Source organism: Nitrincola tibetensis (genome assembly GCF_003284585.1).
Classification (GTDB): Bacteria; Pseudomonadota; Gammaproteobacteria; order Pseudomonadales; family Balneatricaceae; genus Nitrincola; species Nitrincola tibetensis.
In genome coordinates, this window is the sequence record NZ_QKRX01000004.1 from 115,343 (window position 1) to 230,685 (window position 115,343).

General features: G+C 46.1%; 97 protein-coding genes (2 of these 97 running past the window's edge). 26 read left to right on the plus strand and 71 right to left on the minus strand.

Features of this window, described 5'->3' with window-relative positions; genetic code table 11:
• Both DN062_RS06905 and DN062_RS06910 read left to right on the plus strand, forming a co-directional pair.
• Window positions 1–327, plus strand: the 3' end of a protein-coding gene (locus DN062_RS06905) for an aromatic ring-hydroxylating oxygenase subunit alpha (protein ID WP_112158603.1). Its footprint begins 933 nt before the window's first position; only the last 327 of its 1,260 coding nucleotides appear in the window; the start codon falls outside the window, past its left edge; its stop codon occupies window positions 325–327.
• Between the two features lie 326 nt (window positions 328–653).
• Window positions 654–959: a DUF1127 domain-containing protein gene (locus DN062_RS06910; protein ID WP_112158604.1), complete on the plus strand. Its 306-nt coding sequence runs from the start codon at window positions 654–656 to the stop codon at window positions 957–959.
• Window positions 960–989: 30 nt separating this feature from the next.
• On the opposite strand, the gene DN062_RS06915 is transcribed toward DN062_RS06910, so the two are convergent.
• From DN062_RS06915 to DN062_RS06925, 3 genes are read right to left on the minus strand one after another with little or no spacing between them, the layout of a single operon-like run.
• The gene (locus tag DN062_RS06915; RefSeq protein ID WP_112158605.1) at window positions 990–1,217 is read right to left on the minus strand and encodes a hypothetical protein; all 228 of its coding nucleotides are present in this window, start codon (window positions 1,215–1,217) and stop codon (window positions 990–992) included.
• A gap of 15 nt (window positions 1,218–1,232) precedes the next feature.
• Window positions 1,233–4,001, minus strand: coding sequence for a formate dehydrogenase subunit alpha (gene fdhF, locus DN062_RS06920; RefSeq protein ID WP_112158606.1), 2,769 nt, complete (start codon window positions 3,999–4,001; stop codon window positions 1,233–1,235).
• Window positions 4,002–4,005: 4 nt separating this feature from the next.
• The gene (locus DN062_RS06925) at window positions 4,006–5,721 is read right to left on the minus strand and encodes an NAD(P)H-dependent oxidoreductase subunit E (RefSeq protein ID WP_112158607.1); all 1,716 of its coding nucleotides are present in this window, start codon (window positions 5,719–5,721) and stop codon (window positions 4,006–4,008) included.
• A gap of 350 nt (window positions 5,722–6,071) precedes the next feature.
• On the opposite strand from DN062_RS06925, the gene DN062_RS06930 reads away from it, so the two are divergent.
• Window positions 6,072–7,667 carry a BCCT family transporter gene (locus tag DN062_RS06930; protein ID WP_112158608.1) on the plus strand — a complete coding sequence of 532 codons (1,596 nt, stop codon included), beginning with the start codon at window positions 6,072–6,074 and terminating at the stop codon, window positions 7,665–7,667.
• Window positions 7,668–7,708: 41 nt separating this feature from the next.
• On the opposite strand, the gene mgtE is transcribed toward DN062_RS06930, so the two are convergent.
• From mgtE to DN062_RS06955, 5 genes are all read right to left on the minus strand, one after another.
• Window positions 7,709–9,067 carry a magnesium transporter gene (mgtE, locus tag DN062_RS06935; RefSeq protein ID WP_112158609.1) on the minus strand — a complete coding sequence of 453 codons (1,359 nt, stop codon included), beginning with the start codon at window positions 9,065–9,067 and terminating at the stop codon, window positions 7,709–7,711.
• A 117-nt stretch (window positions 9,068–9,184) separates the two neighbouring features.
• The gene (locus tag DN062_RS06940; RefSeq protein WP_205126679.1) at window positions 9,185–10,207 is read right to left on the minus strand and encodes a LysR family transcriptional regulator; all 1,023 of its coding nucleotides are present in this window, start codon (window positions 10,205–10,207) and stop codon (window positions 9,185–9,187) included.
• Between the two features lie 49 nt (window positions 10,208–10,256).
• A complete protein-coding gene (locus DN062_RS06945) occupies window positions 10,257–11,108 on the minus strand; it encodes a DMT family transporter (RefSeq protein ID WP_112158611.1) in 852 nt (283 codons plus the stop codon).
• Between the two features lie 148 nt (window positions 11,109–11,256).
• A complete protein-coding gene (locus DN062_RS06950) occupies window positions 11,257–11,853 on the minus strand; it encodes a class I SAM-dependent methyltransferase (RefSeq protein WP_112158612.1) in 597 nt (198 codons plus the stop codon).
• 43 nt (window positions 11,854–11,896) lie between these two features.
• Window positions 11,897–12,184 carry a hypothetical protein gene (locus DN062_RS06955; RefSeq protein WP_112158613.1) on the minus strand — a complete coding sequence of 96 codons (288 nt, stop codon included), beginning with the start codon at window positions 12,182–12,184 and terminating at the stop codon, window positions 11,897–11,899.
• A 266-nt stretch (window positions 12,185–12,450) separates the two neighbouring features.
• Between DN062_RS06955 and DN062_RS06960 the strand changes: the two genes are divergently transcribed.
• Window positions 12,451–15,114: a diguanylate cyclase gene (locus DN062_RS06960; protein ID WP_112158614.1), complete on the plus strand. Its 2,664-nt coding sequence runs from the start codon at window positions 12,451–12,453 to the stop codon at window positions 15,112–15,114.
• Between the two features lie 40 nt (window positions 15,115–15,154).
• Here the strand turns inward: DN062_RS06960 and DN062_RS06965 are convergent, their stop codons facing one another.
• The 10 genes from DN062_RS06965 to DN062_RS07010 all read right to left on the minus strand — a co-directional run bounded on the left by DN062_RS06965 (window position 15,155) and on the right by DN062_RS07010 (window position 27,126).
• Complete coding sequence (locus DN062_RS06965; RefSeq protein ID WP_112158615.1) at window positions 15,155–15,958, minus strand: glucose 1-dehydrogenase; 804 nt, start codon at window positions 15,956–15,958, stop codon at window positions 15,155–15,157.
• Window positions 15,959–16,240: 282 nt separating this feature from the next.
• Window positions 16,241–17,563 carry a TRAP transporter large permease gene (locus DN062_RS06970; protein WP_112158616.1) on the minus strand — a complete coding sequence of 441 codons (1,323 nt, stop codon included), beginning with the start codon at window positions 17,561–17,563 and terminating at the stop codon, window positions 16,241–16,243.
• A 67-nt stretch (window positions 17,564–17,630) separates the two neighbouring features.
• Window positions 17,631–18,158, minus strand: a complete 528-nt coding sequence (locus DN062_RS06975; protein ID WP_112158617.1) for a TRAP transporter small permease subunit — start codon at window positions 18,156–18,158, stop codon at window positions 17,631–17,633.
• Window positions 18,158–19,183 carry a TRAP transporter substrate-binding protein DctP gene (dctP, locus tag DN062_RS06980; protein ID WP_239995727.1) on the minus strand — a complete coding sequence of 342 codons (1,026 nt, stop codon included), beginning with the start codon at window positions 19,181–19,183 and terminating at the stop codon, window positions 18,158–18,160. The genes DN062_RS06975 and dctP overlap by 1 nt, the downstream gene beginning before the upstream one ends.
• 300 nt (window positions 19,184–19,483) lie before the next feature.
• A complete protein-coding gene (locus tag DN062_RS06985; protein ID WP_112158618.1) occupies window positions 19,484–20,299 on the minus strand; it encodes an adenine nucleotide alpha hydrolase family protein in 816 nt (271 codons plus the stop codon).
• The gene (locus DN062_RS06990) at window positions 20,289–21,539 is read right to left on the minus strand and encodes an electron transfer flavoprotein subunit alpha/FixB family protein (RefSeq protein WP_112158619.1); all 1,251 of its coding nucleotides are present in this window, start codon (window positions 21,537–21,539) and stop codon (window positions 20,289–20,291) included. The genes DN062_RS06985 and DN062_RS06990 overlap by 11 nt, the downstream gene beginning before the upstream one ends.
• The gene (locus DN062_RS06995; protein WP_112158620.1) at window positions 21,536–23,455 is read right to left on the minus strand and encodes a (Fe-S)-binding protein; all 1,920 of its coding nucleotides are present in this window, start codon (window positions 23,453–23,455) and stop codon (window positions 21,536–21,538) included. The genes DN062_RS06990 and DN062_RS06995 overlap by 4 nt, the downstream gene beginning before the upstream one ends.
• Window positions 23,456–23,470: 15 nt before the next feature.
• Window positions 23,471–25,540 (minus strand): dimethylglycine demethylation protein DgcA, encoded by a 2,070-nt coding sequence (gene dgcA / locus DN062_RS07000; protein WP_112158621.1) that lies wholly within the window; start codon window positions 25,538–25,540, stop codon window positions 23,471–23,473.
• A 16-nt stretch (window positions 25,541–25,556) separates the two neighbouring features.
• Window positions 25,557–26,114 (minus strand): DUF5943 domain-containing protein, encoded by a 558-nt coding sequence (locus DN062_RS07005; RefSeq protein ID WP_420811664.1) that lies wholly within the window; start codon window positions 26,112–26,114, stop codon window positions 25,557–25,559.
• Between the two features lie 34 nt (window positions 26,115–26,148).
• The gene (locus tag DN062_RS07010) at window positions 26,149–27,126 is read right to left on the minus strand and encodes a dipeptidase (protein ID WP_112158622.1); all 978 of its coding nucleotides are present in this window, start codon (window positions 27,124–27,126) and stop codon (window positions 26,149–26,151) included.
• Window positions 27,127–27,440: 314 nt separating this feature from the next.
• Here DN062_RS07010 and DN062_RS07015 point away from each other — a divergent pair, with 314 nt between their 5' ends.
• A complete protein-coding gene (locus DN062_RS07015) occupies window positions 27,441–27,710 on the plus strand; it encodes a hypothetical protein (protein ID WP_112158623.1) in 270 nt (89 codons plus the stop codon).
• A gap of 158 nt (window positions 27,711–27,868) precedes the next feature.
• Window positions 27,869–30,607 carry a cation-transporting P-type ATPase gene (locus DN062_RS07020; protein WP_112158624.1) on the plus strand — a complete coding sequence of 913 codons (2,739 nt, stop codon included), beginning with the start codon at window positions 27,869–27,871 and terminating at the stop codon, window positions 30,605–30,607.
• 69 nt (window positions 30,608–30,676) lie between these two features.
• On the opposite strand, the gene DN062_RS07025 is transcribed toward DN062_RS07020, so the two are convergent.
• Together DN062_RS07025 and DN062_RS07030 are read right to left on the minus strand one after the other, a co-directional pair.
• Complete coding sequence (locus tag DN062_RS07025) at window positions 30,677–31,606, minus strand: electron transfer flavoprotein subunit alpha/FixB family protein (RefSeq protein WP_112158625.1); 930 nt, start codon at window positions 31,604–31,606, stop codon at window positions 30,677–30,679.
• Complete coding sequence (locus DN062_RS07030) at window positions 31,606–32,355, minus strand: electron transfer flavoprotein subunit beta/FixA family protein (RefSeq protein ID WP_112158626.1); 750 nt, start codon at window positions 32,353–32,355, stop codon at window positions 31,606–31,608. Before DN062_RS07030 ends, DN062_RS07025 begins: the two co-directional genes overlap by 1 nt.
• A gap of 252 nt (window positions 32,356–32,607) precedes the next feature.
• Here DN062_RS07030 and DN062_RS07035 point away from each other — a divergent pair, with 252 nt between their 5' ends.
• Window positions 32,608–34,242, plus strand: a complete 1,635-nt coding sequence (locus DN062_RS07035) for an electron transfer flavoprotein-ubiquinone oxidoreductase (RefSeq protein ID WP_112158803.1) — start codon at window positions 32,608–32,610, stop codon at window positions 34,240–34,242.
• 61 nt (window positions 34,243–34,303) lie between these two features.
• On the opposite strand, the gene DN062_RS07040 is transcribed toward DN062_RS07035, so the two are convergent.
• The 8 genes from DN062_RS07040 to DN062_RS07070 form a co-directional block, all read right to left on the minus strand.
• A complete protein-coding gene (locus DN062_RS07040; RefSeq protein ID WP_112158627.1) occupies window positions 34,304–34,801 on the minus strand; it encodes a SixA phosphatase family protein in 498 nt (165 codons plus the stop codon).
• Window positions 34,782–34,967, minus strand: a complete 186-nt coding sequence (locus DN062_RS07045) for a hypothetical protein (protein ID WP_112158804.1) — start codon at window positions 34,965–34,967, stop codon at window positions 34,782–34,784. The genes DN062_RS07040 and DN062_RS07045 overlap by 20 nt, the downstream gene beginning before the upstream one ends.
• A gap of 95 nt (window positions 34,968–35,062) precedes the next feature.
• Entirely contained in the window at window positions 35,063–36,148 is a 1,086-nt protein-coding gene (gene hemH / locus DN062_RS07050; protein WP_112158628.1) for a ferrochelatase, read from the minus strand.
• Window positions 36,149–36,160: 12 nt separating this feature from the next.
• The gene (gene fabV, locus DN062_RS07055) at window positions 36,161–37,357 is read right to left on the minus strand and encodes an enoyl-ACP reductase FabV (protein WP_112158629.1); all 1,197 of its coding nucleotides are present in this window, start codon (window positions 37,355–37,357) and stop codon (window positions 36,161–36,163) included.
• Between the two features lie 196 nt (window positions 37,358–37,553).
• Window positions 37,554–37,703, minus strand: a complete 150-nt coding sequence (locus tag DN062_RS18520; RefSeq protein WP_156460553.1) for a hypothetical protein — start codon at window positions 37,701–37,703, stop codon at window positions 37,554–37,556.
• Window positions 37,704–38,279, minus strand: coding sequence for a hypothetical protein (locus tag DN062_RS07060; protein WP_112158630.1), 576 nt, complete (start codon window positions 38,277–38,279; stop codon window positions 37,704–37,706).
• 8 nt (window positions 38,280–38,287) lie between these two features.
• Complete coding sequence (locus DN062_RS07065; protein WP_112158631.1) at window positions 38,288–38,782, minus strand: hypothetical protein; 495 nt, start codon at window positions 38,780–38,782, stop codon at window positions 38,288–38,290.
• 10 nt (window positions 38,783–38,792) lie between these two features.
• Entirely contained in the window at window positions 38,793–40,118 is a 1,326-nt protein-coding gene (locus DN062_RS07070; RefSeq protein WP_112158632.1) for a DUF4123 domain-containing protein, read from the minus strand.
• Window positions 40,119–40,563: 445 nt separating this feature from the next.
• Here DN062_RS07070 and DN062_RS07080 point away from each other — a divergent pair, with 445 nt between their 5' ends.
• On the plus strand, window positions 40,564–41,181 hold the full coding sequence (locus DN062_RS07080) for a TetR/AcrR family transcriptional regulator (protein ID WP_112158634.1): 618 nt from the start codon (window positions 40,564–40,566) through the stop codon (window positions 41,179–41,181).
• A 69-nt stretch (window positions 41,182–41,250) separates the two neighbouring features.
• On the opposite strand, the gene DN062_RS07085 is transcribed toward DN062_RS07080, so the two are convergent.
• Window positions 41,251–43,026 carry an acyl-CoA dehydrogenase C-terminal domain-containing protein gene (locus DN062_RS07085; RefSeq protein ID WP_112158635.1) on the minus strand — a complete coding sequence of 592 codons (1,776 nt, stop codon included), beginning with the start codon at window positions 43,024–43,026 and terminating at the stop codon, window positions 41,251–41,253.
• A gap of 214 nt (window positions 43,027–43,240) precedes the next feature.
• Between DN062_RS07085 and DN062_RS07090 the strand changes: the two genes are divergently transcribed.
• Window positions 43,241–43,672: a MaoC family dehydratase gene (locus tag DN062_RS07090; RefSeq protein WP_112158636.1), complete on the plus strand. Its 432-nt coding sequence runs from the start codon at window positions 43,241–43,243 to the stop codon at window positions 43,670–43,672.
• Between the two features lie 38 nt (window positions 43,673–43,710).
• Here DN062_RS07090 and DN062_RS07095 read toward each other — a convergent pair whose 3' ends face one another.
• Both DN062_RS07095 and DN062_RS07100 read right to left on the minus strand, forming a co-directional pair.
• The gene (locus DN062_RS07095; protein WP_133256752.1) at window positions 43,711–46,623 is read right to left on the minus strand and encodes a transporter substrate-binding domain-containing protein; all 2,913 of its coding nucleotides are present in this window, start codon (window positions 46,621–46,623) and stop codon (window positions 43,711–43,713) included.
• 18 nt (window positions 46,624–46,641) lie between these two features.
• Window positions 46,642–48,117 (minus strand): CYTH and CHAD domain-containing protein, encoded by a 1,476-nt coding sequence (locus tag DN062_RS07100; protein WP_112158638.1) that lies wholly within the window; start codon window positions 48,115–48,117, stop codon window positions 46,642–46,644.
• Window positions 48,118–48,267: 150 nt separating this feature from the next.
• Here DN062_RS07100 and DN062_RS07105 point away from each other — a divergent pair, with 150 nt between their 5' ends.
• Window positions 48,268–48,738: a Dps family protein gene (locus tag DN062_RS07105; RefSeq protein WP_112158639.1), complete on the plus strand. Its 471-nt coding sequence runs from the start codon at window positions 48,268–48,270 to the stop codon at window positions 48,736–48,738.
• Between the two features lie 58 nt (window positions 48,739–48,796).
• On the opposite strand, the gene DN062_RS07110 is transcribed toward DN062_RS07105, so the two are convergent.
• Window positions 48,797–49,891: a hypothetical protein gene (locus DN062_RS07110; RefSeq protein WP_112158640.1), complete on the minus strand. Its 1,095-nt coding sequence runs from the start codon at window positions 49,889–49,891 to the stop codon at window positions 48,797–48,799.
• A gap of 154 nt (window positions 49,892–50,045) precedes the next feature.
• Here DN062_RS07110 and DN062_RS07115 point away from each other — a divergent pair, with 154 nt between their 5' ends.
• Window positions 50,046–51,443 carry a PhoH family protein gene (locus DN062_RS07115; protein ID WP_112158641.1) on the plus strand — a complete coding sequence of 466 codons (1,398 nt, stop codon included), beginning with the start codon at window positions 50,046–50,048 and terminating at the stop codon, window positions 51,441–51,443.
• 52 nt (window positions 51,444–51,495) lie between these two features.
• Here the strand turns inward: DN062_RS07115 and DN062_RS07120 are convergent, their stop codons facing one another.
• Together DN062_RS07120 and yidD are read right to left on the minus strand one after the other, a co-directional pair.
• The gene (locus DN062_RS07120; protein ID WP_112158642.1) at window positions 51,496–53,676 is read right to left on the minus strand and encodes a hypothetical protein; all 2,181 of its coding nucleotides are present in this window, start codon (window positions 53,674–53,676) and stop codon (window positions 51,496–51,498) included.
• Window positions 53,677–53,746: 70 nt separating this feature from the next.
• The gene (gene yidD / locus DN062_RS07125) at window positions 53,747–54,055 is read right to left on the minus strand and encodes a membrane protein insertion efficiency factor YidD (protein WP_112158643.1); all 309 of its coding nucleotides are present in this window, start codon (window positions 54,053–54,055) and stop codon (window positions 53,747–53,749) included.
• A 131-nt stretch (window positions 54,056–54,186) separates the two neighbouring features.
• On the opposite strand from yidD, the gene DN062_RS07130 reads away from it, so the two are divergent.
• On the plus strand, window positions 54,187–54,762 hold the full coding sequence (locus DN062_RS07130) for a TIGR04211 family SH3 domain-containing protein (RefSeq protein ID WP_112158644.1): 576 nt from the start codon (window positions 54,187–54,189) through the stop codon (window positions 54,760–54,762).
• On the opposite strand, the gene DN062_RS07135 is transcribed toward DN062_RS07130, so the two are convergent.
• Complete coding sequence (locus DN062_RS07135) at window positions 54,759–57,305, minus strand: EAL domain-containing protein (protein WP_112158645.1); 2,547 nt, start codon at window positions 57,303–57,305, stop codon at window positions 54,759–54,761. The two genes, DN062_RS07130 and DN062_RS07135, sit on opposite strands and share 4 nt — an antisense overlap.
• Window positions 57,306–57,626: 321 nt before the next feature.
• On the opposite strand from DN062_RS07135, the gene ptsP reads away from it, so the two are divergent.
• Both ptsP and DN062_RS07145 read left to right on the plus strand, forming a co-directional pair.
• Window positions 57,627–59,885 carry a phosphoenolpyruvate--protein phosphotransferase gene (gene ptsP, locus DN062_RS07140; RefSeq protein ID WP_112158646.1) on the plus strand — a complete coding sequence of 753 codons (2,259 nt, stop codon included), beginning with the start codon at window positions 57,627–57,629 and terminating at the stop codon, window positions 59,883–59,885.
• A gap of 294 nt (window positions 59,886–60,179) precedes the next feature.
• The gene (locus DN062_RS07145) at window positions 60,180–60,980 is read left to right on the plus strand and encodes a response regulator (protein WP_112158647.1); all 801 of its coding nucleotides are present in this window, start codon (window positions 60,180–60,182) and stop codon (window positions 60,978–60,980) included.
• Window positions 60,981–61,046: 66 nt separating this feature from the next.
• On the opposite strand, the gene DN062_RS07150 is transcribed toward DN062_RS07145, so the two are convergent.
• The 6 genes from DN062_RS07150 to DN062_RS07175 all read right to left on the minus strand — a co-directional run bounded on the left by DN062_RS07150 (window position 61,047) and on the right by DN062_RS07175 (window position 68,555).
• Entirely contained in the window at window positions 61,047–62,840 is a 1,794-nt protein-coding gene (locus DN062_RS07150) for a methyl-accepting chemotaxis protein (RefSeq protein ID WP_112158648.1), read from the minus strand.
• 204 nt (window positions 62,841–63,044) lie between these two features.
• On the minus strand, window positions 63,045–63,743 hold the full coding sequence (locus DN062_RS07155) for a M48 family metallopeptidase (protein ID WP_162301263.1): 699 nt from the start codon (window positions 63,741–63,743) through the stop codon (window positions 63,045–63,047).
• Window positions 63,721–65,703 (minus strand): transglutaminase TgpA family protein, encoded by a 1,983-nt coding sequence (locus DN062_RS07160; RefSeq protein ID WP_112158650.1) that lies wholly within the window; start codon window positions 65,701–65,703, stop codon window positions 63,721–63,723. The genes DN062_RS07155 and DN062_RS07160 overlap by 23 nt, the downstream gene beginning before the upstream one ends.
• Complete coding sequence (locus DN062_RS07165; protein ID WP_162301264.1) at window positions 65,684–66,565, minus strand: DUF58 domain-containing protein; 882 nt, start codon at window positions 66,563–66,565, stop codon at window positions 65,684–65,686. The genes DN062_RS07160 and DN062_RS07165 overlap by 20 nt, the downstream gene beginning before the upstream one ends.
• 10 nt (window positions 66,566–66,575) lie before the next feature.
• Entirely contained in the window at window positions 66,576–67,511 is a 936-nt protein-coding gene (locus tag DN062_RS07170; RefSeq protein WP_112158652.1) for an AAA family ATPase, read from the minus strand.
• A gap of 51 nt (window positions 67,512–67,562) precedes the next feature.
• Window positions 67,563–68,555, minus strand: a complete 993-nt coding sequence (locus DN062_RS07175) for an NAD(P)/FAD-dependent oxidoreductase (protein ID WP_112158653.1) — start codon at window positions 68,553–68,555, stop codon at window positions 67,563–67,565.
• A 204-nt stretch (window positions 68,556–68,759) separates the two neighbouring features.
• Here DN062_RS07175 and DN062_RS07180 point away from each other — a divergent pair, with 204 nt between their 5' ends.
• Window positions 68,760–69,221 carry an FKBP-type peptidyl-prolyl cis-trans isomerase gene (locus DN062_RS07180; protein ID WP_112158654.1) on the plus strand — a complete coding sequence of 154 codons (462 nt, stop codon included), beginning with the start codon at window positions 68,760–68,762 and terminating at the stop codon, window positions 69,219–69,221.
• A 255-nt stretch (window positions 69,222–69,476) separates the two neighbouring features.
• Here DN062_RS07180 and DN062_RS07190 read toward each other — a convergent pair whose 3' ends face one another.
• From DN062_RS07190 to hrpA, 3 genes are all read right to left on the minus strand, one after another.
• Window positions 69,477–70,433, minus strand: coding sequence for a porin (locus tag DN062_RS07190; protein WP_112158656.1), 957 nt, complete (start codon window positions 70,431–70,433; stop codon window positions 69,477–69,479).
• A gap of 400 nt (window positions 70,434–70,833) precedes the next feature.
• The gene (locus DN062_RS07195) at window positions 70,834–71,775 is read right to left on the minus strand and encodes a porin (protein ID WP_112158657.1); all 942 of its coding nucleotides are present in this window, start codon (window positions 71,773–71,775) and stop codon (window positions 70,834–70,836) included.
• A 245-nt stretch (window positions 71,776–72,020) separates the two neighbouring features.
• Window positions 72,021–75,794: an ATP-dependent RNA helicase HrpA gene (gene hrpA, locus DN062_RS07200; RefSeq protein WP_112158658.1), complete on the minus strand. Its 3,774-nt coding sequence runs from the start codon at window positions 75,792–75,794 to the stop codon at window positions 72,021–72,023.
• An 89-nt stretch (window positions 75,795–75,883) separates the two neighbouring features.
• Here hrpA and speA point away from each other — a divergent pair, with 89 nt between their 5' ends.
• Window positions 75,884–77,788 (plus strand): biosynthetic arginine decarboxylase, encoded by a 1,905-nt coding sequence (gene speA, locus DN062_RS07205; RefSeq protein WP_112158659.1) that lies wholly within the window; start codon window positions 75,884–75,886, stop codon window positions 77,786–77,788.
• Between the two features lie 63 nt (window positions 77,789–77,851).
• Here the strand turns inward: speA and DN062_RS07210 are convergent, their stop codons facing one another.
• From DN062_RS07210 to DN062_RS07220, 3 genes are read right to left on the minus strand one after another with little or no spacing between them, the layout of a single operon-like run.
• Entirely contained in the window at window positions 77,852–79,930 is a 2,079-nt protein-coding gene (locus DN062_RS07210) for a methyl-accepting chemotaxis protein (RefSeq protein WP_112158660.1), read from the minus strand.
• Window positions 79,931–79,933: 3 nt separating this feature from the next.
• On the minus strand, window positions 79,934–81,856 hold the full coding sequence (locus DN062_RS07215) for a sensor histidine kinase (protein ID WP_112158661.1): 1,923 nt from the start codon (window positions 81,854–81,856) through the stop codon (window positions 79,934–79,936).
• On the minus strand, window positions 81,853–84,057 hold the full coding sequence (locus tag DN062_RS07220; RefSeq protein WP_133256753.1) for a bifunctional diguanylate cyclase/phosphodiesterase: 2,205 nt from the start codon (window positions 84,055–84,057) through the stop codon (window positions 81,853–81,855). Before DN062_RS07220 ends, DN062_RS07215 begins: the two co-directional genes overlap by 4 nt.
• Window positions 84,058–84,244: 187 nt before the next feature.
• Between DN062_RS07220 and DN062_RS07225 the strand changes: the two genes are divergently transcribed.
• Both DN062_RS07225 and DN062_RS07230 read left to right on the plus strand, forming a co-directional pair.
• Entirely contained in the window at window positions 84,245–85,465 is a 1,221-nt protein-coding gene (locus DN062_RS07225; RefSeq protein ID WP_112158663.1) for a TraB/GumN family protein, read from the plus strand.
• Between the two features lie 6 nt (window positions 85,466–85,471).
• Window positions 85,472–85,849: a diacylglycerol kinase gene (locus DN062_RS07230; RefSeq protein ID WP_112158664.1), complete on the plus strand. Its 378-nt coding sequence runs from the start codon at window positions 85,472–85,474 to the stop codon at window positions 85,847–85,849.
• 9 nt (window positions 85,850–85,858) lie between these two features.
• On the opposite strand, the gene DN062_RS07235 is transcribed toward DN062_RS07230, so the two are convergent.
• The 10 genes from DN062_RS07235 to DN062_RS07280 all read right to left on the minus strand — a co-directional run bounded on the left by DN062_RS07235 (window position 85,859) and on the right by DN062_RS07280 (window position 94,289).
• On the minus strand, window positions 85,859–87,058 hold the full coding sequence (locus tag DN062_RS07235) for an EAL and HDOD domain-containing protein (protein WP_205126680.1): 1,200 nt from the start codon (window positions 87,056–87,058) through the stop codon (window positions 85,859–85,861).
• Window positions 87,059–87,192: 134 nt separating this feature from the next.
• Window positions 87,193–88,197, minus strand: a complete 1,005-nt coding sequence (gene moaA / locus DN062_RS07240) for a GTP 3',8-cyclase MoaA (protein ID WP_112158666.1) — start codon at window positions 88,195–88,197, stop codon at window positions 87,193–87,195.
• Complete coding sequence (gene moaE / locus DN062_RS07245) at window positions 88,190–88,654, minus strand: molybdopterin synthase catalytic subunit MoaE (RefSeq protein ID WP_112158667.1); 465 nt, start codon at window positions 88,652–88,654, stop codon at window positions 88,190–88,192. The genes moaA and moaE overlap by 8 nt, the downstream gene beginning before the upstream one ends.
• 1 nt (window position 88,655) lies before the next feature.
• Window positions 88,656–89,456 carry a cyclic pyranopterin monophosphate synthase MoaC gene (gene moaC / locus DN062_RS07250; protein WP_112158668.1) on the minus strand — a complete coding sequence of 267 codons (801 nt, stop codon included), beginning with the start codon at window positions 89,454–89,456 and terminating at the stop codon, window positions 88,656–88,658.
• Entirely contained in the window at window positions 89,457–90,776 is a 1,320-nt protein-coding gene (moeA, locus tag DN062_RS07255) for a molybdopterin molybdotransferase MoeA (RefSeq protein WP_112158669.1), read from the minus strand. It lies immediately after the preceding gene.
• Entirely contained in the window at window positions 90,769–91,332 is a 564-nt protein-coding gene (gene mobB, locus DN062_RS07260; RefSeq protein ID WP_112158670.1) for a molybdopterin-guanine dinucleotide biosynthesis protein B, read from the minus strand. The genes moeA and mobB overlap by 8 nt, the downstream gene beginning before the upstream one ends.
• A 99-nt stretch (window positions 91,333–91,431) precedes the next feature.
• Complete coding sequence (mobA, locus tag DN062_RS07265; RefSeq protein ID WP_112158671.1) at window positions 91,432–92,028, minus strand: molybdenum cofactor guanylyltransferase MobA; 597 nt, start codon at window positions 92,026–92,028, stop codon at window positions 91,432–91,434.
• Complete coding sequence (locus DN062_RS07270) at window positions 92,018–92,650, minus strand: ABC transporter ATP-binding protein (RefSeq protein ID WP_112158672.1); 633 nt, start codon at window positions 92,648–92,650, stop codon at window positions 92,018–92,020. Before DN062_RS07270 ends, mobA begins: the two co-directional genes overlap by 11 nt.
• Entirely contained in the window at window positions 92,647–93,354 is a 708-nt protein-coding gene (locus DN062_RS07275; RefSeq protein WP_239995728.1) for an ABC transporter permease, read from the minus strand. Before DN062_RS07275 ends, DN062_RS07270 begins: the two co-directional genes overlap by 4 nt.
• A 122-nt stretch (window positions 93,355–93,476) precedes the next feature.
• Window positions 93,477–94,289, minus strand: a complete 813-nt coding sequence (locus DN062_RS07280) for an ABC transporter substrate-binding protein (RefSeq protein WP_112158673.1) — start codon at window positions 94,287–94,289, stop codon at window positions 93,477–93,479.
• Between the two features lie 244 nt (window positions 94,290–94,533).
• Here DN062_RS07280 and DN062_RS07285 point away from each other — a divergent pair, with 244 nt between their 5' ends.
• Together DN062_RS07285 and DN062_RS07290 are read left to right on the plus strand one after the other, a co-directional pair.
• Window positions 94,534–95,937 carry a sigma-54-dependent transcriptional regulator gene (locus DN062_RS07285; protein ID WP_112158674.1) on the plus strand — a complete coding sequence of 468 codons (1,404 nt, stop codon included), beginning with the start codon at window positions 94,534–94,536 and terminating at the stop codon, window positions 95,935–95,937.
• Complete coding sequence (locus DN062_RS07290) at window positions 95,934–98,027, plus strand: sensor histidine kinase (RefSeq protein ID WP_112158675.1); 2,094 nt, start codon at window positions 95,934–95,936, stop codon at window positions 98,025–98,027. Before DN062_RS07285 ends, DN062_RS07290 begins: the two co-directional genes overlap by 4 nt.
• Here DN062_RS07290 and DN062_RS07295 read toward each other — a convergent pair.
• The 11 genes from DN062_RS07295 to DN062_RS07345 all read right to left on the minus strand — a co-directional run bounded on the left by DN062_RS07295 (window position 97,997) and on the right by DN062_RS07345 (window position 108,867).
• Complete coding sequence (locus DN062_RS07295; protein ID WP_112158676.1) at window positions 97,997–99,214, minus strand: molybdopterin molybdotransferase MoeA; 1,218 nt, start codon at window positions 99,212–99,214, stop codon at window positions 97,997–97,999. The two genes, DN062_RS07290 and DN062_RS07295, sit on opposite strands and share 31 nt — an antisense overlap.
• A gap of 29 nt (window positions 99,215–99,243) precedes the next feature.
• Window positions 99,244–99,762: a molybdenum cofactor biosynthesis protein B gene (gene moaB, locus DN062_RS07300; protein ID WP_112158677.1), complete on the minus strand. Its 519-nt coding sequence runs from the start codon at window positions 99,760–99,762 to the stop codon at window positions 99,244–99,246.
• Window positions 99,759–100,079: a DUF1244 domain-containing protein gene (locus DN062_RS07305; RefSeq protein ID WP_112158678.1), complete on the minus strand. Its 321-nt coding sequence runs from the start codon at window positions 100,077–100,079 to the stop codon at window positions 99,759–99,761. Before DN062_RS07305 ends, moaB begins: the two co-directional genes overlap by 4 nt.
• Window positions 100,080–100,330: 251 nt before the next feature.
• The gene (locus DN062_RS07310) at window positions 100,331–101,323 is read right to left on the minus strand and encodes a formate dehydrogenase subunit gamma (RefSeq protein WP_112158679.1); all 993 of its coding nucleotides are present in this window, start codon (window positions 101,321–101,323) and stop codon (window positions 100,331–100,333) included.
• Window positions 101,324–101,325: 2 nt separating this feature from the next.
• Entirely contained in the window at window positions 101,326–101,970 is a 645-nt protein-coding gene (gene fdh3B / locus DN062_RS07315; protein WP_112158680.1) for a formate dehydrogenase FDH3 subunit beta, read from the minus strand.
• Window positions 101,971–102,030: 60 nt separating this feature from the next.
• On the minus strand, window positions 102,031–104,895 hold the full coding sequence (locus tag DN062_RS07320; RefSeq protein ID WP_112158681.1) for a formate dehydrogenase subunit alpha: 2,865 nt from the start codon (window positions 104,893–104,895) through the stop codon (window positions 102,031–102,033).
• A gap of 38 nt (window positions 104,896–104,933) precedes the next feature.
• A complete protein-coding gene (locus tag DN062_RS07325; RefSeq protein WP_112158682.1) occupies window positions 104,934–105,146 on the minus strand; it encodes a formate dehydrogenase in 213 nt (70 codons plus the stop codon).
• 11 nt (window positions 105,147–105,157) lie between these two features.
• Window positions 105,158–105,790, minus strand: a complete 633-nt coding sequence (locus DN062_RS07330; protein ID WP_205126681.1) for a TorD/DmsD family molecular chaperone — start codon at window positions 105,788–105,790, stop codon at window positions 105,158–105,160.
• Between the two features lie 10 nt (window positions 105,791–105,800).
• Window positions 105,801–107,528, minus strand: coding sequence for a 4Fe-4S dicluster domain-containing protein (locus DN062_RS07335; protein WP_112158683.1), 1,728 nt, complete (start codon window positions 107,526–107,528; stop codon window positions 105,801–105,803).
• A gap of 167 nt (window positions 107,529–107,695) precedes the next feature.
• Window positions 107,696–108,298: a DUF3306 domain-containing protein gene (locus tag DN062_RS07340; protein WP_112158684.1), complete on the minus strand. Its 603-nt coding sequence runs from the start codon at window positions 108,296–108,298 to the stop codon at window positions 107,696–107,698.
• A complete protein-coding gene (locus DN062_RS07345; RefSeq protein WP_112158685.1) occupies window positions 108,295–108,867 on the minus strand; it encodes a DUF3305 domain-containing protein in 573 nt (190 codons plus the stop codon). Before DN062_RS07345 ends, DN062_RS07340 begins: the two co-directional genes overlap by 4 nt.
• Window positions 108,868–109,031: 164 nt before the next feature.
• On the opposite strand from DN062_RS07345, the gene DN062_RS07350 reads away from it, so the two are divergent.
• The 3 genes from DN062_RS07350 to DN062_RS07360 all read left to right on the plus strand — a co-directional run bounded on the left by DN062_RS07350 (window position 109,032) and on the right by DN062_RS07360 (window position 111,264).
• Window positions 109,032–109,898 carry a formate dehydrogenase accessory sulfurtransferase FdhD gene (locus tag DN062_RS07350; protein WP_112158686.1) on the plus strand — a complete coding sequence of 289 codons (867 nt, stop codon included), beginning with the start codon at window positions 109,032–109,034 and terminating at the stop codon, window positions 109,896–109,898.
• Entirely contained in the window at window positions 109,891–110,796 is a 906-nt protein-coding gene (locus tag DN062_RS07355) for a substrate-binding domain-containing protein (protein ID WP_162301266.1), read from the plus strand. The genes DN062_RS07350 and DN062_RS07355 overlap by 8 nt, the downstream gene beginning before the upstream one ends.
• A gap of 162 nt (window positions 110,797–110,958) precedes the next feature.
• Window positions 110,959–111,264: a hypothetical protein gene (locus DN062_RS07360; protein ID WP_112158687.1), complete on the plus strand. Its 306-nt coding sequence runs from the start codon at window positions 110,959–110,961 to the stop codon at window positions 111,262–111,264.
• 157 nt (window positions 111,265–111,421) lie between these two features.
• On the opposite strand, the gene DN062_RS07365 is transcribed toward DN062_RS07360, so the two are convergent.
• The 3 genes from DN062_RS07365 to pdxB all read right to left on the minus strand — a co-directional run bounded on the left by DN062_RS07365 (window position 111,422) and on the right by pdxB (window position 114,052).
• Complete coding sequence (locus tag DN062_RS07365) at window positions 111,422–112,051, minus strand: BamJ family beta-barrel-assembly machinery protein (RefSeq protein WP_112158688.1); 630 nt, start codon at window positions 112,049–112,051, stop codon at window positions 111,422–111,424.
• Window positions 112,052–112,165: 114 nt separating this feature from the next.
• Window positions 112,166–112,894 carry a flagellar brake protein gene (locus DN062_RS07370; protein ID WP_112158689.1) on the minus strand — a complete coding sequence of 243 codons (729 nt, stop codon included), beginning with the start codon at window positions 112,892–112,894 and terminating at the stop codon, window positions 112,166–112,168.
• Between the two features lie 9 nt (window positions 112,895–112,903).
• Window positions 112,904–114,052 carry a 4-phosphoerythronate dehydrogenase PdxB gene (gene pdxB, locus DN062_RS07375; RefSeq protein WP_112158808.1) on the minus strand — a complete coding sequence of 383 codons (1,149 nt, stop codon included), beginning with the start codon at window positions 114,050–114,052 and terminating at the stop codon, window positions 112,904–112,906.
• 119 nt (window positions 114,053–114,171) lie between these two features.
• On the opposite strand from pdxB, the gene DN062_RS07380 reads away from it, so the two are divergent.
• The 3 genes from DN062_RS07380 to DN062_RS07390 form a co-directional block, all read left to right on the plus strand.
• On the plus strand, window positions 114,172–114,399 hold the full coding sequence (locus DN062_RS07380; protein ID WP_112158690.1) for a hypothetical protein: 228 nt from the start codon (window positions 114,172–114,174) through the stop codon (window positions 114,397–114,399).
• A 57-nt stretch (window positions 114,400–114,456) separates the two neighbouring features.
• Window positions 114,457–114,954 carry a hypothetical protein gene (locus DN062_RS07385; RefSeq protein WP_112158691.1) on the plus strand — a complete coding sequence of 166 codons (498 nt, stop codon included), beginning with the start codon at window positions 114,457–114,459 and terminating at the stop codon, window positions 114,952–114,954.
• 62 nt (window positions 114,955–115,016) lie between these two features.
• Window positions 115,017–115,343, plus strand: partial view of an SCO family protein gene (locus tag DN062_RS07390; protein WP_112158692.1) — the 5' portion only. The gene runs 270 nt beyond the window's last position; only the first 327 of its 597 coding nucleotides appear in the window; it begins with the start codon at window positions 115,017–115,019; its stop codon lies off the right edge, out of view.

Below are 115,343 nucleotides of genomic sequence, written 5' to 3' on the forward strand. Positions count from 1 at the left end.
CATTTACCGAACTCTTGGAATCACTGGCAGGGTGATCACACCATCGTATTCCGTGTATTGCCCTTAGGACCGCAAAAAACCTTGGTTACAACCAAATGGCTGGTTCACAAAGATGCGGTTGAAGGCGTTGATTATGACCCTGAGAATATGCGTAAAGTGTGGGATGCAACAAACTACCAAGACAAAGTATTAGCAGAAGAAAATCAAAAAGGCATTAACTCAATTGCCTACCAACCCGGCCCTTATTCTGAAACCTTTGAGTTTGGCGTAATTGACTTCGTCAACTGGTACTCAGAACGCATTATTGAAAATACAAAAAAATCGTAACATGTTGATTTAAATTGAAGCCCATTGTTTCTAACGACGGGCTTCAATAAAAACAAAAAATTAAGTTGACTTGATATCAAACGCATGCAATAAATAAGCTTCTTAACGCTCAACCCAATTATTTAGAGTCCACCATGAAACTGATTAATGCGCGAAATACAGCACGAGTTAGCGTCGCCAATAAACGGCCGATGCCCGTTCCTGCTTGTTCGCGCGCTATGATCTAATATTATCTGGCCGCGATATCTTCGCGGCTTCTAGATTCCAAAACGTCTCTAAATTCCTCCCGAAGATATCCCAGTCTTTTTAACTAAAGGAGTTAGGGTATGTTTTTCGATGAATTAAGTACACGGTTACAAAGCTTACTAAGCAACCTATCACAGGGATTCACCCACTCAGTGACACAAAAAAGTCTGTCACATTTAGACGAGTATTTGCTCAATGATATCGGTCTGACACGCACAGGGAATAAAATCCATGCCATCGTTCCATTGGATCAACTTAAAGTGCCAGACGAGTTTATTGAACAACTAAACACGTCAATTGAGGAGGCTGAGGCCTTAATCGGCCAAATAAAAAATGCGGCGCCAACAAATTTGACACCGACAAATGGAGAAAAACATCCTTGTTAATTCATGTCCATGCAACGAGATATTGTGCGATTATTCACACAATATCTCTAATGCCTCTTTAACTTCTGGCTGCAAAAGACCTGGCTCCATTAAGCGCTCTTGAGCCCAAACCTTAAGCGTTAAACGCACCTTAGCATCTGAATTTTCGTTAATAAATGCAACACACTCTAGTACGCTCATATTAGATGACACGCCAACACCCATTTTTATTAAGCTGTCTCGAAAGTCATCTTCGTCAAACAAATCAGCCAACATCATAGTTTTAATACCCTATTAGTTGCCACTTAAACGGCAAGCAGCATATTTGAACTCCGGTATTTTACCATACGGATCCAACGCTGCATTCGTTAAAATATTGGCAGCGGCTTCAACATAACAGAAGGGTACAAAAACCATTCCATCTGCCATGAGCGGATCAACCCGAGCTTTCAAGATAATCTGACCTCGACGTGTGGTAATGACCAGATCATCTCCCGGTTGCAACCCGCACTTCTGCAGCTCTGTTGGCGAGAGGCTGGCGACGGCTTCAGGCTCTAATGCATCCAGCACGTTAGACCTGCGCGTCATAGACCCTGTATGCCAATGCTCAAGCTGTCGACCCGTTGTTAGCACCACAGGATACTCAGCATCCAACGTTTCATCTGGCGGCAAAGGACTTGCCGCTGAAAACTTGGCACGTCCCGTGAGCGTGGGGAAAGCATCGCTATACACAATATCCTGCCCAGGTTCGTCATCGCCTGCACAAGGATAGGTTACCGATTCCTCTTGCTCCAATCGGTCCCAAGTGATGTGATTGAGCGAGTTCATTCCCTGCTTCATCTCAGCAAAGACGTCACGCGGGTGCGTGTAATGCCAATTTAAGCCCATCCGATTGGCCAACGCCTGAATAATCCACCAATCCGGTTTCGCCTCCCCTGGAGGATCTATGGCGGCACGCCCCATTTGGACTTGACGATTAGTGTTGGTCACCGTTCCATCTTTCTCCGCCCAAGCGGCTGCAGGTAAAATAATATCTGCAAACTGGGCTGTTTCTGTGACAAACAAATCCTGCACCACTAAATGCTCAAGCTTGGCCAACGCAGAGCGAGCATGGTTTAGATCGGGATCGGACATTGCGGGATTCTCACCCAATATATACATGCCTCTGATGGTACCTGCATCTATCGCATGCATGATCTCTACCACCGTCAATCCAGGTTTATCACTTAAAGGAGTTCCCCAAAGCTCTTCAAATGCAGATTGCACTTGAGCCTCTGTCACGGGCTGATAGTCTGGAAAAACCATGGGGATTAAACCTGCGTCTGACGCCCCCTGTACGTTATTTTGGCCTCGTAAGGGGTGCAAGCCCGTTCCAGGCCGTCCAGTTTGACCGCAGGCCAAGGCCAAGGAAATTAAACAACGAGCATTGTCCGTACCATGGGTGTGCTGAGAAATCCCCATGCCCCAAAAAATCATCGCTTTATCGGCATTCGCATAGAGCCGTGCAACCGCTCGGATTTCATCAGCCTCTACACCACACTCAGGTGCCATTGCCTCTGGCGAAAAACGCATCACATGCTGTTTAAGCGCTTCAAACCCTTCGGTATGTTGGGAAATGTAGGTTTCATCATATAGGTGCTCAGTCACAATGACATGTAACATCGCATTGAATAAAAACACATCGGTTCCTGGTGCAAAGCGAACCACTTTATGAGCATAGGCATTTAACGCTTGACCGCGTGGATCAAGAATCAAAATTTTGGTGCCTTTCTTTGCGGCCTGTTTGAAGAAGGTCGCGGCAACAGGATGATTGACCGCCGGATTACAGCCCGTCAAGATCACGACATCGGCCTGCTCCGCTTGCATAAATGACGCAGTAACGGCACCGGTACCAATGCATTCAATCAATGCGGCCACCGAACTGGCGTGACACAACCGTGTGCAATGATCGACATGATTCGATCCAAACCCAGTCCGCACGAGCTTCTGAAATAGCCAAGCTTCTTCATTCGAACACTTAGCACTGCCAAAACCTGCCAGCACATCACGTCCATACTCTGCTCGTAAATGCGACAAGCCTCTCGCCGCAAAATCCAGCGCCTCGTCCCACTCCACCTCATAAAAATGCGTTAGGGGGTTCGCCGGATCAAAATCAGGGTCCACTCCTTTCGGCACTCCTGGTTTTCTCATAAGAGGCTTGGTTAGGCGTGCAGGGTGCCTTGGGTAATCAAAACCAAAGCGGCCTTTCACGCATAAGCGCCCTAAGTTAGACGGCCCCTCTCGTCCTTTAACGTTAATGATACGGTTATCTTTAACCTGATAGGTCAATTGACACCCCACCCCGCAGTAAGGGCAGATGGAGTCGACCTCTGTATCAAATGCCTCTGAATTACCAACTCCTTTCCCATCAACCAGTATTGATGGCATCAAGGCCCCCGTTGGACACGCCTGAACACACTCACCACACGCAACACAGGTACTGCTGCCCATAGGGTCGTCGAAATCAAACACTATTTTTGAGTTTGAACCTCGGTGCGCCAATCCAATGACATCATTGACCTGCACTTCACGGCAGGCACGAACACATAAATTACAACTGATGCAGGCGTTCAAATTCACAGCCATGGCTTTATGGGAGCGATCTGGCGCAAGATTTGGTTGCACACGCTTAGGTAAGGTCGCTCGGACCTTACCCACATCAATCGCCAAGGCATCTGCCATTTTCCAGAAATGACTGGATGAATCAGGACTCGTTTCACGCTCAGGCTGATCGGCCACTAACATTTCCAGCACAGCGGTTCGCACATTTTGCGCACGCGTGGAGGCTCGGCTTTTGACCACCATTCCTGCTTCCGCTAAACGCAAGCAACTGGCCGCCAACACCCGTTCGCCTTCGATCTCGACCATGCACGCGCGGCAATTTCCATCTGATCGATAGCCTGCAGCGTCTTTAAAGCACAGATGAGGAATGACCTCTCCTACACGCTTTGCAACTTGCCACAGCGTTTCTCCCGGTGATGCGGTCACCCTCATACCATCAAGGGTTAATTCAATTGTGCTCATACCCTTACCCCTTAACAATAATCTTGGCTTGAATCAGCTCATGACGAAAATGTCTGAATAAGCTCATCACTGGATTGGGTGCTGCCTGGCCTAAACCACAAATTGAAGCATCCATCATCACCTGTGCTAAGGACCCAAGTGTCGGCTCATCCCATGTAGACTTGCTCAACAAACTCAACATTTTCTCTGTACCCACTCGACAAGGCGTACACTGACCGCAAGATTCATCTGCAAAAAATGCCAGAAGATTTTTTGCCACTTCTTTTAAGTCATCTTGATCCGACAATACAATGATTGCAGCAGAACCTATAAAGCAGCCTTCACTCTGCAAGGTATCAAAATCCAAAGGAATATTGGCTTTACTGGCGGGTAAGATTCCACCCGATGCCCCACCCGGAAGATAGCCTAATAATTGGTGCCCTGGCAGCAAACCACCGCAGTATTCATCGATCAGCTCAGTAAGCGTAATTCCAGCTGGTGCAAGATGAACCCCTGGCTTCTGTACGCGTCCCGACACCGAAAAGGAGCGCAACCCTATACGACCATGACGGCCTTGACTTGCAAACCATTCGGCGCCCTTTTCATAAATACGCGGTATCCAGAAGAGTGTTTCGACATTGTTAACCAAGGTCGGCTGCCCAAATAAGCCTTTTTGAGCCACAAAGGGAGGCCGATGTCTTGGCTTTCCAGGCTTACCTTCTAAAGACTCAATCAATGCAGACTCTTCACCGCAGATATAGGCCCCGGCTCCGCGTCGCAATTGAATATAACCTGGCTCAATCCAGCCCTCAGATTCCAGCTCATCAATCGCTTCATGCAGCAGTTTACGTATGCGGGGATACTCATCTCTCAAATAGATATAGATGGCTTTTGCTTCAATGGCCCAAGCACTGATTAACGCCCCTTCTAAGAATTGATGCGGGCGCCTTTCAAGGTAGTAACGATCTTTAAACGTTCCCGGCTCTCCCTCATCGGCATTCACTACACAATAACGAGGCCCTGTTTCTGCTCTTACAAACTGCCACTTTCTAAAGGTAGGAAAACCTGCCCCTCCCAGTCCTCTAAGACCTGACTGTTCAAGCATGGTCAAAAGAGACTCAACGCTGACTTGGCCTTGACGACACGCATCCAGTAAACCATACCCGCCTTCGGCTTGGTAAACCTTAAATGCCTGCCAATCAACAACCGCTGGTGAAAAGTCTTGATTGCTGATGGCTTGCACCACACTTTCAACGGTCGCGTGCTCAACATGGTGATGCTTCACTTCTGCGATGGGCGCTTTATCACAGCGCCCCATGCAAGGCGCTCGAACAATGCGTACCTGATCCGGGTTCACCCCCATCTCAAGCGCTTTGTGTATTTTTTCAGAGCCTGCTAACTGACAAGACAATGAATCACAAACACGAACCGTAATGTCTGGTGGTGGCGTTTGCCCTTCATCAATCAAATCGAAGTGCGCATAAAAACTGGCCGTTTCATACACAGCCGCCATGGGTAAATTCATACGCTCAGACAAGGCCCGCAAATGAGGCATCGATAAGTAACCAATATGGTCTTGCAACGTATGAAGATGCTCAATCAGCATATCGCGCGCATTTGACGCATCTCCTAACAACTGATTTACCGTCTCTAAGGCATTTACATCCAATAGACGCCCTCGCGGCTGCGAACGTGTTTTGCGCAAAGGTGGCTGACCTACTTGGGTCTGTGTCGGATTCATTGTCAGTCTCTCGTGTTCATCATTTTTAATTCATGATCGCATCTGACCTTCCATCTCGCAATCTCACAAGCCCTTACAAAGCGAATCATGTCTGTAATAGAGCCATGAGTGTCGCATACAGATACTCACATGCAAAGGTGATACATCTGCGACGTAAATAGCAAAAACGACCCATAACCCATCATGTCGCAATTACTAGGGAACTTGGTCGTCTTCAGGCTCAAATGATTCTTCAAATGCATAAAAATCGACAGGCCCTAAGGATTAGTCAACCCAACTGAGAATGACTAATGATGGATTGGCTTAATAAAAACAAGACTGCCAGTTAAATTTATTCAGGGGAACCTCATATGGCCCGAATTCAAGATCAAGATACCGACTACAAAGTTGGACAGGATAACGCTCAACTGATGGGACTGGATTTCCATAATCCCGTATTCCCATTGTCGGCGATATTAATTATTGCGTTTATTGTTTACGCACTCGTATTTCCCGAGTCAGCCAGTACGTCACTGGTTGCAGCTCGCGGTTGGTCCATTAATCATTTTGATTGGCTCTTTATGATTGCTGGAAATCTTTTCGTGTTGTTCTGCTTAGTGCTGATATTCCTGCCTCTGGGTAAAATCCGTTTGGGTGGAAAAAATGCAAAACCAGAATATTCATTACACTCGTGGTTTGCGATGCTCTTTGCCGCAGGCATGGGAATTGGATTAATGTTTTGGAGCGTTGCAGAACCTGTCGCCTATTATACCGACTGGTATGGTACACCACTCAATGCAGCAGCGAACACAGAAAGCGGCGCCTCTGCCGCCATGGGTGCAACAATGTTTCACTGGGGGTTACACCCTTGGGCTATTTATGGGGTAGTCGGGTTAGCCATTGCTTTTTTTGCATACAACCGCAACCTTCCTATGACCTTACGGGCAGCCTTCTTCCCGATTTTAGGGCGTCATACACGTGGATGGATTGGGCATACGATTGATATCGTCGCGGTTTTGGCAACGATTTTCGGGTTAGCCACGTCACTGGGCTTAGGCGCCTCGCAAGCGGCAGGTGGTTTGCATTATCTATTTGGTATTCCCAACTCAATCGGTACCCAAATCGCGATCATTATTGTTGTAACCATTATTGCTTTAATCTCCGTATGGAGAGGCATCGATGGCGGTGTAAAACTGCTCAGTAACCTCAATATGATCATGGCCATCGCCCTACTGCTATTCGTTGTCATTGCAGGCTCGACGACGCTCTTTATCAATGGACTTTTTAAAACCACTATTGACTATGTCAGTCATATTATCCCCCTTTCGAATTGGATAGGGCGTGATGACCAAACCTGGTTTCACGGTTGGACCGTCTTCTATTGGGCTTGGTGGATTTCTTGGTCTCCTTTTGTTGGCATTTTTATCGCGCGCGTGTCGAAAGGACGTACTGTTCGTGAGTTTTTAACCGCTGTTTTACTCGTGCCCACTTGCGTCACAATCGTATGGATGACGGCGTTTGGTGGTAATGCGTTGCATCAAACAACCGAAGGTATCGGACAATTAAGCAATGGCATTGGCGACGTCTCTCTGGCGATGTTCCAAATGTTAGAAAATCTACCCTTAAGCGGTATCACCTCTTCTTTAGCCATTGTTCTGGTCTTGGTGTTTTTTATCACATCGTCCGACTCTGGATCATTGGTGATTGATAAAATTACCGCAGGCGGTAAAACAGATGCACCCAAGCAACAACGTGTCTTCTGGGCGGCATTGGTTGGGATTATTGCAGGCATACTTTTGGCAGGCGGTGGAACCTCAGCACTCAGTGCTCTGCAAGCTGGGGCGGTTGCAACTGGACTTCCGTTCACTGTGGTTTTGCTCTTCATGTGTTTCAGCCTGTTTAAAGGGCTTTCACAAGAGTATGCACAGGATTACCTTAATGTGAACGCTCAAACCGAAGTAAGCTAACCGGAAAGGCAGGCGCCCTAAATAGGGCGCCTATTTACGTCTTAAACCAGAATAATGAGCGTGGCAAGCCCAAGGAAGGACAAAAAACCAATCACATCGGTAACCGTCGTTAAAACCACCGCACCCGATAGCGCTGGATCAATTTTGAGCTTTTTCAATACTAAGGGAATTAACACCCCCGCCATATTAGCAACACTCATATTGATAAAGATGGCCAGTGTAATGACCAAAGTAATCAAAATGTCACCAAACCACAGCTGCGAAATCGCTCCCACCACTAACGACCAAACCAGACCGTTACTAATGCCCACCCACAGCTCTTTATTATACAACCAGCGTTTATTGTTACCGGCAATCTGGCCCAAGGCCAAACCACGAATAACAACGGTCAGTGTTTGACTTCCTGCAATCCCTCCCATGCTTGCAACCACTGGCATCAAAATTGCGAGCGCAACGATTTGATCGAGTACCGCAGTAAACTGCCCAATTACGGCTGCGGCTAAAAACGCTGTCAATAGATTGATGCCCAACCAAACTCCTCTACTTTTTGCACTGCGCATAATCGGGGTAAAGACTTCTTCTTCGTCACTAACACCCGACATATGCTTGAGCGTCAAATCCGCATCGTCTTGGGTAATTTCCAAAACGTCGGTGGGGTTTAGCTGCCCAACCAATAAACCATCACTATCGATCACTGGTACGAAGTGCAGTTCTTTTGAGCGCAATAACGCAGCCGCATCACTGACTTTCATTCGATCATTTAGGGTAAAAGGCTCATACATATAATCATCGACAACAGCTTCTTGCGGTTGCTTGATCAAATCAATTAGGGTTAAGGTCCCGAGTAAACGTTTGTACTTGTCAGTAATCATGATTTCTTGCGACTCATCATCAAGTAGGTGATGAATTCGAATGTAACGTTGAACGGCTTCGAGTGATACGCCCTGTTTAACATTGACGGTTTCGGGATCCATATAGCGGCCGACCACGTCTTCTTCATACGCGTGCAACACTTCAACCTGCGCACGAATGTCTTCATCCAAACTCGCATAGACACTGGTTTTGATGGCTTCATCAGCAACATCTAAAACCTCGGCGACCTCCTGCGCATCCAGACCTTTAATGATTTCCTGAACATCACTTAGTGAGAGGTCTTCAACATAATCGGCTCGGATGGTTTCATCAACCTCGGCCAGCACCTCACCAATAAGATCAGAAGGCACAAACTCCCAAAGTAAGTCGCGTGTTTTAGCCGGAAAAGACTCAAGCATCCTAGCAGTATCTAAAACGTCTAACTCAACAAAAAAACCTTTTAAGCCCGTTCCATCTGCATTGTCTAACAGTTGCTGCAAATGCAGCAATTGCTCTTCTGAATGAGTAAATTTATCGTCATCACGCATGACTGGTTTCCTTAAAAATCATTTTATTGGCCAATAACTCTGTGCTAGCAACCAGCCTCATCAAGGGATCTTTGAACACCAACAATAGCATAGTGATCATGACACCTGCTCTGTTGGCTAAATACTAAACCGAGAAAAATTAATCACAGGAGTCCAGCTTTCAGCCCAAGTATGATTGGCGCTTTCCCCGGCAGACTCTAAAGATGCTGTAATAAATTCAATAAACACCCTAACCTTGGCGGGTAAATAGTCTCGCTTGGGATAAATGGCGAACACTCCACTCTCCGGCTGGGGAGGTCTGAAATAAGGATAAAGCGAAACTAAAACCCCGCTTTGCAAACCCTGTTTTGCCAGAAAATGCGGTAGTTGAGCAAAACCCAAACCATCGGCACACATATGAGCCATTGCCTCACCATCATCGGTAATATGACTAGGCTCTAATTCGTAAGGAAGATATTCTCCTTTATCATTGGGTAAAAAAATCGGCTGTAGTTGCTGTGTTTCTTTAATTCGAAAACCAATCCAACGGTGTTGCTGAAAGTCGTCCGCGCAGCGCGGTGTCCCATGCGCCTGTAAATATTGAGGTGACACACACGTCAGAAAATCCATGGGACTAAGTCGCCTTGCCACTAAACGACTATCTTTTACGAAACCCGTACGCAAAGCCACATCAATGTCGTTCTCAATAATATCTACGTGTGAATCATTGATCTCTATCTCAAGCTTAATGTCTGGATAACGCTGACAGAATCCCTGCAATAAGGGACGCAAATAAAGATGGCTATAACAAGCGGCAGAATTAATCCGCAGGGTACCGCAAGGAGATTCATTTAAATGCCTCAGCTCATCCTCGCAGGAAGCAAGGTCTTGAAGTATCTTGCGCACTGTATCGGCATAGCACTGACCAGCCGTAGTGATGCGCAACTGGCGAGTGGAGCGTTGAAAAAGGGTCAATCCAAGCTGAACTTCTAGACGACCAATAGCCTTGCTGACCGTGGATGGATCTGTATTGCAGGCTCTTGCCGCTGCTGCAAAGTTACCACTATCGCAAGTGGCTATAAATATTTCTAGTGAACGCAGTTTATCCATGAACTGAGTATAGTCGGTATTTCCATAAACTGTCCATAACAGGAATCTCATGAATAATATTCACGACTGATAGGGAGACCAGCCTATTTTTCTGGAGTTTTTAAGCTGCTTTTTTCTCTAAAATCACCAGTGCAATACCACCAAGTATCGCCACAGAGGCGACAACTAAGCGCAGACTCAAGTCCTCATTCAGTAAAAGAATCCCCCCTCCGGCCGCAATCACTGGAACACTCAATTGAACAGTGGCTGCTGTCGTTGATTTCAATGCAGGCAAGGCTGTGTACCAAATGGCATAGCCGAGTCCAGACGCCAAAGCGCCCGATGCTACTGCGTACCAAAACCCAGCGCTATCGAGCGAAAAATGCTGGAACATCAGCAGATTCAATACCAACGCAATAGGAACCGCACGAAGAAAATTCCCTGCCGTGACTCGAGTCGCATCGCCCTCCCCCTTACCGCGCAAGGAATACACGCCCCAAGCAATTCCAGCGAGTAACATCAACAGTGACCCCACTAGAGGCGGTTTAGAAATACCCGGTAAAAACAAACCAACCAAGCCACCCAACGCAAGTAAAAGCCCTATAACTTGCAACCCCCTTAGCCGTTCACCCAGCCAAAGACCATGGGTGATCATCGTTGCCTGCACCGCGCCAAAAAGAATCAGAGCGCCCATCGCAGCCGAAAGACTGATGTAAGCAAACGAAAACCCAGCCGCATAAACAACCAAGGCGGTTGCCGACAACCAATTCCCTTTGCCAATGCGGTTCGAATGCTTGCCATGTACAATTTGCACAACAAGCCATAGCATAATCGCACCAGAAACCAACCGAAGGGTGGTAAAGCTAGCGGCATCAATATTGGCATCGTTTAGAGCAAGACGATTCAGTAAAGAGTTTCCTGCGAACGCAATCATTGCCAGTAAAGTAAGTACAGCTAGGCGAGTGTTCGACATTGAGATCCCATGTACTATTTCGTTATTAGTTCATTACGGCAAGCCTTCATTAGACCAACCCCATCATCGCAAAGCATCCTGACGCCATAACGCTTAGCGTCTGGATTCGTATCTATGACACCAAGACGAGCCACCCCATCCCCTTATCTTATTCAATCATTTTTTGAGCAACAACAGAGTAGGTGTGCCAGTGTTTGCTCTTACCAATCAATGTCAGCCCCTCTGAATCATGTTCATAGACATCAATGATTTTGAAGTTTGGATCAAAAAGCGCTTCCACCTCATCACGTGTGTGAACGGTCAAATCACCGCGTTCCATTTTTGCCCAAGAATCATTCGGCCCCATAAAATGACCGCAAAAAACACCGCCAGGTACAAGTGATTGCGTAATGTTCTGCCAAGCACGCTCAAACTGGTCCGGTGGACAAAAGAACAGGCTGGAACACGCACTTACCAAAGACGATTTTGGATACTCAAATCGATCAAAGCGGCTGACTTGAGCAAATAGTCTTTGATTGAGGTGCCTGGAACAGACGTCTTCCAAGCGAGCAATGGCCGCATCACTTTTGTCATACGCATGTACCCTAAAGCCACTCTCAGCGAGAAATAAAGCGTCTCGTCCAGCGCCGCAGCCAACATCCACCGCCACTTTTGGCAGAGAAACATCAATCAATTCAAGTGCCATCTTGAGATGAGGATAAACATCTGCCGCTAAGGATCGCTGATAATACACTTGCTCATTCATACTCTAGTCTCAATAAATTAGCTCCCTCTAAGCAAATTTGTGTTTATTCATGGCTTAACCAACGCATGAACCAGCTATCAATTGCTTTCGACTCTTCAATGCTAAGCCGTTTACCTAGCTGCTGGCAACCTAGCGTTTGTGCATATAATAGCTTTGCCAAAAGATGAGTATCGAGGGGGTTATAACCCAGCTCTGTCAGCCAAGCCGCGATATACTCTAACCCTTCACTATCGACCACAGCCACTGCCTGTGCCACATGGGGCTCACTGAGCGCCCAGCTACGCAATGCTACTTCTGTTCGATGATCGGCCTCGGCAACAGCAGCAGACAATTGTGCAATCCGCTGCTTGGCACCAATCTTCGCGACTAAGCTTCATAGTACTTTCTGTTTTGATACAGGAGCGCCGTATGCAACTAGTAATCCAAGCGGAATGAACAACTAAGCCCCAGACATCAGCAAAGGAATTGCTACTGCCAGCACAGCGGCTATTAAACATGCATCACAGACCAGACAAAAAGAATCAGATATACTCATACGCTTATGCTTCTACTTATGCATTAATTGATGCTGTGAACAAAATCAACGTATGAAAAAATATGAAACTTAAATACATTTGCATTAATTTAATCGTCCTTGTTAGCCTTTTGTCGCTTGGCAAAGCAGCGTTTGCCAACACATCTGAGTCGCTAACGCCAGTTTCGGTGCAAATCAATTGGCATCATCAGTTTCAATTTGCCGGATTTTACGCAGCCATCGCTAAGGGCTATTACCAAGATGCTGGACTTGATGTGACCATTAAATCTTGGCAACCAGGCATTAATATCCGTGAGGAAGTGGTGAGCGGACGCGCAACCTTTGGAACCTCTTACTCCAGTGTGGTTGCTGATTTTATCAAAGGGCATCCGATTAAAGCGGTCATGACATCCTTTCAGTACTCTCCGATGGTACTACTATCTCAAGAGCCCATCACAGAATTAAGTCAGCTCAGCGGAAAAAATGTATCTCATTACAATAACTTACAAATTCTTGCATTATTAAACCGCGCCGAACCCGAAGTTGAAGAACCGACACAAACCTATCCACCAACAGGTAACCTAGATGACTTTATACTAGGTCGCGTCAACCTCTATGGCGCATACGAAACCAACGAGCCCTTCCAGCTCAATGAGTTGGGGGAGCGTTACTATTTAGTCAAACCTGGGGACTTTGGCATCAACAGTGCCGAAGATTTAGTGATTGTTTCACAAGAGTTTGCTACCGAAAGCCCGGATATTGTCGACCAGTTTCGCCAAGCAACTATCGCGGGTTGGCAGTACGCAGTCACTCATCAAGCGGAAATTGTCGACTATATTTTAGCAAACTATCCTGTCATCAAGAGTCGACAGGCATTACTGTTTGAAGCACGTGCCACCACTAAGTATGTCAGAACAGGTGAGATTCCGATTGGCAGCTTAGATCCAGCACGATTAATGGCCACTGCCGCTGAGTCCCGTGACGTCGGATTGATTACCGCAAAAGAGCTACAACGCTTTAATCCTGAAGATCTAATCGCAAGCAGGCCAGATGCCAACGCCCTTACCCAGGCAGAAAAGCTTTATCTTATTCAAAACCCAATCATAAAAATTGGCAACGACATTAACTGGGCTCCTTTTGAGTTTGTCGATGAACACGGTGAATTTAAGGGCATCGTAGCGGACTATTTCAAACTATTTGAACAGCGTCTAGGAGTGACGTTTCAGCCTGTGGTGGATACAAAATGGTCAAACGTCGTCAGTATGATGCAGTCGAGAGAGTTAGACATGCTCACCGCTGTAACACCCACCCCTGAGCGAAAAGCCTACCTGAATTTCACAACTTCTTATCTAAGCTTTCCCATGGTGTTAGTGGGCAATCAATCCACCCTATTTATCAATGATTATAGTGAGTTAACTGGAAAACGGGTTGCTGTGGTTCGCGACTACTGGTCACACGAGTATTTGCGCAACAACCATCCCGAGGTTGAGCTTGTTCTTGTTGATGATGTAACGGAAGGCTTGAAAGCAGTCATTAATGGCCAGGCCCTTGTCTATTCCGGAAATTTAGCCGTTATCAACTACACTCAGCAAAACCTTGGCATTACTGGGTTACAAGTGGTGGGACAGTCTAATCAGCGTTTTGAATTGGCGGTTGCAGTTCATAAAGACAACCCTCTTCTGCTCAGTATTATGCAAAAAACGTTGAATAACCTAACACCTGAAGAAAAAGGGCAAATCTACACTAACTGGATCAGCTTAGAGATGCTCACCCGCTTAGATAGGCGCCAAATTTTTTATATCACTTTAATTGTATCTGCCCTTCTGTTTTTGATGTTGGTTTGGGTGTTGATCTACCGCTTCCAGAAAAAACGCTTACAAAAGTATATCTATCAAGTGAATGACCTCTCCTATGCCAGTGCCATTGACCCAAAAACGTATAAAATTCTGTGGGTGAGCAAACGCTATCGAGAATTAACCGGCTACTCTGAAAAAGAGCTAAAAAGAATTAGCTGCACTGATGCAGCCAACCCAGAAAACATGCCTAAGGATACTCAGTCAATACTAACTCAGGTTATATCTGGAATATCTTGGACGGGCGAAGTGGAAGGTAAAACAAAACACGGTTTTGTCTATTGGGTTGAATTAACTCTTTCTCCTCAAAAAAGCATGTTTGGAGATATTCATCAAATTTTAGTCACCCGCGTAAATATTACCGATAAAAAACGGATTGAAGAGCTATCCATCAAGGATGAGCTGACAAAACTTCATAATCGTCGCTACCTGACACAAATATTTCCAGCCGAAATTAGACGAATTCAGCGCAAAAACAATCATGTTGCCTTGGCTTTATTCGACCTAGATCATTTCAAGCTAATCAATGATAACTATGGGCATGAGTTTGGTGATGACATACTAAGACGAATTGCAGGCTTGGCAACTGAGTATTTCAATCGTGGTGATGATTTTTTGTTTCGCTTAGGTGGAGAAGAGTTTTTGATCATCACCAATGATACAACTCTTGAGAATTTTGAAGCCCATCTACAGGATTTCTGTGCAGGTTTGTTCGCACTGAAAATAGAGAATCAAGGCACCGAACATGGATTTTTAACGCTCTCAATCGGAGCTGGTGTATGGCCTGCTGCAGAGGTGAGCAACTTTACGGATGTCTATGCACCACTCGATAAAGCACTCTACCAAGCGAAGCATCAAGGTCGGAATCAGGTAGTGATGGTGAAGCATGACTAAACCTAGAGCACGTACTTTTGGGCTAATTCCGATGTGAGAGTTAGGTTTTTTCTGAGGGTACGCCCGCGGAACCTGCAAGAATCCCACCATCAATATTAATCTCTGAACCCGTCATGTAGCTTGACTCATCTGCAGCAAGCATTACAGCAACTGCAGCAACCTCCTCGGGCATTCCGAATCGTCTGAGCGGCGTATCCTGTACAAACATCGCCATATTTGCCTCTCGATCGGGTCCAGAACCAAGCATTGGCTCCCACATCGGTGTGAGTATTGCGGCTGGATGAATAGAGTTGCAGCGAACTTTCATGCCTTGCTCAGCACAATAAAGGGCAACGCTTTTGGTGTGGTTGCGCACAGCGGCTTTACTGGAAGCATAAGCGGCAGCAGCAGGGATGCCGACGAGACCTGAGCGGGAGGATATATTAATTATCGAACCGCTTCCAGTAACGCGCATCGCCCGAATAGCATACTTACACCCCAAAAACACGCCGTCGAGATTTGTTTCGTGAACAGAACGCCAGGCTTCCAACGTCGCATGCTCGGGATCATGAGGTTCAAAGCTTTCCTCAAACCCAGTAATGCCAGCATTATTGACGACGATATCCAACCTACCGTGAGTCTCAATAATGGAGTCTGTGATGTCACTCCAAGCTTTTTCATTTCGAACATCCAAGAAGACGAACGAAGCTGATGAACCAATCGCTTGAGCAACGATTAGGCCATTGGTCAGGTCGATATCTGTGACGTACACAAACGCCCCTTCTGCCGCATAGGCTTTGGCAATGGACTCGCCAATGCCACGTGCAGCACCCGTGATTAGGGCAACTTTATTTTTTAAACGCATACTTTATTTTCCTTATCCCTAACGAACCCAGTATTTTTCAGTTTTCATTTCGCCCTTCGCGATAGACGTTTTTACCAATGGCTTTCAATATAGCACACCGCAAATCAATAGATTGGGTCACTCAAATATATCCTTACGTAGCTTGAATCGCAAAAAGTGATAACAGGCTTGATAGGATAGAATGAAAAATGAGCTCGAAATACATTTTTGTGAGTCTGGTATTGTCTATAAACAAAAACGCCCCAAATAAGGGGCGTTTGAGTCAACACTATGTCAATTTAGCTAACTGTAAATCAAATTCGGTAGCCAAAGTGCAATTTGTGGGAAGTAAAGGATCAATGCCAAGCCTAACATTTGCAACAAGATGAACGGAATAACCGCAAGGTAAAGATCGTAAATCGTCACAGATGGCGGTGCCACCGATCGCATATAAAATAGATTATACCCAAAGGGTGGCGTTAAATAGGCCGTTTGCATACTCACGATGAACAGGATCGCAAACCACACAGGATCGAAGCCTAAAAACTCAACAATCGGTACAAACAAAGGAACGGTGATAAATACGATGGCGAAGTCATCTAGGAACATACCCAGTACAAAGTAGCAGGCCAACATTGCCAGAATAACCATCATCGGCGCTAAATCATAATCGTCGATCAAGTCTTGCAGCAAGAAACCAGCACCTAATCCAATGTAAACTTTACTGAAGAAGAGCGCTGTCAAGGTGATCCAAATTAACATCCCCATTAATTTGGTGGTGTCCATTAAGACATCTTTTAGCATTTTCCAAGTTAAGGTTCGGTAGACCGCCGCACAAATAATCGCACCCGCTGCACCTATCGCAGACGCCTCTGTCGGTGAGGTTAATCCCAAGATGATGCAAAGTAAAACGGCTGTTATTAACGATCCAGGAAGAATCAGCGCTTTTAACGAGAGAAGTTTACCCTTCCAATCCACTTGCTCTTTAACGGCGAGAGGCGGTGCGATTTTTGGGTTAATTCGACTGATAATAAGAATATAGAGAATATAAAGACCTGCCAGCATCAGACCTGGCATTAAGCCAGCTGCGAAGAGCTTTCCGATCGATTCTTTCGCCAAAAAGGCATACAGGATCATCAAGACACTCGGAGGTATCAAAAAGCCGAGCGCCCCCCCCGCCATTATGGTACCCGTCGCTAATTTTTTACTGTAGCCTCGTTTAAGCATTGCGGGTAACGCAATAACGCCAAGACTCACCGTCGCAGCACCGGAAACACCCGCCATGGCTGCAATCAATGCACACAGAATAATAGTACCTACACCCAATCCACCTGGCTGAGCCCCCATGAGTTTATTCATCATTTCGAATAAATCATCGGTAATACCTGAGCGCTCTAGCATTAGCCCCATGAAAATAAACATGGGTAAAGCAACGAGAATGAAGTTATCCATTGAGGAAAAAGCACTGATCGTAAGCAGATCTAATGCACCAGCACCCCAAAGAAAATACGCAAACCCCATACCGACGGTTAGCAATGCCCATGATAAGGGCGTCCCCAACATGAGCATGACGAACATTGCGCCAAACATGCCAAGGGTTATTATTAAAGGATCTATATCTGACACGGAGAGTACCCTTCTAAATTGTCAGAGGGTGTTAGTAACACACCCTTCTCTGCTAATACACTCGACTTCATGACTCGACGCAGGCATTACAAGGTAAATTCAAGGCCACACAAATGTCACGAATCAAATGTGCCAAACTCTGCAGAGCAATAAGACCTACTGCAACTGGAAGCACTGTTTTAAATGGATAGATGGGTGGAGCCCAAGTACTTTTGGAGGATAATTCTTTGTTTTGCCAAGATTCGTAGGCAAAATCAACGGATGCATAAAAGAAAACAACCAATACGAATAAAACAACCAAACCTGTAATGACATCTAGAATCGCACGACCTCGTCGTGAGAATAGGTTATACAACGCTTCACTTCGAACATGGCCCTGATAACGGTGCGTGTAAGTACCTGCCAAAACGCAAAATGTACCATACAACATCGTGCTTAGTTCATGTGCCCATGAGGTAGGACTAACGAAGAAATAACGGGCGACTATTTCATAGAGCAACACCAAAATCAAAGCAAGGCACATCCAAGAGACGGCCTTGCCCACGATTTCAGAGAGTCTATCAACCCAGCTAACTAAGTGACAGACCGAAAGCATCAGGCACGTCCTGTTGCTTTCGCAGATTCTTTAAGAATGTCGATCGCTTTCTTATTGCGATCAGATTTTGCGGCCTCATCTTCCCAGATCACTTCAGCGGCTTTACGCAGACGCGCTGAGTCCTCAGGAGGAAGACTGTTCATGACGAAGTGACCGGTTGCCCCTGCATCAATTGAACCACTGACCATCCAAGTGTGCATATGAGCGGCATGTTTTTCATACGCAAGTTCAATCACTTTGCGTTCTTCATCGGTCATTTTCTTCCAAACATCCATATTAACCAGAATCTGATCACAGTAGCCAGGGTACACCATGCCGATAGAAGTGTAATGATTTGCGACTTCAAAGAGTTTCATGCCTACGTATTCATTGGTGCCGGCGTAGATCACACCATCAATAGTACCTGTGCTCAAGCCGACATAAAGCTCTGAACCTGGCAAGAAAACGGTTGGAATATCAAACTGCTGAAGGATACGTGCAATTGCAGGTGTTGCACGAATACGCATGTTTTTCAGATCATCAAGGCTGTTAACGGGTTGTTTGGTTAACAGGTCGAATGGGCCACCCATGATAGGCCCTAAGTAATGAACATTGTGTTCAGCGTAGGCTTCACGTACTAAATCGATCAGCCCTTTCGTACGATATACATACTGAGCCTCATCGTGATTCGTCCAAGCACCCGGTAAACCTGATTCAATACCGGCAATGTCCAACTGACCCGGCCAGTAGCCTGCGTAACCTTGACACATGTCGATGGTACCACGGCTTACAGCTTGGAACATTTCAGCATCAGGAACTAAAGAACTACCAGTGAAATGACGAACACGCAATGAACCATCAGATGCAGTACGAACATCATCGCCAAAGGAACTGAAAATATCAGAAGCTTCACGGCCCCAGTAAGTCTGCATACGCAGGTTAGTCGTCGCTAACGCGGCAGTCGAAGTCATAGCTAAAGGAGCAGCAACTGCACCAGCGGCGGCGGCTTTAAGAAGATTACGTCTATTCATATTGGGTTTGCTCATATTTGCTACCTTGTGATTGTTGTTATGGGGCAATGCGTTATTCGAAATAACACTGTTTTTGTTATAGAAATTAACAAAAGCATTTTGAGTTTAGACCAGCCTTACTTGTTTTAAAAGCAGGCCACTTTTTATGTCTATTCACTTTAGACCGCTAACACTATTCAGGTCTTGTCAAATTCTCCGGTTTTTTTTGCAAATTCTACGTCTAAACCAACATATCGCCAAAACTGTGGCCATCAGTGCCAGCGGGTCTTTTTCTTTAAGCTCGAATATTTGTGAAATAAGCCACAACCTACCAACTCAGGTTTTGAGTACTCCTTCCTCCTTCAGTACTTTTAAAATTGCTACAGCTCCCTCCTCGGCTGAAACAGATGTAAGCACCTGGCCCCCTGTCCCCTCTGCTTTCGCAGCCGCCGCTTTGAAACGATCTCGGGCAGACGTAGCTTTTATAATTTTCAAACGCTTTGGACGTTTTCGAGCAGGTTGGTAATGCCATTGCTCTGTTGCATCGTCTTCTGCTGCATCAGTCACGACACAATTAATGAAGCCACGCGATGCTTTAGCATAAGCGACTTGTCTTGCCACAGGTGATGCTGTATCCACCGCCAGAATTGCAGGCAATACTACCTCGATCCGACGACGCTGCCCCCTCGGCAAAGCCTGCAGCACGACTGCTAGTGTAGCGGTAACCTCTTCAATCACGGCAACATTCGAAACCAGAGTATAGCCTAGCGCATCAGCTAACTGATAAGGCACAAGTCCAGAGCTTTCACCTAGTTCCGCTCGACTACCGCATAAGATTAATGAAGATGGACTGTTATCTAAAAAGCCTGATAGTGCGGGAACAATATCATTTTGCTCCGATTGCCGTAACACTTTTAGCTCAGAGACTCCCATCCCCAGATAACCGCGCAGAGCCGGCTCTGTCGAATCGTTAAGGGGACCAGCATAGATCACTCGCGGCTCAGAATCAGACAAACCCAGCGCCATTTCTAAGGCGCGGGCGTCTTGGTCCGCACGTCGAAGCCGTCCAGTGACGGGGTGTTTTCCAATCGAAACCAGTACTGTGACAGACACTTCATCGCTCGAATGCAACCTAGCAAGATTACGCGACATTTTGCACCTCCTCTTGACGCTGCTGTAACTGATCCAGCATAGATTGAATGAGTTCAGACGAGTCGACAATTACAGCAAGATCCGCGCGTTTAATCATGTCACAGCCAGGATCTGTATTAATTGCAATCACTTTGTCGCAGGCTTGGATACCTTGTAAGTGTTGAATGGCCCCAGAAATTCCTATAGCGAGATAGACTCTTGCGGTGACCCAAGTTCCTGTCGCACCAACTTGGCGATCACGTGGCATGTGGCCATCGTCAACCGCAACACGAGACGCCCCTTCCGTTGCTCCTAAACGCCTAGCCAACTCATGGAACGCATCCCAGTTAGCAATCCCTTTACCCCCAGAAAGGATAAACTCAGCCTCTGATAACGCCACTTTTGCAGGATCAACTGAGACGGCTCCGAGGTTGCGAATTCGCTTAATCACATCGACTGCATTAATTGCTTGGTCAATAGGCTTGGCTTCATGACGAGTATCCGACACAGGCTCAGCACACTCCGCTAATGCCAAAATCACTCGACTCACAGGTCGGTAGAGGTCGCTGGTACCACCGGATGCTCGACAAGTCGCAATTAGAGTATCTAGATCCAACTGCCATACGTTGCTCGTTGCTCTCACCTTCAATTTAACCGACAAGCGTCGACCTAAGTCCGCACTTATTGAGGTTTGTTCTGGAAATAGCCAATAGAGTGGATTAAATTCACGCTCAATGGCTGTTAATTGTTGCAAATGCGCTTCGGGATCATAATCGCTGAATTCCGATGCATCAGCAAAATACACACGATCCATGCCAATCTCGCCCAAGGCCGTATCCTTGAGCGGACTCAAAATGACGCCAAGTACGGCCGTTGTCTCAGAGTGTTTAGATGCCAGTTGTTGAGCTAGGCCAAACAGGTCTTTGTCTTGCGCAGAAAAGCGCCCTCCGGGCAACTCCGGTACAACAACTATATAATCGCTAGGCGCATTGATCTGAATAAAACGCCTTGAGTCTATATCGACCTGAACCTTCACAGACGTCTGCTGGCTCGACTGCAATCCACTTCGATCAATTCGGCGCAAGCCAGAAGGCCCAATAAAACCAACTAGATGAGGATTTTTACGCTTAACACCCGTCGGGCCTATCCACTCACTCATGATACCCGTTGCATGTGTGAGCGCATATGTTGAATGTTCAGGATGCAAACGATTTCTCAGAATCCACTCACTTCGAGGATCTCGCCGCTTAATATCGTTCATGCTCGCGTCTCCTCTTCAATTAAGGATTGGGCGACTAGTTCTGCAATATCCAGCACTTGTGGCCGTGGCTCCACAACACCTTCCAGCATCGCGGTGCATTGCGGACATCCAACAGCGACAACATTAGCGCCTGATGCTTTAATATCGTCCATGCGCATATCCGGTATCCGTTGCTTGCCCGGAATATCGGTAATCGGCGCACCTCCTCCTCCGCCACAACAGCGGGATCTAAAACCAGATCGCGTCATTTCAACACGGTCAATTCCCAAAGCATCCAACAACTGCCGCGGAGCGTCATATTCACCGTTATAGCGCCCCAAATAACAGGGATCGTGATAGGTAACGCGTCCGCCTACCCAGTCTTTGAGGGACAGCTGTTTATCTCGATACAAGCGCTCCATAAAGGTTGTGTGGTGATACACCACGTACTCTCCACCCAGTTCTGGGTACTCATTCTTCAACACATGGAAGCTATGAGGATCACAGGTGACAATGCTGCGAAATGAGTATTGCTGCAGTGTATGAATATTCAGCTTTGCTAAGTGCTGAAACGTCGCTTCATCCCCTAAACGCCTGGCAACATCGCCTGAATCACGCTCTTCATTGCCCAGCACTGCAAACTGCACACCTGCAGAGCGGAGGACCTTAATAAAGGCTCTAAGCGTCCGTTGATTGCGCATATCAAATGCGCCATCGCCCAACCAAAGCAACACATCTGTACGTTTGACGTCAGCCAGTATTGGCAGGTTAAGATCAGCCGCCCAATTCATACGGCTGCCTGGATTAAACCCACCGGGATTATCAGTGGCGATTAAGTTTTCCAAAACTTCAGCGCCCTTGTTTGGCGTCTGTCCACGTTCAAGAGTTAAGTGACGGCGCATATCAACGATGGCATCCACGTGCTCAATCATCATTGGGCACTCTTCAACACAGGCGCGACAGGTCGTACAAGCCCAGAGCGTATCTGCATCTAGCAGTCCTTTTCCTTCTCGTGCAACAATGGCTTGAAAAGGGCCTCCTTTATGCTCGCCCAGCGGTTTGCCGGGATAAGGGGAACCGCTGTAACTAGCATCACTGCCGCCGGCCAGCCCTACGACCATATCTTGAATCAGTTTTTTAGGGTTTAATGGCTGACCAGCTGCAAAGGCTGGGCACACGGCCTCGCAACGACCACATTGCACGCACGCATCAAATCCAAGCAATTGATTCCAAGTAAAATCGGTCGGTTTTTCAACACCCAAGGGGGCTTGAGCATCATCAAAATTTAACGCTTTCAGCCCTGTGGAACGCCCACCGCCAAAACGCTCGGATCGACGGTGAAACGCCAGATGAAGTGCCCCTGCGAACGCATGCTTCATTGGCCCTCCCCAGGTCATACCAATGAACATTTCAGCAAGTCCCCATACAATCCCCGCCGTTAGAAGGGCCGCTAAAACGACACCGCCAAAACCTTCAGGCAAAAGACCTACAGCAGGCAAGCTCAAGATCAAAAAGCTGATGGCAAACACCATTAAACTTTTTGGTAAGCGCATCCATGCACCTTTCGATAAGCGGTCCGGTGGTGATTGACGACGTTTAGCAACTCGCACAGCCCCAATCAACATAGCGCCTGATGCGGCCAATAGCAGCCACGCCAAGAGTTTGCTTTCCCAAGCAAAGCCATGAAGCAAAATGGCCAATACCGATGCCAATACAAAACCACCTGCCGTGGCTACGTGTGTATTGGAAATATAACGGTCACGTTCAACCACATGATGCAAATCGACCAGGTAGCGTTTGGGCATCGCACGTATGCCAGCCCAAACGTTCACATTTGAAGCGCGCCCTCTCAACCATAGGCGTGCACGCCGCAAAGCACCCACTACAGCCAGAAGAATAGCCACGGCCAACAGCCAAGGCATCAGACTCGTCAACATAGACCTTCCCCTAACTTAAAAGTCTTTACATAAACGCAAAGCATCATATATAGCTGCATGCGTATTACGAGGCGCGGTACAGTCACCAATTCGGAACAGAAGAAACGCGGCCCCTTGAGTTGACTCACTTAAGCAAGGCTGAGGTTTGATGGCATACAGTGCATCGACATCGATCTGCCCCTTGTTAAGGGACTGATGCTTGAGTGCATAATAAAGTGCTTCATCAGGTCGAACGCCATTTTCAACCACAACTTGGTCCACAACTCGTTCTTCCATCTGCCCGGTGTATTCATTCTCTAAAACAGCCACCAACTGATCGCCTTCGCGGTAGACTTTATGCAGCGCCAAGTCAGATGTCATGATCACTTCTTTTGCATAAAGGCTGCGGTAATAGGTTGGAAAGGTCGTGCCCCCTACAGCCGCTCCTGGCTTAATATCATCAGTAACGAGTTCAACCTTTGCTCCTTTTTCAGACAAAAAGTCTGCAACGGACATCCCACTGAACTCACAAATTGTGTCGTAGACCAGCACGTTTTTACCTGGGGCTACTTTGCCATCAAGAACATCCCAGCTACTGACCACCAGCCCTTCTTCTGCACCCCACTCAGGCACCTGTTCCAAGAAAGGACGACCGCCCACCGCTAAAATGACGATATCTGGATTTAAGTCTTTGATTGCTTCTTCATTGGCGTAGGTTTCTAAACGCACATCCACGTTTAATCGAGCCAGTTCCAATTGGTACCAACGTGTAATACCGGCCATTTGATCACGCTGCGGCGCTTTAGCAGCGATGCTAATTTGCCCACCCAACTGCTCTTTGGCTTCAAACAACGTGACCGAGTGACCGCGCTCAGCAGCAACGCGAGCGGCTTCCATTCCAGCAGGACCACCGCCAACGATCACGATTTTACGTAATGAGCCTTGCGTTTTTTCAATAATATGCGGTAAGCCCATGTACTCTCGAGACGTCGCCGCATTTTGAATGCACAGTACATCAAGCCCTTGGTACTGACGATCAATACAATAGTTTGCGCCAACACATTGACGAATCTGATCCACTTGCCCCATTTTGATTTTTGCAATGATATGAGGGTCTGCAATGTGCGCACGTGTCATGCCCACCATATCGACATAACCGCCTTCCAATATGCGTTGCGCTTGATTAGGATCTTTGATGTTTTGGGCATGGATGACTGGGGCTTTCACAACCTCTTTGATGCCTGCAGCCAAATGCAAAAATGGCTCAGGTGGGTAAGACATGTTGGGAATCACATTGGCAAGGGTGTTATGTGTATCACATCCTGAACCTATGACACCAAAAAAGTCGACCATACCCGTTGCATCGTAATAGGCGGCAATTTGTTTCATGTCATCGTGTGTTAGGCCATCTGGATGAAATTCATCACCACAAATTCGCATACCCACAACAAAATCATTACCCACCTCAGCACGCACGGCTTTTAAGACTTCTAGGCCAAAACGCATGCGGTTTTCAAAGCTTCCTCCCCATTGATCCGTGCGCTTATTCACGCGGGGACTCCAAAACTGATCAATTAAGTGCTGATGCACTGCAGACAGTTCAACGCCATCCAGTCCACCCTCTTTAGCACGTCGAGCGGCTTGAGCGTAGTCCCCAATAATGCGTGTAATTTCTTCATCTTCAATCGTTTTACAGGTGGATCTATGCACCGGCTCTCGAATCCCAGATGGAGACAAGAGTGTCGACCAATGATACCCATCCCAGCGAGAACGACGTCCCATATGGGTAATTTGGATCATGATTTTGCCGCCATGCTTATGGACAGCATCCGCTAAGTTTTGAAAGTGCGGAATAATACGATCGGTTGCTAAATTCACCGAACTCCACCAAGCTTGAGGACTATCGATGGAGACCACCGAGGAGCCGCCGCAAATACAAAGCCCGCAGCCTCCTTTCGCTTTTTCTTCATAATATTGAACATAACGTTCAGTCGTCATACCGCCATCGGTTGCATAGACTTCTGCATGGGCGGTACTGACCACACGGTTGCGTATTGTCAGCTTACCTATCTGAATCGGTTGAAACATTGCATCGAATTGAGACATCTCTAACTCCTAATCTTCAGACAGACTGTGCAAGCGGACGTGTGATGAAATAGCCAACCTCGTGACCGTCTTCTGCAGCACTTTGAATCTGCTCGGCTTCGGTTCGTAAAGGAGAGCCTAAGGACGATAAAATTTGGTCCATCGCGCCAGCAAACCATCCTGTGAACATATACTCAATTTTTCGATTCACTTTTCCGTAGTGATAAACAAAGGCTGAATGCTCAAGACGCACTTTGCAGTAACCGCCCTCAAGATCCATTTCCTCTGTGATAAATAATCCCCAGCCTCTTTGCGACAAACGCTTCATATAATGTTCGAAGACATCCACGCCCTCTAAACCATGTAACTGCGCTTCTTTCTCACACCAGTGCCATGCACTTTTGTAGCCAGCCTTGTACAAAATTTCAGCATAGCGCTCAGGGCCAAGCTCTTCTTCAATAGCCTGATGGTTATTAATAAAAAAATGTCTAGGAACGTACAGCATGGGCAAGGCATCACTTGTCCAAACACCTGTTTCTGAGTCAACTTCAATTGGAAGTGCGGGAGCTACTTTTGCCACGGTTTCACCTGTCATTCAAAATAGTTATAAAAGAGTTAATGATCGGGTCTTAAGCGCCCCAGACATCCTTTAAGACTCGTACCCAGTTTTCTCCCATGATCTTACGCACCTGAGCTTCAGTCATTCCGCGCTTAAGCAAGGTTTCAGTCAGGTTAGGAAACTCACCAATAGTGCGAATACCCAAAGGATTTACAATTTTTCCAAAGCGGGTCAGGCGACGTGCGTAGCCTTTATCGTGCGTAAGCCATTCGAAAAATGCTTGATCATGGCCTTGAGTGAAATCCGTTCCGATCCCGATGGCATCTTCACCGACGATGTTCATTACATACTCGATGGCTTCTGCATAATCATCAATGGTTGAATCGATGCCTTTTTTAAGGAAAGGCGCGAACATAGTGACACCCACAAAACCACCGTGGTCTGCGATAAACTTGAGCTCTTCATCCGATTTATTTCGAGGATGCTCTTTTAATCCTGAAGGGAGGCAGTGGGAGTAACAAACAGGCTTTTTGGATGCGAGTATCACTTCTTCCGACGTTTTGGAGCCAACATGAGACAAGTCACACATAATGCCCACACGATTCATCTCGGCGACCACTTCGTGACCAAAACCTGACAAACCGCCATCTCGCTCGTAACAACCCGTCCCAACTAGGTTTTGCGTGTTGTAACACATTTGCACAATACCGACGCCGAGGTTCTTAAAAATCTCGACATAGCCAAGCTGATCCTCAAAGGCATGGGCATTTTGAAAACTCATAATAATGCCCGTTTTACCTGCCGCTTTAGCCGCATGAATATCTGCAGTGGTTTTGACGGGTATAACTAAATCATCATTTTCACGCAGAAGTTTATTGGTTTCAGCGATGTTATTGACCGTTGCCTGAAACCCTTCCCAGACTGACACTGTACAACTTGCAGCAGTCAGCCCACCTTTGCGCATGTCTTCAAACAGTTCTCGGTTCCACTTCGCGATAATTAATCCATCGATAACGATAGCATCTTGGTGCAGTTCTGCCGCTGTCATGAGCTTACTCCGAATTAACAGGCTTATAAGGCTTTTTATTGATAAGCAGAATAGCCCTACGGACTTTACGATGACCCTATGGAAGCGACGGACATCAGTCTAAAAACGTCAACGAATACCTATTTACGACTTCAAAGATGAATCTAATCAACGGGCGTAGCTGTGCAGTTGCAGCATGAGATAAATAGGTGATCCTTTGTTTTTTATTGAAATAACATCCAGTAAATTGACTCGCACTCTACGAATTCTTTTCTATCCTTAAGAGAGGTTATTGGCTTTCCGTTATTAAAATAAAATTTTGGAGGTACCGAGCCATGTTAACGTACAGTGAGTGTCTAGCCATGTGCGATTTGACTGACGAGGAAATCGAAGCAATCGCCGAACACGAGCATATAGAACCTATGATTGCAGTCGCCTTAGGGCAATACTTAGTTGAACATAATGAAGAGATCGAAATCAGGCGCTTCATTATGGACGACATCGAAATTGCCAAACAATGTGGCGATCTTGGTAAAATGGTTGTTCGACAACATACGTTGGTTCAATTCATCCAAACACATCCAGAGGCATGTAGGTCTTCATAATAAACGGGTTAACAATACTTCAACCTTTCATCATCAAAACTGATAGTTGCCAGGGCTACTGCATCATTAGCAGTGGCTTTTTTTTGTGTTTTTAGACATTTTTGTAGGTGTTTTCCATGATAGACTGAGGTTAATTATGGCGTTCTGGGAGTCACCACATGAAACACCTGCAAAGCGATCTATGGCATCACCTAACCGAAGAGGATGTGTTTAATACCATCAATAGTGACAAGCTAAGCGGCCTAACACATACCGAGGTTGAAGAAAGGTTACGACTGTTTGGACCCAACACCATTTCAGGACAAGCGTCTATTTCATCGTTTAAACGCTTACTGCTTCAATTCCATAATCCTTTAATTTATATCCTTCTGTTTGCGACGGCTGTTACCTTATTTTTAGGTGAATATGTCGACTCAGGCGTCATCTTTGGTGTGGTATTGATTAATGCTGCTATCGGTTTTGTACAGGAATCAAAAGCCGAAGAAGCCATCAACTCCTTAAAAGGCATGCTATCGTCAACCGCAACCGTCTTACGAGATGGTGAAAAACATACTATCCCTGCTTCGGATGTTGTCCCTGGCGATATCGTTTTTTTAGCGTCTGGTGATAAGGTTCCAGCCGATATGCGAATCTTTGATTGCCGAGATTTGCAGATTGATGAATCCACCCTAACTGGCGAGTCGGTTTCCTCCAGCAAATCCAGAGTGACTCTGGACAAAGAGACCGTCTTAGCGGATCGAGAAAACATGGCCTTTGCGGGGACACTCGTCACCTACGGTGGCGGCAAGGGCGTTATTACGGCGACGGGCGATCACACTGAAACGGGCAAAATTGCAGACATGATCGCGCAAGCTACCAGTATCGACACGCCCTTAACGCGTAAAATACATGAATTTAGTAAACTTTTGTTATGGGTCATTCTGCTGCTGGCGGGTGTTACCTTTGGTGTCGGTTTGCTGTACGGGCTTGAAGCCAGTGAGACCTTTATGGCAGCTGTTGCCTTGGCCGTAGCGGCAATCCCTGAAGGCTTACCCGCAGTCGTGACGATTACACTGGCCATTGGTGTGCAGCGCATGGCAAAACGTAACGCCATTATCCGCACCCTATCTGCCGTCGAAACCTTAGGGTCTACAACGGTCATTTGTTCGGATAAAACCGGCACCTTGACCGAAAACCAAATGACCGTCCAAAAAATATTCAGTGGTGGCCGTGATTACACCGTCAGTGGAACAGGTTACCAACCCCAAGGCGAGCTATCAACGCCCGACAAGAGCCCTTTTAAGCTCAGTGATAATTTTGCCCTCACCCACTGCCTCAGGGCGGGTCTAATCAGCAACGACTCAAAACTCATTGAAAAGGAGAAACGTTGGACAGTACAAGGCGACCCTACTGAAGGCTCACTGATTGCCTGCGCATTCAAAGCGGGCTTAGATCTAAAGACCTGTGAAAAAACCTTCCCTAGAATTGACACGATTCCCTTTGAATCTGATCGACAATACATGGCGACACTGCATCAGGATCAGGAGTGCAACCGTCTCTACTTAAAAGGCTCAGTTGAACAGGTCGTGGCTCGGTGTAAAACCATGATGGATGCTGATGGACAGTTAGTGCCATTGGATCCAGAGATCATTACCGAACATATCCATACCTTTGCGGCGGCTGGATTGCGGGTCCTCGCCTTTGCCACGGAAGAACTACCCAAGGAAGAGAAATCGTTAGACGCTTTCAATCAACGGGAGCCTGATCAGGCTTTGATCTTTCTAGGCCTTCAAGCCATGATTGACCCACCACGACAAGAGGCTATTCATGCAGTAGACGCCTGTCATAAGGCCGGCATTAACGTCAAAATGATCACAGGCGATCATGCGCTTACTGCTAAGGCCATCGCGACTAAAATTGGTATCATCCGTGATTCAAATTCCAATGGACAGGTGGTACTAACAGGCAAAGAACTATCCGAAATGAGCGATCACAAATTGCTCGAATGCGCTGAAACTGTTTCTGTTTTTGCACGTGTTGCACCTGAGCAGAAGCTCAAACTGGTGACAGCCTTGCAGGCTAAAGGACATGTTGTTGCCATGACCGGCGATGGCGTCAATGATGCCCCTGCACTGAAGCAAGCCGATATAGGAATCGCCATGGGAATCAGTGGCACCGAGGTCTCAAAAGAGGCGTCTGACATGGTGCTCACGGACGATAACTTCTCATCGATTGAAGCGGCGGTCGAAGAAGGGCGAAACGTCTTTGACAATCTATTGAAATTTATTACTTGGATTTTACCCACGAACCTTGGCCAAGGCTTGGTCATCATGGTCGCCATTCTATTTGGTGTCACCCTTCCGGTTCTCCCGGTTCAAGCTCTTTGGCTGAACATGACCACTGCCGTATTCTTAGGTTTAATGCTGGCCTTTGAGCCGAAAGAGTCGGGCATCATGCAACGCTCACCGCGCTCGCCAGATGCACCTTTGTTGTCCGGCGAGATTATCTATCGAATCTTTTCTGTCAGTACGTTGCTGTTGATTGGTGCGTTTGGTTTATTTCAATGGTCACAAATGATGGGAGCATCTATAGAGGAGTCTAGAACCCTGGCAGTGACCCTTTTTGTCGTCGTGCAGAGCTTTTTCCTTCTGAATTGTCGCTCAATGACACACAGTATTTTCACGACATCTATGTCGTCGAATCTCTGGATTTGGGGCGGGATCTGCGCGATGCTCTTCTCACAACTGCTGTTCATTTATACCCCCTTGATGAACACGCTGTTCCAAAGCGCTCCATTAAGTCTCAACCAATGGATGATCATGCTTGCCTACGGCGCATTTGTGCTTTGTTTAGTGGAGATCGAAAAAGCGTTTTGGCGCAGGAAAACACTTAAGAAATCGAACAAGGGCGTTAAATAACAGGGTATGAATGAACTGGATCATGCCCCCTTAATAGGAGGCATGATCCAGATTATCGCAAGATGAACATTAGAGCGCTTTTTCTAACTCAGGAACGGCCTCAAATAAATCAGCAACCAGTCCGTAATCTGCAACTTGGAAAATAGGCGCATCTTCGTCTTTGTTGATCGCAACAATGACTTTGGAATCTTTCATTCCTGCCAAATGCTGAATCGCACCCGATAAGCCCACACCAATGTATAGCTCAGGCGCTACAATTTTACCCGTTTGTCCAATTTGCATATCGTTCGGAACAAAGCCTGCGTCAACCGCTGCACGCGTTGCACCCACCGCTGCACCGAGCTTATCTGCAACTTTATCGAGCATATCAAAATGCGCCTTATCGCCCATTCCACGACCACCTGAGATAATCACTCGAGCAGACGTCAGCTCTGGTCGATCAGAGACCGCCATTTCTTCAGACACCAAGCGGCTCACGCCAGCATCTAACACTTGTCCAAGCACCTCAATGCCAGCACTTCCACCCTCAGCGGGTGCCGCATCAAAGCCAGTCGCACGAATAGTCAGTACTTTCACGGTATCTAAGGATTGAACCGTTGCAATGGCATTGCCCGCGTAAATTGGACGCTGGAATGTATCTGCCGATTCAACCTTAATCACATCTGAAATCTGCCCAACATCCAATAACGCAGCCACACGCGGCATAAAATTCTTGGCATTGCTCACCGCCGGCGCAATTAGGTGATCGTAGCCAGCCGCCACATCAACCACTAAAGCCGCGACATTTTCAGCAATTTCATGATCATAAACCGCATTATCGGCCAGCAATACTTTACGTACACCTGCAACCTTTGATGCATGATCCGCTGCAGCAGCGCAGCCGACGCCTACAACCAAAATATCTATCTCGCCACCAATTTCTTGAGCGGCCGTCAACGCATGCAATGTGGCAGGCTTTAATACTGAATTATCGTGCTCTGCTATCAATAAAATTGCCATTAGATCACCTTCGCTTCATTTTTCAATTTATCAACTAACTCAGCCACACTTGCGACTTTAATGCCTGCTTGGCGTTCGGGTGGAGGCGTCACTTTTAGTAAGCGAGTGTTCGCCTTTACTTCAACACCGTAATCGGCAGGTGTTTTAACATCCAAAGGTTTTTTCTTGGCTTTCATGATGTTCGGCAAAGACGCATAGCGTGGCTCGTTCAAACGAAGATCGACTGTTAGCACAGCAGGTAGTTTCAAGGCCAAAGTCTGAAGACCACCGTCGATTTCACGCACAACCTGAACTTCGTTTTCACCGACCTCGACACCTGATACAAATGTACCCTGAGCCAATCCAGTTAAAGCGGCGAGCATTTGCCCGGTCTGATTGTTATCAGTATCGATTGATTGCTTACCCATCAACACTAAGCCTGGTGCTTCTTCAGCAACTATTTTGGCAAGAATTTTTGCGACACTCAGTGACTCTAAGGTTTCATCTGATTCGATATGAATGGCACGATCAGCACCCATTGCCAGAGCCGTACGAAGTTGCTCCTGAGCCGCTTTCGCTCCCATCGACACAACGATAATTTCTGATGCTTTGCCCGCTTCTTTCAAGCGAACCGCCTGCTCTACCGCAATTTCACAGAAAGGATTCACTGCCATTTTTACATTCTTCAAATCAACGTCAGTCTGATCAGCATTCACTCTGACTTTAACGTTGTAATCGATCACTCGCTTGACCGTTACCAGTACTTTCATGTATGTCTTCCTTCAGTTACTTAGGTCGGAATCTCAACGAATCATAACAGAATGGTGTTTTATGACCAGTCTGAGATCTGTGTATACTATAATTTACCAAATTAGGGTTTTCACTTATACTATGGGTGACAAAAAAACGCACGGAATCGATAAGATTTGTTGAAAGTGTTCTCTTTTTTTAACACTCTGTGTGTTTACAATAACAAGTCGATGAATTTATTACTGAGGAGCTGAACTGTGGAACGTGAATCGATGGAGTTTGACGTCGTCATCGTCGGAGCAGGCGTCACCGGACTTTCCGCCGCCTGCCGCTTAATGCAAGAGGCTCAAGCAAAAGAGCAAGAGCTGACCGTTTGCGTCGTAGAGAAAGGCTCTGAAGTGGGTGCTCATATCCTTTCTGGGGCCGTGATGGAGCCCCGTGCCCTGAACGAACTTTTTCCGGATTGGAAAGAGCGTGGTGCCCCACTGGTCACAGCGGCAACTGAAGACCAAGTGTATTTACTCACCAGTGAGAGTCAGGGTGTAAAGTTACCGGGTTTTGCAGTTCCAAAACCCATGCACAATGAAGGCAATTATATTGTCAGCTTGGCCAATGTGACGCGTTGGTTAGCAGAGCAAGCTGAAGCACTGGGCGTTGAGGTCTTCCCAGGGTTCCCAGCTTCCGAAATTCTGTACCATGAAAATGGCAGTGTTAAGGGAATAGCAACTGGCGATATGGGTGTAGGTTCCAATGGCGAACCCAAAGATAGCTACACGCCGGGGATGGAACTGCATGCCAAATACACTCTGTTTACCGAAGGGGTTCGCGGACATTTAGGCAAACAACTGCTGGCGAAGTTCAAGCTTGACGAAGGCAAAGACCCCCAGCATTATGCCATCGGCATCAAAGAGCTTTGGGACATTGATCCTGCGAAAAGCAAGCCTGGATTGGTTGTGCACGGCTCTGGTTGGCCGCTTAGCGACGGTGCCAGCGGTGGTTTCTTCCTATATCACGATGAAAACAACCAAGTCGAAGTTGGCTTGATTGTCGACCTCAACTATTCCAACCCTTGGCTCAGCCCGTTTGATGAATTCCAGCGCATGAAACATCACCCGGTTCTAAAACAATATTTGGAAGGCGGCAAACGCGTTTCGTACGGTGCTCGTGCAATTACCAAGGGCGGCTTTAACTGCTTGCCTAAAATGACCCTGCCCGGCGCATTTGTTCTAGGTTGCAATGCCGGCACACTGAATTTTTCTAAAATCAAAGGCATACACACTGGCATGAAATCAGGCATGTTGGCGGCAGAGACAATCGCCAAAGCCTTATTTGCAGGGGATGAAGGCGGGAAGGATCTGACTGCTTTCGAGCAAGCCTATAAAGAGTCATGGTTATACGACGAACTTTACCGTGGTCGCAACTTTGGTCCTGCCATGCATAAGTTTGGTACGTTCCTGGGTGGCACCTTTAACTTCATTGATCAAAACATTTTTGGTGGAAAAATTCCTATCACGCTGCACGACATGCATAAAGACCATGAAATGTTGCGGCTCGCCAGTGAATGTAAACAAATTGAATACCCTAAACCCGATGGTAAACTATCGTTTGACAAGCTTTCATCGGTGTTTTTATCCAATGCCATTCATGAAGAAGATCAACCTTGCCACCTTCGTTTGACCGATCCAGATTTGCCGATTCGGGAGAACCTGCCCAAATACGCTGAGCCGGCTCAGCGCTATTGCCCAGCAGGTGTGTATGAAGTAATTGAGGAGAGCAACGGACCGCGCTTCCAAATCAATTTTTCAAACTGCGTGCATTGCAAGACGTGCGATATTAAAGATCCGGCACAAAACATCACTTGGGTTACCCCTGAGGGCGGCGGCGGGCCTTCTTATCCCAACATGTAATACAGGTTAGAACACCAGATGAAATGCCCCCAATCGTTCTGCAACGTTTGGGGGCATTTTTTTATTTCATCAGAGCACAGGGCAAGGACCAGAGCAATTGCGCATTCCCCTGCTGCTTGTCCCATAGCAACCGCGTTAAGGATGCTTTTTTAATGTCCAAATGATCAACGGGTATATGGGTTAACGAAGAGATGAGTAACCCTATGTCGGGTTCATGACCCACAAGCCAAACCGCCTTATCATCAATCTCCATCAAATCATCGAGTAAGTTTACAGTCGGCGTCATTAGTGACAGGGATTCGAGCGTTTGTGGTTTCGGACAGTGCAATAAATGTTGATATAGATAGGAGGCCGTTTGAAAAGCGCGAGGATAAGGGCTGCTCAACAAGCGCGAGGGTGTTAAGTCATTACGACGACAAAATGCCACAACACGCTGCAATTGATCAAAGCCCTTTTCAACGAGCTCGCGGCTCCTATCGTCAATTGGCAAATTACGATCCTGAGCCGTGGCATGGCGCAGAATCGTAATTTCAGTCAGCTTAATGATAGGTTTGCTCATATTTTTTCTGGATAGCAATTAAGGCAGGCTGAATATCCAGAGGGGCGTACTTCATTGCCTGTTCGAACAGCTCTTTATTCTCTTCAGACAAACGCTCCTCTTCGGACATCATTTTCAACTTACGCATGGCTTCCATAAATTTTGGATGGGGTTTTGTGTTGCTCATCATAACCTCCCCGGCATCGCCTTGGGTAAAATAATCTATGCCCGCAGGCGTGTTCGGCAATTATGCCCTACTCTCATTATGACCCACAAACCCAATTATTGATCCGCACCTAAGGCTTTTGCATAGGCCTGAGATGCAGATGCATTACGCTCTGGCTGACTTAACCAATGAGAAAGCTGAGGCTCAATCAGGGCGTGCATCATTGAGATATGATCTGAATCTGCATTCAATGCTGGAATATAATCGTATTTTTCGCCGCCACTTTCCATAAAATATTCGCGGTTTTCTTGACCTATTTCTTCGATAGTCTCTAAACAGTCTGCAGAAAACCCAGGACACACCACCTGTATTGACTTGACCCCTTGTGAAGGCAAGGCCTTAAGCGTTTCATCCGTGTAAGGTTTTAACCATTCTTCACGCCCAAAGCGTGATTGGAAAGTCGTCAGATACTGGTCCTTAGTGAGTCCTAAGTACTCGGCAATTAAACGTGAGGTCTTGTGACATTCGCAGTGATACGGATCACCTTGTAACAAGTAACGTTTTGGAACACCGTGGTAAGAAAAAATGAGTTTATCAGGAATACCCTTCTCCGACTGGAAAGCCCTTATTTTCTCGGCAACGGCGTGAATATAAGGTCCAAAACCAGGGTAGTGACTAATAAAATGCAGGTCTGGTAACCAACGACGCTTACGGAAATCGGCCGAAATCGCATCGAAAGTAGAAGCGCTGGTCGCCCCTGAATATTGAGGATACAGGGGTAAAACAATGAGTTGCCTAACCCCAGCGGCTTGGAATTTTTCTAAAACCGAAGCGATGGAGGGATTCCCGTAGCGCATCGCAAACTCAACCACGACACGATCACCATACTCTTTCTGAATGGCCGCACGTAGAGCCTGTGTTTGAGCTTGCGTATGGGTTAGCAAGGGTGATCCTTCATCCGTCCAAACTTCTCGATAGGCAGCGGCCGAGCGTTTTGGACGGATGTTGAGAATAACCCCATTCAGAATAAACCACCAAATGGGACGAGGCACTTCAACAACACGTGGATCAGAGAGAAACTCTTTCAAATAGCGACGTAACGCTGGCGTGGTGGGTTCATCCGGTGTGCCAAGATTGGTGATCAGCACACCGATTTTATCCGCTTGCGCGTGACTGAAATTTTTTACACCCTGATAGGTCATCGAAGTTAATCCTTATGCGTCTAATGAAATCACATCAAACTCTTCCAAAGGATTCACATCCTGCTCATAATCCACCCCATCAATGCCAAATCCAAACAGCTTCAAAAATTCTGTTTTGTAGTAGGCATAGTCTGTAAGTTCGAACAGGTTTTCGCTAGTCACTTGTGGCCAGAGTTTGCGACAGGCTTCTTGCACGTCTTCGCGCAATTCCCAATCATCCATACGGTAACGACCCTCGGAGTCGATCTCTGCTTGGTCACTATAAAGTCCGGTACTGAATAAACGGTACACCTGCTCCATGCAGCCTTCGTGTAGTCCTTGTTCTTTCATCACTTTAAAGACCATGGACAAATATAAAGGCATGACAGGAATAGCGGAGCTTGCCTGGGTCACGACGGATTTCAAAACCGCCACATTGGCTTGACCGCCTGTTGCTGATAATTGGGTATTCAGGCGTTTTGCGGTGTCATCTAAGTGTTGCTTGGCTTTCCCTAACGCACCATGCCAGTATATTGGCCAAGTGATGTCTGTGCCTATGTAGCTGTAGGCCACGGTTTTGCACTCAGGTGCAAGAACACCTGCTGCAGACAGGGCATCGATCCAAAGCGCCCAATCTTCACCACCCATGACTTTAACCGTCGCGTCGACTTCTTCCTGAGTCGCTGGCTCTATCTCGGCTTCAGTGATGATGTCTTTATTGGTATCGATTGCTGTCGAACGATAGGGCTCACCTATGGGCTTTAATACTGAGCGTATGACTTCGCCAGTATCGGGAAGCTTACGCACGGGCGATGCCAGGGAGTACACCACTAGATCAATTTGCCCTAAATCGGCTTTGATCAGTTCAATGACTTTTGCTCTTGCTTCATTGGAGAAGGCATCGCCATTGATGCTCTTGGCATACAGACCGGCTTCATGTGCCAAACGCTCAAATGCGGCGGCATTGTGCCAACCGGCTGTGCCCGGTTTTTTTTCAGTTGCAGGTTTCTCGAAGAAGACACCGATAGTTGCCGCATCACTACCAAACGCTGCGGCGATACGTGAGGAAAGGCCATAGCCGCTAGAGGCGCCAAGCACTAAAACACGCTTGGGGCCATCGATTTTTCCCTTCGCTAGAGTGTAGGCAATTTGCTCTTTTACGTTGGCTTCACAACCAACTGGATGCGTTGTTGTACAGATGAATCCGCGAATTTTTGGAGTGATAATCATAACAATAGTTACTATCTTGAGTCCGTTGATATAAGTTTGCTAACAATACCGTATTTTGGTGATCTAGACAAAAATTAGGCGGGGGATCAGGCGTAAATTAGCTTTGAGCGTTATACATACCAAATGCGTGAGCGTCCTCTGATGGATCAAGCCGCTGTATAAATATCTGCTATCTGTGTGACGTATTTGTTGTGTCTCACCCCTGTAATTTCTGCACTGTGACACGCTCTGGATCATCCATGACTCGCTCAACTGCCGCCGTCCTGGCGGCAGTTTCATGGTTTTCTAAAAATCTGAACACTTGCTTACATTGTATTAATGTTTCATTCACAACATTCCAATCCAATTACTCCTCCTCATCATCGTCATCCTCTTCAAGGTACTTCTGATACCACTCGTCACGCATAGCACGACTAGGCCCGTTACCACTTTCAATAAGGTATCTGTCCCAAGCATCCTCCATGGACTCAATCGATGCCTCCTCACCAATAAAATAACGAATCCCCCATAAAACAGCCTCCATTGAAACCGACGACACATCGGCACGAAAAAGGAGTTGATCGACTTCATCAAAAGGGCCGGTAATTCCCTGACGTTCGAAATCCAACGTAATAGATGGAAAACAGTTAAACTTCTCTTGACGCTCTCGACAGGGTGGAAAATTTCCAACATTTTCAAGCAAGAGCACTCGTACACTTCTTCGTAATGCAGGTGCCCAGAAATGAAGCATATTCGGGGAGCCCCAATCGTCACGATCCTGATCCGCTGCCTGAAGCGGCTCAAGCTGTAAATCTGGCCAAGGAGTAAGTGCCTCTTCCGCAATAAACGTCCAATACAACTCTAATAGTAAAAATGATGCATCATTCTCTCGAAAATCCTGAAAGGGGTAGAGCGCATGGCGGGTGAGTTCATCAAGGGTCATATATGCTCCTAAGATATAAAATTGGGTGTGCAGCCAAAGCTATCGACATCAATCCGATCATTTGATTCTTCACGTGCAACATAAAAGGATTTCTTCTCAAGCATGCCACTGGGCGGCCTTTCCTCAATCCATTTGATTGCTTCTTCATAGGCTCTTGAGAGCCTTTTTTTCTGTCTTTTGGTAAGCATGCCATAGGTTGATGCGCTGAGTGTCAAGCCCTCTGGTACAGTCACCGGTGAAGGGGGTTTTACAATGGCTGGCGCACCAAGGGTTGCTCTACCATGCCCCCCGATGATATTTCCTTGCGCATGCACTCTGACTGACCAAGGTCTCCTGCACTCCTGAGTTCCCTCTCGCGTTGATGAGCTTGTCTGTGAAGCTGTGTTAGTGCTATTTCTAGCAAGTATCAGCGCACTCATTGTCAGTACGCCTAATCCCGCATAGGCTATCCAGCCTGGCGGGCCGCCCGCTAACAGCGGAGCACCTGCAACCATTGTGGCCATTCATCTCTCCTTAAGAATGTTTCATTGTGTTTAACTGTGCGACTACCGAATACCCCAACGTGATTTGTTGTGCTTTCGCTTCTGGTGTCAATAATCGATTGCGGGTCGCGTATTCAAATGCGGGGTGTCTTAAAAGATTGACCCCGGTCAGATACATAGCAGACAACAAAGCGGCTGCGATACTTACATTTCTAACGCCCATTTGGTCAATCAAACGGACGTAGTAAAAACGCCTTGCCTTCGGTTGCTCTGCCATTTTTTGGGCGACAAGCGGGTCATTTGCGTTTATTAAGGCTTCAACTTTTGACTGAAACCTGATGATGCGCCGTGCTCGCGCGGCAAAACCAAATCTACGCAGTAAGGCTTCGTCGAGAACCATTTGCCCTGAGCCTATTTTAGGTTGCGAGATACTGATGCGGCAAAACCGATTATCCTGTCTATGGCACCAAATAAAATATCGGATATAAAGCGAGAAGAATGCTGTCGCTTGCTCTTGCGAGACCGCAAGATGCGACTTAAAACTTCGCATTGTCTCGACATCCCAAAACCTAAAATAAAACCATTTCCCATTTTCATCCTGCACCTTTGTGAATTTGCGCAGGTGCTTGCGCACTGTGTTAAACCCAGCTCGGGAGCGCAGGAATATACCCAGTCTCCTCTCCCAAAGCCCGCCGATGCCGTCAGGGCCAGTGAACAGGCGGCAGGTAAAGTCGTTGTCTTCAATGAGCTCCACCAGATAGGGGGCGTGCTCGGCAAGTTCTTCTTGCGCTTTGCCCTGAAATAAAGACTGATGGCGCAGGCCCGAGTCTTCCAGCAAGCTGGTCAGTAAATAGGGCATTTTGGCTGCATCGAGCACCGCATACGTGACCAGTGGCGGGACGTCGTCGCCGAAGTCAGCGCGCTCGGCGTCGGTCGGATCGGGCTGACCGAACAGCGCCTCACGCAGTGCATCGGGGACGGTTTTCTTCGGGTACACACCAAACTGCGCGTCCAAAGGCGTGATGGGACCAATCTCTTCGATCTGAAGCCAGTGTTTGTCGTGTTCTGTCGCATCGCCTGAGCCAGGCAAACGAGTCATCACACCCAGTGCAACGCGCTTTTCTTCATTCATCGAGCGCGCTAAGGCCACAGCGTAAGCGGCATCCGCTGGATATTGTTTCACCCAAGAAGCAGCGGGCAGCACCGAATCAGACCAGTAGAACTGATAGCCCTGTGCCTTCAATGCGTCTATCACCCGCACTTCATACTCCTGTCGATCTGCGCAAAGTGCAGCGGCAATCAGCTCCACTTGTTCAGCACCGCGGGAGGCATAGCAACGACTAAGAAAGGGCGTCATAGCATGACCTCATTGCTTTCATGTCGACCATAGCGTAGTCGTGGGTTTGCGCTAAAAGCCAGCACCTGGGTATGATGTCTGCTCGGTAACAGGACAGATCTTGGTGTTCACCGTCAATTCGGGTAAATAAAAAGGCATCTTCGCCGAGCGGGGTGTCGATGGCAAGTAAGCGGGACTTTTGTGAATACATCAATGTAACCTACTGTTTAGCAGGACTGATGCTCATGAAAAAACAGGGCTGAAAGCGTTTAGGCTCAGCACAGTGGGTGTTCGTCCATGAAGCAGCGACTACTTCCTTGTTGTAAAGGGGGCATTTAAACAATTAATAGACAGGAAGGTCAACCCTTACTTACTCACTACAGCAAGTTACTCACCACAGCAGAACACACCTACAGATACCGACTTTGATCTTGCCATTCTCTTACACTTATCGTTTACTAAGCATATGAATTCTTTAGAAAGCAATGGGCGCAGTTCGCCCGACACATGGCTCGACCTAGCCTATGAGACCTTAATCTCTAAGGGGATTGATGCTGTCCGAATTATGCCATTGGCCAAACAGCTAAACTTGTCTCGAACCAGTTTTTACTGGTACTTCAAAGATCGTGAGGCGTTGCTGGATGCTTTAATAGGTCGCTGGAAAGCGAAAAACACGCACAATCTAATCCAACAAACTCAAGCCTACTCTGAATCTATTACAGAAGCGGTATTAAATTTATTTGATTGCTGGCTCGACCAAACGCTTTTTGACTCGGGTTTTGAGTTTGCGATGCGCAACTGGGCGCTGCAGTCTGCAGAAGTGGATGTCGCCGTCAAAAAGGCGGATGAGGATCGTATTTCAGCTATTCAACAGATGTTTACAGCACACGCTTACCCCACTAGTGATGCCGACGTGCGTGCTCGAACCCTTTACTTAACCCAAATTGGCTATGTCTGCATGCGATCAAATGAGCCGATTGATGTTCGCATGGCACGCATAGCAGATTACGCCCATGTGTTTACGGGCGTAACCCCTACTGACAGCGAACTTAAACGCTTCTTTCATCGTCATGCATTTACGTAAAACAGGTTAAATGATTCAACCTCAGAGGAGCTTCGCTTAGCAAAGCCCCTTTGAGCAGAACATCAAACCTTACTGCCAAGCACTCGCGTATTGAGCATCGCTCATTTCAGTGATCGTAGCGCTTCCTGATTTGATCATTTCCAAATAGCCCATGTAACGTGGCAAAATTTGGGCGAAATAGAAACGCGTGGTCACTTGTTTAGCCGCCAGATATGGATCATCTTCTCCCTGAGACTGCAGCTCAGCGGCACTTTCCGCTTGACGCAACAATTCCCACGCACCTGCAACCGTACCCAACAACATCATAAAGTTATAGGCAATCGCCCCAGGTAACTGAGGATCTTCCGCACTGCCGCTTAACAACACATCTCTTGCTTGCTCAACCGCGACAACCGCGGCTTCCAGCTGTGCAGCAAGCGCAGAAAACGCACCACCAGCCGCAACAGTCGCTCGCATTTCCTCAAGTAGGCTTGCCAGCGCTTCGCCTTTATCCATGAGGGTCTTGCGGCCAACTAAATCCAAGGCTTGAATACCATTCGTGCCTTCATAGATAGGAAGGATGCGTGCATCACGGAAATGTTGAGCGGCACCCGTTTCTTCAACATAGCCCATACCACCATGAATTTGCACACCTAACGAAGTGACTTCTTGAGCAAACTCAGTACACCAGCCCTTCACAACAGGCGTTAATAAAGCAGCGCGTGCTTTTTCTTTTTCACGGCGTTCTGGATCTTCAGCATGATGTGAGAAATCAATGCTTCCACACGCATCATAGGTCAGAGCACGACCCGCTTCCGTCAACGCCTTCATTGTCAGCAACATGCGACGAACATCGCCATGTCTCATAATAGGACCGGGCTCTTTGTGTCCTACGGCAGGACTTTGAATGCGCTGATTGGCAAAATTCAATGCCTGCTGATACGCCCGCTCAGAAATCGCAACGCCTTGTAAACCAACCCCTAAACGCGCATTGTTCATCATAGTGAACATACAGGCCAATCCACGATTTAACTCACCGACTAAATAGCCAACTGAGTTTTCAAAACCCATCACACAAGTAGGGCTCGCATGGATGCCCAATTTATGTTCAATCGATAGGGGTTTAGTGTTGTTGTACTCACCCAAGCTACCATCTGCATTCACAAGGTATTTCGGAACCAAAAACAACGAAATACCGCGCACGCCAGGAGGAGCATCAGGAAGACGTGCCAAAACTAAATGGACAATGTTTTCAGTTAACGAGTGGTCGCCCCAAGTGATGAAGATTTTTTCACCCGTAATGCGATAGTGATCGCCGTCCTGCTCCGCTTTACAACGAACTTGTGACAGGTCTGAACCCGCCCCACCTTCCGTTAAGTTCATGGTACCTGCCCATTCGCCGCTAATAAGCTTAGGTAAGTAAATGCTTTTCAGCTCGTCACTGGCATTAATTGATAAGCACTCAACGGCGCCTTGCGATAACAGAGGGCACAAACCCCACGCCATGTTTGCAGACTGCCACATTTCCATCACAGATACAGATAACAGGTATGGCATGCCTTGGCCACCGAACTCAGGATCGAATTGCAGCGATCCCCAACCCCCTTCGGCATACTGATTGTAAGCATCACGGAAACATTCCGGGCAAATGACTCCGCTTTCATCAAGCTTGAGGCCCGTTTGGTCACCTTCCCAGTTGGTTGGTCCAACAACGTCTCGAGCGACACGTGCCGCTTCGTCTAAAATTGCACTGACCATATCATCAGAAGCATCTTCAAAGACAGGCATTGAAGACAGCTCAGTTAAACGAGCGATCTGGTTGAGAGCAAGCTTCATATCTTTTACGGGAGCATTATAGTCAGCCATGATTAACCTTTCTCAAGTTGTTCAAAATTTATTCAAGTGTAAAGAATTTAGATTCACTCTTCACACCATTAGGGTTTTTACTTATTCTATCATGTAATCACTATCTGATAAGTACAAAATCAGTTAGTCTTGATCTGAGTTTGATCTTTTTTAACATTGATCATTCAAGATTACGACTCGTGTCTTTTTAAATCATCATGAATAGGAGAATAATATGGAAGAATTACACGGATATTATCTAGAAGATCTTGAAGTGGGTATGAGCGCATCCTATGCAAAAACGATTTCTGAGTCTGATGTGTACCTGTTTGCAGGCATTTCTGGGGATAACAACCCTGTTCATATCAACGAAGAATATGCAAAAACGACTTTTTTCAAAAAGCGTATTGTACACGGGATGTTTAGTGCAGCCTTAATATCGACCGTTGCTGGCACTCGTCTTCCTGGACCTGGGGCCATTTACGTTGATCAACAAATCAAGTTTCGCGCGCCTGTCTATATAGGTGATACAGCAAAAGCTACACTGACAATTACTGAAATAGATGAACGACGCAAACGCGTTAAAATGAACTGCGAAGTCACCGTGGGCGAAACTCTCGTGGCAACCGGTGAGGCTACCTTCATGGTTGACAAACGTCCTGCCTAAATTCTCATTTTAGACACACAAGAGCGGAAGGGTATGAGTTAGATCTCTTTCTGCTCCGTGTCTATCATCACGACTCGATTACGACCTTCAGACTTGGCTTTATAGAGTGCTGTGTCGGCTAATCGCATCGCATGTTCGGGATCAGAACTTACTTGAGGACAATAGACATGTAAGCCAATACTGACTGTAAAGGCAATCATTTGACCTTCAAATTCATATTTAGATGCTTCAATGAGTTGGCGAAGGCTTTCACAGCGTGAATAAATGTTTTGAGAGGAATCTATGAGCGTAAATATCACGAACTCTTCCCCACCGTAACGAGCGACATAATCCGTATCACGCTTAAAAACCTGTTTAATGGAGGCGGCCAAAAATTGTAAACAATGGTCTCCAGCCGCATGTCCGAAGGTATCGTTCACTCTTTTAAAGTGATCAACATCAAGCATCGCCACCATCACTCCCTGATTTTGTCGAACTGCCAACTGGTGTAAACGACCATACTCATGATCAAAAAATGCTCGATTTCCCAAACCTGTTAATTCATCTGTCACTGATAAATAGGCAAGCTTTTCATTGGCTAGTGCCAACTTAGCGTTTAAAGCACCTAAACGTCGATTCCAGTAAGCTAACATCAGGACGATAAGCACCGCTATCGTCAAAATCCGCCAGATCCAAGACCAATCCATAGACTCTTCGAGCTTCACAGTACGCCATACATTTTCGATGTCCAGACGATCTTCATCTGTCAGACTGTCGACAAACTTCTGCAGGATTCCCAATAAAATCTCATTATCTCTCTGAACGGCCATAGTAAAGTTCCAATCGAAAGGAACTCGACCTATCACGCGTATATCGGCAATTCCAAGCTCTTGCAAAGTATGGCTTGCCGTGGGTAATGAACTGATAAAGGCATTTAGATTACCTGACTGCAACTGCCTTAGGCCATCGGCTTCAGTCTCTATGGATACAAAGGTAACATTCGGATAACGACTCACTAAGGAATCAAAGGCAACAAAGCCATCCAACACACCAACCCGTTGATTGGAAAGTTCATTTAAACTATTAATAAACGGAACTTCTATCCGACCTAAAATGACAGCGGGTAACGAGTAATAAGCGCGTGTTAGCGCAATATTTTCAATGCGTTCTATTCCAGACAGCATTGGAATAGCATCACAGCCTCCCTCCGACAAAGCTCGCAAAGAGGCCGACCGACTCCGCATTGGGAACAGCTCGATACGCAAGTCTAATCGTTGCGATAGATGCTCCACAACTGAGGAGGATACTCCAATCAAATGCCCTTTCTGATTAATCGCTTCCAAAGGCATTTGATTGTGATGCACACAGATACGTATTGTTTTATCCAAACCAGACAAGTAGGCGAGTTCCTCCTCGGACAAATTCTCAAGCGGCTGCTTTGATGAGTAACTCATGCCCGATTGGCTACCTAACCAACGATTTTGAATCGTGCTCTGCTCAATGGGTGTGATCGCATTGAGTGTTTTATTCAGAATGTCGGCTAAAGGCGCAAGCGAAGGCTTAACACCAAAACGTAAATCCTCTCCCACAAAATCCTCTAGGATCAACTCACCTGCCACATAAACACCCGTCATCCGTAATTGACTAACCCAGTGATTGCCATTTGGCAAAGCAGCAATCACCGCATCGACATGATTATTGGCTAGGGCATTAAACATAGATGCTTGATCCATGTAAGTGAAAAGCGAATCACCTATAATGTCTCGTAACGCTTGCTCATAGAAAATTCCGGCACCTATAGCAACCCTGAGCCCCTTAAGGTCTGATGGGTCTGTATAACGCCAATCTAAGTCTTTAGAAAACAAAACATTGGGAATAATATAGTAGGAATCTGAAAACCGTGCGATAGTTTGTCGCTCTTCACTAAACGACATATTTGCCAAAACATCCAACTCACCAGCTTCAAGCCAATCAATTAAATTAGACCATTGATCCACAACAGGAATAACCTGCAATCCTGTTAAATCCTGAATCCGTTTCAGTATGTCAACCGATAAGCCTTGAACACTTCCACCATCTAGAAAACTGAAAGGAGCATAGTCTCGCATCAGCCCAACCCTAACTGGGCCAAGCTGACGTATATAATCAATTTCAGGCTGACTTAATTGAAAGGATGTTTGCAGAGGTAAATGCTTACCTCCATATTCTTGCCAGCGAACAGTTAAGTCGGCCAGCCATTCGGGCTCAATACTCTGCAAAGCTTTTTCAAGCTTGGCATGTAGCTCAGACTTGTCTTTCAACACTGCCAGTCTGAAGTCCTCAAGTTCAACACCTTCTAAGGCTAAAACACCTGCGATATCTAAATGTCGAAACCCAGCCCTTTGTGCCAAAAATTGCAAAGTTACATCTGGCCCAATGATTGCGTCCACCCAACCAAAAGCCAAGGCTCTGACAAGGTTCGGCAGTAATTCATATTCGACTAACTCAAGATTTTGGTTATATAAAAGAGGTGAATAATAAACATCTTTTAAGATCCCTATTCGGTAAGGTCTTAAATGGTCGATGCTCTGAACATAGTCAAGCGGCCGATTTGAGTCCTGCATGACAACTGTATTTCGGTAATGATAAGGCTCTGTGAACAACATGCTCTTCGCTCGCTCTTCACTCCAAGAAATTTCATCAATAACATCGACTTCACCTCTTAGAAAGGCTGCGTACACCTCAGGCCAGCTACCAACACGATATTCAAACGTTAAATCTGCAAGGTTTGCCACTTTTTCGAGCACATCGATAGAAAAACCAGCCGGGTGCGACTGGTGCATCCAAGAGTAAGGCTCATTATCGGCAACCACTCCGACAGAGATTCTATTTGAATCACTTGCGTATAGAGAAAAGCTGATCAGCCCAAACGTCACGAACAAAAACAGAATCAACCAACTCGGGGAACGTTTCCGATCAGCCCTTCTCTTCAACTCACTCTCTCCCTACATTTAACACTCTTGCAAACATTTTAAAGATTGCTGTCTAAGCTTTTTCAATAATTTTGTTTGTCGAATCAGCATGGAGCGCTGCAATGACTCAGCCAAATACACATCCGTTGCGACCAAGCCTTGCAAATATGCCTGCCAACGCCCTAATAAATACTCAGCTGAGATTGTCCCCAAAAGAGCAGACGTCTTATTCATTTTGTGCAGCCTATTTTTACCCAGTTGTATATTAGCAAACATATCGACTGTCCAACGATACTCCTTTAAGGCTAGAAGGGTTTCAAAGGGAACACCTGAAGGTAACGTTTTTAGACCTAGCTTTTTATCTAACGCTCGCTTTCTTAACTTTTTAATACGTTTTAATAAAAAAGCATGGTCGACTTGCTCTGCTTTGACAAAAATGTCATCAGAACGAACGTCAGAAAGTAAGCGTAAAATCAGACAACCTTGCTGGTGCAAAACAGGACTTTGCATCATTTCTTGCCGCGCAGTCGCACGATGAGCCAAAATCCAGACTTTAAGATCCTTAAGTGAAGCTTCTGTTTCTTCGAGGTCTATCCATTCTGGGATGAGTCGATCCGCAAAATAATCCAGTTCCATCTGCTCACGGAAAGACAGTAGATTCTCGGTTAACACCCCTTTCCAATGTTTAAACCATTGTGGACTCAAAAGAGGTTTAAACATTCTCAAAACTGCTAGCAATCGCTCCTGACTTTCAATCCATTGCAACAAGTAGTCCGGCTCTTCCCGCGCAGTGATGCCAAACAAGTTACCTTGCCACTGAACAAGGCAAGCAGAAACATAATTCCTGAAGACCTCATCCGAAGCAACTTCATCAGTTTGTCGTGGAGCAACGAACGCAACAGGTTGCTCTTTCACTCCACTAAATAGACGGTAACCTCGCTCCGCTTTAGAAATATCACTGGGCGTCAAAGATAAGTCTTTTGCTAAATCGATGGCGAGTGACACTAAATCCGAGATATCTCCTTTTGCCAACTCTAATTCTAACTCACATATTGGAAGCGTCTGTCCTTGAGCTTGGATCTTACCAAGATCGATCATCAGCAAAATCTCTGCCCCTGTAGGAGACTGATAGCAGTATGTCGAACGTTCAAAATTCGTACTAAAAATGGGCTGCAAACGAACCTTTACGGCGTCTAATATTTCTCGAACGGAGTCAATTTCAATTTCAGAAAAATCAAAGTGGCCATTGTAAAAAGTCTCCCATTCGGGACGTTGACTGACACCGGCTATCGACTGCCCTGCACACTTCACTGTTTGAAGCCAAACATTTCCTTGTTGACGCGTTCTCAGCGCCATTTTTAAACGTTGCAAATCTAAAGCAGACGTATCAAAGTAAGTGTTTTCTAGGGTAACGCTTTCACTCAACAATTGAGCCGAACTGATCAGAGGATGAGTTATTAAAGCATTGATATGCAGAGGCGATAACTCTAGTTTTAATTCTGTTTCTTTACCCATATATTTCTCCTGGGGCTAGGCTTTGGGTAGCAGGCTAAGTCAATTCGTTATACTCTATTCTGATCATAAAGAAGTTTGATGGCAATCGGCTTCTCATTCCAAGGCGGTTGCACTTACAATTAAAGCTAATTCACTCATGGAGACTTACACATGTCAAAAATGGACATAGGTATCAAAAAATCGGATCGTGAGAAAATCGCTGAAGGACTCAAACACCTGTTAGCTGATACTTACACTCTTTACTTACAAACGCATAATTTTCACTGGAACGTAACCGGGCCTCAGTTCCGCGAGCTTCATTTGATGTTTGAAGAGCACTATAACGAACTTGCGCTTGCTGTCGATGACATAGCAGAAAGAATTCGTACTTTGGACGTTGCCGCTCCAGGAACGTATAAAGAGTTTGTGCGTTTAAGTAATATTAAAGAAGTGGATGGCGTTCCTGAAGCAAAAGAAATGGTGGATTTATTGACCCAAGGACATGAAACGGTCGTTAGAACCTGCCGCGAAGTGCTTAAGCTGGCACAAGAAGCTGACGATGAATCAACTGCATCATTGGCATCAGATCGCATGCGAGTTCACGAAAAAACGGCATGGATGTTACGTGTTCTGAATAAATAGTGTTTATTCTTATCCTTCCTCTGCTTTTTAGCCACAGAGGAAGGATAGCCCAATCATTTTAGTCCAAGCGATTCGCGATCAGTGTATAAAGACCAACCTCATGGTCAGATAATCCCCTAGCAACGACTTTATAGAGTCCTGGAGCTAACTCTAACTCTAAATGAGCGTTAGTGCCTTCACCACCATCATCGTCTTCCGCAAAGAATCCTTCACTTTCTAATTCTAAATACGCATCAAATTCATCAGACATCAGAGACACTTCGTACAGACCCAGCTCCTGAACCTGAAATTCGTACGCATTTGAACCACGAGTCAACATACCTTGTATTGCTTCCCCCATGACTAACTCACCACTATTTTGCAATTCAATACCTTCAGGCAAAGCCTCTTCCGATACGCTCACCGAAAAGAGCCCCGAACCTTCAGCATAACTCTGAAGTGTTAAGGTATATTCACCTTCTTCAAGATAGGTAACTAACTGAGAATCCGTGCCATCAGGGCCATCATCGTTTTCTAGACTAACCCCTACACCTTCTAGTTTCATGAAGGTATCAAAATCCTGTGAAGACAAGTCGAAGCGATACAAACCGGCTTTTTCAACCTGGAAGCGTAAAAGCTGTGGTTCTTGATCAAGCCAACCATTTTCATTTAAAGGGAGACTATTGAGTTTACTCGTATCCAAACTTAATGAAACCTTTAATACCCCAGAGGACAAGGTAAAAGGGCCAAAGCTATTTATGTCGCGACCATGCACAACGACCTGTAGGACTGACTCATCCAGAACGATACTTCTCAACTTAGAAAAACGCTCTGAGTCATTCGAAGTGGCCAGTAAATCGGTACCTGAAAACAAGGATAATGTACCGTTTAATGCACCGCGCTGGGTAATTTCCAGTAAGTTTCCATCCTCTAAGTCGGATGAAGAAACCATGATGTCAAATATTTGATAACGTGTACCATCTTTAAGATTTACAGGGCTTTGTGTCGTGATTTCACCACTCGCACGCTCTCCTATCTGAAAGGTAGTGGACTGTGTTTGCATGGATGTATTGGTTGAAGGGGTGTCAACAGCAGCAGGGGTCTGGTTTTCTTTACAGCCGACTAACAGAGCGGTGACTGCGAAAGTGGCTAAGGCCAAGCGATGTTTTTTCATGATAATCCGTTCATCTAAAAATTCAATCTTACCTCATTTTCTGGCCGATTAAAGCTCCTATAACTAAGAAAAATAATAAAAGAAATAAGCCCTTGCAGAATTCGAATATTTCTATTAGGTTGAAATCAAACACTCTACAAAAGGACACCTGCTCATGAGCGCAACCAAAGCCTCCAAGCTCTATATCCTTGACACCAATGTTCTATTACACGACCCAAAATGTCTTTACGAATTCAAAGAACAAGACGTTACCATTCCCATGACCGTGCTCGAAGAGCTCGACGACATCAAAGATCGCAAGAAGAATGTCGCCCAAGAGGCCCGCTACGCAATCCGCAGCATCGACTCTATTTTAAGCAAAGCCACCAATTCTGAACAAATCACCAAAGGCGTGAGAATCATCTTACCGGGCAAGGACCGCGATATAAAACTGGGCTGTCTGAGTATCTTCCCAGACCACGAACTCACGGTTCGTACAGGCTTTCTTCCAATCGAGCATAACAAAGACAATAAGATCATCAACTGCGCACTGCATTTACAGTCTACCTTTCCACACAGGCAAGTCGTTCTAGTCACTAAAGATATCAATATGCGCCTAAAAGCACTGGGGGCTGGGCTCAAAAAGGTTGAAGACTATCGGACCGATCAACTGGTATCGGATGTTGAGTTACTGCCCGAAGGCCATCATTATCTTGCAACGCCGTTTTGGGAAGGCGTTGATAAGGTCGAAAGCTACCAGCGCGATGGGAAAGCCTACCATCGCGTTGCACGCGCTTTATTACCCAATACCTTTTTAAATGAGTACGTTTACGATTCAACTCAAGATTTTGCGGCTCGAACCGTCGCCATTGATGAAGAAAGCGTCACTCTGCTCGACTTAGGTTATCAGCACTTGATGAACCAAAGCGCTTGGGGCATTCATCCAATCAATATTCAACAAGCCTTTGCCATGCAGTCCCTGCTTGATCCAGATCTAGACTTTACGATCTTTTTGGGCTCGGCAGGCTCTGGTAAAACACTGATTGCACTAGCCTGTGCTCTGGAAATGGTCATAGAGCAAGGACGCTATAATAAAATCATCGTGACACGCTCGACGCCACCTGTTGCTGAAGATATTGGCTTCCTACCGGGTACGGAGGAGGAGAAAATGACACCTTGGATGAGTGCCATTAGTGACAACCTAGAGGCGATGCATGAACAGGATGAACGTCCACAAAGCAGCGTTAAATATGCACTTGAAAAGGCAAATATTCAATTCAAGTCACTCAACTTTATTCGAGGCCGAAGCATACAAAACGCAGTGGTTTTAATCGATGAGTCTCAAAACCTGACCCCACAACAGCTGAAAACCATTATCACACGTTGTGGCAAAGGAACCAAAATGGTCTGTTTAGGAAATCTAGCTCAGATTGACTCTAACTACCTAACCCCTTTAACCTCTGGCCTCACCTATATTGCTGAACGCTTCAAAGACTTTGAAGGCTCAGCCAGTGTGCATTTCCAAGGCGTGTTTAGATCACGTTTGGCCGAGTTTGCAGAAGAAAACCTTTAATCTCTCGAATTGACTGCAGGTTGGGCCGCTTCCAACCTGCAGCACCGCCCTATTAGTCACTGGTCGTATCTTCAGCCAGTCTTTTACGCAGATTGTCACTTTCAACTTTCAATTTTTGCGCTTCAACACGATAGGCAAATATTTCCTCGTAGCGCTGATCCAGCTTTGCCTCCAAGGTTTCAATTTGTCGTTTTTGACTACTGACAAGCGCTTCTAAATCATCAATCTGACTTTGCATTTGATCCAAAAACAAATAACCGCCACCATCTCCCTTAGCCTCATCAACTCTCGACTGCCCTTGCAACTCACTGACAATATGACTATATAATGCTTTTAGGTCAGCGGCTTCGCGCTCATTGTAGTTAATTCGCTCTTCAATCGCTGTATGCGCACTGGCTGCACCAATAGAACCGGCTAATATATGCTCCAACATTCGGTGAAACTCCATCAACTCAATGATGGTGATATGCGCTTTGGTTTCGACTTGTAGATCTTCGGTGATGCGAGAAATAGCCTCATCCGCTTTTTCTTTGCTCAAATAACGTGCAATTAAATCATAGGCTTCGACCAGTTTCGGCTCCAGTGCTATGTACGCATCCAACCCAGTAGGCCTAGCCTTACCCGAAAACTGGCCTTTTGATAGCATGGCCGCCAAAAACTCACGCGTTAGAGATCTCTCGTGTTTTTGGGGATGATAAAACCAAGACCCGGCAATGTAACAAAGAACGTTAAAGAGCATGGACCAAAAAACACTGTGTATAAGCGGTGGTAGAAAATCGATGCCTAAAAAAGCTTCTGGTCGTAACCAAGAAATCCCCCAAGGACCCGCATCAAGAATGCTGACCGGTAACCACCCTTCATTGATCATGGAGGGGATGATGAGCGTCCAGCCCCATAATATATAACCTACGAACAGTCCACAAAAAGCACCTACACTATTGCCTTTTCGCCAAAACATGCCGAGAAACACAGCGGGCAACAATTGCAAAATCCCTGCAAAAGAAATCAGCCCCATTGCAGCCAAAAAGTAAGAGTTACTCAAGACCATTGCCAAGGTGTAACTGGACAGCAAAACGAGCGCTGCAGTAAACCATCTAACCTGCAGCAGATAGCCTTGCAGCGGCTCCAACCATTTGATTTTTTCACATAAAGGGAGAACCAAATGGTTAGACGTCATGGTTGCAAGCGTCATAGTACTGATAATGATCATCCCTGTTGCCGCGGCAAAACCTCCCATAAAGGCCACCAGCGCCATCAAATCATTACCCAAAAACTGAGGTATCAAGATCATAAAGAAATCGGCAGAGCCAGCAGGCAATCCCATGACTGTTCCTGCCAATGCAATCGGAATCACAAAAATATTAATTAGAATTAAGTAAGCTGGGAACATCCACATCGCAGTTTTGACATGAGATTGATGGCTGCTTTCAACCACAGACACATGAAACTGACGCGGCAATAATTGCATCGCTGCAAACCCAAGAACAATTAACGTGAGCCAAGTAAGCCCCGGTGAGTCTTGGTTCTGAAAGCGCAGAATCAAGCTTTTGTCTTGACCATCAAACGTATCAAAAAAGCCACTAACCCCGCCAAACACTGAAATCAGAATAAACGCTCCGACCAGCAAAAAGCTAAGGAGTTTAACCACGCATTCAGCAACCAGCATACCAATCATACCACTGTGGCGCTCCGTAGGATCAAGGTGACGAATCCCGAAAATGATTGTGAATGCCAGCATCACAAGGGTAATCGTCAGTCCTGTTATATCCCAGTTGGAGTTGGCTGGAGCCCCTGTAATCATATTAAAGCTATTCACGACCGCCGTTAATTGCAACGCAATGTAAGGAGAAATACTGGTTAAGACTATGACAGTGACCAGCGCAGCAATACGTTGAGACCTGCGATATCGTGTCGATATGAAATCCGCAATGCTCGTAATACGAAACACCTCTTTAGCCGCTACCATTCGTTTTAGAGTGATCGGCCAAAGCACAACACTGAGCAATGCTCCAATGTATATCGCAAAAAACAACAAACCCGATTGTACGGCAAAGCCGACACTGCCGTAGAAGGTCCAGGAGGTGAAAAAAACGGCCATTGACAGCGCATACACCCATGCAGGCATTGCAGAATTGCTGCGATGGCGAGTGCGGCGATCCACCCAAACAGCCAAACCAAACAGCAAAGCCATATAGACAAGAACAACGAGAATAACGCTGTGAGCAGAAAACATCAGTTTGTCCTGATTAAGTAAAGGTGCTTGAGCTATTATCGGAAGCTTTTACCTAAAAATCAAAGCTATCCTAACTTGGATTTTTGTCTTGAGCCTTTTCAGGTAAGGTTGTTAAGCTTGCTTGCTGATCATGGCAGTCACAAGGCTTAGATGGAACAGGATCATACCCTCCAGGTTTTAAAGGATGGCAACGTAAAAGCCTTTTCAAACCTAACCACCCCCCTTTTAACGGGCCATGAACCTTAATGGCTTCAATCATGTAGGCAGAGCAGGTCGGGTAGTAACGACAACTCGGTGGCAACAAAGGGCTAATGAAATATTGATAAAACTTAACAAGCCCTATCAAAAGCGCAGATAGGACTCTTTTGATCGCCTTCATACACATCCCCAAACAACCCAAAGAAAAGGGTTATAATATAACTTTTAAAGAGAAATTTCCTCTATGGGGTAGTCATAGGCCACTTAATCCGTACAATAGTTTGATTCTTAATTGCACCAATTGGTTTTTATATGAAAAAGCAGTTTTTATTGTCTGTCATTTTAAGCCTGAGTTTTGCTGTACCGGCTTATGCTCAACAACGTGCCCACATCGCCGATGACGTTTATGTCTTTACTCATGGCGGTCCTGGTAACCAATACCGCATCAATGGACGGATGACGAGTGGTGAAGGGGTTACAATACTCAACCGCAACAATAACTATGTCGAGGTACGTAACCAAGCGGGACGCTCTGGCTGGGTTCCTGAAGAATTCGTTGCTGCAGGTGAAAGCGTTCAAGCACGCCTACCTAAGTTAGAATCTGAACTAAGCGAGAGCCTGAATACAATCGAGCGTCAAGCAACCGAAATTGAGACTCTGAATAGCCGCTTGCAACAGCTCTCTGGCGGGAATCAAGATTATGCTCAGCAAGTCGAGCAACTTGAAACGCAAATTCGACGCCTAGATACTGAAATCGCCAACATGGATCAAAGCAATTTGATTCGATGGTTGACTCACGGCGGCCTAGTTGCCTTAGCAGGCATGATTTTAGGTCTATTAGTCCCCTACCTGCCTAAACGTCGTAAACGCCAAGATAACTGGTTTTAATTCGAGCCGTCGAGCTGACAATGGCTTATTAACGAAATATGTGTTTGACTGACGTCCTGTAACCATATTTCAAACTCACCAGCAGGGATAGGCTGACAGAATAGATATCCCTGCGCTTGATCACAGCCCATTTCAAGAAGCAATTTTAACTGCTCACAGGTTTCAACACCCTCGGCGATCACTTCAATATCTAGCGCATGCGCCATATCAATAATGGCTTGAACCAACTTACGGTCTCGTACTGACTCCACAATATTTTTGATAAAGCTCAAATCCACCTTCAACTGGCTTAAGGGCATTGTTCGAACATAGTTGAGACTTGAGTAGCCTGTACCAAAATCATCTATTGCCACTTTCACACCGATCAAACTTAACTGTTTGATCGCAGAAAGTGTTTTTTCCGCATTATGCATAAAACTTGTTTCAGTCAGTTCTATGCTTAAATGATCAGGCGATAATTGATATTGATCCAACAACCCCATCACTTTCGCAGCCACTTCACCTCGCTGAAACTGCCGAGCTGAGACGTTAACTGCAATGTTTAAATTGAGCTGCTGATCTTGCCATGCCTTAGACTGTTTAACAGACGTTTCGAGAACCCATGAGCCAATACTATCGATCAAGCCGATATCTTCTGCCAATGGAATAAAATCAGAGGGGGATACCTGACCTAGCTCTGGATTAAACCAACGGATTAGGGATTCAACTCCTTCAACATTACCTGTTTTAAGGCAAACTTTAGGCTGGTAATACAAGGTCAGCTCATTTTTTTCTAAGGCATTTTGCAGCAAACTTGCCAGCTTAAGTCGCGACATAGATGATTGATTTAGAGTAAGCGAATAGTAATGAACCGTATTTCGTCCTTGCTCTTTAGCTTGCAGCAATGCTGAATCCGCTCGACTCATTAAGCTCTCCGCATCCGATGCATCATCCGGGTAAACAACAACGCCCATGCTGCAGGTAATCCGAATCTCAGTAGAATTAATGAGCACGGGTGCAGAAATGATTTTTTGGAGCCTCTGCAAGTAAACGGCTAACTCATTCGTATCCTGGATACTGGAGATAATGAGACTGAACTCATCTCCTCCCGGACGAGCGACGGTATCTTCATCAGCAAGTTGTTGATTGATCCTATTCGCAATCTCACGCAGTACCTGATCACCTTGAACCTGACCAAAGCGATCATTAACCACCTTAAACCAATCCAAATCAAGATTAACTAAAGTGATCTTAGTCCCTGTCTCGTTGGAATAATTAAGCGCATTGTCCAAGCGATCACGCAGCAGTCGTCTGTTCGGAAGTAGCGTGACCTCGTCAAAGTAAACCATTTTATTAATGCGTGCTTCAGAGCGCTTCACTTCCGTCAAGTCATGAAATATCGCCGCATACTGCATGATTTCGCCATTATCATTTTCTATAGCTGTAATGCTCAACCACTCAGGGTAAACATCGCCGCTTTTGTTGCGATTCCAGATTTCACCCTGCCAATGCCCAACCTCTTTAATTTCCCGCCACATCAGTTCGTAAAAACGTTTATCATGACGGCCAGAACTTAACACGCTTGGGTTACAGCCAATGACTTCCCACTCATCATATCCTGTGATTTGCGTAAAAGCAGGATTGACGCTCTGAATTTTCCCTTGGGCATCGCAAATTAATATGCCCTCAAGGGATGAGTTGATCACTTTTTCAATAATGCGCAGGTAATGGCGTGTTTGATTTAACGAATGGCTGCGATCATTGAGAAGTTCCCGCAAGCGATAAATGTAATCCACTTCTACGTTACGCAGAATATCGGAATAGGAAGCTAAACCAACAAGCTGGCCATGTTCATCAGTGACGCCCAAGTGCCTAAAACCCTGATTTCTAAAATGGCGACGTGCGTTATACAGACTCAACGAACCTGGTACTGACTGCAAAGGGTTTAACGCAATGGAGGAAACAGGCTGGCTTAAATCAATTGTTTCCTCTGCCAAAAGTTTAATGACGTCTGTTTCGGTTAAAATGGCAAAGCCTTCACTCAAATCAATGAGAGCCGCTGTGTGGCCTGCGGTTCTGATCCGCTCTATTGCCAATTTAATACTGCAATCGCTAGGTATGCGTAAAGGATCTAAGTTACACACCTCATACAGAGACCTTAAAAACAAGTCATGTTCAAGGCCATGGCTGTTAACAATATCACTTTCACTGACCACACCAACCAATTGATGCTCAGCATCAACAACCGCAACATGACGAATACGACTACTCATCATTAAGATACCTAGCTCATCTACACTGGCATCAGCATCAACCGTTGTAACAGGATGCGTCATTACTTTATCGACTGTCGTCTCGCCATCATAACCTTCAGCACCAAAACGCATCGCATCACGTCGTGTCAACACACCCACGGGTCTTCTGTGCTCGCAGACCAGAACACAGCCAATTTTGTAGAGTGACATCAAACGAATGGCATGATGGATCGTATCTCGTGGATGGCACCAAATAGGACGCGGCTTACAAATAGACGCAACATCAGGAGATCTAGTACGGGTTAACATGGGGTTAGTCACGATGATTGGGGTTTACTGTGTAGTTTAGTCAAGTATTAAGAATAACACATAATTTTAAACAAAGTAGTATATAATCGTATGGCATCTACCCTACTTACACGCCAGTATATTAGACGAACAGCATAATAAGACTTTTTAAATTTCAAACAGCTTTTATTGATATTGAATCAAAGACTCAGCACTTTTGAAGGTTGCTTCAACACGCCCTGCCCAAATTCTGACATTTTTTTTAGTCAGGTCATCACCCAGATCCGGAAATAAGGCATAATGGGTGCTGAAAGAGAAACCTCATGACACACGGATATCAGCATGCACTCTCCACTCGCCAGCCTCATTACACTTGTCGAAACCATTGCTCGGACTCAAGACCCTGAAGCCATGATGGACACGATCGTCGAGCGTCTGTGTGATCTGATGCGCGCTGAAGTATGCAGTTTATATCTTTGCAATCCAGAGCAAGACACATTAATTTTAGCAGCCACTCGCGGCTTGTCTCGAGAGGCTGTCGGCAAAGTTAGCTTAAATCTAAACGAAGGACTTGTTGGCCATATTGCAGCCAGCTTAAGCACCCTGAATATCGCTGACGCGCCTGCAGATGATCGCTTTGTTTATATTCCCGAAACACATGAGCAGTCTTATCATCGTTTTATGGGTGTGCCCCTGATCCACCTGCGCAAATTAGTCGGTGTACTTGTCGTACAAGGCACACTCAATCAACAGTTCAACGATGATGAAGAAGCGTTTTTAATTACGGTAGCATCGCAATTAGCAGGTACGTTACATCATTTGCAGCGCAGCGGCAGCTGGATGTCTCATCCGACCCTATCAAGCTATGAGCGCTACAAAGGTGTCAAAGGCTCCAGTGGAATTGGCACAGGACGCTTATGGGTGATCGATCCGCACATGACCCTTGATCAAGTTGAGGCTGGCATCAATAGCGATGCAATTGCAGAAATTGCCGACTTCCATCAAGCCATTGAATGGGTAGCTGAAGAGCTAGAAGCGGGTTCGGGTCGTTTAGGCAATCACTTGCCAAGCGATTTACATGCGCTATTTGGTGTTTACCAAATGATGCTCAACAGCCCAGAATTGAAAAAAGGTGTCGAGGACAGAATCAATCAAGGTGACAGCGCCCCATGGGCGCTGTGCCAAGTCATTCGCAACATGGCGAATTTATTTGAGCAATCAAACGATCCCTACTTAAAAGCCCGTAGCGAAGATATCACCAACATTGGGCAGCGAATACTCAATCAGTTACTTCAACACGAACGCCAAGTAACTGAAGCACCCGATGAAGCCCTAATATTATGTGGAGAGCTCATCAGCATTACAGACTTAGCTGAGTTTCCGCTAAAACGTATTCATGGCATTATTTGTACGGCAGGCTCATCTTTGTCGCACACTGCGATTGTTGCAAATGCTCTTGGTATTCCGGCAGTCATGGCTGTCGAAGATCTCAAACCCGCTAAGTTCCGGGGAAAACGAGTCATTGTCGACGGAAATCGCGGGGAATGCATTGTCACCCCACCAGATGCACTGCTGAACGAATATAAGCGGATGATCGCTGAAGAGCAGCGTTTCATCGCAGGGCTCGACAAACTCAAATCGCTACCTGCAGAAACCCTAGATGGATTTCGGGTTGAACTTCTGACAAACACAGGTCTGTTAGCAGATGCAACCCCTGGTCTTGAACGAGGTGCCGAAGGGGTTGGGCTTTATCGCTCTGAAATTCCCTTTATGATTCACGACAGCTTTCCAACCGAAGAAGAACAGCTGCGCATCTATCAAAAGGTATTGGCTGCCTACGCCCCAAAACCAGTCTCTATGCGATCTTTAGACATTGGCGGTGACAAGCAACTCCCTTACTTTGAAATGGCCGAGGAGAACCCATATCTTGGCTGGAGAGGCATTCGCTTTACCCTCGACAACACTCAGCTGTTGATTACCCAAATTCGCGCCATGCTTCGAGCGAATATCGCCAATGGCAATCTTAAGCTTTTAGTACCCATGGTCAGCCGCGTTGACGAGATGGTTACATTCAGGCAGCACGTCGAGAAAGCTGTGGATGATTTAAATAAGCTAGGGTATCCAGCAAAGCTACCCAGTATTGGCATGATGGTCGAAGTGCCATCTGCAATGCTATTGATTCCTAAACTGGCACCCTATATTGATTTTGTATCTGTTGGTTCAAACGATTTAACACAATATTTGTTAGCCGTTGATCGCAACAACCCACGTGTATCCGCTTTATTTGACCATTTACATCCTGCAGTCATGTTAGCCTTGGAATATATCCAAAAAGAGTGTGAGAACCATGATCTACCTCTTTCAGTGTGCGGGGAAATGGCGTCAGATCCCGTTGCCGTTTTGGTGATGATTGCCCTTGGCTACCAATCTATCAGCCTAAGTGCATTTAATATTCCAAGAATAAAGCTATTGATACGTTCCGTCAGTCGCGCCGAACTCCTGCCCATTCTAGAAAAAGCAAGAGGGCTCTCCCACGAGTCTGACATTCGCGCTCTGTTCAGCGATATTGCTGAGCGTGCTTTAGCAAAAACACCAGATTAAGACTGCCTGAAGTGTATTTTGCACTGGTGATCAATAGTTCGATGCGTCAAGTGAAGTAAGTGCAAAGAAAAAGGTCGCCTGAGCGACCCTAAGAAAAGTTGAAATGATGAAGAGACCCGATGCAATCCTGTTCGGAACACAAGTAAAGCGCTTTTCATCTTAACGTTAGCTGAATAAACCTGAACAAACCTGAATAAAGTGAATTTAAACTGAATCAGCACAAACTGATGTTTGCAATATCGCTAATGTCAGGTATAAATACTATTATCGTTGTATCCGTTAAGTGAGAGAAGTATGGAACTGAGCGAACTGCTGTTGATGGTCATCGAACCCTCCCGTATGCAGCGCAACATTATTGTAGGCCACCTTCGAAAGATGGGCATTGTCGCTATTGAAGAGTTCACCGAAGCGGCACCTGCCCTTGAGCGTATGCAAGGAATTACTCCAGATATTGTTATTTCTGCGATGCATTTGCCTGACATGACAGGCTCTGAACTCGTTGGACAAATGCGAACAAAACCTGAGCTATGCGATGTCACCTTCTTTTTGATTTCGTCAGAAACTCTCTATCGCTATCTTGAACCAATACGTCAAGCTGGCGCAACCGTCATACTACCAAAGCCATACGACCCTGAGCGCCTGAATGAAGCGTTGAGTAGCGCAGTCAATTATGTAGCTGCTCGTCAGAACGACTTTGAAGGCACCAACGAAGAGTTTGATGATTTATGGATTATGGTGGTTGATGACAGCTCCACCTCTCGTAAATATTTGCAACGCGTACTCACCTCACTTGGCATTCACAATATCCGGGAAGCCAAAGATGGAGCAGAAGCACTGCAAATATTGAAAGGACAGAGATTTGATCTGATCATCACTGATTACAACATGCCAAATATCGATGGACTAGAGTTAGTGGAGCATATTCGACACTACACAGACCAACCCTCAATCCCAATCGTCGTTGTTACATCAGAACAAAACGACGAACCGCTGCATGCCTTGAAAACGGCAGGGGTATCGGCCATTTGTGAAAAGCCATTATCTTATGTTGCACTTCGCAAACTCATTCGCCACCTGATTAACGACATCGATTAGGCCTTCCAATGTTAGACGTCCCTGTAGCTTTTAATCGATCCTGAAAAGCCACAGGGAGTTACCCTGCTATTCGGCTAATAGGCATTTAGGATCAAAGCCCATAATTAATGCACCCCAATGCTTTCCGTCGACATATAAGGGAATAGAAAGATCATTTAAGACCTCACCAGTGTCTCGAATAAAGGTTTGCAGTAAGAAAGGATTCTTATGCGAGCATCGTCTCTTTTCAGCTCTATTACCAGCAAACATTCGTCGGTGTCGACTTTGCAACAAATCTACACTTACATCGCCAGTCAAAGCTTTACTCACCTTGCTATGATGAGCGGGTGCATAGCCATTCTTATCCACTGCAATTGCATAAATAAACTCTGGGCGAGCACGAATAAAGCCATCAAAAATAGGCTGCATTGAGCGCTCATAGGCATCGACATACGCGGTATCAAACTTCTCGGGAGTTTGACCAGGGTTTGTTCTACGATAATGAGTATCGAAAACATTAATACCCTTCGCCTGTAATTTAATCAATTCATTAGAGACTTCTTGCGCCCATCCCATTCCAGTGCGGGTCATGTCTTCAAAACCACCCATCCCTATCGCAAAGTGTGATAGCAGTTCTTGGGTCTTTTCAGTTGCCAATTCAAGGTCGGCAGAATGGATTAAGGAATGCTCCATGCCTTTTTTCATTGATTCAGCAAGATCAGTAATCAAAGCTACATTCTGATGAGACTCTCGGTTGGTGTAGGACAACTCATCGATTGCGCTCGATATGCCCGTGAGTTGCGAATTAATCTCTTCAAAATCGGCGACTAACTTGTGAAATTGCACACTTGTAGTATCGATAAACACTTCAGTATTCTGAACATATTCCAAAATCGTTCCTGCACTACTACGAGTACTATCAACCAACTGGCTCATTTCAGCTATATTAGTATCAATTTGCCCCGTTGCTTCACTCACCTTCTGGGATAAATTACGTACTTCATCAGCCACCACTGAAAAACCTCGTCCGGCATCACCCGCTCGAGCCGCTTCAATAGATGCATTTAAGGCAAGTAAATTGGTTTGGTCAGAAAAGTCCTGCACCATCGATAAAATTCGAGTAATATCGGCAGAGTTTAAGCTTAGCTTGTGCACCGTCTCCTGAAAGCGCGTGGCTAAATCACGAATCATTCTAATTTGCTCAAGTACTTTATTTAGCTCGGCATTTGATGCACGAATTTCGGCCATGTTGCTACTGGTCTGATCACTAATCACAACGGCACTACTCGATATTTCATCAATAGCCTTAGAGGATTGCGAACTTGACTGAAAGACTTGCTGCGCATTTTGCTCTTGTGTAAATGCAGACTTGCTAGACTCTAAGATCACTTTTTGTACGTGAGTTGCACTCAAAGCAACATTCACTGAATGTCGGCGTGTTTCCGCTATCATATGACGTAAACGATCCGTAAACTCATTATAGCTGCGCGCCATTTCCGAAATTTCATCGTAGGTATAAGCAGGCAAAGTAGCGGAAATATCACCATCTTTGTCTTTTATCGCTTTTAAAACACGCGTCATTTCACGGATTGGCTTCAAAAATAGATAACGCATAAAGAAAATCGTAAACACACCAGCACATATAGCAAAAAAAGCGGTCGCTCCTGCCGTTACAACGAGGTGATTCAGCCCTTCTGTCAAACTCTCCTTCTGAGCTTCATTTAAACCTAAAGCTTGAATTTTTGCATGCAATCCTGAGGCTAAATAACCACCAGCCAACAGCAAAAAAAGGTGAGGTAACAATAAAAATACGACATTACCCGTTATCTTTTTTGATAGAGAATTAAAAAAAGTTTTTTCAATCGTTTTATATAAACTCATGCACCCTATCTCTTTTTTATTAGAATTGATTAATAAAGATCATCTTAAACCAACACACGGTATTTCACATAAACCGCATGTAGGGACCTCGTTATATTTTTTCAGAAAATTCTAGACCACCTGTGACTTTATTGCATATCGCTTTGAATATCTCTGCTACTTTAGATCAGAAAAAATATAAACGCATTCACTATTCCAACCCTTTTACCATTGCAACCATGAGGACTTATCCCGTAGTTCAGCACTTAACTCACGATGGTTAGGGCAAAAGCGAGCAACCCAAGACCAGAATCTAACACTATGATTCATTTCCTGTAAATGACATAGCTCATGAATCATGACATAACGCTGAACATCGGGTCGTGCGTGTATGAGACGCCAGTTTAATGTAATGATCTTATCTGATGAACATTGCCCCCAACGGCGGCGATAACTCTTCACCTCTATTTTTTTTGGTTTCAACCCTGTCTTCGCTGACAAATGCGTTAAAGCTATTTGAAACTGATGTGCGGCTTTCTGTTTAAGCTCAGCTTGCAAAAGGCGGCGAACATAAGCTTGGGGATTGTCATACATATGGTGCGGCAGAAAAACTTCAATTTCTTGGGGATGCCAAACAAGACTTGATCTATCTGAAAAACGCCAATATAAATCATATTTATCACCGTTTATTGGAATGCTGGCACCCTGACTCATTTCAATGCGGTGAGCATCAATAGAGGATTGCTGCTTTGTCAGATGAGAGATCACCCAAGCCTCCCTTTCCTTTAACCAAGGCTGCAAATGCGCGATTGAAACCTGCATAGGCGTTCGCACAAGCACCCGACCCTGCGCAATTTCGATTGCAGAGGTTCGACGCCGCGGACTTGGGAGATGCTCAAACTCAAACGCTAAGTTGCTTTGCACGTCGATAGCATTCCTTTATGGCTTTATTAAAGGTCTGATATTGGACTGGTGATGTATCTTCAGCATAGCGGATTAGGTCATCAACATCAGCCAATTTTTGCAAACTACTGCTCAATTCTGGATATTCAGATAATAGTCGTAACGCAAACTGACGGATGGTTTCTTCAGGATTTCGCTCTAACCCTTTACGACTTAAATAACGCAGCAATTTTTGTAAAGAGCGTCGATATGGATCATCAGGAAGCATTGGACGAGCGCGAAGGAGAATCCAACTCAATATGCCAGTGACGAAGACAAACGGCACAATCAGCGCCAGAGCAATTTTTTGATAACTCAACTCACCCAGCCACTGGCTAAGAAAATTTGACTGTTGCTGATGATAATTTAAGACCCAGCGCTGCCAACTAAAGTTAAGTGCGTCATATTGCAACTGCAATTGCCGTAACCAACGCCCACTCACCCACGTATTTAAAGGTCGATCTGCCAAAAAACCCGCTTGACCCGAAAACACCTCATCCGCACTTTGCAAAATACGTTCTGGTGCCACCGCTTCTGTTGGATCAAGCCTGACCCATCCCTGCCCTTCTAACCATACCTCAATCCACGCATGGGCGTCATACTGCCTAACAATTAAATAGTTTTGCAGGGGGTTCCATTCACCTCCGTGATAACCTGTCACGACTCGAGCAGGAATCCCAACATGACGTAATAAAAAGGCAGTCGCTCCGGCAAAATGCTCGCAAAAGCCTTGTCGTGTATTTAATAAGAAATCATCAATCGCCTGTGCACCCAATGCAGCAGGTTCAAGTGTGTAGATAAAGTCTCGGTTAAACTCCATCAAAACTCGCTGGATGAACGCTTGAGGTTGGTAGTCAACATCTTGCCACCACTGGTCAGCTAAGGCTTGAGCTCGCGGATTTGAGCTCTTAGGAAGGCTTAAGTAACGCGTACGATCCACTTCTGACAATTCAGGCTGCAGATGGTAGGAGAGCGCCGACATCAGTCGATACTGCCTGCGTTGATGAATATCAGATGCTGCCATCAGGGTTCTAGCACGCGTCATACGAACATCATCACTGGTGACAGGCGCATCTAAGGCAAACATCCAAGGACGACCACTGGGCTCTTGTATCACTGTGTAGTGCACAAACCGCTCTCTTTGCAGCAAGGGTTCAGGTGAACTGTCATAAGATGCAGACTGACGCCAAGCCCGCCCATCAAAGTCTCCCAACACCAATGCACGCCAATAACGCTGGGAAGAAGGTGGCGGCGCGCCTTGATCAAAAACAACTCGAAATGCGAGCTCCCCGGAACGCGTCAGACGACTCACATCCCCCGGCGACATCGTATCAGACAGTCCGGTTTTTGCGACTGGCGTATCCGTTTGCACAGACCAAAGCGGTCCAATTCGAGGAAACACAACAAATAAAACCAACATAAGAGGAAGCGCAGGTAAAAGCATAAAACCGGCAACTTTAAGCGGCTTCAGCAATGTTACATCAGCTCCCATCCAAACACTGTTAAGGGCTGCAATTAAAAATGCGGCACTCAACAACAAATACGGCGCCATGAATAGACTCTGCTCTAAAAGAAAACCGCTTCCAGTCAGAAATAAACCCACGTATATCAAAACCAACGCATCACGACGCCGATATACTTCAAATAACTTAAGCGCCATTCCTGCAATTAAGAGTGCGACCATTGCTTCTAGGCTTGCAGAAACACCAAAACTGAATCCTAGCCCCACAGCGGCAATCAAGACTAGAAATAAACGAATAGACCAATGCGGAAAGCCAATCCGTCCACTGTGAATTAACCAACGCGCGCTCAAACCAAACGCACTCAGTAACATCAACCAGATCGGAATCCAAGAAAGGTGTGGCAGTAAAAGCCAACTAAAGGCTAGCATTTGCCACACAACTGCACTGCGGCTTAATTTTTCAGGCAGCACTTTCTGCATTACTTGACTCCTTGCCGAATAAAGCCAATGTGGTCAAAACAGCACGCAAATGCTCAGGCCCCATTGCCGGTGTCAACTTTTTTCCAGGCAAACGCAGCCCGAATGCGCGTTGCTGAGATGTTAAATATCGAGCTTGATAACACAAGCTTGATAACTTAGCCTCAATACCTGGCTCTAAACACGCCTGCCAATCAAGCCAAAGCTCTGCATCTTGCTCAGCAACATAGTGTTTAACATGAAGCCCCTGTCCCCGTGCAAAGACTTTCCAAGCAATATGCTGCTGTGACATTCCAGGCTGATAATCAGCCAAACCCTGAAAATCATCACTGCCATCTTGATTAGATAAGATACCTCGCCCTTGACTTCCCAGATCCAACCCACTGGATACCGGATGATTTATCGGCTGAGGATAGACTAAACATTTCACGTTTAGGGCATGATATGTCCAGACTTTGAACAAACCGAGGGGCAAGCGAGACTCAATTTTCAAAAGCCCCGGCGATAACCAACCTCGCTCGGGGGCATGACAGGGAACCGCTACTTTTTCTCGACAAAGAGCCTGTATATCGAAGGTAATGGATGACTGATTTGGCCAAGATGCCGTCAGTTGGTAATGATCACACCCACGTTGGCTGCTCACCCAAACATTAAATAAAGCCGTATCCTGAGCATAACAGGCTTCCGCGCCTGCAAACTCTGTTTTAACACCTGCAAGGTTACTGTGCGTCATGTGCATCGCCACAATAAACACACCCGTTAACAGAAACGTTAATGCATAGGCTAGGTTATTTTCGAAATTCACTGACAATAAGAGTAACAAAAGCAATACAAAGCAATACCCCAATCCTGCTCGTGTAGGCAAAATATAAACTTTATTTGGACGGAAGAACATCGACCTGCCTCAATAGCTGCTCCACCAAAAACTCGGCTGACTGCCCCCCCACGTCATCGGATCGACGAACTCTGTGACCAATCACGGCGGGCAAGACAGCCTGAATATCTTCAGGCACGACATGATGGCGCTTATGCAACCAAGCCCAGCTTTTTGCACATCGGAGCACAGCCAACGCCCCTCGGGGTGATACACCTTGCGAAAAATCATCACTGTCTCTCGTGAACTGCACTAAGCGCTGAAGATAATGAATCAGGTCAGCAGACACATGTATCCCTTGGCTATCAGATCGAGCTTGCAATAACTCCTCAGGTGTTAACACACTACTAATATTCCCTCCTTGACGCTCTCCTCCTCTCATCAACAACTGCCTTTCCGAAGCCGGATCTGGATACCCCAAGGCAATGCGCATCAAAAACCTGTCCAATTGAGATTCAGGTAAGGGGAAGGTTCCAAACTGCGTCAAAGGATTCTGTGTAGCTATAACAAAAAAAGGCTCAGGCAAGGAATGCGTCATACCTTCCAAGGTCACTTGTCCTTCTTCCATCGCCTCTAACAGTGCACTTTGGGTTTTAGGAGTTGTGCGGTTAATTTCATCGGCTAAGAGCAACTGACAAAAAATGGGGCCTGGGTGGAATACGAAACGACCCGTCGAAGACTCAAAAATCGAAATACCGAGCAAATCAGCAGGAAGCATATCGCTCGTGAATTGAACTCGCGTATCCTGCAAACCAAAAACACGTGCCAGAGCATGCGCTAGAGTTGTCTTACCCATCCCAGGCAAATCCTCAATCAGCAAATGACCACCTGCCAGAAGACAAGTCACCGCCAAGCGGATCTGATGCGACTTTCCTAACAACACTTCATCTAAACGCGAAACACAGGTTAACACTTTATCCGTTAGCACCGCTGCCATTCTCTTCTCCTTTAGTTACAGCCTTTTTTGTCACCTTGGGTTTTATAAAGGCTATCGCGAAACGTCATCCATTATTTTTTCTGCTAACGAGGAGCCACTGCGCCAAGCGCCTTCAAGCCCGCCTCTCACCAACCAATCTCCACAGGCACCAATACCCGTTTCTGCATCCCATAAGGAAAGATGCTCATCTTCTACACATGCCTCACTGTATAGCCATCTGTGCACCCGCACAGCGCTAGGCACCAACGACTCACCTAACCATTCTTGAAACCCAGCAAGCAACTCCTTAGACACGGTTTCTGGGGTTAGATTAACATACTCAGAACTCCATGCATCATTTGCCTGTAACACCCATACTTCCCCGTCACGCTCCGGCTTACTGCTGTCACGGATTATTCGTGCAAACATCCCGTGTTGCCCCCCCTCAACAACATCAATCTCAGCCAGTTTTTCCGGGCGCTGATCGAGTGAGACCAACAAAACCCAGCAGGGCTTTTGCATAACCGCTTCAGCTCTCTGACGATAACGCTGAACCGCATCCAGCAAGAGCGCCGCTTGTGGTGCTGGAGTTGCGATCACAACTTTATCAAAATGGCCTAAGGCTACCGAACGCTCATCACGGAGCAAAACACCTTCACGATCCGGCCATGCCACCCCCACTCGAACAGACGAATGAAAGTTAATTTTTTGCAGTAGGTGCCGCGTTATGATGCTAGAGCGCGGTACGGGTACCCAAACCTGACGATCTGCAGACACTTTATTGAAGGAGAAATCACATACTCTAGGCCGCCACAGGCTTAAATGCGGTCCTTGCATCATCAACCAATGACGAAAATCTTGGCTCACAGGTTCAATCCAAGGAGCGCCCAAGTCAACACTCAACTCACCTAACCTTACCGACGATAGCCGCCCACCCGTTCCGCGGCTTTTTTCAAAAACAGTTACATCATACCCGTTATCAATCAACAAGGATGCGCATCTAAGACCCGCTAACCCAGCACCGACAACTGCAACTGCATTTTTTTTATTCAATTGACCATCCATTCTTGATGTCCTCTAACCCCTAAGCCTATAACAACAAAAGCATTTGAGAGGTAAAAAATAACGTAAAAACATACCCATAGTTACGTGATGTATAAAAAAACAGATTAAAAGCTTCCGTTTAGATTATCAACCACTTCAGCGATAAGGTTGCACTAGGATTCAAGGATGGTTAGCATAATACTCCAATTTATTCGGAGAGATCCTATGCAGATAGCAAATAATACCGTTGTATCCATTCACTACACCCTAACCAACACGGATGGTAATGTAATGGATAGCTCAGTGGGACAAGAACCTCTGGCCTATCTGCATGGTGCCAGCAACATTATCCCTGGGCTTGAAAATGCGCTACTGGGAAAATCAGTTGGCGACTCACTTGAAGTGACTGTCGACCCAACCTTAGGCTATGGCGATATTCGGGAAGAGATGATTCAAGATGTTGATCGCAGCAATTTTGCTGGCATCGATGAAATTGAAGTGGGAATGCAATTTATGGCTCAAACTCCTTGGGGTGAACAGCCTGTCACTGTCATTGCAATTGAGGATGACAGTATCACTCTGGATGGCAATCACCCACTAGCTGGGCAAACCCTTATTTTCAATGTCGAAGTCGTCACGGTACGCGAAGCCACCGCTGAAGAATTGGCTGCAGGTAGCGTTCAGTAAGTTTCTTACGCCGATTTTCCCATAGAATTTAAGAGGGCTCTATCAGAAAGCCCTCTTAAATCAAGCAAACCACCCCCACTTCTCACAACCAGCTCCCACATACTGACACCTAAAAGCTTTTCTCTACTCATTTTATCAAAACGTTTCGTACAAACATCGGAACACTTTGCACACAACTTGCCATAAACAAAAAACAATAAATGCAAAAAGGCTCCCAAGGGAGCCTTTTTTGAGATCAACTAATATCAAGCGATATTAGAAGTCTAGACGGTATCCAACGTAGAAACGATCAGTGTTACCACCGCGAACGTTTTTGTTGTTATCTACGTAGCCAGCAGAAACCATACCACGACCTAAACGGTTGTAGACTTCAGCCTGTACGCGAGTACCTTTAGCTTGGTTAGTTTCTTTAACTTGTGAGTAAGCTAAAGTAGCGCCTAAACCGTCAACTTCGTAACGACCAGCAACGCTGTAACCTTTGTCAGTTGTGTTGGTAGTTTTGTCTTTAGCACGCTCGTAAGCTGCAGACAAAGTCAAAGCTTCGATTTTGTAAGTAGCAGCCAATGACCACAGGTTAGAGTCTGCAGCATAGACGTTAGCAGACTTAGCCGCTTTAACAGCACCGTAACCAGCACCAACAGTCAAGCCAGCAGCTGAGTACTGAGCACCCAAGTTGTAACCGTCGATTTCATTGTCTTTCTGAGTACCAGCGTCACCCATGAATACGCCACCAATACCAGCCTGGAAGCCAGACATGTTTGGAGAAACGTAAGCGATGGTGTTAGATTGACGACGGTCAGCACGGCCAGCGCCAGAACCTAAGTAATCAACTGACAGGATGTCACCAGAACCAGATGCGAACAAATCAGTTACGCCACCAGCATAGTTCCAAGTAAAGTGGTCAATACGGCCACCAACTGCAGTACCCCAAGAACCAGTCGCTCCTAAAGAAGCGTAACGGCCACCAGCCAGTGCGCCTGCTTCAGTATCAAGACCTTGTTCCCAATGGAAGATACCTTTGGTGTCTTCTAAACCTAAATCTACAGTTCCGCGGATACCAACGCGAGTAGCGTTGTTTGCGAAAGATGCAGATGCTTTGTCAGCTTTGGTCAAGTTCATACGGAAAGATCCGTACAGAGTAGCATCAGCCATTGCGATAGCAGGAGCAGTCATTGCACCAGCGATAGCCAGAGCGATAATTGACTTTTTCATTCAGTTTTCCCCTTCAACGTTCAACATACTAGTAGTTGTTTGAATTTTTCCTGGAGCACCGTCATTGGTGCAGCCGAGAAAATACTATAAAAACAGATTATTTCAAACCGATGAAGCAAAAAAAATTCAAAATTTTTCATTTATCGGTTTGGCCTCTGTCAGTGTCGATGTAAAAAGCTCAGTACTACTATTTATCAAGCTCTTTATGTTTCAACAAGTTACGTGAACAAGCTGAATCTACACCTCAATTAGTGGTTATTACATCACAGCACCGATAGGCTTGCAAGTTTTGTTGACTAAAAAGAACCATCTCGGAAGCTAAAACAAAAAAGCACCGCAACTAAAGTAGCTGCAGTGCTTTATTCGCTTTCTTACTTGCCCTAGCGCCTAAGCGCTAAGATTAGAAGTTAAGCTGATAGCCAACCAAGAAAGTGTTCTTAGTGCTAGGGTCAGACTTGTAAGCTTTAGCGAAGCCCACAAACTCTGCGTAAACAGCCCCATTCCCCATAGTTTGGGCAGCACCTAAAGTATAAGACTCTTTGCTTTCGTTTGCCTGTTTCTCTTTAGAGCGACCGTACACTCCGTATAAAGCTGTGTTTTCGATGTCGTACTGAGCTGACAGATTCCAAGCTGTGGTTTTTTCATCTGCAGCTTTATCATTTTGGCGCGTATAGTTGGCACGCAAATCCAAGTTTTCAATGCCGTTAAAACCCGCTGCTAAGCCCCACAGATTTTCATTAACAGCATAGGCATTCGCTGCTTTGGTATTTTTCATGTTACCGTAGCCAGCTGCAGCATATAGACCATTTGCGTCATACGCGACACCCAAGTTGTAAGCATCAACCTGACGATCTTTCTGTGGGCCTAGATCACCCGCAAATACCCCACCTGCCATAAACGTCACACCATTCATATCTGGAGAGATGTAGGCAATTGAGTTAGGCGCCAGATCGAAACCATCAACAGATTCAAGCGAGCCTTGATAAGTAATATCCGTGTAATCAGACACCATGGTAATGGTTGCGTGATCAAACTTACCGCCAATGACAGTACCCCAAGAGCCAGTTGCACCTAAGTGAGCTTCACCTGAACCGCTAACCAATGCACCAGCGTTGACGTCCAGATCTTGTTCCCAGTAAAAGATACCTTTTGTATCTTCTAAACCTAGGTCAACTGTTCCCGTAACACCAATGGAACTACCGCCATCAGTCAATTCAGCTGAACGAGTCGCTTCTTTCTTCATTACAGCTTCAAACGTACCAAACAAGGTCGCATCCGCATGTGCGATTACAGGCGCAGCAACAACCGCTGCAACAGCCAAAGACATAATCGATTTTTTCATAGAGTTTCCCTCTTCACTTCAACATTCAACTACTAGTTATGTGTACATCAGGCTGAACTGACCTGTATTAAAGCCATTTTCATCCTCACGAATACTACAACACAAACACACTCAACAAACAATAGAAAACAGTTATAGCCTCCTGCAATTTTATTTTAATTAAAAAACAAAAACAAAATAAAGCACCAAAAATAAGCAAAAATGAATATTTATCTTAAAACAACGCACCAAACAAGTGCGAAGAATTAAATTTCCTCCAATATCTTTTTAAGCTTTTTTTCGGAAACTGTTTGCTTTGTACCTAATTGCTGAGCAAATAGAGACACTCGATACTCCTCAATCAGCCAGCAATATGTCTCCAACCCTGCAGAAACTGTGCCCAAATCGTAATTTTTCTCATACTTTTTCTGCCAGAGTTTCCAGAAGTTTGTTAATTGCTCAGACCATAGATTTTGCTGCCGTAATTCCCTTGTAAACTTCTCAAGCCTTAACTCAATAGCCTTACTGTATCTAGGATAATACTCTAAATAAACTCTAGGAACTTTAGTCAAAAAACATTTATAGAATAAATGACTCAGCTGCTGCTTAATATCATTTAAAACAATAATTGTATCCAGCCCAACCTTTCCATTCAAAACTTTATTGATACGGTGATATGCGGTCATTAAATCATACACTTGCTGACTTAATTCTATTGCACACTGGCTGATATTAGCCTTAACCTTTTGAACACTTTCCAAGAACTCTGTTTGAGTGCGTGGAATAGGGTCAGAACACCCCTCTATGTTCAGCCCTGCTGTCTTCATCACGGCCGATAAGAGAATTTCATCTTCAAGCGTTTTAACGTCCCACATCTTATTGCTTAACAAAACTGATTCGTTAATTTTCAACAGATTTCGCTTTATCGATTTCACATCATCCCGCAGCATCAACACATAAAGCCTAGCCATCCCTCTTACCGTGACCTGCTGTGATTCTGATAAACGACTCAATAACACTAAATCCACATGACTTCCTTGATCCACTAGGGCAGGATACGCATCCACCTTCAAGCCATGTCCTTGGTCAATTAATATTGATTCGGGTAAATCACCAAAACTCCATGAAGTCAGTTCTTTCTTACCCCAAGCTTGCGCAGGACGAGCTTCTTGTAAGGCAGCATCCGCTAAATGACTTAACTGTGAATGCAGTTTTTGCCAGCTCCGCCCGACACCTAATACCTGCGCAGCTTCACCCAAGACACGCAAACGCATCTGATGATGCGCATCTAACTCCACCTCTTTAAACACCTTAGGATCAAGACGAACGCCCGTCATACGAAGCAAACGATGCGCTAACTGCTCGTATAAATTACCAACGCCAAATTCGCAGGCATCGCAGAAGGCCTGAACATAATCAGGAACAGGAACAAAGTTCTTACGCAGCGCTTTAGGCAATCCTTTAAGTAAGGCAGTTACTTTATCCGCCAGCATACCCGGCACCAACCAATCTAAACGCTCTAGTGGTAAGGTTTTAAGCAGCCCCAAGGGAACGTCTAAGGTCACACCGTCATCATCTGAGGATGGATCAAAGTGATATGTCAGCTTCAAAGGCATCGCGTTAACAAATAATTTATCAGGATACTCTGCATGCGTAATATGATCGGCAGAGCGCTGCAATATGTCGTCTTCTGTCATAAAGAGCGCTTTCGGATCAGTCTTTTCAACCTGACGACGCCAATGTTCAAATCCCTTACCACTAACAACGTGATCGCCTTTAAGCCGTGCAAAGCGTGCTTTATAGAATTCTGTTAACCGCTCCTCGTCAACCAACAAATCTCGACGCCGCGACTTAGCTTCGAGTGTTTCGACACTGGCTAATAAGGCACGGTTGTGATGGAAAAATGGGGCTTGTGTCCGATACTCGCCCTCAACCAGTGCCTGGCGAATGAAAATATCATGGCTGACACTGGGATCAATAGAGCCATAATGCACACGCCTCTTTGGAACAATAATCAGTCCATAAAGTGTCACTTGTTCAATTGCAACGACTTGAGCGCGCTTCTGCTCCCAGTGGGGCTCCATCCAAGTGCGCTTCACAAGATGCGATGCAGGCTCCTCGATCCATTCAGGCTCAATTTTTGCAACGTAATGTGCAAAAAGTTTGCTGGTTTCCAGCAATTCGGCACACATAATCCACTTAGGATTCTTTTTGAAAATGCCAGATCCAGGAAAGATATAAAAACGACGATTGCGAGCACCTAGATATTCACCCTTCTCTTGCTTAAAGCCAATATGACTGAGTAGTCCAGTCAACAGCGCTTTATGAATCGATGCATAATCAGCATCATCTTTGTTCTCGACAAAACCTAACTCTTTAGCACTTAAGTGAAGCTGGCGATGCAAGTCTCGCCATTCCCTCATCCGCACCCACGAAATAAAATGCGTTTGGCACCATTTTTTTAATTGCTGACTACTCAACTCAATGCGCTGCAACTCATAGGCTTTCCAAAGATTAAGCAGCGTAATAAAGTCTGAATCGTCATCTAGATAGGCTTGATGCTTTTCATCGGCGGCTTGACGTTTATCATGCGGGCGCTCACGTGGATCTTGTACACTCAGCGCACTGGCAATAACCAAAACCTCCGTAAGAGAACCTAAGCGATTTGCTGCGACCAACATCCGTGCAATTCTTGGATCAACAGGTAAACGCGCTAAATCACGACCTAAAGGTGTTAACTGTCGCTTGGGAGTAACGGCACCTAGCTCTTCTAAAAGCTTAAAGCCATCATTAATAAACCGACTGTCCGGCGGGTCTACAAACGGAAAGCGAGCAATATCGCCCAAGCCTAATTGGAGCATATTGAGAATAACGGCGGCTAAATTCGTGCGCTGTATTTCAGCATCGGTGAACGCAGGGCGTTGTAAAAAATCGTCTTCAGAATAAAGGCGAATACAAGTTCCAGGTGCTACACGCCCACAGCGCCCTGCTCGTTGATTTGCACTTGCCTGAGACACGGCTTCAATGGGCAATCGCTGCACTTTAGAGCGATAACTGTACCGAGATATACGTGCCAAGCCTGGATCAATTACGTAGCGTATGCCTGGAACGGTTAGGGAGGTTTCGGCGACATTAGTCGCCAATACAATTCTACGCCCTGCTTTTCTAACGTCGCCAAATACCCGATTTTGCTCAGCTAAAGACAAACGCGCATAAAGCGGAATAACCTCAGTATCGCGCAACTGTGCCTTACGTAAGGTTTCTGCCGTCTCTCGGATATCGCGCTCGCCTGGTAAAAACACCAGTATATCACCAGGCCCCGCCTCTCTTGCTTGACGATCAATGTGAACAAGCTCATCAACGGCCTGTAGAATGCCTGCCTGCAGGTCTTGCGCTTTATCATCCTCAACCTCTAGCTCATGCAGAGGGCGGTAAAGAAGCGTAACAGGATAGGTGCGACCAGACACTTCAATAATGGGAGCTTTTAAGAAATGATCAGAAAAGCGCTGAAGGTCTATAGTCGCTGACGTGATAATCAGTTTAAGATCAGGCCTTTTGGGCAAAAGTTGCTTAAGATATCCTAGTAAAAAGTCGATGTTTAAGCTGCGCTCGTGCGCTTCATCAATGATAATAACTGAATAGCGGCGCAACAACTTATCACGTTGCGTTTCCGCCAATAAAATACCATCCGTCATAAGCTTAATATGGGACTGCTCTGATACTTGATCATGAAAGCGGACTTGGTAGCCCACTCCCAGCCCCAACTCAGTTTTGAGCTCTTGCGCGATTCTCGCGGCCACCGTCCGAGCCGCTAAACGACGCGGCTGCGTGTGTCCAATCAATCCCTTGTCTGATAGACCCAACTCTAAACAAATCTTTGGCAGCTGCGTGGTTTTACCTGAACCCGTTTCACCTGCAACAATAATGACTTGATGGCGCTGGAGGGCATCCGCAATCTCTTGCCTACGTGCACTGACAGGCAAGTCTGGATAGTCAATGGAGGTATTCCAAGGTTGTCGATGGTTAGCTGTGTTATTCAAGCCGCTCTGCCTTCAAAACATTCAAATAGGGCATTATACGAAATTTATGGCTAGAATGATGATATTGTCGAATTAACTGGAGAATAGACGTGAGTTCTTGGAGCGCAAACGAAAGCCTTAGTCTTTATAACGTCAAACGCTGGGGAGCCGGTTATTTCAGTATTGCAGAAAATGGCGATGTTACCGTTCTAGACCCCTCTACAGGTGCTGAAGTTAGCTTTGCTCATATCCGCGAAATTACACATGAAAAAGGCTTAGAACTGCCCATCTTGATACGTTTTCCACATATTTTGAAAGATCGTGTCGCTCAATTGGTAAGCAGTTTTGCGAGAGCCATTGAGTATGAAGACTACCAGGGTCAATTTACCTGCGTTTACCCCATTAAAGTGAACCAACAACGAGAAGTGGTCGAAGGCATCATTGCCGGGCAACGACAAGCACTAAAGGGCTACACGGGGCTTGAAGCTGGCAGCAAACCTGAATTACTGGCCGTTCTAGCACTTGCTGAACCCGGGTACTCAACAATTGTGTGCAATGGTTATAAAGATGAAGACTATATTCGTCTTGCGTTGATGGGGGAAAAGCTTGGTCATAAAGTCTATATCGTCCTCGAAAAAGCGAGCGAGTTAAACGATGTTCTAACCATCGCTAAAGAGCTGGAAGTTTCGCCTAGAATTGGGGTGCGCGCACGCTTAGCAACCGTCGGAAAAGGTAACTGGCAAGACAGCGGTGGTTTGAAATCGAAATTTGGCTTATCCGCAAGCGAAATTTTAAAAACGATTGATATTCTAAAAGATAACCAGCAAACCCAAGCCTTTCAACTGTTGCATTTTCATTTAGGCAGCCAGATCGCCAATATTCAAGATATCCAAGTCGGTCTAAGAGAAGCCGCTTGCTTCTATGCCCAATTGCGCTTGATGGGGCTTCCGGTTGAAGTGGCTGACGTTGGTGGTGGTCTCGGAATTGATTACGAGGGGACGGCTTCGCGCAGCATTTGCTCTATGAACTACACGCTAGACGAGTATGCCAAGCGCGTAGTTCAGGCCTTTAAAGAAGTCTCTATGGAGCATGGCTTACCACAACCGGATATTTTTAGTGAATCAGGCAGAGCGGTCACTGCTCATCATGCCGTGCTAGTGACAAATGTTATCGGTATCGAATGCCAAGAGGTTAACTCGATTGAGACTCCAAGTGCTGAATGCCACCCTTTACTTACGCGTATCAACCAAAACTATCTCGATGCGATAGATCGTGAGCGAAGTTTAAGTGAGATTTATCATGATCTTATCTCCTACAACCAGGATTTAAACCAAGCCTTTACTCATGGAGATCTTAGTCTTCAAGACCGGGCGAAGGGTGAGCAGATCCTGAAGGCCACAGCCCTGTATCTCATGAAAACACTCAATCCTTCACGTCGTCCTCATCGTGAAATTTTGGATGAGCTCAATGAGCAGATGGCAGATAAGCTCTTCGCCAACTTTTCTCTTTTTCAGTCGCTACCTGATGTATGGGGAATTGGCCAAGTCTTCCCGATTTTACCTCTGAGAGACTTAGACAAAGCGCCCTCTAGACGCGGAGTCATTCGAGATATCACCTGCGATTCTGATGGTCGTATCGACCATTATGTCGATGGAGAAGGGCTGGAAACAACCCTGCCTTATCCGCCAATGGAAGTGGCCAACGCCCTACTCGGCTTTTTCCTCGTCGGTGCCTATCAGGAAATTCTGGGTGACCTTCACAATCTCTTTGGGGATACCGATGCGGCAAACATCATTTTTGATGAAGAAGGGAATGCCCGAGTCAGCGTGAGCCAACGGGGTGACACGCTTGCTAAAGTTCTGCAATACGTAAACTTTGACCCACAACGCCTATTGTCAGCCTTAAGCCAACAAGTCACGCAAGCCCAACTTGGACAAGAAACCAAAACCGAATTTCTACAATGGCTTCAGCGCAGCCTAGAAGATACGACCTATTTGGATCAGCCTAAGATTTAGGCGCTTTCATGTTGTGAGCAGACACGGTTCTAAGATAAGCCGTGTCTGCCGTTAACAACTTAATTAAACTTTAAAACGTTTCAGACGTGCATCAATCTCTGACGCAGATCCTGCCACCTCAGCTCCCAAACTCTGAACCTGAGTTGCGGTATCCGTTAAGTGTGCGGCTGCATCACCAATCTGGGTAATGTTTTTAGTGATTTCTTCATTCACCATGCTCTGCTCTTCTGCGGCCGTTGCCACTTGAGTGGAGTTGTCGGAAATCGCATGGATACGCCCAGCTGCAGCCTCAAGCGCTTGCAAACTGCGCTGACTCTCCTCTACTGTAGTCTGGATTGATCCTAAACATCCTTTCATTTGGTCGACACTTAAGTTGACATCGTGCTTTAAAGATCCAATCAGTGCTTCAATTTCCTCAGTCGCGGTTTGAGTTCTTCCCGCTAGACTTCGTACTTCATCTGCTACAACAGCAAAACCACGTCCCTGCTCACCCGCCCGGGCCGCTTCAATTGCCGCATTCAATGCCAGTAAGTTCGTTTGCTCAGCGATGCCTCGAATCGTCGATACGATGGTTGTGATCTCGTCACTGCGCTTTTCGACTGCCGTTACCGCCCCTGCGGCTTGCTCAATAGAATTGGATACACGCTCAATATCGGCAACGGTTTTGGATAAATTCTCACGAGAATTTTTAACATCCTGGTTGGCAGAGTTTGAGTCCTGAGCTGTCGCTGCTGCCAACTGCGCGACCTGTGTTGCTGTCGCAGCCATTTCATTTGCGGCGGCAGCAACTGAGTCCAACTGACGATTTTGATCACTTGTCGCCTGACGTGTTTCAGTTGCGGTATCGGACAAGGAACCCGCGCTGCCTTTTAGGTCGGCCGAGAGTCGAATCAACTCTTGAATCAATACACGAATTTTGGCCGTAAATTGATTAAAGCCATCAGCCACATTGGCCAGTTCGGCATGAGAGGCCGCTTCCAAACGTCGTGTCAAGTCACCTTCAGCACCCGCTAACTCACGCATACGCAGCCCTAACTCGGTGAGTGGACGTGTAATGCTTTTAACGAAGAACATCACAATAATCAACGTCACCAAAAGCACGATCAGCGCTGTTACCATCAAGTTAACACGCACACTGGCTTCATTGTTTTCGAGTTGATCTCTTAACTGCGACACTTGCTCAAAGGCAACTGTTTCAGGAATATCAACAACAAGAGACCAGTTGGCATTCGCAATTTGAATCTGACTTTTAGTTAAAATACTATTTTGACTCACTCCTCTTCCGTCTAAACGATCTAGCAACTCAGAGTTGACACTGCGTAGGGGTAAGCCTAAGGACTCAGGGAACTGACTTGAAGCGATAATACGCTGGTCATTACTCAATAAAATAACAGATGCCGCTCCCTTATACAGGGATTGTGATAATTTTTGTATCTTCTCTTGAAGCACAGGCAAGTTAATATCCACGCCTGTAACACCCACAGCTTTACCGGATTTTAGAACTGGATAGGTTAAAGACGTCATTAAAATAGAACGACCCGACTCTATTTCATATAGATATGGCTCGGTAATGCACGCACGACCAGTTTCAAGCGGGCATAAATACCATTCGGCAGCACGGTTGCCATACTCATCCAAAGTCGCATCGTATTTGACATCGTAATCGACAGGATAAGATACTAAAGCGCCCTCTTCTCTGACCCAGTATATGTCCAATGTTCCTGTCATGTTTGTAGATGACTGATATTGACTGTCGAAACGATCATAGCCGTTTGGCTCAAACTGAGCATAAGCTGAACTCACTGCTTTGTTTGCTTGTAAAGCAGACTGCACCATTACTGAAGCCTGCTCGCGAGTGAGCTGTGTTTCATCACCTGCGGCAGTATTAAAAACAGACGCTAATACCTCGGGCGTGCTCATTCCTTGATTTAATAACTGAGTGATATCATCCGTCAGTAACTGTGAGGCAAGTCGAACTTCCTCATGAACACTTCGTGTGACTATATCTTCTGTCAAATTTAAGGTTTGTACAGCAGATTGATTGAGCTGATACAGCGCTAGCACAATAACTAAGGCTAGTGATCCCGAGATCAAAAGACCCGCTCCCACTAACAATTTGATCTTTAGGGATAACATTCTCATCAATTAAACAACCTTTATCGGAATGGATATAGTAAATGTGCTACCCTGCTGTCGTTGACTTGTGACGTCAATTTTACCCGCCAGTATTCCTACGACGGAGTTGTGTACTACGCTTAAACCTAGACCTGTTCCCCCTCCTCCCATGTTCGTTGTAAAGAAAGGGTCGAAGATGCGTTTGAGGTGATTATCACTGATTCCTTTTCCATTGTCATTCACTAATATATTAATCATCCCTGGATGAATTTTAGATTCTTCAATTCGTATTTTGATAACACCAGGCGTTTCATCAAATGCATGTACCAGCGCATTCTGCACAAGATTAATCAGAACCTGCCCTAGCGGACCAGGATAAGAGTTCATAACAACTTTATCGATAATATCTATCTCAACATGATGAATGGAGCGCTTCAGCGTTGGATTCAACATAAGCATGACTTCATCCAACACCTCTGTAATACAAAACTGCCGTTTGTTCATAGAGGTTTGATCGACTGCAACTTGCTTGAAGCCTGTAATTAAAGCCGAGGCTTTTTCTAAATTGCGTAAGATAATTAAACTGGCCTCATCAGCATTGCTCACAAACTGATTTAAACTAGAACGTTTTAAGCCTTGCTCAATGTCTTGATTAAATGTTTTCACGTCCGACTTCAACGTTGAGGCCGCCATTACAGCATTGCCAATTGGCGTGTTTAACTCATGGGCAACACCAGCCACTAGCTCGCCTAAAGATGCCAATTTTTCAGATTGAATTAACTCCTCCTGCGTTTTTTTCAAGGTAACAAGCGTGTCATTGAGTTGCTGAGTGATGTTTTCACGGCTTCTAACAAACGAGACTCCAATCAATAGCGACACAATCATAATAATCACTGCTGCTATCACTAATTTAATCTGAGTATTGAGATGATTATCATGTATCCGATCGATTAGCTCAACCACACTGCCATACACATTTTCGCTCGGCACTTTTATCACTAGCGTCCAATGCACGTTGGCAAAAAACAAGGGCATGTTGAGGATGATAAATTCGTTAGAGTTCGGCTCTTTTTCTAAATCGGTAAAAAGACCTTCGCCAATCACATCGATGAACTCACCCAAACTTGTATCGAAATAATTAGATGCAATTATCCGATTATTTTGAGTCAATAGTGTTACTTGAGCATCCCCGTCAAAAATAGGGCTTGAAAGCACGAGAAGTTTTTTTTGGAGAGTTGACACATTGATATCCGCTCCCGCGATACCAATAAACTGCTCATCTTTAATGATTGGAAAGGTTAAGGAAACCATTAAAACAGGGATACCAGGAACAGTTTCCCAATAATAGGGATCTGTAACACAGGGTTGCTGTGTTTCAAAAGGGCACAAATACCACTCAGCTTTGCGTAGACCATATCTATCTATGGTTGAATCATACTTGATACTTGGATCCGGTGTTGGAACAAAAACAATGCCATCGTCTTCTCTAACCCAGTAAAGTTCAAATGTTCCCTGCTGAGAGCTTGTCTGTGGATCAAGTCGATAAAAACTATCTAAACCATCGAAGGCATTCGGTTCAAAATGCACGTAGATAGACTCTACATTTGAATGTGCGGCAAGAACAGATCTTAACATATCGCGCGCATCGCGCCGTTGCATTGGAAATTCCCAACCACTCGCTGACGCTAATATTGAAGAGACAACCAAGGGTGGTTCAAAGCCCTGCTGTAAAAGTGTTTTTATCTCCTCATTCAACGCCTGTGCCGTTGCTTGAAGTTGGTCGTTTACGTGACCACCAATAGATAACTCCGCCATTTTAATGACTTTATTTGCATTTCTCTGCGATTGATCCAAAGCAAAAAAAATCAGCAAACCCAAAGATGAAATAATAAATACTGCAACCCAAACCAAGACTCTGAACTTAATCATTTGTCCAGTTAAAGGCAGCATCATTTTTGCTCCAACCAATTAACCAAGTCATCTATTACAAGAGGCTTTGAAAACCAATAGCCCTGTCCTTGATGACAACCTTGTGCTTTGAGTGCATTGAACTGCTCCTCAGTTTCAATTCCTTCAGCGATAACATTAAGGTGAAATTTGCGTCCAAGCGCAACGATCATATCGGCAATATTTGATCCACTGTTTATCGGATTCATACAACTAACAAAGGATTTATCAATTTTAAGTTGATCCGCACTTAGCTTATCCAAATAGGATAAAGACGAGAAACCAGTGCCAAAATCATCAATTGAAATCATTACACCGAGTTTTTTCAGACGAGCCAGCTTTTCTTCAACTTCAACAGAACCCAGCACACCGACTGACTCAGTGATTTCAATATCTAGACAGTTACCACTCAAACCTGCCAACGCCAACGCATTCGAGACCACCTTCTCAAAATCAGGGTCATTAAACTGCAAGGTTGATACATTAACGGCCATTCGCACAAAAGGTTTTATGCATCGTATTCTGTGTAAATCGTCTAGCGCTTTATGTAAAACCCATTCACCTAAAGACAATATCAAACCTGACTGCTCTGCCAATGGAATAAAGACATCAGGAGATACCTGTTCATTCTGCTTATTTCGCCAGCGACACAAGGCTTCAACACCCACAACCTGATGTGTATTAAGATCTACTTGAGGTTGATACATGAGCGTAAACATTTGATTATCAAGAGACTCTTTTAGCTCTGATAGCATCATAGAGCGATCTCTTAACTCATCCACCATTCTGGTATTAAAATAAACTAACTGACTAACTCCTTTCTTCTTAGCCCGCTTTAAGGCAATTGTTGCATTTGCTACCAACTCGTTTGCAGTAGAACCCGTGTCTGGGAAAGACACACCAGCGCAGAAGGTGAGTAAGCGCCATACGTCTTTAACATTAATGGGTTTAGAAATATCGAGTATTAAATCCTGTATGCAGGCATTTGAATCAACAACCAATGCAAACTGATCAGCCCAAAGCCTCCCTGCCTTTAAAACATTAGGATGATGCTGATAGCGTTCAGCTAAAGCACATAAAAGCGTGTCTCCGTAATCAATACCAAATGTATCATTCAGCATCGAAAACTGATCTAGATCTATCAGCAACAATGCCCCAGTCTCAGGAATCCCTTTATTTAAATACTCAATTAAGCCATTACGATTGAGTAGCCCAGTTAAGGTATCTTCATAAGCAATTCTTTTAAGCTGCTCTAGTAAACTCAAGTTTTTTGCGCACAAGCTAATATTATGAGTAAACATTTTAACCATGCGTAACTCATCTTCTCCAACTGAAGTTGGCGTATCCAAATACACAACATACCGTGCATGAGACTCTGGCTCAAAATAAAAGCAAGATACTCCATCAGATAAGATATTTTCTCTTTGTTCAAAGCACTTATGGACCTGTTGCCAAATCAAACTTTTTTCAAATTCTGTTGTTTGTCCCATCCACTGTGCATAACGTCCTGCACTGGCAATCACCTTGACCGGCATATGGCTATCTGAAGCAGTATCTGCGGTATAGGCACCAAAGCAAACCAGTCCATCTGGATCAACCCCCATAAAGCCTGCGAGCTGAGTGATTACCCCCTCAGCAAACTCGTGTAAACCCTCCTTGAGCATCAGGTTGTTTGTGGATTGGATAATACGTGTCAATCCCTGACGATTGTGATCTAAACGAACCAATTGGTTATAGCTACGAAGCGCGGTAATAATAGCCGTATAGAGTTTTTCGCGCGTTAATTCACTTTTTGTTTTGTAATCATTGATGTCGTATTTAGAAATGGTATCGAGTTCAGGCGCATAGCCAGGTTGTCCGGTTCTCAAGATAATACGGACGTTTTGCAAATCTAAGATTTCCCGAATTTGGCGAACAAGAAGTAAACCTGCCTCTTCGGATTCCATCACAACATCAAGTAAAATCACTGCAATATCGGGTTCATTAGATAGGCAGTCAAATGCCTCTTCTGATGTATAGGCATGTAAAAAAACAGGAGAAGCACCGTCAAAGGTTTGACCACGCAAGGCAAGCTCCGTGGCGAGATGAACGTCCTCATCATCATCAACTATTAATATTTTTCGAACCAAGTAGCGTGAGTTTGTTCCAGCCAGTGATGCTGCAGGCTCATCCTCGTCCGCAAATTCAATCAAATCATCATCGACCACACACCACCTCGGCAAAATTGCTTTTGATTTTCAATACGAATTTAGCACTAAAATAGATGAATTTACTATCTCGATGAGTCGGGATTCACAATAAACCGAAAAAAATCGAATCCGTCGTGCACTCTGGCAGCTCGCAGAGTAAAATCACAACTATTTACTTTTAACTGAATAATCAATGTAGAGCGTTATGACTCAAGCACAGACATTTTCTGACCATGCCTTAGGCCCTAGAGAAGAGCTCTTTAAATATGACACCCATTACACCCTGCTTGGAACAGCTCATGTCTCAAAGGCCAGTGCTGATGAAGTAAGGCACTTGATACAGTCTGGTGAATTTGATGCCGTTGCAATTGAGCTGTGTCCTGGTCGTCTAACCTCGATGAAAGATCCTGATGCCTTAGCTAAGATGGATCTTTTTCAAGTCATAAAAGCAGGTAAAGCTGGCATGGTAGCGGCGAATCTTGCAATGGGGGCCTTTCAACAACGCGTTGCTGAAGAATCAGGCATTGCACCCGGTGAAGAGATGAAAGTCGCTATTGAAGAAGCTGAAAAACAACAGATTCCTCTATTGGTCATTGATCGAGATATCGGTATTACACTAAAGCGCGTATATCGGAGTGTGCCTTGGTGGCAACGAATGAATCTAGTTTCCGGTCTAATTGCCAGTCTAGTAACAAAAGAAAAAGTCAGTGCTGATGAAATTGAACGCTTAAAGCAAGGTGACGTATTAGAATCCACCTTTAGTGAGTTTGCTGAGCAATCTGAACACCTTTACCAAGCGCTAATCGCCGAACGCGACCATTATATGGCGCTGAGACTCGCTCAAGAAAATGGAGACAGCCGCTTTAAGCGTGTATTGGTGGTAATCGGTGCGGGTCATCTGAAAGGAATGAGCGATAACCTACGCGGCCACCTCCCTGAAAACCCATCCGAACAACTGACAATACTCGAGCAAGTGCCCCCGGGAAGCCAATGGACCCGCTTCATCCCTTGGATCATCATGGTTTTAGTGTTAGCCGGATTTGCGATAGGCTTTAGCCGAAACACCGATCTTGGCCTACAAATGGTACTTGACTGGGTTGTCATCAATGGCGGATTGGCCGCATTAGGCGCTCTGATTGCCAAAGCTCACCCTGTCACTATTATCGGAACCTTCTTTGCAGCCCCCTTCACATCACTCAACCCAACCATCGGTGCAGGGATGGTCGCAGCCGGCATAGAGATTGCCATGCGCAAACCCACCGTGGGTGATTTTTCGAAGCTACGCCAAGATGTAACCGAAATGAAAGGCTGGTGGCGTAACCGTGTCTCTAGGACCTTATTGGTATTCATGCTGGCCACTTTAGGATCAGCGATGGGAACTTATATTGGTGGTTTTCGAATTTTCGGTCAGCTAACAGGAGGTTAAGCGACCATGACAATCAAGGCAACAGGGCTCAGCCGCTTTTACTATGCAACCTGCTATTCGTTAAAAGGACTGGTCGGGGCTTATCGCAGTGAACCGGCTTTTCGTTACGAAACCTGGATAGTCTGCGGGCTCACCCCTTTTGCCTTTCTATTGGCTCAGTCAACGGTAGAGCTAATACTTCTAATTGCCAGCTTATTGCTGATTCTGATTTTTGAATTGATCAACACGGCTATTGAAGCCGTTGTTGATCGAGCAGGCAAAGAACATCATGAGTTAGCTGGGCTTGCAAAAGATACGGGCTCAGCTGCTGTGTTTTTGTGTCTATTATTAGCCACTTTTGTATGGGGCGCTCTAGTATGGCAAAACGTTATCAGCTCCATCTAATTTCAAATATTAAACAACTGCATCTAAAACAGTATTAGCCCATTCACAGCTACTAAAATAATAGCGATTAAGCTGTTTAACCGTTTTTTGATTAACACCGTTTAACTGTGCCGTTTCATACGCAATCGTTAACTTAAGAATTTTACCCAACTGCCCCTGCCGATAAAGAATCGCAACTTTCACTTCCTCGGTCAAAGCAAGTTGTTCACACAAGGACTCAAGTGACTCATCAAGCAGCAGATCCATCATGGATAAAATGCCAACCATGAAAGCTGTGCTGGCACCCTCTTTTAGTGCAGAAGTCGCAATTTTTTCGCACATGGACGCTCGAATAAGCGCTCTGGGCAAGATCAGAGTGTTACAAGGATGGTTATCTGCCAGCATCAGAGTGGTCACTAAGTTGCGTACCTGCTTAAACCCCAGCATCAGCAAAGCTTGACGAATGCTGCTAATCTCCATTTGACGACGATAAAATGCGGAGTTAGACAAGCGTAATATCCGAAGACACAACTGGGCATCCTGCGCAATTAAATGCTCAAGCGCATCAAAGTCTGGCTCTGGCTGCTGTAATGCCGCCAATAGTCTTAATTGAGCGGCACGATTATTCGCTCGTCTACGTACCGTTGCCGCCTTGACTTCGGGCTTGGCATAGAAATACCCCTGAAACAGAGTAAAGCCCAACTCAACGCATTGCATAAACGTGTCGAGATCTTCGACTTTTTCGGCCAAGAGCACCAAACCACGTCGCTTATACTCTTCTAACTGATTTGCGCTGGGGACTGATGATAGAACATCCAACTTGATAATATGGGCAAGATCTAGGAGAGGCTGTGTCTCTTCCGTTAGAACGAAGTCGTCCAGAGCAATCGTAAAGCCTTGATCACGTAGTTTTGTAAGAGCTGCAATGATCTCTTTATCACCTTCGACATCTTCTAAAATCTCGATGACAACCTGCTGATTGCACGGCGGCAGCAACTCTGCTTTTAATAACCAATCACGAGGGGCATTAAAAAAGACAAGGCGTTTTCCAACCAGCGCTTCAATACCTGTCTCGTAAAAAGCGGCATTGCAGACCCGAGCTGTCGCCATAATAGGGTCATCGATAAATGCTGAAGTCGCGTCTGAGCTTGAACGATAAAGCAGTTCATCGGCAACATGTTTCATTGATGAGTCACAGATAGGTTGAAGCGCTACACAGTACTCACTCACTGCTGATCCACCATAGGTCTTATTACCTTCCTTGAATATACATTGGTCTAGGAAACCAGATTACCTTCTAATATACAATATTTTAACCGAATCTTAACTTAACAAACCTCAAAGAGACTCACTCGTATGGTTGGTTATCCACCAGTCATATTCATGAATCGCACTATTTGCACATCTCCATCGGTCGTAAAGTGATGTTTTTCAGGCTTAAGATCCATAGCTGAAATAATAGCATCGATCAAAGGTTGATTGTCACTAGGGTTATCCCTAAGAATGGGTCGTAAGTCCAATGAATGTTCATTCCCCAGACATAGCAGTAAACGCCCTTCAACCGTTACTCTAACTCGATTGCAATCGCCACAGAAGTTATGACTATGTGGCGAAATAAAACCAATGCGGCTTTTTGAGTCTGGCATTGAATAATAACGTGAAGGGCCTCCCGTATGAACAGATAATGCCGTGAGCGGGTAGATTGCATCTATCAAGCCACGAACCTCATCGCTTGAGCAATAGGTCTCGTCGCGACCATGGTCAGAAATATGACCTAAGGGCATCTCTTCAATAAAACTAATGTCAATCTGCTTATTTCTGACAAAATTAACCAAATCCAGAATTTCATCGTCATTTCGACCACGCATAATCACAGCATTCAGTTTGATTCGCTGAAAACCAGCTTCCAATGCCGCATCTATACCGGTTAACACCTTTTTTAAATCACCTATGCGCGTAATTCGCCGAAATTTTTCAGGTTGAAGGGAATCAAGGCTGACATTAAGGCGATGAAGGCCTGCATCTTTCAATGGCTTTGCAAAACGATCGAGTTGGCTACCGTTAGTGGTCATCGTGAAATCAGACAAACCCAAGGTCCCGATATAATCAACCAATTCAACAACATCACGACGAACTAAAGGCTCGCCTCCTGTCAAACGAATTTTTTCAACCCCTAAGGATGCAAATGCAGACGCAACACGACCAATTTCCTCCAAGGTGAGTACCTGATCTCGTGGTAGAAAGGTCATTTTCTCACTCATGCAATACACACAACGAAAATCACAACGATCCGTCACGGATAAACGTACATAACTCACTCGACGGCCAAACTTATCAATTAAGGGTGTGGGTACGGTAAGGCTATTCATTGGCATTCTCCCAGCGTCTTACGGCATCACTATCAGAATGACGAGCAGCAACCCAATAGTCACCCGAGCGACTGTGCTCCTTCTTCCAAAAGGGGGCCTGCGTTTTCAAATAATCCATCACGAAGTTACACGCATCAAATGCCGCTTGGCGATGCGCCGAGGCGACCGCCACTAAAACGATTGGATCTCCTGGAGTCAAACGACCGATACGATGAATAATGGTGATTGCATGCAATGGCCAACGCGCTTGAGCTGACTCGGCTATCTCATGTAATGACTGCTCTGTCATACCCGGATAGTGCTCTAGAGTTAACGCAACCACATCGGGTCGTTCATTAAAATCTCGAACATAGCCTAGAAAGTTGACGACTGCACCAACATCCCTTCTATCACAAGTGATTGCCTCTATTTCCTGTCCAGCATTAAAGACTTCTGGCTGTACACGGATACGAATCATCTCAACCTCCCGTTACTGGTGGGAAAAATGCAACCTCGTCCCCAGGCTGAACCTGCGCGTTACGATCAACCATAGTTTGATTCACAGCCACTAACAAGGAATCATTTGCAAAGGCTTGAGCTAAACACGCATCTTGCGCAGTCAACCACTGAATGATGACGCTTACTGTCACTTCATCAGGAAGGTCCTGACAATTGATCAAACATTCATCACGTTGCACCTGTTCTCTTAAGTGGGCAAAAAAACGAACGCGAATTTCAGGAGCTGATACTCTTGCCCTCGAACTAGATGTAGCCGTGGAATCTAAGATGACCGCTGATACCTCAGAACTCAGGCACCAATCACCCGACTTACCCCCACGCTTTTCTAAAACCTGTATTTCGCCAATGACCATATGCTTGTCGACCGCTTTACACATATCGTATAAGGTCAGTGCCGCCACTGACACAGAGGTCAAGGCCTCCATTTCGACTCCCGTTTGACCTGCCAACTTACAGGTCGCATACACTCTCATGCCTGGAAGTTCTGGATCGGCTTCAAACTCAACACTGACCTTTGACAGCATCAAGGGATGGCATAGGGGTATTAAATCGGAGGTACGTTTAGCCGCTTGAATACCAGCAATACGTGCCGTCGCAAGCACATCGCCTTTAGCATGGCGCTCAGTCATGATCATTTCGAGTGTTTCTGGGCGCATTTTAATAGAAGCACAGGCAGTTGCACTGCGAGCGGTAAGGGCCTTATCGGACACATCTACCATGTGCGCTTGACCTTTGGAATCGATATGCGTCAATTTAGTCATCTAATTTCCTTCAGTAAAATGCGAGGACTGCCAACCAGGAAGCCAAGTGCTAAAAGGGTAAACTGTTACTGAATCGCCTTGGTTCACTTGAGCTTGTGTGTCATGGATGCGTATGAGGCAATTCCCTTGGTGCATTGAGGTGAGAATACCGGACCCTTGACGTCCAGTCGTCACAACCTGAGCTTGCCCTTGGCTATCAAAACTAAGCACGCCGCGATGAAAATCACTTCGTCCAAGGCGGCTCTTCATAGGTTCACCCGCCTTAGCTGTTAACGTCAGCCCTTGCCAGCCCTGCTCACCTTGTAAATTCCGAATTAAAGGCTGTATAACCAACATCAGCGTGACTAGGCTTGCAACTGGATTTCCTGGCAAGCCAGCAAACAAACAACCTACAGGGGATGCCTCTGACAGCAAACGCCCAAACGCCAAAGGTCGACCAGGCCTAATCGCTAACTGCCAAAAACCAATTTGACCTAAGGCCGATACGGCTTGTTTGACATAATCCGCCTCCCCAACCGAAACACCGCCGCTGGTTAACACCAAGGTCGCCGAATGTTGAACGGACGCCAGTGCATCGATTAATAAGGGTAAGTCATCTGGCAAAATCCCCATATCCATAACCTCACAGCCTAGAGACCGGAGGCTGCTTAGCAATGTGAAACGATTGGTATCGTAAATCCCACCAGGCGAGAGTGCCTGCCCTGGTGCATGAACTTCGTCACCTGTGGAAAAAACGGCGACTTGGATGGGTTTGTAAACAGGGATCTGTGCTAAGCCTAGGGATGCCAAGAGACCGATCTGAACCGAAGATAAACGTTGTCCTGCTCGTAACAGACGGCTCCCCTCTTGGATATCTTCACCGGCTTGCCTAACGTTACTGCCTGAGATCGGCTGCTTTGCCAAAGGAATAATGAGCGTCTCTCCTTTTAGTTGGCAAACCTCCTTCATCACAACGGTATCAGCACCTTCTGGCATGGGTGCTCCTGTCGTGATTTTAAAAGCATGCCCTGGCTGTAAGGATGAGCCAGGGACCTGCCCTGCAAGAACTGTACCCTGAACAATCCAATGTTCTCTTTGACCAAGGTCACCCCCCTTCACCGCATACCCATCCATCGCCGAATTACGGTGAGGCGGAACGTTCATTGGTGACAAAACGTCCGAGGCCAGTATGCGCTGATGAGCAGACGACAGATCAATGGTTTCTATTCTGGGAGGCTGCTGAACACTCGACAATATACGTTCAACGGCCTCTTCAAGCGGCAAAAAAGGATCGGCTCCCGGTTCAATAAAATCAAAGCATGATAGTGATTGATCAGTCATAAAGCCTCACTTGTGACGCTGGGCTCATATGAGAAAGCTGGCTCATATCGAGAACAAATTGTTCAATTTGGGTAATCGAATTAATATCTAATACGGGTAGAGGGCAGTCTTGACTGAGTTCGGCCAATGAATCAGTAGCGACAGCAATGATCGTCGGGTCATTAGGATACAGCAGCGGCTTACCCACACAGGCTCGATAAAGCTCAATTTTTGGGTAGGTTTCTGCTTTAAAACCCTCTACTAAAATTAAGTCTAGCTCACTTAAGTGCAGTTGGCTGACAAGGCTGTGTAAATCAGGGAGTTCAGGCCGCGCAGACTCGATCATTAAGGCACTGCGTTTGGCCGACGCAATCAGCATTTGACTGGCGCCTGCATGACGTAATTCGTAACTGTCTTTACCCGGAATATCGACATCGAAGTCATGGTGTGCGTGCTTAATGCAACCAACCCGTAATCCACGTTCTTTTAGCCTTGGCAGCAGCTGAGTGAGCAGTGTGGTTTTACCCGTACCACTCCAAGCCGCAAAACCCAGTAAGGGGAGAGGAAACTCGCTCATATAGATGACAGGTCCTATCGTTATTATTCCAATAAACCAGCAAAGAGTATTCCATAACAAAAATGAAAAAAGTAACCGCCAATCTAAAAATAAGGTAAATCAAACCTCATTCATTTGATCTAACGAGTTAAAGTTACGCAAGCTTTCGGATTCCACGGCCACTTTAGCCATACCAATACTGGCATACCATCGGTCCGGCTTACGCTCCCCCTCCTCAAGTGCTTGTAGTAGATTTGGCAAGAGTTGGCGATGCAACATAACAACCATCGGTTGCAAAAACTCACCTTCAGCAGCAACAACAATCTTGGCATTCGATTCACAAGCCGCCTGATAAAATTGTTCAACGAGGTCTAAGGCAAGAAAAGGACCATCACAAGGAACAAACATAACCCAATCGTGCTGTGCAACCGTAAGACCTGTTGCGATACCTAGCATAGGCCCTTGGAAACCTCCTTCAATATCAGAGACCACCTGTACACCCAACGCCTGATACGCATCAATTGAACGATTGGCATTAATGATCAACTCATTAACCTGAGGCTGAAAGCGTGACAGAACTCGCTCAATCATAGGCACGCCTTGATAGTGTACCCATCCTTTATCCTGCCCGCCCATTCGCTGCCCCTGTCCTCCTGCGAGCACCACTCCACTGATACTGACGCTAGAGCGTGACGTGTTGTGATTATTACTTACCATGCAATCGCCCTTCTTTTAACACCCAAGATTCATGACACAACGCTGATAACGGCCCTGACTGATGAGCCGTTAACAGCACACCAGCGCCCTCGTCTAAAATTTGCTTAACCAGATCACTGAAACGCAAAGTTGCCTCAGTATCTAAACTTGCCGTAGGCTCATCTAGCAACCAAAAAGCGGGGCGACATAACCAAGCTCTTGCCATTGCCAAGGCTTGCCGCTGACCGCCCGACAAGGTTCTTGCCGACTGGCAAGCCAACTCCGTCAACCCTGCCCAAGACATAGCTTCTTCTAGGCGCACCGCATTTTCTTTTTTTGTCAGTCGTTGACTGTCTAGCACTAAACGCAAATTTTCTTGGACAGTTACATCAAATAAATAGGGGTGCTGATGAAGATAACAGACACGCCCATCGCCTACCTTTAGCGCATTTAAACCCACGCTTACTTTGCCACTATCGGGCTTTAACAAACCAGACAAGACCTTCATCAAAGTGGTTTTACCACTACCATTCGCACCCTGTAAATGAATTAACCGAGATGCAGGCAACACTAAACGATCCACTTGCCAAAGTGTTTTTCCACCATAGCGGATACAGATATTCTCTGCCGATAAACTTGTCATTGCGACACACCCTGTATACTGCGCCCTCGACTAATGCCAACCAATAGATTTAACAGCAATGCTAAAACCAAAAGAACAATTCCTAAAGCAATACCTTGAACATACTCGCCTTTCGTCGTTTCTAAGGCGATCGACGTCGTAATTGTTCGAGTATAACCAGCAATATTCCCCCCCACCATCATTGCACATCCCACTTCCGCAACGATACGTCCAAACGCAGCAACCAAGGCTGCCAGAACAGAAAACTTAACCTCACGTGTGATCAACCATAGGGTTTTCAGTCGCGAACAACCAAGTGTACGAGCCGTCTCCCAAGCATGCCGGGACACACCTTGGTATGCTGCGTGTAGCATTGTCACTAGCAAAGGAAAACAAATCAGAATTTGACCAATAATCATCGCAGGCTGTGTAAAAAGGAGGCGTAGATCACCAAAAGGGCCATTACGAGATAACAACAAAACAAGAATCAGGCCAATCACCACCGTTGGAATGGCCAACAGTGTATTGTTCAATGTCACAATCATCCAATGACCCGGAAACCGCCAAAAACTCAAAACAAAACCTAAGGCCAACGCAGCAGGCAAGGCTAGTAACAACGCCGTTAAAGACACCTTAAAAGAGACGAGAATAATTCCCCAAAGAGCAGCATCGCCAGACATAAGCAATGCTAATGCGTCAAAAGTAGCCTGTGAAATAGATTCCACGCAATTTTCCCCAAAGCGTCACACACAAAAAAGTGACTGACGTTAGCCTAGACACTCTTCAAGATCAATAAAAATGCCCCGTGCAAGGGCGTTTAAATGAAGCGTAAAGGAGTAAAACAGCGTTATTCAGAATGTGCAGAAGCAAAAAACAACGCCTCACCCTCGATTTCAAAAGCATTGATTAGAGCTTGCCCCTCAGCTGACACCAACCAATCGGATAACTGTCTTGCCACATTAACTTTCACATGAGGATGCCGGTCTGGACTAACTAAAATCACTTGGTAAGGGTTGAATAAACGCTCATCGCCTTCGTAAACAAGCGCTAAATCCAACTTACGCTTCATCGCTAACCAAGTGCCGCGATCCGTTAAGGCGTAAGCTTGTAACTCATCCGCTATGGATAACACGCGCCCCATGCCCTGCCCCACGGCACGATAGCCTGCAAAGGGTAACGTTATATTTGCCGCTTGCCAGATTTCATTTTCTTTGATGTGTGTTCCTGATTCATCGCCACGTGAAATAAACAGGGCATTACTCGTCACCATGCGCTTAAAAGCATCAACCGCACTCCTTGCCTCTTTCAAGCCTGATGGATCGCCTACTGGCCCTACAATCACAAAATCATTATACATTAATGCTTTGGGTTCAATTCCATATCCAGCAGCCACAAATGCAGCTTCAGCTTTGGGCGCGTGGGTCATCACTAAATCGACATCACCATCTTGACCTAAGCGCAGTGCAGCCCCTGTCCCCACTGATATCACTTGCACTTGTACACCCGTTTTTGCTTCAAACTCAGGCAATAAAAAGTCGAGTAGACCTGAGTTATAGGTACTTGTGGTTGTCGCTAATCGAAGCTGAGTATCCGCGAAGGACAATCCTGAATTCAAACAAAGGCCGACCAGCAGCAGTCTGAAAGTGAAACGTTTTATCATGCGTATTCCTTTTAGTTGAGCCAAGACTAAGTAACATTTGCCATGCAATACCTGCAATCTAAAGACCAGTATTTTTAAACAAACTATCCAAACCCATATAGATCGGGGTATGAAAGAAAAAACCTAGGCAAAAAACCAAAACAAGCCCTTTAAACGTAATACTATAAGTGAGACAAAATTACACATATAGAATTGAATATGAGACAATTCGCAACACCCTGTTTAAAAAATTCTGAGTAACACGATGACTTCTTCGACTCTTGATTATAACTTGTGCCGTTCAGCGTCAGTACTGGTTGTTGATGACGAATCAGGCATGCGCAGCTTTTTACAAAAAGCGCTGCAAAAACACTTTGGTTTAGTTGAGGTTGCAGGGAGCATCGACCTGGCCGAAGAAATTCGACGCCGCTGTCATTTTGATCTACTCATTGTTGATGTGAAACTACCTGGGCGCTCGGGGATTGAATGGCACGAAGCTCTCGATGACCCCAATCGACATTCAGATGTTATTTTCATGACGGCATATGCGGAATTAGACACAGCCATTCAAGCCCTACGTGTCGGTGCAGCTGACTTTATCCTCAAGCCCTTTCGACTTGAGCAAATGATGAATGCTGTCATGCGTGTGCTAAAGCGTAGGCAGCTCGCCCGGGAAAACTTTTTATTGCGCCGAGAAGTCACGCGCTATCTTGAATCGGAAACGCCCATGCTCGGCAACAGCAACGTTATCAAGCGCCTTGATGCCGTTATCCGTCGTGTTGCACCAACACCCTCAGCTGTTTTAATTGAAGGTGAGTCTGGTACAGGCAAGGAGCTGGTTGCGCGTGCACTGCACCAACACTCAGGACGAGAAGGTCCCTTTGTTCCAGTCAACTGCGGTGCCATCTCACCCGAGCTTCTTGAAGCAGAACTGTTTGGTCATACTAAAGGCGCCTTTACCGGAGCGGATCGAGCGCGCGAAGGTCTGTTTACCTATGCTGGCGGCGGGACTCTATTTTTAGATGAAATAGGTGAACTGCCTTTAAGCATGCAGGCCAAACTCTTGCGGGTATTGGAGCAAAAAACCATTCGCCCGGTTGGGAGCGAACGGGAGATCCCTACTCAGGTCCGTATTTTAGCCGCGACAAACCGAAAGCTGAGTGAAGAAGTCAAATCCCATAATTTTCGTGAAGATTTATTTTTTCGCTTAAATGTACTGACCTTAACTCTCCCCCCTTTACGTGACCGTGTGGAAGACCTTCCACAGCTTGCTCACTATTTCTCGCGCAAGCTTTCATCTGATTTAGGACTGCCTGCTGTACCCTTTACCCATGATGACCTAAAAGCCATGCAGTCTCATAGCTGGCCGGGTAACATTCGAGAGCTCAAGAACTTTATCGAGCGTTGTATACTTTTAGGCCATCTACCACTAGATGAACTGATTCATGATGACGATGACCGAAACCTAGGCGCAGGCTACCCAAGTTGCTGGCCGTTAGAGGAAGTTGAAAAGCGACATATTTTAAGAGTACTGAGCGCATGTGAAGGCAACAAATCAGCCGCCGCTCGCCAACTCGGCGTTGCTCGCAAAACACTGGATCGTAAGTTGGCCAGTTGGATGGAAACCGACATCAGTCATCCTTCGCTCATGCACGTTGATGAATCATGATGCCTTTACCCTGGCGACGTTCCGTTAGAGGGCGCTTACTCCTTCTAATTTTAACGCCAATTTTACTCACTTTGGCGGCATTAATAGGCTTAACGGCCTATTGGACAACCACTTATACCGATCGACAGCTTTATATGAAAGTGGCTTCGGATCTTGCTGTGGCACGCAGCACATTGCAGTTAATGCAGGATCGGCAACTTGAGAATCTAGAGCTGTTAGGCCACACTTGGTCACTCCCGCCCTACTTGCTACATCATGACAGAGCCTCATTAAACGCACTGCTGCAGGACATGAAGTCACGCTATCGCGTCGATTTTTTGCGCATTTTAAGCCCTGATGAATTACTCGACCTGGCAAATACGCCATCTGGAACTCAAAACAGCGTCAATCGGTTGCAGGCAGGAGACAGCATTAAAGGGTTATCGGTCCTCACGCCTTCTGAAATGAAAGAGATTGATCCTGATTTACCACAAAAAGCCCTCACTCAAGTGATTCAGACTCCAAGAGCCAAGCCCACGGACCGCACCCTTGAAGACCGAGGCATGTTCGTCAGAACACTGCACCCCATTTTGGACGCAAACGGTCAGCTGCTCTATGTACTGGATGCAGGGTTGATGTTAAACAATAATTTGGAATTCGTGGATGAGATTCGGGATCTGGTCTATGGGCAAGATGCATTGCCCGAGAGAGGTATTGGTACCGTAACACTATTCTTGGGGGATACGCGGATCACCACAAATGTCCCTGTTGACCTTAACTACGATCTTTCGGATACAGGGTTTATCCGAGCCATTGGCACACGCATTTCGTCTGAAGTATACGATCGTGTATTAGTGGAAGAGCGAATTTGGCTCGACCGTGCTTTTGTCGTTAGCGACTGGTTTATCAGTGCATATGAGCCCTTATATGGCTTAAATAATGAACTGATTGGCGTGCTCTATGCAGGTTTCTCTGAAAGCCCTTTCTTTGAAATGTACTTACGCACCTTAGGCGAAATGGGTTTAACACTTACCTTTGTACTGCTGATCTCTGCCATTTTAGTCTGGCGCAGTGCCAACCATTTGTTCCATCCCATTCAACGGATTCATACCTCGGTGATGGCTGTTCGATCTGGATCGAACGAAACGCGGATAGGCCAGTTACGCAATGAGGATGAGTTTTCGGATCTCGCACATCAGTTTGACTCTATGCTGGACGAGCTCGATGCTCGCCAAGAAACAATTCGACAAGCCGCTGAGCGGCTAGAACAAAAAGTCAAAGAACGCACGCTTAGTTTGCAGCTCAAAACGGAAGCTCTAGAGGAGTCGATCGAGCTCTTAAAAGCAACGCGAGCCGAGCTATTTACCAAGGAAAAACTTGCCGTTCTCGGCGAGTTAACGGCTGGAATCGCACATGAAATCAACAATCCTGCAGCGGTTATTTTAGGTCACATGGATTTACTTCAGGGCGAGCTCGGTCCATCTGCTTCTTTGGTTCAAGATGAAATCGATACGGTTATTGAACAGGTCTATCGAATTAGAGCTATTATTAACAATCTCTTACAGTACTCTCGTCCGGGGCAAGTTATCGATCAACTGCACACTTTAGCCGTTAATGATGTAGTCAAGGACACACTCGCATTAGTTCGGCATGCTTTGGATAAAAAGTGTATCCAGGTTCAACAAAACTACAGCTACTTAGGGGAAATTGAAGGAAATCGCCAACAACTCCAACAGGTATTGATCAACCTGTTGTTGAACGCAGCGAATGCGATGCCCGCCGCAGGAAACATATGGGTATCAACCCATGTTTGGACAACACATGAGGGCGCGCTCGGCGTCGAAATCCGAATTCGGGACGAAGGGGTTGGTATATCTGAAGAAGTGCTGGCACGTATTTTTGAACCCTTTTTCACCACAAGAGAGAACGGAAATGGATTGGGGTTATCCATCAGCCGTTCTCTTGCACGTCGCTACGGAGGGGATATTACAGTATCCTCAACTCTCGATAACGGCAGCCAATTTAGTATTTTTTTACGAGAAAAGGCTGTTATCAATCAAGAAGATGAGGAAACCATGCGTCAGTTATTATCTGGGTTCGGAGTCGTGTAAAAGAAAAAACTTACCTCTTTACCTTCCTCAATCTGAGTCGAAGGCGGAATCACTGCCATGGCATTGCCCCAAACAGCCGAACTCAGGACACCAGAGTTCTGATTGGGGTATGCCGACAAGCACCACTGCCCGTCCTGCCAAGTGGCCTTAACCCTCACATATTCTTGACGTATCTGAGTGGTCACCGAAAACTGGGCACGACCTGTCAGCCTTAAGGGTGAGGATGGCGCACTCTCGCCCGCCAAGCGCTTAAGCACAGGAAGCACAAACACATTCGCCCCAACAAAGGTTGATACCGGGTTGCCAGGCAATCCGATAAAGGGGGTCTCTTTAACACGACCAAATGCGAGGGGTTTGCCAGGCTTCATGGCTAAGCGCCACAAGCTTAACTCACCCAGGGCTTCAACCGCTGGTTTTACGTGATCTTCTTCTCCGACAGAAACACCCCCAGTCGAAATCACAAGATCAGAACTGTCCGCCGCTTCTTCCAAAGCCGCTAGGGTTTCTTTAAAACCATCGCGGACTTGTATAAAACGAACCACTTCAGCCATATGCGTTTGCAAAAAGCCCTGCAACAAAAAACGATTCGAATTGTAAATCTGTCCTGTCTTTAAAACCTGCCCAGGTTGAACTAGCTCATCCCCCGTGGACAGAAGAGCAATACGAATTGGCATAAAAACTAAAACCTGCGCAATCCCCACACTTGCTAACAATCCTAAATGGCGGTAGTCCAAACGTGTGCCTGCTTTGAGAATGCATTTCCCTGCTTGAATATCCTGCCCTTTGGGGCGGACATTCTGACCTAAACGTATATCGCTAGGCACGCAGACATCGTCAAATGCAGTCAATACAATCTCTTCTTGCATGACCACCGTATCTGCACCCAACGGAATTTCGGCTCCAGTAAAAATGCGTGCACAGGTGCCAGGCCTTAATGGCTGGGGAGCTTGCCCTGCCGCCACTCGCTGAGAAATAGGGAGTGGCGCCCTCGCATCCGCAAAACGCAAGGCATAGCCGTCCATAGCACTGTTATCGGCTGGCGGCACATGGCAAGGAGCCACTTGATCTTCAGCTAACACTCGACCCGCCGCCGCCATTAAATCGACAATCTCAAAACGTTGTAAGGGTTCGACTGCAGACAACATACGTTGAATTGCATCATCAACAGCAGTAAGCGTATTGGCCATTATTCTCTCTGTGTGATTTCAATTGATGATTAAGTGTGTAGTTGCTTACCTTGAAGCAGAATCCCTACAAAGTTGCATGGCTTATGGCGACTGTCCAACTGCTCAAGCAAAATACGATTCCACGCCGTTTTACAGGCACCCGTGGAGCCTGGCAAACAAAAAATGGCCGTGCGATTAGCCAAACCCGCCAAACACCTTGACTGCACAGTCGATGATCCAATCTCATGCCAGGACACCTGACGAAACAATTCACCAAAGCCTTCTATCTCTGTATCAAATAGCGGGCGCAGCGCTTCAGGGGTTGAATCTCGTCCTGAAAAACCAGTACCACCCGTTGTCAGCACCACCTGAACACTCGGATCAGCAATCCAGCGACTCACCACCGCTCGCATTTGATACACATCATCAGGAATCAGGGCCCGATCAACCAAACAATGCCCTGCTGCTTCGAGTAAAGATACCAGCGTATCGCCAGAACGATCCTCAGCAAGAGTGCGGGTGTCAGACAAGGTTAATACGGCTATGTTGAGACTGATAGGCTCGCTCATTCTTTCGCTCCTTTCTTCGCGGCCTCACGCTGCGCAAAAGCAGCTAACTGTTCAGGGGTTGCAGGTGCTTGATACAGATCCTTCCATTGGCTATAGGGCATGCCATACACATGTTCACGTGCTTCTTCATAGCCTAATTGGATACCCTTGGCTTCGGCTGCTGATACCAGCCATTTGGCCAGACAATTACGACAAAAATCAGCCAAAATCATAAGGTCAATATTCTGAACATCCTTATTCACATCTAAGTGCTGAATTAAGGTGCGAAATGCTGCCGCCTCTAACTCAGTCTGAGTGGTTTGATCCAATGTTTTCATTGTCGTTATCCTGTGCAGAGTTTTTTGAATGATGAGTATATCCCGTAAGCCCACACTTTAGCGCACTCTCAGCAAAGTGTTGAAATTCGAGAGATAAAACCACATAGGGGGCACATGAGTCCAGATAGATTTTCAGCCTATCCAAAACAACGATGAGAATCCACCCTATCCATAAAAAAACGGCCTGATAGGGGTGAGGTCTATCAGGCCGTTTAAACCAATATCAAATCAGAACCAAAGCTTAAGATAACTTAAGATTTGTTTTGCTTTTGTGTAACCTCTTCGTACCAAAGGTCGTGGTGCTGCTTGGCCCAAGACTCATCAACATAGCCTGTTTTCATTCCTTCAAACGCCCCTTCAGTCCCCAACGTCCCTATGTAAATATGACCAAAAGCAGCGGCCATTAAGACAAGAGAAGAGACAGCATGGATAATTAAGAATAATTGCATGGTTTCGCGAGTTTGACCGAAGTTAGGAAAATCTAAAACCAATCCAGAGACAGCAACAGTTAAGCCTACGAAGACAATCATCCAAAACCATACTTTTTCACCACCATTAAGATAGCCCGCGGAGGGATGACCTTTACCGACGATCCCACCACCTTTGATGAACCATTTAAGGTCAACTAAGTTAAAAAAGTTATGTTTAATCCACTTCACTATCATGACCAAAACGCCTAGAGAGAAGAGTGGCCCCAAGTAGTTATGAATATTTTTCGCGGCGATCATCCAGGCCGACCAGAGACTGGTTGGCAAAATAGGCATCAAGAACCATTTTGCGTACAAAATTGACAGTCCCGTTAACGCCAAAATGATAAACAGCGTGGCAACATACCAATGAATGACTCTGTCCCAGCGCGTCCAGCGCTCTATTCTTTTGCCTGTTCTTGGATGCTCTAATTTTACGCGACCTACCAACAGATAAAAGAAAGTGATGCCGGTTAAGCTACCCCCAAGCGCTAAAAGCCCTCCGGGTGATATCCATTCGTTTCGGATCTCCTTCCATCGCTCGCCCTCTGTCATTATGAGTGTGTCTGCACCCACGCTTTGAGATGTCGTCCGGCCGCTCACACCGCCAGCCGCATCCCGCCAAAAGTCAGGAGTCGTTCCAGGCATGGATTGCAACGCCTCGCGACGAGCATCAGCTCCTTGACTTTGCGCAACAACTGGCAGGCTGAACATACAGCCCACCAGCAGCATCACCAGCCAGAATCCAACGCTCGTTCTAGACCGTGATTTTTCCATAGCTATACACTCTGCGTTGCGTCATAGGCCAAGTCAGCCGCATTTTTTGCCAACTGTTCAGACTGATCCGCTTCATGATCTGCCGAACCCCAAGCACTGTTGCGATGGCCACGGTAGACCACACGCTCACGGAAAATATCAGCCACTTGCTGAGCATCTCCTGCCAAAAGCGCCTTGGTAGAGCACATTTCAGCACAAAGTGGTAACTTGCCTTCGCGCAGTCGATTCGCCCCGTATTTCTGCTCCTCTAGCACTGGATCAGACTCAGGACCTCCGGCACAGAAAGTGCATTTATCCATTTTCCCACGTGCCCCAAATGCACCCTGTTGCGGAAACTGTGGCGCACCAAAGGGGCACGCGTATAAACAATAACCGCAGCCAATACAGGCATCTTTGTTATGGAGAATCAAGCCATCTTCCGTTGGATAGAAGCAATCCGTCGGACAAACGGCCATACAGGGTGCATCCGTACAGTGCATACAGGCCACTGAAATGGACACTTCTTTGCCAACCTCACCATCATCAAGCGTGACAACTCGACGACGCTGAATCCCCCATTCGGTTTCATTGGCATTTTTACAGGCTGTGACGCAGCCGTTACATTCGATACAGCGCTCTGAGTCACATAAAAACTTCATACGAGCCATGGATATTCTCCTTATGGACTTTTATTCACTGATAAAAGCCCTGCTTTATTTTTTGTGGGTTCAGGCCGCTTTCTCGATACGGCATACAGTACATTTCGTTTCTTGCATTAGGGTCACCGGATCATAGCCATAGGTTGTCACCGTGTTAACGGCCTCCCCTAATACGTAAGGATCACTGCCTGCAGGATAACGCTTGCGTAAATCTTCTCCTTGGAATTCACCACCGAAGTGGAAAGGCATAAAGGCAACATCACGATCAACACGATTGGTGACCATTGCTTTCACACGCACCCGTCCGCCTTCTGGACCGTACACCCAAACATCATCACCATCGGCAATGCGCAAGGTATTGGCATTAAAGGGATTGATTTCGACAAACATATCCTGCTGCAGCTCGGCCAACCATGGGTTAGAACGTGTTTCATCACCACCGCCTTCATACTCAACCAGTCGTCCAGACGTGAGAATAATGGGGAATTCAGCACTGGTATCACGATCCTGAATGGTTTTATACAGTGTTGGCATACGGTAGAGAGATTCAAAATCATCCCATGTTGGGTACTTGGCAACCAAATCACGACGCGTAGTGTAAAGAGGCTCACGATGCTTAGGAATCGCATCTGGGAAGGTCCAAACCACTGTTCTGGCTTTACCATTACCAAAAGGTGCACAACCATGTTTGATCGCAACACGCTGAATGCCGCCTGACAGATCGGTTTTCCAATCTTTGCCTTCGGCCGCTGTTTTTTCAGCATCGGTCAAATCATCCCACCAACCGAGTTGCTGCAACATCGCCGCTGTAAACTCCGGATGGCCATCACCAATTTCATTGCCGACAGGGGCTGAGCCCTCCGCCAATAGGGTTTGGCCATTGCGCTCCACGCCAAAGTTGGCACGGAAGCCTAAACCGCCATCCTTAACCGGTAAGCTGGTGTCGTAGAGAACATGCGTACCAGGGTGTTTCATCTCTGCCGTTCCCCAGCAAGGCCATGGCAAGCCGTAGAAGTCGCCGTGAGCATCGGTTCCAACGGCACGCAGCGAGGTGAAATCAAACGCATGCCAGTTTTCTTGATGGTACTTTAGGCGCTCAGGACTTTGGCCTGTATAACCGATGGTCCACATGCCACGGTTGTACTCGCGGACAATATCCTCGATCAGAGGTTCGTTGCCATTGATTGCAATATTCTTAAATACCTGTTCCTCAATACCCACTTTCTTTGCCAGTAGATACATGATTTCATGGTCTGGCTTGGATTCAAAATGAGGCTCGATTACTTTGCTGCGCCATTGAATCGAACGGTTAGAGGCCGTCACGGATCCATAGGTTTCAAACTGAGTACAAGCAGGTAAGAGATAGACACCGTCTGTACGGTCATTCATGACAGCCGCCACGGTTGGATAAGGATCAACAATGACCATCATATCCAGCTTTTTCATGGCTTCACGCATTTCAGGACCGCGAGTCTGAGAGTTGACCGCATGCCCCCAGTAGAACATGGCACGAATGTTATCGTTTTGCGCCATCTTCTCTTTGTCTTCAAGAACACCATCCACCCAACGTGAAACTGTAATTCCGTTGGTGTTCATGGGCTTGCCGCCACGATACTCTGTCTGATCGAAACGGTTTTGAATCCACTCGAAGTCAACGCCCCAAACACCCGCCCAGTGCTTCCACGCGCCATCAGCCAAGCCGTAATAGCCGGGTAACGAGTCAGACAAAACCCCAAAATCAGTGGCACCCTGAACATTGTCGTGACCACGGAAGATGTTTGCACCACCACCGGATTTACCAATGTTGCCCAATGCGAGTTCGAGGATGCAGTAAGCTCGGGTGTTGTTGTTGCCCGTCGTGTGTTGTGTTCCACCCATGCACCAGACAACACAGCCTGGACGGTTATCAGACAGCAGCTTAGCCGTTTGATACATGGTTTGTTCATCCACACCCGTAATGTCCTGTACTACCTCGGGTGGGAACTGCTTAATTTCTTCACGGATTTCGTCCATCCCATAGACACGCTGAGCTAAATATTGCTTATCTTCCCAGCCGTTTGCAAAGATATGCCACAAGAGCCCCCACACATAGGCTACGTCTGAACCCGGACGAATACGAACATACTGATTGGCTTTTGCAGCCGTGCGTGTAAAGCGAGGATCCGCTACAACAATTTTACAATTGTTGCGCTCTTTGGCGATCAACACATGCTGCATCGAAACAGGGTGAGCTTCAGCGGCATTCGAGCCGATAAACAGCATAGAACGACTGTTTTGCATGTCGTTGTAGCTATTGGTCATCGCGCCATAGCCCCAAGTATTCGCAACACCTGCAACCGTTGTCGAGTGACAAATACGGGCTTGATGCTCAACGTTGTTCGTTCCCCACAAAGACACCATTTTGCGGAACAAATAGGCTTGTTCGTTATTAAACTTGGCAGAGCCTAACCAAAAGACAGAGTCAGGACCGGACTCGGCACGAATTTGTTCAATTTTATCGCCCACTTCATTGATCGCTTGCTCCCAGCTCAGCTTTTTCCACTGGCCATTTTCAAGCTTCATCGGATACTTTAAGCGACGTGTCGAATGACCATGGTATCGAAGAGCGGCCCCTTTCGCGCAATGGGCACCCTTGTTGATGGGGTTATCAAACGCGGCTTCTTGATAGGTCCACACACCATTTTGTACATGTGCATAGACACCGCAACCCACTGAACAATGTGAGCAGATGGTGCGTTTAATCTCAACAGGGGCACTGGATTTAGGCGTTGCCGCTTGTGTGGGACGAATCATCGTTTTGCCCAACAACCCTGTCGCCGCAATACCACCGGCAGCAAGGCTCGTGCCTTTTAAAAATCCACGGCGACTCACACCAAGACGGTTCGCGCTCTGTGAATCCAGTGACGAATCACTGACTTTTTTATGTAGACGCATTTTCATTCCCTCAATTTTCGAGTGTATGACCGTCGTGATCAGCGACAGCTAGCATAATAAGCACGGATATGATCCGTTTCATGGTAGCCCTGAACTTCAGGAGCAGCCGCTATTTCAGGTAGATCTACAGACGCAGCGGCTTGACCCGCCGTGACAGCAACACCTGCAGCGGATACGACAGCCATTCCTTTCAGAAATTGACGGCGTCCAACACTTGCTTGTTCATTAACAGGTTGTTTCTTGTTATGCATGGTATGTCTCCTCATCCCCGTAGGTGCACGCTTTGGGCGGCATCGGGACGTTTCTGTAGGTACACTTTTTCGGTGTTTACAAAGGCCTGCCCTAGCATCGCTACGGCGTTATAAAACACAGCACTGGGCGCTTTAGCCATATCAACAAAAAGCTGATCCGCCCAAGCACTAATATGTCGTTGAAAAAAAACCGCTTGGCGCTCGCGTGAAGCGCCCTGTTGAATCAATAACCCCATGACTTCAAGCAAGGCCGAAATATGATCTTCTGGCTCTTTAACAGATGCCTCCCGCTCAAAGCCAAGTAGATTTAAGTCATTACGCAACTCAATCAAGGGGGCTTCCATCAGCGAGCCTGTCAAGTACCAAGATGCAAAGGGCGTCAGCTCACCTTGCGATATTCCGATAAATAGCGTGACGTACTCATTCTCTAACTGATCGACCTGAGCTCGTTCAGCCGCCAACCTAAGCAATTGCCATGCTTGCGACATACGATTCTGGGTAAACGCATCCACTTCAACCGATTTCAAAAAGTCCAAGAGTTCTGACGAGGGATGCGCTCGACACAGTGCCGCCAAGAGTGCATAGACATCGGCCCTGAGTGCATCGTCTTCTGTCATTTGCTGTTGCATCAAAATATTTTCCACACATCAATCCTCAGAGTCTTAGTTGGGCTTCTGGATCTGCTGCCAATTCGCGATAACTATCGCGAACTCGGCAGTCTTCGCACATGTGTAAACGCTTTGCAGCTTCGCCCTGAAAATAAGGATGTGCTTCTAACTTTTGAGAAATCTTTTTAATTGTGCTCTGAGTTGCAAAGGCTTTACCGCAACTGATGCAATGAAAAGGTTCTTCTTCTTTCATGACCCGAGGCTCACCTCGAGTGCCCGCAGCCGGTGCAAAACGGGCTTCCAGCTGAATGGCTTTCTCTGGGCAGGATCGCTCACAAAGCCCGCACTGAACACAGTCACCTTCTAAAAAAGATAACCGAGGTGATTGATCTTTTCCGCTGTGTAAAGCCGAGGTCGGACAAATAGCAACACAGCTCATACACAAGGTGCATGCATCCTCATCAACAAGCACTTGACCATAGGGGCTCCCCATTGGCAGTGTGAGGATTGCGTCTTCGGCATCACCTTGTTCGTATAAACGATCAAGCGCTTCATTCAGCGTTTTACGTTTACCTTGGTAAGGATAACTTGGCCCCTCAGGTACCCCTCTCCACAGTGCAACGGCTTGCTCCAGCTCAGCCAGATCTGTCTCAATGAACTCTACATCAACCAAGGATAACCGCTGAGCGGGATGGCCCAAGGCTGTCAATAAACGACCCGTCAGCTTGATTTCATCTTTTAACAAGCGCTGCAAGCTCGGCGGTGTTTCTTCATCCAGAGCAATCGCCACATAGGTTGCACCATGCACCAACAAAGCCAACCAAAGCTCTGCACCAATACCTGCTGCTTCCTCTAAAGCAACGGGCAGAACATGCGTTGGCAGTGCCTCTAGATCGATATCGGTATGCTCTGCGTGAATTAAGATGGCAGGATGTTCTCCCCCTGCCTGACGATAACTATCCAAATAATGCCGTAAACGCTCAAGCTGTGATTGCGGACGGGGGGCTGCAAAGGTCAAGGCACCAGTAGGGCAAACCGTGGTACAACTACCCGCTCCATGACATAAGTGCACATCTACGCTGATTTGAAAATCATGCGTATCTGTTTGGTTATGACTGGTGATTGCATCGGCAGGACACACATCCAAACAACGAGTACAGCCAAGTTTGCCCCGATCCGAATGAGCACAGATATCATGATTGACCTGCACATATTCCGGCTTTTCAAACTCACCCACCAGTGACGAAATCTCTTCAATGGCCTGAACGAGATGATCTGAATCCGCCGCAATGTGGAAATAACCAGGGGGCGACATTTCAGCCGACAGTGTTGGCTCCGGGTTTAAATCCAGCACCATGTCAAATGTATCTTTACCTGTGTAAATTTTTGCCGGATTAAGGATGTCGCCCTGCGGGCTTTTAAGCTGAAGGTAGTAGGAGCCTAACCAACCCGTTAAGGATTCAAGCGGTAGGTATATTGGAGTAAGTTCAGGCACGGCCGCTAAGGCTTTTTCCAAATGCTCATCTGATTGGCTGCTTACCTGCCCCATGGCCAGTAAGGTGATGCTTTTCAAACCTGATAACTGAGCCGCTGCCAAGCGAATAAGATCTTCTGGGCCTAAGATTAAAAGATGTCCTTGGCTGGTATAGGTGATTAAGTTGTCTTGTAAGGTTAGCACGGGCGGCAACGCATTTATCGCCTGCTGACGCGCGCTCGCATTGTCTTGCGAACTTGCCGTAAAGACCTTAATTGGAATTAAGCTGTTTGGTTTCATTGACACTCTCTCAGGCTCGCCTATATCGTTATTTTCAATAGCAATGGCGGTCGAGTTATTTAGTTATAGTGTTAAGTTAGCAATTAAGAAGCCAAGATTTACGACCACAAAAGCACAAAATACTGACATGAAAGCCAGGCTTTATAGATCAAAAATCCACAACTGCATCATTTTGTCTCGCCCTGTTCATTTTTGCTGTGCAAGACTGCCTCATCAGTGCCGTCGTTACTCTGATCAACTGCACCCTCTTCTTTCAAATAAACACCTTCAGAATCAACAACTTTATTATCCGAAAGTAGAACATCCCTCGCCTTCTCCATTGCCTCGTCCATGCGTTCTTTCGCCCAACCTCGGACAACCTCTCCAGGTTTCAAAATTAATTTAGTTGGATTTGAATAGTCCAATGCGTAGTCATCCAAAGGATCTCGTACATTGAACTCAGGCTGATGAAAAAACTGACGTAATGCCTTTTTCTTAAGTTCTGCTGAAACTCCACTCGAGAAAAACATCGACATATCGCTTTTGGATGTGATCGTAGATAAATCTGGCATATCAATATCCGTGAGTACAACCTCCTCACCCGGCAGATCCTCAGACGAATGCGGAGGGCTTTCTGGTTCCTCCACGTCTGTGATAACGACTGACATATCGGACTCAATCAATGTATCCTCTATCGCAACAGAAGAGTCTAGCTCTGACGCAGGAGATGAAGACTCATCCAGCTCACGTCGTTTTAATCGAGACCAACGCGATAAAAAACCGTCGGTCATGAGGAGGCTCCTTCTGATGAACTGGCCGTTCTCAAGCGCCGCTTGTTGGCTTTTGGGTCTTCGACCTCTCCGTGTTCAGCCATAAAGGCTTCCAGCCACGCGTGTATCGCTTCAGGTAATGGAATACTTAACACTGGCTGGTTTGCATCCATATAATCGGCTGCGACATCTTGAGCACAGGTGAGCTTTCGAGGAAGAGACAGCTCGGATGACACCTCTTCACAGACAACAAAGAGTTTTGGCGTTTCCGCACTTAAATTGAAACGATAGGCAATGCGCTCGTCACGAAAGAGCTGTAACCAAATCATGTGAGCATCACTGCGCTGAGGGTCTTTCGCGTAGACTTCTGCCACGGACCAAGTAATACAAGGCCAACCTCTCGACAGTTTTTCATGTTTTTCCAACCTAACCCATAAAGGCCATGTATCTAATGTTGGATAATGAACAGACGGCTTCATGTCTTTCCCCTTTTTTAACCAAGTATAGTTCACAGGCAAAGACTGTGCCGTGATGTCTAACAAGGATAAAATCAGCGATACAGACAGTTCCCACGCAAGTAATACGGTCAATAAATCACAACTCTTGTTTTACACTGGGACATTTTGACTCAATCTAAACCCATTGGATCCATAGCAAGAAGCCATACCTACCTAGCGAGGCTCCCCCCTCACCATCACTGGTATGATAGTTGCTTCACAACCTGTACCAGCGGGATTCAAATTAAGGAATACTCATGACGCTTGCGCACCGCCCCTTATTGACTCAAGCACGCGCTCCACTCACAACCCAAGTCAGGGTGATGGACGAACAGGGCGAATGGAGAGAACAGGCGCTCGCATGTGAACGCCCGCTCACCCTCTACTTGAACAAGCGTGAAATCGTCACACTCATGACCTTGGGCGAAGATCCTGAAGCCTTAGTTTTAGGCTACCTTCGCAATCAAAACCTCGTCGAACGTCTAGAGGATGTTATCGCGGTTCAAGTGGATTGGGACGTGGCAGCTGCGGTTGTTGTCACCTCACGTACACCCGATGATATGGATGAAACCCTCTCTAAACGAACAGTTACGACGGGTTGTGGTCAAGGCACTGTGTTTGGCAATCAAATGGCTCGCCTTGAGCAAATGACATTATCGCCTTGGCAGATCAAACAGTCTCAGATCTATCATTTATTAGACGTACTCAATCAACACAATGAAACCTATAAGCATGCTGGAGCCGTTCATGGCTGTGGAATTTGTTCAACCGAAGGGGAAGTACTCGCATTTTGTGAGGATATAGGACGCCATAATGCGGTTGATACACTCGCAGGTCATTTATGGCTAGATGGCATAGATGCATCAGACAAACTGTTTTACACCACTGGACGATTAACTTCTGAAATGGTGATTAAAACCGCTCAAATGGGCATGAGTGTCCTACTCTCTCGTTCAGGCGCGACAGAGATGGGACTCGAAATCGCGCAGCAACTCGGAATTCTGATGTTAGCTAGGGCAAAAGGTCGGCACTTTCTCGTCTTTAGTGGCCAAGACCGTCTAATCCTTGATGCCAAGCCTCAAGCCCAAGCTCGGTCAGAGAAAAAGGGGAAACGTGATGACTGAGCAGCACCCTTACATGACGGTAAAAGAAGTAGCCCTTTATTTACATCTGAATGAGAAGAAAGTATACCAACTGGCAAGTGATGGCCATTTACCAGCGACCAAGGTGACCGGAAAATGGTTGTTTCCCAGAAAGCTCGTGGACCAATGGCTGCTTGAATCGAGTCATCATGGCATTTTAAGTGACCGCTTACTGATCGCGGGCAGCGATGATCCCCTTCTTCAGGCAGGACTTCTTCGCATCATGCAGGCCCAGAAATACAAAGCGCTCTATAGCTATATGCCTACCGGTACGCAAGCAGGTCTTAGCTTACTGTCGCAAGGCTTAGTGGATGCCTGTGCCGTACACTGGGGCAAAGCAGACGAAAGTCATCTAAGACACCCCGCGCTTATTCGCCAATACACAGGATCAAGACACTGGGTGTTAGTGCATTTATATAAACGTCAACAAGGCTTGATGTTTCGCACAAATGATACTGAAACACTCCTGAGTGAACCCACAAGATTACTGGAAAAACGCTGGGTCACTCGTCAAGAAGGGGCTGGATCCCAGCGCTTCTTGAAAGACTGGCTAACACAGCAGCGTTTAAGCCATGAGCATCTCAATATCAGTTTTCGTGCATTAACCGAGCGTGAGGTCGCCGCCGCCATCGCACGTAATCAAGCGGACATAGGCCCAGGCACCGAATCAGCTGCCATTGAAGCAGGTTTGACATTTATTCCAGTCTACCAAGAATCCTTTGAACTGGTTATTCCTCGCCCCGTCTATTTCCGAAGCCTACTGCAAGCATTATTTGAGTGGTTGCAAAGTTCAGAAGGAAGTCTGTGTGCGCAGGAATTAAAAGGCTACGATTTACAACAGTGCGGAAAACTCATCTGGAATGGTGAAGTTTCTGAGTAAGAAAACTGTGACAAACACATTAAACTTCATGAAAAAAATTAAAAAATATTTATTTGTGCATTGCAACAAAAAGGCTTGACAGGCTCAGACACCTCTCTATAATGGACTTCATTGTGCAGTGCAACATTGTTCTGCATAGACCTTCAATCTCGGAGAGACATTATGACTAACACTGTTGATTTTCAAAAGCCTGTAGAAGCCGTTAAAAGCCTGATCGCTTTGCAAACTGAAACCTTAACCAAAACGGTTGAGCTTCAGAAAAAAGCGGGCGAAGACTTGGTTGCGTTTTTCAAAGCCGAAGCTGAAAAAGCAAAAACTTTAAAAACTCCTGAAGATTTGATCAAGTTCAACACTGAAGCTAACACTTCTTTGTTCAACCTGCTCAAAGCACAAGGTGAAGCGTTCACTGCTCTTGCAACTGAGTCTAGCAAGACTATCGTTGCTCAAGTTCAAAGCTTCGGCAAGTAATGATTGCGTAGATCTCTTGTCTTAGCCTAAAACGCTGCGACAAGAATCTGTAAAAAAGCCCCCTCTTTTAATAAAGTGGGGGCTTTTTACATTGAGTGGAAACAAAAAAGATGGCCTCAAAAAACCATCCCTTTATCCTCCAACTCAACAAAGTGAATTAACGGACCTCAATTAACTCAACATCAAAAATAAGCGTGGAGTAAGGTGGGATTCCACCTGGAGAGCCCTGCTCGCCATAAGCCAAATGATAAGGCACATATAAGCGCCATTTCGCACCCGGATTCATCAACTGCAACGCTTCTGTCCAACCTTTGATCACACCTGTCACAGGGAATTCAATCGGCTGTCCGCGCTGATAAGAGCTATCAAACACTTGCCCATTTATAAACGTGCCATGGTAATGTGTTTTGACTGTTGACTCACGTGTCGCTTTTTCCGCTTCAGCATCACCTGCCTCAAGCACTTCATACTGAAGACCTGAATCCAAAACAACCACTTCATCACGCGCGCCATTGTCGATCAGGAACTGCTTCCCTTCTTCAACTAATGCCGCAGAGCGTGCTTCTTCAGCTTCACGCATACGACGACTGATTTCGGTGAAGGCTTCTTGTATTTGCTCGGCAGTGACTTGAAGGTCTTGTCCGGTGAACGCGTCTTCTAAGCCACTGATCACCGCAGCCAGTTCAACGTCTTCAAAACCATTACGAGCCAGTTGGTCACCCATCTGACGGCCGATGCCATAACTGGCACGGGCTTCGACTGTTTCCAGTGAAATAGTGGTGGTCATAGTCTACTCTAGACTCTCTAAAATTAATAATTGGATGCAAGAGAGTAGCACAAAGCTAAAAAAGAATATATTCGAGGATTCACCACAAGGGTTAAACAATCGGCTTTAACACACTCAGAGTGTATCCAATTGCCCGCACTCGTATAGCCATTGCTGGTAGACAAAACCTGCTAAAGTCAGGTGTGTGTCTTCATCTAAGTCGGAAAATTCAAGCGAGTATCGAGTAATTTTAATACCCACTTGCTCAGATTCCACCACTCGACAAATCGAGGCGGGTAATAATAGGACATGGTCCACTCCCGCTACACGGATACGAGCGGTGATAAACATCTTATTTTTGAGCGGTAAAGAGCCGCTAGTCACCTCAACAGAAGCACCTTGCAAGCTGATATCCGTACAGAGTGCTGGCCATTGCGAATTTGGTGCATCATCCCCCGCATCGATCATGATTTTTAACGCCACAGGAACACGCGTGTGCTGACGTAAACGCTTGAGCGTCATCTCCTGAGGATACTCGATATGCCACAAGGGGTATGGCTGCTCTTGAATCTTCACTAATCGACTTGAAAAACTGCAGATCCGATTGGCACAAATCATTTTGATCAAAAGAACCGAGCCTTCAGTGATCTTTATCTTTTGCTGGCGAGGGGCGCTCAAAATCACGCCTTTTCCTTCAAACAAGCCGACAAAGCGCAGATTAAAACGTGCTTTGGGATGCCTAACCTCCAATCGAACCGGATCACCAGGAACAGGCTTAAGTGAGGCAAGAGATGGCACAACAGGCTGCACAGCTAGTTGCACAGGTGTTGAGCCTTCGATTAAAGATAATTCCGTTAAAGACATGTGTACTCGTTATTCTAATGCCACTCTAAAACCTAGAGATTCTAAATAGGTTGCCTGCACTGGAGAAGATACTACCAGTGTCAGGGTCGAAAATTCACGACGAACTGGGTAAAGCTTGCGCAACTGATCAAATGCAATGGCCTGCTCTGCGGTCTCTAACAGAAGCGTTTGGCGCAACGCACGATCATCCCGATAGGGATCGTACAGCAGTCGCACTGGTAATAACACATCTGCCTGTGCTTCAAGTTTTAACTCACGGGCGTCAGCAACAGGCAAATAGTGCTCTAGCGGCAAGGGTGGTGAAAAGCCGAGGGCATTCGCCAGCGCATTTCTGAGCATCCAGGTACCGCGAATTTTTCCATCGAGACTGTAACCCGCAATATGCGGCGTGGCTATTCTAACATACGCGGCTAAATCAGCGAGTACTACAGGCTCATGCTCCCAAACGTCGAGAACAAGGGTCAAGTCATTCGCCCCTTTCATTCTTGCCAACAAGGCTTGCTGATCAATCACAGGCCCTCTTCCAGCATTGAGTAAAATACTGCCCGCACGAATACGCTGGAGTGTTTGCTCATTGAGCAAGTGCCAAGTGGGATCATCACCCGTTTGCGTCAAGGGTGTATGGCAACAGATAATATCGGAGCTCGCCAACAACTCATCCAACGACACAAAAGTCTCTCCCTCTTCTCTTTTTTGTCGAGGTGGATCGGATAATAAAGGAGACAGACCTAATGCTCGAAGTCGACTAGCTAAACGCCCCCCCACTTGCCCAACACCAATAATACCAATGGTTTTTTCGTGCAATGAGAAGGATTGCTCTGCCGCTAAATGCAACAAACAACTTAATACGTACTCAACGACAGCATCGGCATTGCAACCTGGAGCACTGCTAAAGCCAATACCTAAGGCCTTTAAAGCCGCTTCATCTATATGGTCAGTACCAATCGTGGCGGTTCCAACAAACTGCATAGGCGTATTGGCTACAAGTTCAGCTGTCACTTGGGTAATTGATCGAACCAACAAAACATCGGCCTTTACAAGATCGGAATGGGTGATATGCCTTCCTGGATAGGTTTTAATCTCACCAATATCCGCGAATAGTGCCTCTAATGCTGGTATATTCTCATCCGCAACAATTCTTAGCTTTCTAGGTGTCAAAGCCTTCTCCACATCTCTATAATACTGGCCGCATAAATTGCGAAACGACTTATTATAGAAGGTTATAGGGTCGGGGTCTCGCATATACATCTACCCTGTTAATGACTAGAAGATAAACTGTGCTTTTACGCTGGCAAAACGATGACCAATATTTCACTATTCGTGTCTACCATGACCTGATGGGAGACCTTATTCTCACTCAAAGCTGGGGAGACTGCTCAAGTGATGATAGTGAATTCACCCATACGCTGCTTTCTTCATTTGAGGAGGCTGAAACTATTGTCGCTAAATGGCGTCTTATTTTGCTTAGGCGTGGTTTTTACGAACTTCCTTCCGAAACCAGCTAAGCACTGCGACAATTCGTCACATCGCCTAATCCCTTCAATTCAACTAGACTCTTTCCTATGCATGATCAAGATTCATCTAAACTCCAACATTTAAAGCCTGTTCTTTTCGTTTTTTTACTGGTTATCGTATTGGGGGGGTTAATGTTTGGTGTGCCGTATTATCAAAACAGCCAACAGCAGCTTCGTGCCAGTGACGCTGTTTTTTTAAACCCGTTACCCTGTGACTTAAGCTCAGGGGACTGTGTGGCATTGCGTGGAGACATCAGTATGCGCCTCAGTATAACGCCTCAACCTCTTGTCTCTCTCCAGCCTCTCACGGCTAGACTGACCCTCGAAGGCATCGTGGCGGATGAAGTGCTACTTGAGCTAGAGGGTGTCGATATGTACATGGGGCTGAACCAAACTCGTCTCGACCCCATCCCCTCCTCAAGACATTGGCAGGGTGAAACAGAGTTGGCCGTCTGTACAACAGGGACTATGCGTTGGCGTGCCCGCGTAACATTTTTGGCAAATGAACAAATTTATTCAAGCCATTTTGAGTTTGATGCACAGTAGCGAAAATAGTCAGTATTGTGTTAAGACAGAGTGCTCATGTACGTATAATTTCAGGATTCTCTATGAAAACAATTCGAGTTTTGCTTCTCTTGAGCCTAGTCACCTTAACGGGTGTTTTATGGTATTTGTATCAACAACCTAAGCCTATTGAGCAGAGAATCTCTTTTGGATCGGTGGGGGGTGACTTTACCCTGCAGTCAGCCGAAGGGCCAGTTTCCTTATCCGACTTTAAAGGAAAAGGGGTGGTGATTTACATCGGCTATACCTACTGCCCAGATGTCTGCCCTATGGCCCTTGCTATTTTAGGTCAAGCGCTGAGAAATATGCCCGAAGAAGACCGCCAACAAATACAAGGTATTTTTATCAGTGTCGATCCCGAACGCGATACG

Coding starts and splice junctions, on each gene's coding strand:
- DN062_RS06910 (WP_112158604.1), top strand. CDS start 654: ATGTTTTTCGATGAATTAAGTACACGGTTACAAAGCTTACTAAGCAAC.
- DN062_RS06915 (WP_112158605.1), bottom strand. CDS start 1,217: ATGATGTTGGCTGATTTGTTTGACGAAGATGACTTTCGAGACAGCTTA.
- fdhF (WP_112158606.1), bottom strand. CDS start 4,001: ATGAGCACAATTGAATTAACCCTTGATGGTATGAGGGTGACCGCATCA.
- DN062_RS06925 (WP_112158607.1), bottom strand. CDS start 5,721: ATGAATCCGACACAGACCCAAGTAGGTCAGCCACCTTTGCGCAAAACA.
- DN062_RS06930 (WP_112158608.1), top strand. CDS start 6,072: ATGGCCCGAATTCAAGATCAAGATACCGACTACAAAGTTGGACAGGAT.
- mgtE (WP_112158609.1), bottom strand. CDS start 9,067: ATGCGTGATGACGATAAATTTACTCATTCAGAAGAGCAATTGCTGCAT.
- DN062_RS06940 (WP_205126679.1), bottom strand. CDS start 10,207: ATGAGATTCCTGTTATGGACAGTTTATGGAAATACCGACTATACTCAG.
- DN062_RS06945 (WP_112158611.1), bottom strand. CDS start 11,108: ATGTCGAACACTCGCCTAGCTGTACTTACTTTACTGGCAATGATTGCG.
- DN062_RS06950 (WP_112158612.1), bottom strand. CDS start 11,853: ATGAATGAGCAAGTGTATTATCAGCGATCCTTAGCGGCAGATGTTTAT.
- DN062_RS06960 (WP_112158614.1), top strand. CDS start 12,451: ATGAAACTTAAATACATTTGCATTAATTTAATCGTCCTTGTTAGCCTT.
- DN062_RS06965 (WP_112158615.1), bottom strand. CDS start 15,958: ATGCGTTTAAAAAATAAAGTTGCCCTAATCACGGGTGCTGCACGTGGC.
- DN062_RS06975 (WP_112158617.1), bottom strand. CDS start 18,158: ATGCTTTCGGTCTGTCACTTAGTTAGCTGGGTTGATAGACTCTCTGAA.
- dctP (WP_239995727.1), bottom strand. CDS start 19,183: ATGAGCAAACCCAATATGAATAGACGTAATCTTCTTAAAGCCGCCGCC.
- DN062_RS06985 (WP_112158618.1), bottom strand. CDS start 20,299: ATGTCGCGTAATCTTGCTAGGTTGCATTCGAGCGATGAAGTGTCTGTC.
- DN062_RS06990 (WP_112158619.1), bottom strand. CDS start 21,539: ATGAACGATATTAAGCGGCGAGATCCTCGAAGTGAGTGGATTCTGAGA.
- DN062_RS06995 (WP_112158620.1), bottom strand. CDS start 23,455: ATGTTGACGAGTCTGATGCCTTGGCTGTTGGCCGTGGCTATTCTTCTG.
- dgcA (WP_112158621.1), bottom strand. CDS start 25,540: ATGTCTCAATTCGATGCAATGTTTCAACCGATTCAGATAGGTAAGCTG.
- DN062_RS07005 (WP_420811664.1), bottom strand. CDS start 26,114: ATGACAGGTGAAACCGTGGCAAAAGTAGCTCCCGCACTTCCAATTGAA.
- DN062_RS07010 (WP_112158622.1), bottom strand. CDS start 27,126: ATGACAGCGGCAGAACTGCACCAAGATGCTATCGTTATCGATGGATTA.
- DN062_RS07015 (WP_112158623.1), top strand. CDS start 27,441: ATGTTAACGTACAGTGAGTGTCTAGCCATGTGCGATTTGACTGACGAG.
- DN062_RS07020 (WP_112158624.1), top strand. CDS start 27,869: ATGAAACACCTGCAAAGCGATCTATGGCATCACCTAACCGAAGAGGAT.
- DN062_RS07025 (WP_112158625.1), bottom strand. CDS start 31,606: ATGGCAATTTTATTGATAGCAGAGCACGATAATTCAGTATTAAAGCCT.
- DN062_RS07030 (WP_112158626.1), bottom strand. CDS start 32,355: ATGAAAGTACTGGTAACGGTCAAGCGAGTGATCGATTACAACGTTAAA.
- DN062_RS07035 (WP_112158803.1), top strand. CDS start 32,608: ATGGAGTTTGACGTCGTCATCGTCGGAGCAGGCGTCACCGGACTTTCC.
- DN062_RS07040 (WP_112158627.1), bottom strand. CDS start 34,801: ATGAGCAAACCTATCATTAAGCTGACTGAAATTACGATTCTGCGCCAT.
- DN062_RS07045 (WP_112158804.1), bottom strand. CDS start 34,967: ATGAGCAACACAAAACCCCATCCAAAATTTATGGAAGCCATGCGTAAG.
- hemH (WP_112158628.1), bottom strand. CDS start 36,148: ATGACCTATCAGGGTGTAAAAAATTTCAGTCACGCGCAAGCGGATAAA.
- fabV (WP_112158629.1), bottom strand. CDS start 37,357: ATGATTATCACTCCAAAAATTCGCGGATTCATCTGTACAACAACGCAT.
- DN062_RS07060 (WP_112158630.1), bottom strand. CDS start 38,279: ATGACCCTTGATGAACTCACCCGCCATGCGCTCTACCCCTTTCAGGAT.
- DN062_RS07065 (WP_112158631.1), bottom strand. CDS start 38,782: ATGGCCACAATGGTTGCAGGTGCTCCGCTGTTAGCGGGCGGCCCGCCA.
- DN062_RS07070 (WP_112158632.1), bottom strand. CDS start 40,118: ATGACGCCCTTTCTTAGTCGTTGCTATGCCTCCCGCGGTGCTGAACAA.
- DN062_RS07080 (WP_112158634.1), top strand. CDS start 40,564: ATGAATTCTTTAGAAAGCAATGGGCGCAGTTCGCCCGACACATGGCTC.
- DN062_RS07085 (WP_112158635.1), bottom strand. CDS start 43,026: ATGGCTGACTATAATGCTCCCGTAAAAGATATGAAGCTTGCTCTCAAC.
- DN062_RS07090 (WP_112158636.1), top strand. CDS start 43,241: ATGGAAGAATTACACGGATATTATCTAGAAGATCTTGAAGTGGGTATG.
- DN062_RS07100 (WP_112158638.1), bottom strand. CDS start 48,117: ATGGGTAAAGAAACAGAATTAAAACTAGAGTTATCGCCTCTGCATATC.
- DN062_RS07105 (WP_112158639.1), top strand. CDS start 48,268: ATGTCAAAAATGGACATAGGTATCAAAAAATCGGATCGTGAGAAAATC.
- DN062_RS07110 (WP_112158640.1), bottom strand. CDS start 49,891: ATGAAAAAACATCGCTTGGCCTTAGCCACTTTCGCAGTCACCGCTCTG.
- DN062_RS07115 (WP_112158641.1), top strand. CDS start 50,046: ATGAGCGCAACCAAAGCCTCCAAGCTCTATATCCTTGACACCAATGTT.
- DN062_RS07120 (WP_112158642.1), bottom strand. CDS start 53,676: ATGTTTTCTGCTCACAGCGTTATTCTCGTTGTTCTTGTCTATATGGCT.
- yidD (WP_112158643.1), bottom strand. CDS start 54,055: ATGAAGGCGATCAAAAGAGTCCTATCTGCGCTTTTGATAGGGCTTGTT.
- DN062_RS07130 (WP_112158644.1), top strand. CDS start 54,187: ATGAAAAAGCAGTTTTTATTGTCTGTCATTTTAAGCCTGAGTTTTGCT.
- DN062_RS07135 (WP_112158645.1), bottom strand. CDS start 57,305: ATGTTAACCCGTACTAGATCTCCTGATGTTGCGTCTATTTGTAAGCCG.
- ptsP (WP_112158646.1), top strand. CDS start 57,627: ATGCACTCTCCACTCGCCAGCCTCATTACACTTGTCGAAACCATTGCT.
- DN062_RS07145 (WP_112158647.1), top strand. CDS start 60,180: ATGGAACTGAGCGAACTGCTGTTGATGGTCATCGAACCCTCCCGTATG.
- DN062_RS07150 (WP_112158648.1), bottom strand. CDS start 62,840: ATGAGTTTATATAAAACGATTGAAAAAACTTTTTTTAATTCTCTATCA.
- DN062_RS07160 (WP_112158650.1), bottom strand. CDS start 65,703: ATGCAGAAAGTGCTGCCTGAAAAATTAAGCCGCAGTGCAGTTGTGTGG.
- DN062_RS07170 (WP_112158652.1), bottom strand. CDS start 67,511: ATGGCAGCGGTGCTAACGGATAAAGTGTTAACCTGTGTTTCGCGTTTA.
- DN062_RS07175 (WP_112158653.1), bottom strand. CDS start 68,555: ATGGATGGTCAATTGAATAAAAAAAATGCAGTTGCAGTTGTCGGTGCT.
- DN062_RS07180 (WP_112158654.1), top strand. CDS start 68,760: ATGCAGATAGCAAATAATACCGTTGTATCCATTCACTACACCCTAACC.
- DN062_RS07190 (WP_112158656.1), bottom strand. CDS start 70,433: ATGAAAAAGTCAATTATCGCTCTGGCTATCGCTGGTGCAATGACTGCT.
- DN062_RS07195 (WP_112158657.1), bottom strand. CDS start 71,775: ATGAAAAAATCGATTATGTCTTTGGCTGTTGCAGCGGTTGTTGCTGCG.
- DN062_RS07210 (WP_112158660.1), bottom strand. CDS start 79,930: ATGAGAATGTTATCCCTAAAGATCAAATTGTTAGTGGGAGCGGGTCTT.
- DN062_RS07215 (WP_112158661.1), bottom strand. CDS start 81,856: ATGATGCTGCCTTTAACTGGACAAATGATTAAGTTCAGAGTCTTGGTT.
- DN062_RS07225 (WP_112158663.1), top strand. CDS start 84,245: ATGACTCAAGCACAGACATTTTCTGACCATGCCTTAGGCCCTAGAGAA.
- DN062_RS07230 (WP_112158664.1), top strand. CDS start 85,472: ATGACAATCAAGGCAACAGGGCTCAGCCGCTTTTACTATGCAACCTGC.
- moaA (WP_112158666.1), bottom strand. CDS start 88,197: ATGAATAGCCTTACCGTACCCACACCCTTAATTGATAAGTTTGGCCGT.
- moaE (WP_112158667.1), bottom strand. CDS start 88,654: ATGATTCGTATCCGTGTACAGCCAGAAGTCTTTAATGCTGGACAGGAA.
- moaC (WP_112158668.1), bottom strand. CDS start 89,456: ATGACTAAATTGACGCATATCGATTCCAAAGGTCAAGCGCACATGGTA.
- moeA (WP_112158669.1), bottom strand. CDS start 90,776: ATGACTGATCAATCACTATCATGCTTTGATTTTATTGAACCGGGAGCC.
- mobB (WP_112158670.1), bottom strand. CDS start 91,332: ATGAGCGAGTTTCCTCTCCCCTTACTGGGTTTTGCGGCTTGGAGTGGT.
- mobA (WP_112158671.1), bottom strand. CDS start 92,028: ATGGTAAGTAATAATCACAACACGTCACGCTCTAGCGTCAGTATCAGT.
- DN062_RS07270 (WP_112158672.1), bottom strand. CDS start 92,650: ATGACAAGTTTATCGGCAGAGAATATCTGTATCCGCTATGGTGGAAAA.
- DN062_RS07280 (WP_112158673.1), bottom strand. CDS start 94,289: ATGATAAAACGTTTCACTTTCAGACTGCTGCTGGTCGGCCTTTGTTTG.
- DN062_RS07285 (WP_112158674.1), top strand. CDS start 94,534: ATGACTTCTTCGACTCTTGATTATAACTTGTGCCGTTCAGCGTCAGTA.
- DN062_RS07290 (WP_112158675.1), top strand. CDS start 95,934: ATGATGCCTTTACCCTGGCGACGTTCCGTTAGAGGGCGCTTACTCCTT.
- DN062_RS07295 (WP_112158676.1), bottom strand. CDS start 99,214: ATGGCCAATACGCTTACTGCTGTTGATGATGCAATTCAACGTATGTTG.
- moaB (WP_112158677.1), bottom strand. CDS start 99,762: ATGAGCGAGCCTATCAGTCTCAACATAGCCGTATTAACCTTGTCTGAC.
- DN062_RS07305 (WP_112158678.1), bottom strand. CDS start 100,079: ATGAAAACATTGGATCAAACCACTCAGACTGAGTTAGAGGCGGCAGCA.
- DN062_RS07310 (WP_112158679.1), bottom strand. CDS start 101,323: ATGGAAAAATCACGGTCTAGAACGAGCGTTGGATTCTGGCTGGTGATG.
- fdh3B (WP_112158680.1), bottom strand. CDS start 101,970: ATGGCTCGTATGAAGTTTTTATGTGACTCAGAGCGCTGTATCGAATGT.
- DN062_RS07320 (WP_112158681.1), bottom strand. CDS start 104,895: ATGCGTCTACATAAAAAAGTCAGTGATTCGTCACTGGATTCACAGAGC.
- DN062_RS07325 (WP_112158682.1), bottom strand. CDS start 105,146: ATGCATAACAAGAAACAACCTGTTAATGAACAAGCAAGTGTTGGACGC.
- DN062_RS07335 (WP_112158683.1), bottom strand. CDS start 107,528: ATGAAACCAAACAGCTTAATTCCAATTAAGGTCTTTACGGCAAGTTCG.
- DN062_RS07340 (WP_112158684.1), bottom strand. CDS start 108,298: ATGACCGACGGTTTTTTATCGCGTTGGTCTCGATTAAAACGACGTGAG.
- DN062_RS07350 (WP_112158686.1), top strand. CDS start 109,032: ATGACGCTTGCGCACCGCCCCTTATTGACTCAAGCACGCGCTCCACTC.
- DN062_RS07355 (WP_162301266.1), top strand. CDS start 109,891: ATGACTGAGCAGCACCCTTACATGACGGTAAAAGAAGTAGCCCTTTAT.
- DN062_RS07360 (WP_112158687.1), top strand. CDS start 110,959: ATGACTAACACTGTTGATTTTCAAAAGCCTGTAGAAGCCGTTAAAAGC.
- DN062_RS07365 (WP_112158688.1), bottom strand. CDS start 112,051: ATGACCACCACTATTTCACTGGAAACAGTCGAAGCCCGTGCCAGTTAT.
- DN062_RS07370 (WP_112158689.1), bottom strand. CDS start 112,894: ATGTCTTTAACGGAATTATCTTTAATCGAAGGCTCAACACCTGTGCAA.
- DN062_RS07385 (WP_112158691.1), top strand. CDS start 114,457: ATGCATGATCAAGATTCATCTAAACTCCAACATTTAAAGCCTGTTCTT.